The organism is Mesorhizobium sp. ZC-5, from assembly GCF_025753855.1.
Taxonomy (GTDB): domain Bacteria; phylum Pseudomonadota; class Alphaproteobacteria; order Rhizobiales; family Rhizobiaceae; genus Neomesorhizobium.
The window spans coordinates 341,580-453,948 of the sequence record NZ_JAOWPT010000004.1 but is presented as its reverse complement, the minus strand read 5'-3'; the positions used below and the strand labels follow the sequence as shown (position 1 = coordinate 453,948).

The window sequence follows — 112,369 nt, the reverse complement described above, 5'->3', positions numbered from 1 at the left end:
GGCAGGCATGCTGACCGCCGGCGCCGCCAAAGCAGTTCAGCAGATATTCGGTGACGTCATAACCGCGCTGGACAGAGATCTTCTTGATGGCGTTGGCCATGTTTTCGACGGCGATGGTGACAAAACCTTCCGCCACCGCTTCGGGCGAACGGCCATCGCCTATCTCGGCCGCAAGGGCGGAGAACTTTTCTCGCACGACCCTGGCGTCCAGCGGCTGGTCGTGGCGGGGGCCGAAGATCGTCGGGAAGAAATCGGGCTGTAGCTTGCCGAGCATGACATTGGCGTCGGTGACGGCGAGGGGGCCGCCGCGGCGATAGCAGGCCGGCCCTGGGTTGGCGCCTGCCGAATCCGGTCCGGCGCGAAAACGTCCGGCCTCGAAATGCAGGATCGAGCCGCCCCCCGCTGCGACCGTATGGATGCGCATCATCGGCGCGCGCACGCGGACCCCGGCGACCTCGGTGTCGAAGACCCGTTCGTAATCCCCGTCGAAGTGGGTCACGTCGGTGGAGGTACCGCCCATATCGAAGCCGATGACTTTTTCGAAGCCGGCGAGCTTCGCCGTCTCGATCATGCCGACGACGCCGCCGGCCGGGCCGGAGAGCAGCGCATCCTTGCCCTGAAATATGTCGGCGGCGGTGAGGCCGCCGGAGGACATCATGAACATCAGGCGGGGACCTTCCCTCTCCCTTGAGGGGAGGGTGGCGGCGGAGCCGTCGGGTGGGGTAGCTTCGGCAATGCTCGGCGCGTTAGCGGTGCCTTCTGAGGTTACCCCCTCTGCCCGCTGCGCGGGCATCTCCCCCTCAACGGGGGAGAATATCCCGAGCTCTTCACCGACCTGCCTCACATACCGCGACAGGATCGGCGACAGATAGGCGTCGACCACGGTGGTGTCGCCGCGACCGACCAGCTTGACCAGCGGCGAGACCTCGTGGCTGACCGAAACCTGGGCAAAGCCAAGCTTGCGGCAGACTTTCGCGATTGCCTGCTCGTGTTCGGGAAACTTCCAGGCATGCATGAAGACGATGGCGACGGCATCGATGCCATCCGCCTTCGCCTGCTCGATCAACGGGTTGACCGCGGCGATGTCGAGCAGCCGTTCAACCGTTCCGTCCGCGCGAACGCGTTCCTCGACCTCGATGACGCGCTCGTAGAGCTGCTCCGGCAGAATGATCTCTTTGGCAAAAATATCCGGGCGCGCCTGGTAGGCGATCTTCAGGGCATCGCGAAATCCCTTGGTGATGAGCAGCAGCACCCGGTCGCCCTTGCGTTCCAGGAGCGCGTTGGTGGCGACCGTCGTGCCCATCTTGATGTCGCCGATCACGCCGGCCGGGATCGGCGCTCCGGTGTCCAGACCGAGCAGGTCGCGAATCCCCTGGATGGCGGCATCGCGATAGGCTCCGGGATTTTCCGAAAGCAGCTTCTTCGGATGCAGGTTGCCTCGCGGGTCGCGGCCGATGATGTCGGTGAAGGTGCCGCCGCGATCGATCCAGAAATCCCATTTGGCGCTCATCTGGTTCTCCGATTTCCGAATGGACAGGAAATTCCGTCCCATGATAGGTTGTCATGAATTTATCGATGTTTTACCGATAAATCATGATCGAAGGAAGAGCCAGATGAAAAAGGATGGCACGACGGTCGGCCCCGTGGTTTCCGCGGCACATCTCGCCGAAGGCGCCATGCCTGCGCTTTCCGAAATGGAATTCGCGCTGACGGTGATGGGCAATGCATTCCAGCGATGGATCGTGCGCTGCATGGCGGCGGCGGGTTTTCCCGGCCTTGGCCATATCGACGTGCTTATCCTACACGCCACCAATCACCGGTCGCGAGAAAAGACGCTGTCCGACCTCTGCATGATGTTCAACATAGAAGACACGCATGTCGTGACCTATGCGCTGAAGAAACTGGAAAGTATCGGGCTGATCGATACCGGACGCCGCGGCAAGGAAAAGACGGTCAAGGTGACCGCCGCCGGAGCGGATGCGTGCCGCCGCTATCGGGACATTCGCGAGGCGTTGCTGATCTCCAGCATCAAGTCGCTGAAATTCGATGAAGACGAACTGAGCCGCATCGCCGCGTTGATGCGCGCTTTGTCCGGGCAATATGACCAGGCCGCCCGCGGTGCCGCCAGCCTCTGATCGCGACGGCCAAAAGTCCTGCAAGCACAAATTGTTAAGTGCGGTTAGCCGATGTGACGCAACGTCTTGTGGATGGATGGTATTGTAGCGATGACTGGCCGTTTCATACGGCGCTGTCGTCTCGCAGATTACCAAGGAGAAAGACAATGAGGAAACTTGTTCTCGCGGTCGCCGGCATTGGCCTACTCGGTCTCGCCGCCTGCAATGACAACCAGGGAGGCGGCGGTGGTACCGCCACGCCGCCAGCGACAACCGAGCCCGCGCCGGCAACGCCGCCCGCAACGGAGCCGGCACCGGCGACACCGCCGGCAACGCCCCCGGCGCAGTAAACGCACAATCCTCCCAATTGCCGATTGCGAAGAGGCCGGATCGCCGATCCGGCCTTTTCTTTACCAAATCCTGTAAATCCCTGTGCGTTTTGGTGTTTTCTTGCGCAAAGCAGTCGATTTGAGGCCCAACTTCGCCTCAATTCAGGTATGTACGCTTTGCGGTGGGCTTATTTGAGCTACTACATGAGGGATTACACATGAACAGATTGCTTCTTGTTTCGCTGGCCGGAGTTTCGATGCTGGCGCTTGCTGCTTGCGGCGAAAGCGAGCAGAAAACCGAGACACCTCCCGCAACCACCGAACAGCCGGCCGCCCCAGCCGAGCCGGCGCCGGCTCCTGCCGCTCCCGCTGAACCCGCTCCCGCTGAACCCGCTCCCGCCCCGGCCGAACCAGCTCCGGCCGCACCGGCCCCAGCCGCGCCGGCTGCCCCCGCCGATCCGGCGAAGGCTGCCGAGGATGCCATGAATGCGCTGAAGGAGCAGGCGGCGTCGATGACTGCCGAGCAGAAGCAGCAGGCGGTGACAGCCGCCCGTACGAGCGCCGAAGCCGCCGCGAAGGCCGCCGGCCAGACGGAGGACCAGGCCAAGCAGGCCGGAGATGCGGCGGAAGCCGCCGCCAAGCAGGCGCTCGGCGTCCAGTAAGCCGTACTGCGCAAGAGTACTGTTGCGGCCAGCCCTCGGGCTGGCCGTTTCTTTTTCCGGGCAGCGGGTCAATGTTGGTTTCTGCAAAAATTCCAGCGCGGTTTCGGGCCTCCGTGGCATCAAGCCGCCTCGCCATTTTCGTGGTTTGCCTCTAAGAAGCGCGCATGTCGATTTGGGAACGGATAGGTTATTTCGTTTCGCGCGTTTCAGCTTCGGCGCGCGCCGGTGCGGTGGACGTCGCCGAGGCCTTGCGCACGATTTTCGCCGGCGACCCCGAGCTGCGCCGTCGCGTGGCTTTTTCGGTGGCGATGATTGCGCTGTCGGCGAAGATGGCAAAGGCGGACGGCGTGGTATCGCAGGCCGAGATCCGGGCTTTCCAGGAAATCTTCCAGATTCCGCCGAAAGAAACCCGCAACGTGGCGCGGCTCTACGATCTTGCCCAGGCTGATATCGCCGGCTTCGAGGCCTATGCGGCGCGGATGGCCGGGCTCTGCGGCTCGGGCCACGCCAATTGCGGCATGCTGGAAGACATTCTTGACGGGCTCTTCCACATAGCCAAGGCCGATGGCGTGATGCATGAGCGCGAAGGGATGTTCCTCAGGCGTATAGCCGAGATATTCAAGATCGACGAAGCGCACTACCAGCGCATCCTTGCCCGTCATCTCGATCTGGGCGACGCAGACCCCTATGCGATCCTCGGCATAGAGCGCGGCGCGCCCTTCGATGAAGTCCGCAAGCACTACCGCAAGCTTGTCGCCAGCAACCATCCCGACCGGCTGATTGCGCGCGGTCTGCCGCAGGAATTCATCGCCATCGCCACGACAAGGCTTGCCGCCATCAACGGCGCCTACGAACTGATCGAAAAGGGCCTCAGGGCGGTATGAGCGGATTTCCTGCCGATCATGAGGGTGCCGAGGTGCGGGTCTCGCCCAATTTCGGCCCGCGCCGTGAAGGTGCAAGGCCCGAGTTCATCATTCTCCATTACACGGGCATGGAAACCGGAGAAGCGGCCGAGTCCTGGCTCTGCGATCCCGTGAGCGAGGTTTCGTCGCATTATCTCGTGCATGAGGATGGGGCGATCACGCAAATGGTGCGGGAAAGCGACCGGGCCTGGCATGCGGGAAAAGGTTCGTGGCGCGGCGAAACGGACGTGAATTCGTCGTCGATCGGCATAGAGATCGTCAATCCGGGACACGTTCTCGGCTATCATGATTTTACTGATGCGCAGATCGGCGCCGTCATCGTTCTTTGCCGTGGCATCGTCGCCCGACACCGTGTCATGCCGGAGAACGTGCTTGCCCACTCCGATGTGGCACCTGGTCGCAAGGTGGATCCGGGCGAAAAGTTTCCCTGGCAGGTTCTGGCGCGTGCCGGCATCGGACATTACGTCGAAGCTTCGCCGATTGGCGGCGGCCGCTTCCTGTCGGCTGGGGACCGTGGCGAACCGGTCGAGGCGCTGCAATCGATGCTCGCGCTTTACGGCTACGGCGTTGAGATCAGCGGCATTTTCGACCAGCAGACCAAAACCGTCGTCGAGGCGTTTCAGCGTCATTTTCGGACAGAACAGATCGATGGAATAGCTGACCGTTCGACGATAAAAACACTACACCAATTGCTCTCCGCGCTGCCGCAAAGTCTCACTTAAGTATTTTTGCCGAAATCCTTTTGATTGCAGCCTGTTACCCAAAGTGACTTGCTGTGCCCTCATTGACGCAAATTCCCTCGTCACACGGCGTCTTGTGCAGAATGTCGGGTCGCCTTTCGTGTTGCCGGCAAATCAAGAAAACCGCCCGCGAAAGACTTTGCGGCCAATAAAGAGCATCGGAATACATGATAAAACTTAAAGTTGCGGTGGCCCTGGCTGCCGGATTGGTAACTTTTGCCGCCGCCGCCCAGGATCGGGTGGAGAACCCAAAAGTCATGGCGCAGAATTCGGCCAAGAAAGCTGCCGCAGCCAAAGCCCGGAAATCCGCGAAGGAAGCCGAACCCTGCCCGTATCTGTTCGGTTGCGGTTCCGCCAAGAAAGCAGCGGAAAAGGCCGACAAGCCGAATGCGGCCAAGGTGCAGAAGGCTTCGGTTTCGAAGCGCGTCAGCCCGAAGCTGGTCGCCAAGGCACAGAAGGACGTCGAGGGCGCGGAGAAGCCGGCCACGCGCAAGACCTCGGCAAAGAAGGCACGTCGCCCGAACGTGGACAAGATGCAGACCGCCTCGATTTCCTCGGCGCGCGTCAGCCCCAAGCTGATCGCCAAGGCACGCAAGGATGTGCAGGGCGCGGAAAAGCCGTCCGCCGGCAACGGCACGGTTTCCAATGTGCAATACGGTTCGATCGTAGCCCGTTATGCGGCGTCCTATGGCGTTCCGGCGTCGCTTGCCCACGCGGTGATCCGCGTCGAGAGCAATTATCGCGTCAATGCGCTTGGCAGCGCCGGTGAAATCGGCCTCATGCAGATCAAGCCGGCGACGGCGCGCATGATGGGCTATAGCGGCTCGTCGAAAGGCCTTTACAATCCCGAGACCAACATCAAGTTCGGCATCAAGTATCTTTCGATGGCGCACAAGCTCGGCGGCGGCACGACGTGCGGCACGATCCTGAAGTACAATGCCGGCCACGCCGCCAAGCGGATGAATCCGATTTCGGCGCGTTATTGCTCCAAGGTGAAGCAGCACCTCGCAGGCGTGTGAAGCTGCCAACGAGTTCCATATCGGAAAAGCCCGTCTCATGAGGCGGGCTTTTCATTTTTTACAATTTCCCATGTGCGTCGCCGCCTGGATGCATTTGACGAACTCAGCTCGGCTTCACCCTCGCCAATATCTGGATGGCAGCCGAAAGGCATTAATCGACGTGCTCGGGCAACGCCTTCAGCTGGTCCGTAGTCATCTGTGTGATGGCGTGCACAGTGCCATCTTCGTCGCGCATGAAATCCAGTTGACCCGCCAGCAGCGACACACGCTTTGAACCGATGCCCAGAAACCCGCCGAGGTCGAAAACGACCTGAGCCTGATCGCCGGTTCCGTGGATGTGGTCTACCGAACTGATTTCGTCGTCGTCACGGCCGTAGATAGACGCCCCTTCGACGACGTCCGGGCGCAATTCGTCGCTGGTGAGGCGTACGTGATTGGTGTGGTCCATTGCTTCGCTCCCTGATGTTGAACTGGGCTAACCCCGGCGCGGCCATTCCGTTCCGAATGAAGGACGAGATTTGATGGAAGCGTTATTTCCCTGTTTGGCCGCAGCCTGACCAATCTCGTTTCATGGGCTGCCTGACAGGATGCGGCGGCTTTTTCATTTGCATTTTCCCTGCTTAGCACCTTTATACGCGTTGCCAGCTGGCCGGGCGGCCGCACCTGCAACAGCCGAAAGGCAGCAGGTGAGGAAAGTCCGGGCTCCATGGAAACACGGTGCCGGTTAATTGCCGGCGGGGGCGACCCCAGGGAAAGTGCCACAGAAAGCAAACCGCCCGCCGGCGCCCTCGGGCTTCGGCGCGGTAAGGGTGAAACGGTGGGGTAAGAGCCCACCGCGCGACTGGCAACAGGAGCGGCACGGTAAACCCCACCGGGAGCAAGACCGAATAGGGATGGTACGAGGGGAAACCCTCAGGGTCGTTTCCGATCCCTCCATCCGGGTAGGTTGCGTGAGGCGGTTGGCAACACCCGCCCAAGAAGAATGGCCGCCACGTTTCCGCGCCGCAAGGAGCGGAGGCCATACAGAACCCGGCTTACAGGCCAGCTGGCAATTTTCGAAAAGTTTTGATTTCAATGGGTTGGCAGCGTTGGCGGCCACATTGAGTCAATCGGCTGGCGAACCTCAGCTCTTTCGTGGTTTGAATCTGGTTCGAGCCGCAAATTGCGATTTGCACTGAAGCCCGTCAGACCTTCGGCAGTGCCGCTTCAATCGCTTTCCACAATTCCTCGACCGGTTCGCAGCCGATCGATAGCCGCACGAAACCCGGCGCAACGGCGTCACCCCAGCGGGCCCGGCGTTCTGCTGACGTGTGAACGCCACCAAAAGATGTGGCCGGCTGGATCAACTCGCATCCGTCGATGAAGGCTTCGGCCTCGGCTTCCGAGCCGAGCCTCAACCCGATCAGAAAGCCGAAACGCTGCATCTGGGCGCGCGCCAGATTATGGGCGGGATCATTTTCGAGGCCGGGGAAACGGACGGACTGCGCGGCAGGATGTTCGGCGAGGCGGCGCGCGACGATCTCGGCCGAATTGCACATGCGGTCGAACCGCACATCGAGCGTTTCGAGGCCGCGATGCACGAGCCAGGCTTCGAACGGGCCCGGGATGCCGCCCGCGAATTTACGCCATTCGGTGAGCGCAGCAATGATCTTTGCGTCGCGGCTCGCGACGTGGCCGAACAGCACATCGGAATGGCCGTTCGGCGCTTTCGTATCGGCCGCAACCACGACATCGGCGCCGAGATCGAGCGGACGCTGGCCGAGTGGGGTCATCGTGGTGTTGTCCGCCACGACAAGCGCGCCGGTCGCATGCGCGGCTTTGCAGACCATCTCGATATCACAGATATCGAGACCTGGATTGGACGGCGTCTCGACGAAGACAAGCCGATAATCATCGAAACCGCCATCCAGGAAGGATGCGGTCGGACGTGTGTCGGCTGTAATGCCGAGTGGCTTCAGGAAACGGTCGGCGAGTACACGTGTCGTGTAGTAGCCGTCCGAAGGCAGCAGGATACGGTCGCCGGTCTTGAGCAGGGTGAAGAATACGGAGGAAATGGCTGCCATCCCGGACGGAAAGGCGATGGCAGGTGCATCCTCGAGATGCGAAAGTATGGCTTCGACGGCATCCCATGTCGGGTTATTGAAGCGCCCGTATTGCCGGAAGCCTGAAGGATCGCCAGGCAGATGATACATCGCCGCCATGGTGAGCGGCAGCGGCACCGGGTCACCCTTTTCCAATTCATGGCGCCGCAAATGGGCAAGGCGCGCTGCGCGTGAATTGTCATGATCGGGCATATTTGGCTTTCGTTGGCTGAAATTGTAGAAGATCTGACGGAACGCTATTCGCGGCGTGGATACGGAGCAAGCCGGCAGAGCGCTAACGGTTCGTTAGCATGACACTTTGCAAGGTTGCCAACTGATCCATATGAATGGTGTCGTCATGCTGGGCAGATACCGGGGTCGAGATAGTCAGGAGCGAACGATGCAGCGGTTTCCGGTCTGGATGGCAATAATTGCACTGGCAGCGATTGCTGGCTGCCAGACGAGCACGCCTGTAAAGCCTATTGCAAATGGCTGCTCCTACAGACCCGCCGATGCCGGGCTCTGCGAACCGCCGAGCAACTTCAGGCTGTTCGACTATATTGTGGGTGCGAAATAGCGCCATCGCCGCGAAGCCCGGTTGGGCATCGCCGTGAACAGGGTCGGGGCCACTGCCTGCCGACTTCTCCAAGCTCCTGTTTAAGACGATCTCAGGTGGCCAAGTATCTGACGTGGTTCACTCCACGCCGGGCACACTAATAATTCGTTAGGCATAATGACCGATAACTGTCCGGATGCCGATTGCCCGGGTTCAAAGAGGGGTTCGGCAAGCTTTGTGTAACCTGTTCCCGTTGACGCCCATATTGCCCCATGGTATCCCATATCTTCAATCAAGACTTCGTTCCAGTTTCGGGTGAAGCGTTCGCCAAACCGGCAGCCGCGGCGGCTTTCGGGAGCGGAAGCCTTGCCTGCGACAGGAGCGAAAAAAATATCTTGAGGGAATGGCGCTTCGGCGCGGGGATTTTGATGGAAAGGGGCGCGGCGGCGGAAGCGGCTGTATCGAGCGATGGACCGATTTCTGTCAAACGCGGTGAACAGGATCGATGCCAAAGGGCGGGTTTCCGTGCCGGCGCATTTCCGTTCCGTGGTGCAGAAGAGGGGCTATTCGGAACTCTACGCGCTGCGGGCGCTGGACATTCCGGCGCTGGATGTCGGCGGGCTCGACCTTCTCGACCGCTACGAAGAGCGGATCGCCAAGGAGGATCCTTTCCTGCAGGCGGCGGACGACATGTCGTTCTTCATCCATGGCGACGGCTCGTTTCTGAAACTCGACCAGGACGGCCGCATCACTGTCAACGATTTCATCCGCGAACATACGGGCATTTCGACGGATGTCGCGTTTGTCGGGCGCGGCAATTTTTTTCAGATATGGGAGCCGGAGCGACTGAGGGCCTATGGCGCCGAAGCGCGGGCGCGGCTCCTGAAAGTTCGCCAGGCGGCCGCTTCCTCAAGGCTTGCCGGAGAAACGGGATGATGGCGGGCCACGGCGAAGATACCTACGCCGTTGGCGGACCGGTCCGTCACATCCCGGTTCTGCTCGACGAGGTGCTTGCGGCGCTTGCGCCGCTGGATGGTCAATCGATCGTCGATGGCACATTCGGCGCGGGAGGCTACACCAGGGCGCTTCTTGCAGGCGGCGCCACCGTCGTGGCGGTCGACCGCGATCCCGATGCAATCTCGGTGGGACGGGACCTCGAGGCGCAGTCAAAGGGGAGACTGCGCCTCGTTCACGGCCCATTTTCGCGGCTCGACGACTACGTCGACGCGGCCGACGGCGTGGTTCTCGACATTGGCGTGTCGTCAATGCAACTGGACCAGGCCGAGCGCGGTTTTTCCTTCCGAGCCGATGGGCCGCTGGACATGCGGATGGCCAGGGCGGGGATGAGCGCGGCCGATGCCGTCAATCGTTTCAAGGCCGGCGACCTTGCCCGGATTTTCGGCTTCCTGGGCGAGGAAAGGCATGCCGGCCGCATTGGTCGGATGATCGAGAAGCGTGCCGCCGAGCAGCCCTTCCTGCGGACGCGCGACCTTGCCGAGGCGATAGAGGCGCTGGTCGGCCGCAATCCCAAGGACAAGATCCATCCCGCGACCCGCGTGTTCCAGGCGCTGAGGATCTTCGTCAATGACGAACTGGGCGAACTGGCGCGCGCGCTGTTTGCGGCCGAACGCGTATTGAAGCCCGGTGGAAGGCTCGCCGTGGTGACGTTCCATTCCCTGGAGGATCGCATCGTGAAGCGGTTCTTCGCCGATCGCGCGGGAAGCGGCGGCGGCTCCAGGCACATGCCGGAAGTCCTCATCCAGCCGGCGACATTCGAAAAGTCCGGCAAGGCATTGCCTGCCTCGGACGAGGAAGCGGCGCGGAACCCGCGCGCCCGCTCGGCAAAGCTGAGAAGCGGCGTACGCACCACAGCGCCTTCGCGTGCCGCCGATCATTCGATCTTCGGATTTCCGAAACTGCCGGATGTCCAGTCTCCGGGAGAGAGGTAAAAAGTGTTTCGTACCAGCGATATAGTGCTCATCGCCATAATGGTCTCGGCGGCGGCCTTTACCTACAAGACCAAGCACGAGGCGGAGACCCGCCGCGACGAAGTGCGCAAGATCGAGGCACAGATCAAGCTCGAGGAAGACACGATCACGCTTCTGAAGGCGGACTGGAGCCTGCTGACGCAACCATCGCGCCTGCAGAAACTGGCAGAGACGTATCACAACCAGCTCGAACTGCAGCCGGTCGAGGCGCACCAGATCGTCGGGCTTGAGCAGCTGCCGTCGCGCCCGGTCGAAATCCAGGACTTTTCCGCCGAGCGGCTCGGCGGCATGGCCGACAGTGGGCAAGACCCGACAGTGACGGGAGGGGTCGTCCAATGATCGGCAGGTGGCGCAGGAAGAAGGCGGACACGTCGATCGTCGTCGACGGCGCGCGCAAGGCCACCGGCGGGCGGGCAAAGAACCGCGTGCTGATGACGATGGCGGCGTTCTTCGGCATCTATTCCATAATCGGCGGCCGGCTTGTCTATCTCGGCATGCAGGATCCCGATGCCTCCGGGGGACCGGTGAGCCGGGTGACCGCGTCGCGGCCCGACATCGTCGACCGCAACGGCGAAGTGCTGGCGACGGACATCAAGACCGCCTCGCTGTTTGCCGAACCACGGCGCATCGTCGATGCCGATGAGGCGCTGGAGAAGATTTCGACGGTGTTGCCGGATATCGATTACGAGCAGACATACCACAAGCTGAAGAGCGGAGCGGGTTTCGTCTGGCTGAAGCGCCAGCTTTCGCCGAAACAGCAGAACGACATTATGCAGCTCGGCATTCCAGGCATCGGCTTCCGCACGGAGAAGCGCCGCTTCTATCCAGGTGGGGCGACGGCCTCGCACATTCTGGGCCTGGTCAACATCGACAACCAGGGCATCGCCGGGCTGGAGAAGTATATCGACGAGCAGGGGCTCGCCGATCTGCAGGCGTCGGGGCTGGCGGTGGCAGCCGATCTGAAGCCGGTCAGGCTGTCGGTCGATATCCGCGTCCAGCACATCGTGCATGACGAAGTGAGCCAAGCCTTGCAAAAGTACCATGCAATCGCAGCGGGTGCGGTGGTGCTCAACGCCAAGACCGGCGAAGTGGTGGCAATGGCCTCGGTACCAGACTTCGATCCCAACAATCCCTACAACGCGCACGAAAAAGACCGCCTGAACCGCATGTCGGCCGGTACCTTCGAGATGGGATCGACGATCAAGAGCTTCACCACGGCGATGGCGCTGGATTCCGGGAAGGTGACGCTCAACAGCACGTTCGATGCGAGCAGGCCGATCACCATCGGTCGCCGCACCATTCGCGATTTTCACGGCAAGGGACGCGTGCTTACCGTGCCCGAAGTGTTCATCTATTCGTCCAACATCGGTTCGGCGAAAGAGGCCGATGTGGTCGGCGTCGAGGGCCACCGCGAATTCCTGAAGCGCATGGGGCTTCTCGACCGCATGAAGACCGAACTGCCCGAAGTGGCACGACCGACGGAGCCGAAGGTCTGGAAGAAGGTGCATTCGATCACGGCGGCGTTCGGGCATGGTTTTTCGACAACACCGCTGCAGACTGCCCTCGGTGCCGCTGCACTGATGAATGGCGGCTATCTGATGAACCCGACTTTCCTGCCGAGGACGGTCGAGGAGGCGATAGCCGGTGCGACCAAGGTTGTGGAGGACAAGACGTCTGCGGACATGCGGTATCTCTACCTGCTGAACGCGACGGCGCCCGGCGGCTCCGGCAAGCGGGCGGCCGTGCCGGGCTACCGGGTGGGCGGCAAGACCGGGACCGCCGAAAAGGTCGTCAACGGCCGCTACGCCAAGAATGTGCGCTTCAACGCTTTCGTTGCGGCGTTTCCGATGGAAGACCCACAATACATCGTGCTGTCGATCGTCGACGAACCGAAGCCTGAAAAGCCGGGTATGGGGGCGACCGCGGGCCTCAATGCCGCGCCAATCGTCGCCAACATTATTCGCCGCTCGGCCTCCATGCTTGGCGTTAAGCCCGAATTCAGTCAAGAAAATGGAGCAACGCTCGTTTCGTATCAGTGATTCTCGCGGCGTTCCGGGGACAATTAAGGGACGCCGACCGCGCTAAACGACTGGAATTAAATGAAACTCAGTGACTTTTCCGGGATCCTGCCTGTCGACGGGGCGCAACTCGGCGGCATTGCTATTTCCGGAATTTCCTCGGATTCGCGGCAGGCCGAGGCAGGTACGCTGTTTTTCGCGGTTCCCGGCAGCAAGGCCGACGGCGCTCTCTATGCCGCCGATGCGGCAAAGCGTGGGGCATCCGCCATCGTCGCTGCAAAAGGCGCGATCGATGCCGCATTGAGTATCCCGCTGATCGAAGTCGACGACCCCCGCCGCGCACTGGCGCTTTCGGCGGCGGCTTTCTTCGGACGCCAGCCGCAAACCATGGTCGCGGTGACCGGAACCAGCGGCAAGACCTCGGTGGCGTCCTTCACGCGCCAGATATGGGAACAAGCCGGCTTCGCCGCGGCCAGCATCGGCACGACAGGCGTTACCGCGCCGGGGCGCAACGAATACGGTTCGCTGACTACGCCCGATCCGGTCGCGCTGCATCATTTGCTGGCCGACCTGGCCAAATCCGGCGTCACCCATGCAGCCATGGAAGCCTCGAGCCACGGTCTCGACCAGCGCCGGCTCGATGGCGTCAAGCTTGCGGCGGGCGCCTTCACCAATCTTGGCCGCGACCACATGGATTATCACCCGACGGTCGAACATTATCACAACACAAAGCTCCGGCTGTTCGACACGCTGCTGGCCGAGAATGCTCCGGCCGTCATTTTTTCCGACGATCCATGGTCGGAGCCGACCATCAAGGCCGCCGAAGCCGCCAGGCTGAACGTGCTCACCGTCGGCCGGCATGGCACGTTCCTGCAGCTCAAGCGGGTTGAGCACGAACGCTTCCGGCAGCGCGCCGAAATCATCGCCGACGGCGTCATTCATGAAGTCGACCTGCCGCTGGCCGGCGATTTCCAGATCTACAATGCGCTGGTCGCGGCCGGGTTGGCGATCGCCACCGGAACGCCGGCTGCAACAGCGCTGAGGGCGCTGGAAAAACTGAAAGGCGCTTCCGGACGCCTAGAACTGGTCGGCACGACAGCCAATGGCGCCCCGGTCTATGTCGACTATGCGCACAAGCCCGATGCGCTCGAGAACGTTCTGACGTCGGTGCGTCCGTTCACAACCGGCCGTGTCGTCGTGGTGTTTGGCTGCGGTGGCGACCGCGATCGTGGCAAGCGGCCGATCATGGGCGAGATCGCGACGCGGCTGGCGGATATCTCGATCGTGACAGACGACAATCCCCGCTCGGAGGTGCCGGCGGAAATAAGGGCGTCGATCATGGCGGCGGCGCCCGGTGCGATCGAGATCGGCGACCGCCGCGTGGCAATCCATCACGCCGTATCGATACTGCAGCCGGGCGATACACTGATCGTCGCCGGCAAGGGGCATGAGGAAGGACAAACGATCGGCTCGGAGACATTTCCGTTTTCCGACCATGAAGAAGTGCGCAACGCACTCAAGGAACGCGCCGCATGAGCCTTTTATGGACATCGGGAGACCTTGTCGCCGCCACGGGCGGCCGGCCCTTCGGGCAGATGGTGGCCGGCGTCACGGGCATTTCCATCGACAGCCGCACGCTGCAGCCCGGCGAGGCGTTCTTTGCCATCAAGGGCGACCAGTTCGACGGCCATGATTTCGCGACCGCCGCCCTTAAGGCCGGGGCCGCGATGCTTGTGGTCGCTGAAGGCAAGCTGCCGGCGCTTGGCCGGCTGACGGTGCCGATGATCGTGGTGCCGGACGTGCTGACCGCGCTCGAAAAAGCCGGGGTTGCGGCGCGGACGCGCACGCGCGCCAAGATCATCGCGGTGACGGGCTCTGTCGGCAAGACCAGCACCAAGGAGGCGCTGCGCCATGTTCTTTCGGCAGTCGGCAAGGTGCACGCCGCCGACAAGTCGTTCAACAACCACTGGGGAGTGCCGCTGACGCTGGCGCGTATGCCCGAGGATTGCGACTACGCGATCTTCGAGATCGGCATGAACCATCCGGGCGAAATCCGCCCGCTGGCCAAGCAGGTGCGGCCGCATATCGCCATCATCACGCTGATCGCCGAAGCGCATCTCGGCCACTTCAAGAACATGGACGAGATCGCCCGCGCCAAGGCTGAGATTTTCGAAGGCATCGAGCCTGGTGGCTATGCGATCCTCAATCGCGACGATCCGCGCTCCAAGCTGCTCGGCAAGCTGGCTCGTGATGCCGGCGTCGCGCATGTCGTCGGCTTCGGCGAGAACCCGCGCGCCCATTTCAAGCTGATCGCCTGCAGCCTGCAAGGCGACAGTTCCACCATCTCCGCCAAGATCGGCGGCAAGGACGTCAGCGCCAAGATCGGTGCGCCGGGGCGCCATGTCGTGCAGAACACGCTTGCCGTGCTCGGTGCTGCCTATCTTGCCGGCGCCGACCTCGACAGGGTCGCTCCCGCACTTGCCACTCTCTCGGCGGAGCGGGGCCGTGGCAAGCGTTACCTGCTGCCTCATCCCGAAGGCGTCGTTGCCCTGATCGACGAAAGTTACAATGCCAACCCGACATCGATGCGGGCCGCGCTCGAATTGCTCGGCGCGACGCCGGTCAACGGCTCCGGCCGGCGGATCGCAGTGCTGGGCGACATGCTGGAACTCGGCGAGCAAACGGCGAAGTTCCATGCCGATCTCGCCGAGGTTGTCGTCCGTACCGGGACCGACATGGTGTTTCTGGCGGGGACCGAAATGTCGGCTCTGGCGGATGCGCTGCCTGCGGGCTTTCCTGTCGAACATCGAGCGACGACAGAAGAACTGGCCGGGTTGCTGACCAAAGCGGTGCGGCCAGGCGACGCCATCATGATCAAATCTTCGCTGCGCATGGGTTTTTCGCGGCTCGTCGATGCACTTATCAGTCATTTTCCGGCACAGGCCGGTAAAACGAAGCGCGCCTGAAAGCGCAGCAGGGGACGAAATCGCATGCTTATGCTGCTCGTTGAATTTGCCGACCAATTCTCGGTGTTCAACGTTTTCCGCTACATCACCTTCCGCACCGGCGGCGCGCTGATCACGTCCGCGCTGATCGTCTTCATGTTCGGACCGATGATCATCGATTCGCTGCGAATCAGGCAGGGGCGCGGCCAGCCGATCAGGGCCGACGGGCCGCAGACCCATTTCAAGAAGGCAGGAACGCCGACGATGGGAGGCCTGATGATGCTATGCGGCATCGTCGGCGGCACGGTGCTGTGGGCCAATCTTTCCAGCGTCTATGTCTGGGTGGTGCTTCTGGTGACGCTGAGTTTCGGCGCCATCGGGTTTTACGACGACTATCTGAAGGTGACCAAGCAGTCGCATCTCGGCGTATCCGGCAAGGCGCGGCTTGCGGTCGAATTCCTTATCGCGGGCATCGCGTCCTGGGTGATCATGAGCAACGGCCAGGCGCCGTTCTCTTCGTCGCTGACGTTTCCCTTCATCAAGGACCTGATCGTCAATCTGGGCTGGTTCTTCGTTCCTTTCGCCGCATTCGTCATCGTCGGCGCTGGCAATGCGGTCAATCTGACCGACGGCCTCGACGGGCTCGCCATCGTGCCGATCATGGTGGCTGCCGCCTCATTCGGAGTGATCGCCTACCTGTCGGGCAACGCCGTGTTCGCCGAATATCTGCAGATCCATTTCGTGCCGGGCACCGGAGAATTGTCAGTAGTTCTGGGTGCCGTCATCGGCGCGGGCCTAGGCTTCCTCTGGTTCAACGCGCCGCCGGCCGCCATCTTCATGGGCGACACCGGCTCGCTGGCACTTGGCGGGCTGACCGGGACCGTTGCGGTGGCGACCAAGCACGAGATCGTCATGGCGATCATCGGCGGCCTGTTCGTCGTGGAAGCGCTTTCGGTGATCATCCAGGTGACGGTGTTCAAGATGACGGGCCGGCGCGTGTTCCTGATGGCACCGATCCATCATCATTTCGAGAAGTTGGGGTGGACCGAAAGCCAGGTTGTCATCCGGTTCTGGATCATCGCGGTCATCCTGGCGCTGATCGGCCTTTCCAGCCTGAAGCTGCGCTGAGGAAGGGTGATGATCCCTGCGCAGGCATTCGCCAACAAGAAAGTGGCACTGTTCGGCCTCGGCGGCTCCGGGCGGGCGACAGCGCATGCGTTGAAGGAAGGCGGCGCCGACGTCCTTGCCTGGGACGACAATCCGGAAAGCGTGGTGAAGGCGGCGGAGACCGGCATTCCAACCGGCGATCTCAGAGGCGCTGACTGGTCCGGTTTCGCATCCTTCGTGCTGTCGCCTGGCGTGCCGCTGACCCACCCGAAACCGCACTGGACGGTGGAACTGGCGCGCGGGGCCGGAGTTGAAATCATCGGCGACATCGAACTGTTCGCGCGGGAGCGTACGGCCCGAGCGCCCGAGGCGCCGTTCATCGCCATCACCGGCACCAACGGCAAGTCGACGACAACGGCGCTGACGGCGCATATCCTCTCCGATGCCGGCCGCGACACCCAGATGGGCGGCAATATTGGCCGTGCCGTGATGACGCTCGATCCGCCGCAACCAGGCCGGCATTATGTCGTGGAGTGTTCGTCATACCAGATAGAACTGGCACCGTCGGTCAACCCGACTGCCGGCATGCTGCTCAACCTGACGCCGGACCACCTCGACCGCCACGGCACCATGCAACACTACGCCTCGATCAAGGAGCGGCTGGTGGCCGGCAGCGAGACCGCGATCGTCGGCGTCGACGACGTGTTCTGCGCGCAGATCGCCGACCGGCTGGAGCGCGCCGGCAAGGATGTTATCCGCATCTCGAAGCGGCTGCCGTTGACCGATGGGCTTTTCGCCGACGGCACCAACATGATGCAGGCAGACCATGGGCGCTTCAGCCGCATCGCGACGCTCGAGGATATCGGTTCGCTGCGCGGCCAGCACAACGCGCAGAACGCGCTGGCTGCGGTCGCAGCCTGCATGAAGGTTGGCTTGAGCCCGCGCGACATTCAATCGGGCCTCGACAGCTTTCCGGGACTGGCACACCGGATGGAGCAGGTTGCCCGCAAGGACAGCGTTCTGTTCGTCAACGATTCCAAGGCGACCAACGCGGATGCCGCGGCTCCCGCGCTGTCGAGTTTCGCGCGCATCTACTGGATCGCCGGCGGCCTGCCCAAGGAAGGCGGCATCGAGCCGCTGCGCAGTTTTTTCCCGCGCATTGCCAAGGCCTATCTGATCGGCGAGGCGGCGCCGGGCTTTTCGGCCACGCTCGGTGAAACGGTTCCTTACGAAATATCGGGCACGCTTGATTCGGCGGTGGAACACGCGGCCGCGGATGCGGCGCGCGACGAAAGCGGCGAGGTTGTGGTGCTGCTTTCGCCGGCTTGCGCGAGTTTCGACCAGTTCAAGAATTTCGAAGTGCGGGGCGATGCATTTCGTGCCGCAGTGAATGCGATCAGTGGCATGCAGCCGATCGGAGGGATACGCTGATGGTGAGCCGAGTTGACACAAGTCCCGTGGCCAATTGGTGGTGGACGATCGATCGCTGGTTCCTGGCGGCATTCCTGTCGCTGATGGGGCTGGGCATCGTGCTGTCCTTCGCCGCAAGCCCGGCCGTGGCCGAGCGCATCGGCCTCGACAGTTTCCATTTCGCGACGAGGCAGATCGTCTTCACCATCCCAGCGCTGATCGCCATGCTGTCGGTGTCGTTCCTCGACCAGAGGCAGATCAGGCGGATGGCGCTGGTCATCCTTTGCGTCTCGCTGCTGCTGATGGTCGCCGCGCTGTATGTCGGCGTTGAGGTCAAAGGCGCGCGGCGCTGGGTGTCGATGCTCGGCGTATCCATCCAGCCGTCCGAGTTCCTGAAGCCGGCCTTCGTCATCGTCTGCGCCTGGCTGTTTGCCGAACACGCGCGCCAACCCGACATTCCGGGCAATCTGTTCGCCATGATCCTGCTTGGCCTGGTGGTGGCATTGCTGGTGGCGCAGCCGGACCTCGGCCAGACCATGTTGGTGCTGGGTACCTGGGGGGTGATGTTCTTCATGGCGGGCATGCCGTGGCTGTGGATCGTGGCGCTGGGCGCCCTGGGTGCCGGCGGGGCGGTCGCCGCCTATACGATCTTCCCGCACGTCGCCGGCCGCATCGACCGCTTCCTGACCGGCGAGGGCGATACGTTCCAGGTCGACATGGGCCGTGAGGCGGTGGTGCACGGCGGCTGGCTCGGTGTCGGGCCGGGCGAGGGCACCATCAAGCGGGTTATCCCGGACAGCCACGCCGACTTCGTCTTTGCCGTCGCCGGCGAGGAGTTCGGCATCGTGCTCTGTTTCGGCATCATGCTGATCTTCGCTTTCATCGTGTTGCGCGGCCTGAACATAGCCTTGAAGGAGCAGGACGATTTCACCCGCTACAGCGTCGCCGGCCTGGTCATCGTGTTCGGCTTCCAGTCGATCATCAACATGGGCGTGAATCTGCAACTTATGCCGGCGAAAGGCATGACGCTGCCGTTCATCTCCTATGGCGGCTCGTCGCTGATCGCCATCGCCATCTCGATGGGCATGGTGCTGGCACTGACACGCAAGCGGCCGGAGCGGCGCAAGCAGCCGGGCGTCTTGAGCTTCGCCCAACGGGCGGTCGCCGCTGAATAGCATGGTGGAGCGGACGATCCTGCTTGCCGCCGGAGGGACCGGCGGCCATCTGTTTCCAGCCGAGGCGCTGGCGCATGAACTCATTGCTCGCGGCTGGAGCGTGCAACTGGCCACCGACAATCGTGCCGAGCGCTTCGCCGTCAACTTTCCCGGCGCGGTGATCCATCCGATTTCGGCGGCGACGATCGGTTCGCGCAATCCGTTCGCCCTGCTGCGTTCGTTCTGGACGATCTGGAAAGGTGTGCGCCAGGCTTCGGCGGTGATCGCCAAGGAAAAGCCGGCCGCCATCGTCGGCTTCGGCGGCTACCCGACGCTGCCGCCGCTCTATGCCGCGACGCGGCGCGGTGTGCCGTCGCTGATCCATGAACAGAACGCGGTGATGGGCCGTGCCAACAAGGCGCTCGCCAGCCGGGTGAATGCAATCGCGGGAGGCTTCCTCAGTGAAAGCGCCGGCCAATATGCAGGCAAGATCGTAGCGACCGGGAATCCGGTGCGTCCGGCGGTGATCGAGGCTTCGAAAAAGGCGTTTGCGGTCCCGGCGGCCGGCCAGCCCTTCCGCCTGCTGGTGTTCGGCGGCAGCCAGGGCGCGCAATTCTTCTCCGATGCCATCCCGTCGGCGATCGCGACATTTCCGGAAGTCGAGCGGCGCAGGCTGAAGGTTACGCAGCAGGCACGCGCGGAAGATGAAATGAAAGTGCGTGAAGCTTACGAGGCGCTGGGGGTCGAAGCCGAGGTGTCGCCGTTCTTCGGCGACATGGCGGAAAGAATAGCAGCGGCGCATCTCATCATATCGCGATCCGGCGCGTCGACGGTCTCGGAGATCGCGGTGATCGGGCGACCGGCACTGCTGGTGCCTTATCCGCATGCGCTCGACCACGACCAGGCGGCGAACGCGGCCAGGCTGGCGGAGGCCGGCGGCGCCGAACTGCACCCCCAATCCACCCTGTCGGCCGAACGGCTGGCCGAACTAATCGGCGGCCTGATGAACGATCCGCAGCGGCTCGGCACGATGGCCTCAGCGGCCAAGTCGGCCGGGAAACCCGATGCCACTCGGTTGCTCGCGGACCTGACAGAGGCTATTGCGTCGGGCAAATCGGTAGTGGAATTCAAGAAGGGGCAGCGCGCATGAAGATGCCGCAAACGATAGGCCTGGTCCATTTCATCGGGATCGGCGGCATCGGCATGAGCGGCATCGCCGAGGTGCTGCACAATCTCGGCTACAAGGTCCAGGGTTCCGACCAGGCCGACAGCGCCAATGTTCAAAGGCTGCGCGACAAGGGCATTGAATGCTTCGTCGGCCATCGTGCCGAAAATCTCGGCGAAGCCGAAGTCGTTGTCGTGTCGACGGCGATCAAGAAATCCAATCCGGAACTGATGGCGGCGCGCGAAAAGCTGCTGCCGATCGTGCGTCGGGCCGAAATGCTGGCCGAACTGATGCGCTTCCGCCAGGCGGTCGCCATCGGCGGCACGCACGGCAAGACGACGACGACATCGATGGTGGTGACGCTGCTCGATGCCGGCGGGCTCGACCCGACGGTCGTGAATGGCGGCATCATCAACGCCTACGGCACCAATGCGCGCATGGGCGAAGGCGAATGGATGGTCGTCGAAGCTGACGAGAGCGACGGCACCTTCCTGAAGCTGCCCGCCGATATAGCCGTGGTGACCAACATCGACCCGGAACATCTCGACCATTACGGCACCTTCGACAAGGTGCGCGAGGCATTCCGGCAATTCGTCGAGAACGTGCCGTTCTACGGCTTCGGCGTGATGTGCACCGACCATCCGGAAGTGCAGGCGCTGGTGTCGCATATCGAGGACCGCCGTGTCATCACCTATGGCGAGAACGCGCAGGCCGATGTGCGTTTCGCCAGGCTTCGGGTCGATGGGGCGGCCTCGTTGTTCGACGTGCTGATCCGCGACCGCAAGACCGGCAAGGAAACGACGATCAGCGATCTGCGGCTGCCGATGCCAGGCCGTCACAACGTCTCCAACGCGACCGCGGCGATCGCCGTCGCGCATGAACTTGGCCTGTCGGCGGCGGACATCAAGAAAGGCCTGTCGTCGTTCGGCGGCGTCAAACGGCGCTTCACGCTGACGGGAAGCTGGAACGGCGTCCATATCTTCGACGACTACGGACATCATCCGGTCGAGATCAAGGCGGTGCTGAAGGCTGCACGGGATTCGACCGGCGGCCGTGTCATCGCAATCGCGCAGCCCCACCGCTACACCCGGCTTCGCGACCTGTTCGATGAATTTTCCGCGTGCTTCAACGATGCCGACACCGTGATGGTGGCGCCGGTCTACGCGGCGGGCGAGGACGCGATCGATGGAGTCAATTCTGAAGCGCTGGCTGCGCGCATCCGTGCCGGCGGTCATCGCGACGCGCGCTATATCGACGGTCCTCAGGCGATAGCGCCGGCGGTGAGGGACCTGGCCAAGGCCGGAGATTTCATCGTGTTCCTCGGCGCCGGCAATATCACGCAATGGGCCTACGCCTTGCCAAAGGAACTTGGTGGGGAGGCGGCATGATCCGAGGGGAGGCGCTGCTCGAAAAGCTCGGCGGCAGGCTTGCCGGATTGCGCGGCCGTATCACGCCGGGCGCCGAGATGGAAAAGATCACCTGGTTTCGCGCGGGTGGCGCTGCCGAAGCGCTGTTCCAGCCTGCCGACGAAGAGGATCTCGCGGCATTCCTGAAGGCGGTGCCGGAAGAAATCCCCCTGACCATCGTCGGCATCGGTTCGAATCTTCTGGTGCGTGAAGGCGGCATTCCCGGCTTCGTCGTCCGCCTCTCCGCAAAGGGTTTCGGAGAAGCCGAAGCGATCTCGCCGACGCAGGTCCGTGCAGGCGCCGCAACACCCGACAAGCGTGTGGCGGCAGTGGCGCTGGAGGCCGGTATCGGCGGTTTCCATTTCTACCACGGCATTCCGGGCGGCATCGGCGGCGCGCTCAGAATGAACGCCGGCGCCAACGGCGTCGAGACCCGCGAGCGCGTCGTCGAAGTGCGGGCGCTCGACCGTCAGGGCAATGTCCGCGTGCTTTCCAATGCCGACATGGGATACGCCTACCGTCACTCGTCGGCATCCGCCGGGCTGATCTTCACGTCGGCGGTGTTTGAGGGCTATCCGGAAGACAAAACGGCAATCAAGGCTGCGATGGATGCCGTGCAGCACCATCGCGAGACCGTGCAGCCGATCCGCGAGAAGACCGGCGGCTCGACGTTCAAGAACCCTGAAGGAACGTCGGCCTGGAAAGAGATAGACAAGGCGGGCTGCCGCGGCCTGATGATCGGCGGTGCGCAGATGTCGCCGATGCACTGCAATTTCATGATCAACACCGGCACGGCGACCGGCTACGACCTCGAATTCCTGGGTGAGACGGTGCGGGCACGCGTGCTCGAGAATTCCGGTATCCGTCTGCATTGGGAAATCAAACGGATCGGCAATTTCAAATCCGGCCACGAGGTGCAGGAATTCCTCGGGCAGTTGCTCTGAGCAGCCGATATTTCTCGGCTGAAATACAACTTTAAATCAAAAAGTGAATCAACCTGAATCGTCAGGACTTGTCAGGGAATCAACTCTCTGATTCTTTGGGGCAACAGCGTTTCCTGATTTGAGTCGTGCGGCGTGTGCGGCCGCTTTCGGTCTGGGGGGCAAACCCGCCGGAGGACTCGGACTCAACTCATGGAATCAGGTATTTGGGCCCTGCTCAGGAGGGATGACAGGGAAAATGCAGAAGAAGCACGTGGCCGTCTTGTTGGGAGGGTTTTCGTCCGAGCGGCCGGTGTCACTTTCCTCGGGGAATTCGTGTGCTGATGCGCTTGAACAGGAAGGTTACCAGGTCACCCGTGTCGATGTCGGTCGCGACGTCGGTCAGGTCCTGGGAGAACTCAAGCCGGATGTCGTTTTCAATGCGCTGCATGGACCCTTCGGCGAAGACGGAACGGTTCAGGGTATCCTCGAGTATCTCGGTATTCCCTACACGCATTCGGGCGTGCTCGCCTCGGCGCTGGCCATGAACAAGGGGCAGGCGAAGCGCGTTGCTAGGGCCGTTGGCATCCCTGTCGCCGAGTCGAAGGTGCTGAACCGCTTCTCTGTCCAGAACAAACACCCGATGAAGCCGCCCTATGTGGTCAAGCCGGTGAGCGAGGGTTCGAGCTTCGGCGTCGTCATCGTGCAGGAAGGGCAGGCTCACCCGCCGCAGATGATCGGCTCGTCCGAGTGGCGCTATGGCGACATCGTGATGGTGGAGCGCTTCGTTCACGGGCGCGAATTGACCTGCGCGGTGATGGGCGATGTGGCGCTTGGGGTCTGTGAGATCGTTCCGGTTGGCCATTCGTTCTACGATTACGATTCAAAATACGTAGCCGGCGGATCAAAACACGAATGCCCGGCAAAAATTTCACCGAATATTTACCAAAAAATACAGACACTGGCGCTCAAGGCACACCAAGCAATCGGCTGTCGGGGGGTCTCCCGGTCCGACTTCCGCTACGACGACCGTCATTCCGCGAATGGCGAGGTTGTCTGGCTCGAAGTCAATACGCAGCCAGGCATGACGCCGACGTCGCTGGTGCCGGAAATCGCTGCTGAGGCGGGACACTCATTCGGCGAACTCTTGAGTTGGATGGTGGAGGACGCTTCGTGTCTGCGTTGAGGTCGGGTCAGAGAAGAAGAGCCGGCGCCCCTGGCGGTGCATGGTTCGGCCTGCCCTTGTTGGTGGACGGGTTTGTGCTGCCGCGCCTGCTTCGTCGTCCGGTGCGGCTCTTGGCGCGTGCCGGTGGCGGCGAGCTTGCGCCGCCACGCTTCGCCATGACCATTGCGACAGGAGCCTTGCTCGGCGCGTTCAGCCTGTATGGCGCCTATGTCGGCGGCCATTTCCCCGCGATGGTGCAAAGCATCACGGCGCGGACGGGCTTCGCGGTGGATCAGGTTCGCGTCTCCGGTCACAAGGAAACCTCCGAGATCGATATTCTCGGGCAACTGGAACTCGATGGCTGGACATCGCTTATCGGCTTTGATGCCGAAAAGGCCCGCGAGCGGATCGCGCAATTGCCTTGGGTTCAGTCGGCCGCCGTCCGCAAGGTCTATCCGGACGAGATCGAAGTCCGCATCGAGGAGCGCAAGCCTTTCGCGATCTGGCAGCACGGCCGTGAACTCGCCATCGTCGAGGAGAACGGCAACGTGATTGCACCGTTCTCCAGCGAGCGCCATGCGATGCTGCCGCTGGTGATCGGCCTCGGCGCCTCGGAAAAAGCCGCCGAATTCATCGGCAAGGTGGAAGGCTATCCGGAACTCGCGTCACGGGTAAAAGGCTATATCCGCATCGGCGAGCGCCGCTGGGATCTCCGCCTCGAAAACGGCGTAACGATCAAGCTGCCGGAACACGGCGAAGTCCAGGCGATCGAAGACATCCTGGCGATGGACAAGGAAAGCGGTGTGCTGTCGCGCGACATCGCTGCCGTCGACATGCGGCTCAACGACCGGCTGGTGATCCAGTTGACGCCGGAAGCAGCGCTCCGCCGCAATGCGGCCCTCAACGAAAAGCCCAAATCGGGCAAGAAGCCGGAGCGCAGGATATGAGCTGGCTCGGCGCCAAGGGAGATACGACCGCGCGTCGCACCGGCGTCGTCACGGTGCTTGATGTCGGCTCAAGCAAGGTATGCTGCATCGTGGCGCGGCTGAAGCCGGCCGAGCCCAGCCAGCTCTTGCGAGGACGTACTCACAAGACCCAGGTGATCGGCATCGGGCACCAGAAATCGCATGGGGTGAAGTCAGGCGTCGTCGTAGAACTCGATCGGGCCGAGCAGGCGATCCGACTGGCGGTCGACGCTGCGGAGCGCATGGCCGGCCTGACGGTGGATTCGCTAATCGTCAATGTCAGCGCCGGGCGGCTGAAGAGCGAGACCTTTTCGGCGACCATCAATCTCGGCGGCCACGAAGCCGACGAATCCGATATTAAGCGGGTGCTGGGCGCCGGTGCCAAGCAGGCGCTGAAAGCCGAGCGCGAAGTCGTGCACTCGCTGCCGACAGGCTATTCACTCGACGCCGAGCGCGGCGTGCGCGATCCGCGCGGCATGGTGGGTGACATGCTTGGCGTCGACATGCATGTGCTGACCGGGGACGCGGCGCCGCTGCGCAATCTCGAGCTTTGCATCAACCGCTCGCATCTGTCGGTCGAGCGCATGGTGGCGACGCCCTATGCCAGCGGGCTTGCCGCGCTGGTCGACGACGAACTCGAAATGGGGGCGGCCTGCATCGACATGGGCGGCGGCACCACGACGATCTCGGTATTTGCCGACGGCAAATTCGTTCATGCGGACGCAATCGCGATCGGCGGCAGCCACGTGACGCTGGACATGGCCAAAGGACTGTCGACCCGCCTGGAGGATGCCGAACGGCTGAAGGTGATGCATGGTTCGGCGCTGCCTGGCAGTGCCGACGACCGCGACGTGGTGTCGATCCAGCCGATCGGCAACGACGACGGCGAGGTGCCCTTGCAGGTGCCGCGTTCGGTAATGACGCGCATCATCCGCGCTCGCATCGAGGAAACGCTGGAAATACTGCGCGACCGGCTCAACCAGTCGGGTTACGGCAATGCGGTCGGCAAGCGGGTCGTGCTGACCGGCGGCGCCAGCCAACTCGCCGGGCTGCCGGAAGCGGCGCGGCGCATCCTTGGCCGCAATGTCCGGATCGGACGCCCGCTGGGCGTCGCCGGCCTGCCTGAGGCGGCGAAAGGCCCGGCCTTCGCGACATCGGTCGGGCTCCTGATCTATCCGCAGGTCGCCGGTCTGGAGAACATCCAGACGCGCGGTGGTTTGCGCTTGAAGATGACTGGCACCGGCGGGACGTTCCACCGGATGGGCCAGTGGTTGAGGGACAGTTTTTAGTATTCGAGTTTGACGGGGACAGCCCCAAAGGCGGCCGCGCGGCGAGGCGGCATGAAAGGCGAAAAGGACGAGGACTATGACGATCAATCTGCAAAAGCCGGACATCACCGAGCTCAAGCCCCGCATCACAGTGTTTGGTGTCGGCGGCGGCGGCGGCAACGCTGTCAACAACATGATCACGGCGGGTTTGCGCGGCGTCGAGTTCGTCGTTGCCAATACCGACGCACAGGCGCTGACGATGTCGAAGGCCGAAAGGCTGATCCAGCTCGGCGCGCATGTGACCGAGGGCCTGGGGGCGGGCTCGCAACCTGAAGTCGGCCGCGCCGCCGCCGAGGAGTGCATCGACGAGATCATCGATCACCTGTCGAACACCCACATGTGCTTCGTCACCGCCGGAATGGGCGGCGGCACCGGCACGGGTGCGGCGCCTGTCGTTGCCAGGGCGGCTCGCGAAAAGGGCATCCTCACCGTCGGCGTCGTCACCAAGCCGTTCCATTTCGAAGGCCAGCGCCGCATGAAGACGGCCGATCTCGGCATCGAGGAACTGCAGAAATGCGTCGATACGCTGATCGTCATCCCGAACCAGAACCTGTTCCGGATCGCCAATGACAAGACCACCTTCGCCGACGCCTTCGCCATGGCCGACCAGGTACTCTATTCGGGCGTCGCCTGCATCACCGATCTGATGGTCAAGGAAGGCCTGATCAACCTCGACTTCGCCGACGTGCGTTCGGTGATGCGCGAGATGGGCAAGGCGATGATGGGCACCGGCGAGGCTTCGGGCGAGGGCCGCGCGATGGCAGCCGCCGAGGCTGCGATCGCCAACCCGCTGCTCGACGAGACCTCGATGAAGGGCGCGCGTGGCCTGCTGATCTCGATCACCGGTGGCCGCGACCTGACCCTGTTCGAGGTCGACGAAGCGGCAACCCGCATCCGCGAGGAAGTCGACCAGGAGGCCAACATCATCCTCGGCGCGACCTTCGACGAAGATCTGGAAGGCGTCATCCGGGTGTCGGTGGTCGCCACGGGTATCGACAAAGCGGCTGCGGATATTTCGGCGCCGCCGATCGCCATCCGTCAGCCGATGAAGCAGCCGCAGCCGGCAACCCGCCCCGCGGCGGAAATCCGTCCGGCACCGGAGCCGGTGCGTGAAATCCGCGCCGCCGACCCCGTCGCCGATGCCATCCGCGCGGCGGAGATGAACGCGGCCGAGATGGCACACATAAGGCAGGCCGCAGCGCCGGCTGAAACGTTCCGGCCGAGCAGCAATCTGTTCCAGCCGGCGCCCGGTACCCAGCCGGTGCAGCAGGCACCGCAATTCCAGCAGCCGGCGCCGCAGCCAGCGGCTCCGATGCAGCGTGAAGCGCAGCCCATTGCCGCGCAACCGCGCATGCCTCGCGTCGAGGATTTTCCGCCCGTCGTGAAGGCGGAAGTGGAAGCCGCGCGTCGGGCTCCTGAACAGCAGGAGGATGGCGGTCCGATGCGCCTGCTCAAGCGCCTGACCAGCGGCCTCTCGTCGCGTCGCGAAGAGGAGCCTGCCCGCCTGCAGCCGGCGCAGCCGCGTGAGCCGAAACTGCGCCAGCCCGCGCCGGAAGCCCGCCGGCTGCCCAGCCAGGATGCGCAGGTCTACGCACCGCGGCGCGGCCAGCTCGATGAACATGGCCGCCTGACCGCGCAGCCGCGCGCGACGCAGGAAGACGATCAGTTGGAGATTCCGGCGTTCCTTCGCCGGCAAGCCAACTGATCCGTTAACGCTTCGTAACAATCGTTAACAGGCAGGAGCTGCGGCTCCTGCCTGTTTCTTTTTGAAAGGCAGCATTATCAATCCGTTATAGGGGTATCCTCATGTCCCTTGGAGATTACATGGGGAGAAAAACCGTGATTTGGAGACTCACAAGCGCATGCTTATCTTCGCGCTGATAAAGAATCTGTCCCGGGAAACTGGGAAGTGAGCCCGGACGAAGGTCAAAACGAGAGCTGCAAGCCAGGGAAGGCAAAGCAGTCAAGACGGGCTCCAAGGGGATCGATTTGCACGACCATCAGACCACGATCAAATCGCGCGTGACCTTGTCAGGCATCGGTGTCCACAGCGGCAAGCCGGTCAGCGTGCAGTTCAGTCCGGCCGATGCGGATACCGGTATCGTCTTTCACTGCCTCGGTGCGGAAACCGCCGACAATGAGATCAGGGCGCTGGTTTCCGAAGTCGGAGGCACCGACCTCAGTACGATTCTCGGCGACCCGGCGAAGCATCACATCGCGACTGTCGAGCATTTGATGGCGACGGTTTTCGCGCTTGGCATCGACAATCTTTCGATCGATATCGACGGCACCGAGGTGCCGATCCTCGACGGCAGTTCGGCGATGTTCGTCGAGGCATTCGACCAAGCGGGCATAACGACGCTTCAGGCGAAGCGCCGCTACATTCGCATCCTCAAGCCGGTGCGGATCGAAAGCGGCGCCTCCTGGGCAGAGTTCCGTCCTTACGACGGCACCCGTTTCGAGGTGGAGATCGATTTTGAAAGCCCGGCAATAGGCCGTCAGTTCTTTGCCGCGGATTTGAGCGCCGAGATGTTTCGAAATGAAATCTCGCGGGCTCGTACCTTCGGTTTCATGAAGGATGTCGAGCGTCTGTGGGCTGCCGGCTATGCGCTCGGCTCTTCGCTCGAGAACTCGCTGGTGATCGGCGACGACCATCGCATCATCAACATGGAAGGCTTGCGCTACCCGGACGAATTCGTGCGCCACAAGGTGCTGGATGCGATGGGTGACCTGGCGTTAGCCGGCGGGCGCTTCATCGGCTGTTTCCGGTCCTATCGCGGCGGCCACCGGCTGAACGCGGCCGCACTGCGCAGCCTGCTGTCCGATCCATCGGCCTTCGAAATCGTCGACGTAAGCCGCCGCGAACGCAGCCGCTCCGCCGAGATGGCAGCAGTCAACTCGCCAGCCTGAGCAGGTGCCGGGATGATTCCCGGAGATATCAATATCTTGGTGGCGATTGTCGTGGCCCATGCGATCCGGGCGAATGGGCGCTGAAGGATCGTTCCGACCGCACGGCTTCGCCACAAAAATGCGCCATTGAGGGGCGATAGCGTTGCTGATGAGGGGCAGTTGTGATTAATGGCTCGCCCATGCCTTCCTTTTCGACGACGCCAGAGGGGCGGAAACTGATCATGTTTTTTGAACGAGCAGCGCAGCCTTTGCGGCGCGTCCGGACTGTCGCAACGGTGTTGCCGGTCCTGCTGGCGCCACTTTTCGTTTCGGCTTGCGCGTCCGACCAGGATATCGATCTTGCCACCTATGTGGAGCAGACGGATCCTGCGGATGTTCTTTACAACCAAGGCCTTGCCAACATGAACGCCGGCCGCCTCGGCGAGGCGAGCAAGAAGTTCAACGCGATCGACCGCCAGCATCCCTATTCGGAATATGGCCGCAAGGCTCTGGTGATGGGCGCTTTCTCCGATTACCGGCAGGGCAAGTACGAAGAGGCCATCAACTCGGGCAAGCGCTACGTCCAGCTCTATCCGACCGATCCTGACGCGGCCTACGCGCAGTACATCGTCGGCCTGAGCTATTTCCGCCAGATTCGCGACGTCACGCAGGATCAGAAGGAATCGCGCCGGGCCATCGAGGCGATGGAAGAGGTCGTGCAGCGCTGGCCCGATTCGCAGTATGTGGAAGACGCCAAGGCCAAGATCCGCTTTGCGCGCGACCAGCTCGCCGGCAAGGAAATGCAGGTCGGCCGCTATTATCTCGAACGCCGCGAATACATCGCCGGCATCAAGCGATTCCGCTACGTGGTGGAAAACTATTCGAACACCCGCCATGTCGAGGAAGCGCTGGCGCGCCTGACCGAGAGCTACTACGCGATGGGGCTTACTTCGGAAGCGCAGACCGCGGCAGCGGTGCTGGGCCACAATTATCCCGACAGCCAGTGGTACAAGGATTCCTACGCCTTGCTGCAGAAGGGCGGGCTTGAGCCGCGCGAGACCGGAACCTCCTGGATATCCAAGGCCGGGAAGCTCATTACCGGCGCCTGACCGCAGCGGGCCTCGATGCTCTCCCAACTGTCGATCCGCGATATTGTCCTGATCGAACGGCTGGACATCGATTTTTCATCCGGACTGTCGGTGCTGACTGGCGAAACCGGCGCCGGCAAATCCATACTGCTTGATGCACTTTCGCTGGCGCTCGGCGCTCGCGGCGACACGTCGCTTGTCCGCCACGGCGCCGCGCAGGGGCAGGTGACCGCGGTCTTCGACGTACCAGGCAACCACGCCGCCCGCGCGCTGCTCGCCGAAAATGCCATAGACGACGACGGCGACATTATCCTGCGCCGCGTCCAGACGGCTGACGGCCGCACCCGCGTCTTCGTCAACGATCAGCCATCGAGCGTCGCGCTGATGCGCGACATCGGCCGCGCGCTGGTGGAAATCCACGGCCAGCATGACGAACGCGCACTGGTCGATGCGGGCGCCCACCGCGAACTGCTCGACGCGTTCGGCGGCCACGGCGGCGATGTTCGCGCCGTCGCCGAGGCGTGGCGGCTATGGCGCAATGCGGAACAGGAACTGGCGCGGCACCGCGCCAAGGTCGAAGCTGCGGCACGCGAGGCCGATTATCTGCGGGCTTCGGTTTCCGAACTGTCGAAGCTCGACCCGCAGCCGGGCGAGGAGACCGAGCTTTCGGAATTGCGCGCGACGATGATGCGGGCGGAGAAGATCGCCGGCGACATTCACGATGCGCAGGAAATCCTGTCTGGCTCCAACGCACCTTCGCCCCAACTCGCCAGCCTTCTGCGCCGTCTCCAGCGGAAGGCGACCGAAGTGCCCGGCCTGCTCGACGATGTGGTGAAGTCCCTCGATGAAGCGCTGCTTTCGCTCGATGCGGCGCAGTCCGGTGTGGAAACAGCATTGCGGGCGACCGAATACGATCCGCAGAAGCTCGAACGGACCGAAGAGCGGCTGTTTGCACTGCGCGCCGCCGGACGCAAGCACTCGGTGGCGGTTGACGACCTGGCCGAGCTGCGTGACCGCATGGCTGCCGACCTCGCCGATCTCGATGCCGGCGAGGAGCGCCTGCATGGCTTGGAAAAGCAGGCGTCCGCGACGCGCGATCTTTACGACGTCGCCGCCGCGCGGCTCTCCGAAAGCCGCAGTACCGCGGCGCTCCATCTCGTGCGCGCGGTCATGGCGGAGTTGCCTGCACTCAAGCTCGACCGGGCGGAATTCCTCGTCGAGATGGCGAGCGAACCGGAAAACCGCATGCAGGATGGCATCGACCAGATCGAATTCTGGGTCAGGACGAACCCCGGCACGCGGCCGGGACCGATGATGAAGGTCGCCTCGGGCGGCGAGCTATCGCGCTTCCTGCTGGCGCTGAAGGTGGCCTTGGCCGATCGCGGCTCGGCACCGACGCTGGTCTTCGACGAGATCGACACCGGCGTCGGCGGTGCGGTCGCCGATGCGATAGGGCAGCGGCTGTCGCGGCTTTCGGAGCGCGTGCAGGTGCTGTCGGTAACCCATGCCCCGCAGGTCGCGGCGCGCGCTCACACGCATTACCTCATCTCCAAGTCGGGTGGCGCCGATCGCGTCTCGACCGGCATAGCCGAGATGGATCGCAAGGCCAGGCAGGAGGAGATCGCCCGAATGCTGGCCGGCGCGACGATCACCGAAGAGGCGCGAGCCGCGGCCGACCGGCTGCTCAGCGAAAACACGGCTGCCGCGTCGTGAGATGGCGGGAGCAATAGCTCGGCGCGCACGGAAGCGGTTTACTTTTTGAGGGAATTTGCCGATGAATTCGGCGTTCCCGCACTCGTCCGAAAAGCCTCCTCATGTCCGAAACATCGAAGCCTGTCGAAAAACTGACCGTCGAGGACGCAGCGCAGGAACTTGCACGGCTGGCGGCGGAAATCGCCGAGCACGACCGGCGTTACCATGGCGAGGACGCGCCGACGATCTCGGATGCCGAGTATGACGCGCTGCGTATCCGCAACGCGGAGATCGAGGCGCAGTTTCCGGACCTCGTGCGGCAGGACAGTCCGACCGGGTCGGTCGGCGCGCCGCCCGCCGAGGGTTTTGCCAAGGTGCGGCACGCGGTGCCGATGCTCAGTCTCGCCAAGGCCTACACCGACCAGGATGTCGTCGATTTCCTCGAGCGTGCGAAGCGTTTCTTCGAGCGCGACAAGGACTTCGACATCGCTTTCACCGCCGAGCCCAAGATCGACGGCCTGTCGGCTTCGCTGCGCTACGAGAACGGCGTCTTCGTCCAGGGCGCCACGCGCGGCGACGGCACGGTGGGCGAGGACATCACCGCCAACCTGAAGACCATCGCCGACATCCCCCACAGGCTGAAGGGTTCGGGCTGGCCGGAGGCGATCGAAATCCGTGGCGAGGTCTACATGACCTATGCCGAGTTCCAGGCGCTGAAGGAACGTTCGGCCGCTATGGGCGGGCAGGACTACGTCAATCCGCGCAACACGGCGGCCGGCTCGCTGCGCCAGAAGGACCCGGCGGTCACCGCCAGCCGCAACCTGAAATTCTTTGCCTACGCCTGGGGCTACACGACCGAGGACCCGGCGCCAACGCAATATGATTCGGTGCAGAAGTTCGCCGAATGGGGTTTCAAGATTAGCCCCCTGATGGTGCGCGCCAAGTCGGTCGACGAGCTGATAGCGCAATACAAGTTGATCGAGGCCCAGCGTTCGTCGCTCGGCTACGACATCGACGGCGTGGTCTACAAGGTCGATCAGCTCGAGCTGCAGCGCCGTTGGGGGTTCGTCACCGGCGAGCCCCGCTGGGCGATCGCCCACAAATTCCCGGCCGAGCAGGCGACCACGAGGGTGCGCAAGATCGATATCCAGGTCGGCCGCACGGGAACACTGGCGCCTGTCGCCCGGCTCGATCCGGTGACCGTCGGAGGTGTTACCGTCGTCAACGTGACGCTGCACAATGAGGACTACATCAAGGGCCTCGACAGCAACGGACAGCCCATCCGCGAGGGCAACGATATCCGCATTGGCGATACTGTCGTGATTCAGCGGGCAGGGGATGTCATCCCTCAGATCGTCAGCGTGGTGATCGACAAGCGCCCGCCCGAGGCCGAGCCGTATCAATTCCCCCACACCTGTCCGATCTGCGGCTCGCCGGCGACGCGCGAGGTAAACGAGAAGACCGGCAAGGAGGATTCGCGCCGCCGCTGCACGGGAGAGCTGATATGTCCGGCGCAGGCTGTGGAGGCGCTGCGCCATTTCGTGTCGCGCGGCGCCATGGACATCGAAGGTCTCGGCGCCGAGAACATCGACCTGTTCTTCAATGCCGGGCTGCTCAAGACCGCCGCCGACGTCTTCAGGCTGAAGGACCGGCGCGCCGAGGTGCAGCAGGCGTTGTTCGAACGCCGCGAGGCGCAGGCCCGCGAGCGTGAGGCGGCGAAGGGTACGGCGCGCAAGAAGGTGCTTTCCGCCGAAGAGCGCACCTATGAAGGCCTCGACAAGCTATTTGCAGCGATCGATGCGCGCCGCGAACCGGAACTCGACCGCTTCATCTTCGCGCTCGGCATACGCCACATCGGCGATACGACGGCCGCCCTTCTGGCGCGAACCTTTTCGACCGTCGAGGAGTTCATCCGGGTCGGCAAGGAGACGGCCGCCGCGGAAGACCCGCATACCGTCTTCCCGTCGATCAACGGCATCGGCGACACGGTGATCGGCGCGCTCATCGATTTCTTCGGCAATGAGCGCAACGATGCGGTGCTGGATGAACTGCTCGAACAGGTGCATCCCAAACCTTACGTGGTCAACATTTCTGCGGGGAGCACAGTCGCCGGGAAGACCGTCGTTTTCACCGGATCGCTCGAGAAGATGTCGCGCGGTGAGGCCAAAGCGATGGCCGAACGATTGGGTGCCAAGGTCGCCGGCTCGGTCTCGGCCAAGACCGACCTCGTGGTGGCCGGGCCGGGTGCCGGCTCCAAGCTGAAGCAGGCTGCGGAACTCGGCATCGAAGTGATCGACGAGGACCAATGGTTCGAACGTATCGGGCAAGGCAACTGACCGCGTGAGCCGTCATCAACCCGGCTGATCGGATGGCTCAACCGAATTCATGTGACACATCAGGCTCGGCTCCCTACATATCCACCCGTTTCCGGGAGAGAGCATGTCCGTCAACGCCGATGTGAAAACCGCCGATGGTGGCGCCGCGAGCGAGTTCTGGAGCGGCGCGCGGGCCTGCGTCCCGGTATTGGTCGCGGTCTTTCCCTTCGGGCTGCTGTTCGGAGCCCTGGCCGTAGACAACGGCTTCAGCGTTGGCGAAGCGGTGCTGATGAGCGCCATCGTCTATGGCGGCGCCAGCCAGATGGTCGGCATCGAGTTGTTCGGCCAGCAGATCGCGCCGTGGCTGATCGTCTTTTCGATCCTGGCGGTGAATTTCCGCCATGTCCTCTATTCCGGCGCCTTTGGCCGCCGCATCCGCCATTGGTCGGGCGTGCAGCAGGCGCTAGGCTTTTTCCTGCTCAGCGACCCGCAATTCGCCGAAACCGAGCGGAAGGCCGAAGATGGCCATCCTGTCAGCTTTGCCTGGTACATGGGCTTCGGAGCGCCTGTCTGGGCAGCGTGGGTGATCGAGACCGCGCTTGGCGGGTATTTTGGCGGCCTGGTTTCGGACCCGCATGCCATCGGCCTCGACTTCCTGCTGCCGATCTATTTTCTCGGCCTGGTGATGGGCTTCCGCAAGCGTCCGCTGTGGCTGCCGGTGGTTCTGGCCAGCTCAGTGGCGTCGATCCTTGCCTATAAGTTCGTCGGTTCGCCCTGGCACGTCTCCATAGGCGCTGCCGCCGGCATCCTGCTCGCCGCGGTCGTGTCACCCACGGATGTCCGCAAGGAGACCGACGCATGAGCACCACCGTCTGGATCATCCTCGCAGGCGCGGTGGTTACTTATCTGACGCGCATCGGCGGACATCTCGTGCTGTCGCGTTTCGAGCGTATCCATCCGCGTGTCGAGGCCGGGCTCAACGCGGTGCCGGCCGCGGTGCTGACAACGTTGGTGGCGCCGTCGGTGCTTTCGGCCGGGCCGGCCGAGTTGATCGCGCTAGCGGTTGCCGGACTGGTGGCGTTGCGCGGCGGCATGATGGCGATGTTCCTGTCGGGCGCCGCCGTGCTGATCGTGCTGCGTTATTTCATTGGCTGATTTCTAACTGATCGGCGCTGTCGCGGCCTCCAGCCATTTCAGTTCCTCGCCGCCCACCATCGGACCGATCTCGTTCAGAACCCGGGCGTGGTAGGCGTTCAGCCAGGATAGCTCGTCAGCGCTCAGCTGTTCGGGCCGGATCAGGCGCCGATCGATCGGCACCAGCGTCAGCGTTTCAAAACCGTGCATGGCGATCTCGCCGCCCATGATCTGTTCGGGTGGCGTTGTGAGAATGAGGTTCTCGATACGGATTCCGTAATGGCCTTCCTTGTAGTAGCCGGGTTCGTTGGAGAGCATCATGCCTGCGAGCAATTTCTCGGTGCCGGTCTTGGAGATGCGCTGCGGACCTTCATGCACGGAAAGATAGGAGCCGACGCCGTGGCCGGTGCCATGGGCAAAATCGAGGCCGGCTTTCCAGTGGGCGATGCGGGCGAAGGCATCGATGTCCTGACCGCGCGTACCCGGCGGAAAGCGCAGCATCGAAATGGCGATCATTCCCTTGAGCACGATGGTGAAGCGTTCGCGCATTTCCTCGGTGGGCTTGCCGATGGCCATGGTGCGGGTGATGTCGGTGGTGCCGTCCTGATATTGCGCGCCTGAATCGAGCAGGAAGAGTTCGCCATCGTTGATCTTGCGATTGGACTGGCGGGAAACCCGGTAGTGCATGATGGCGCCGTTGGGGCCGGCGCCGGAAATGGTGTCAAAAGAGACGTCGCGGAGCGGCATCTGGGTTTCCCGGCCGACGGTGGCCCGGCTTTCCTCGAGCTGCGTCACCACCGTTATCTCGTCGAGAGAAGCCGGCGGCTGCCGGTCGAGCCAGCACAACAGTTTGATGACGGCTGCGGCATCGCGGCGGTGGGCGGCGCGGGCGCCGGCGATCTCGGCCTGGTTCTTGGTGGCGCGGGGCAGGCGGGCCGGATCCGTCGCCGCGATGACGCTGCCGCCATTGTCTTCGATCAGCATGCGCAGCCGGTCGGCGGCCAGCACCGGATCGAGTGCGACCTTCGCGCCCGATTTCGCCAGCCGCGCCAGTTCGGTCTCAAGGGCACCTGGCTGGTAGAGGTCCGTCAACTGGGTGAGGTAGGCCTCCGGTTCGCGCGGCAGCTTGCGCTTGTCCATGAACAGCATATGCGGGCCTTCGGCCGCGAGGATGGCGAAGCCGAGTGCGAGCGGTGTGTGTGGGACGTCGTTGCCGCGGATGTTGAAGGTCCAGGCGATGGACGAGGGATCGGTCAGCACAGCATGGGTCGCGCCTTCCTTGGCCAGTCCGGCGGCGAGCCGGGCAAGCTTGTCCTTGGCGAGTTCGCCGGCCAGGGCGTTCGGGTGGATCTCGACCGGCGCAAGCGGCGGCTTTGGCTGGTCGGTCCACAGGATGTCGATCGGGTTGCGCTGAAGCGGCACGAGCGTTGCGCCGACCTTCTCGGCTGACGCCTTCAACGCCTTCACGTCACCAATGGTATGCAGCCACGGATCGAAGCCGATGCGCGCGCCCTTGCCGAGATTGTCGCGCATCCACGAGGGAGGCGGGTTTTCGATCAGGCTTTCAACCGTGAAGATCGACATGTCGACTTCGCCGCGCACCTGAAGCTGATAGCGGCCGTCGACGAAGATGTGGGCGCGGTCGCGCATGATGAGGGCGACGCCGGCTGAACCCGTGAAGCCGGTGAGCCAGCGCAGCCGTTCGGAGCGCTCCGCGACATACTCACCCTGATGCTCATCGGAGCGCGGCACCAGGAAACCGTCGAGATCGTTGCCGGCCAACCATTCGCGCAGCGCCGCGATACGCGGCGGGCTCAGCGTCGGGTCGCTTTTGGCATCAAAGGTCTGGAACATGGTCTGTCCTTGCGCTTCGTCTGGTCGGGCGACGCTAAACGGAGCACGCGCCGCTTGCAATGTCGCGCCGTTGGACTAGCCCGCGAGTAGCAAAAACGGATGGGTGCCATGCAGCATCGCGGCTGTTCAAATAGGTCAGTGATGCTTACCTTTGTGTCGTGGAGGACATGGCTTCATTCCGATTGGAGAATGGCAATGGCTACCAGAATCAAAGGTCTCTTTGCAGGTGCATTCGATGCTTTCGTCGCCTCGCGCGAACAGCAGGCTCAGCGCTACGTCAACGGCGCGTTGCTGATGCTGGACGACGCGACGCTGAAAGCTCACGGTTACAGCCGTGACGAACTCAAAAAGCGTTCGAGCAGCTACATCATCTGACTTTAAGAAGGCGGCTCCAGCGAGCCGCCTTTTTCATTTCCGCGCCGGTCAGCGCTTGAGATGAAGGGTTACCCAGCCTTCGCGCGACAATGTGCGGACGTGACGGAATTTTTGCCCGGTATAGGCCGCGACAACCGCGTTGCGCTGGCGGTCGAGGATGCCGGAAAGGATCAGCGACCCACCCGGTGAGACGTGCTTCGCCATTTCCGGGGCGAGCCGCATCAGCGGCCGGGCGAGGATGTTGGCGACGATCAGGTCGAACGGCGCCCATTGGGCAAACACCGGATGGTGGAACCCGGTCGCGGTTTTTGTCGCGACAAATGCCCCGACGTGATTCAGCCGGACATTCTGGGCCGCCACAGCGGTCGCAACAGGATCGATGTCGGTGGCAAGCACGGGGATGCGTGCCATTTTCGCCAGGCCGATGGCCAGGACGGCGCTGCCGGTACCGAGGTCGAGCGCATTTGCCGGCCGCTCCCTCCGCGCGACCTGCCAGATCATGTCGAGGCAGCCGGACGTCGTGCCGTGATGGCCGGTGCCGAAGGCAAGCCCTGCTTCGATCTCGATCGGGAGATCGCCGATGCGGCGTTTGGCGCGGTCATGCGCGCCATGCACGAAGAAACGGCCAGCGCGGACCGGCTTCAGACCTTCGAGCGACAGGGCCACCCAGTCGGTGTCGGGCAGGATTTCACGCTCGAATGTTACTCCAACACCGATATCGCCGAGTAAAGCTTCCATGCGCTTTTCGACAGCATCGATGTCGCCATCGGCATAGAGCGAGACTTCGTGGATGTCCTTTGCCTCGTCGACCTCGAGAATGGCCAGCGGATAGCCGTCCTCCTCGAACGCGACCTCGAGCGCTTCATAGATACGGCTTGCGACGGCGCGCGACGCCGTCACATGGAGTCGGGTCTGTGTCGGCTGTTCTTTAGACATGGGGTTACCGGTTGCTGCCTGGCCGTGCCAAGAAGCGGCATCAACACGTTTCCAGGCTGGAACGCAACTGCCCGAACCTCGACGTCAGCCTTCGGTGGCGAGGCGTTTCAACTTTGCGAGAGCGGTATCGGGGTTTTCGCCGTAGGCGATGGTGCCGGCGAAATCGCCGCCGTTCGACAGCAGCAGCACCGATGCGGTGTGGTCCATCGTGTAATCGCTGCCTTCGAGCGGGACTTTCTTGGAATAAATGCCGAAGGATTTGGTCATGGCGGCAATCTTTTCCGCATCGCCTGTGATGCCGACGATGCGGTCGGAGACGTTGGAGACATAAGCATCCAGCACTTCCGGTGTGTCGCGCTCGGGATCGACCGAGACGAAGTAGACCTTGATGTCCTTGCCTTCGTCGCCAAGCTTCTTCAGCCAGCCGTCGAGTTCGAAAAGCGTGGTCGGGCAGATTTCGGGACAATGGGTGAAGCCGAAGAAAACCGCCGTCGGCTGGCTGCGGAACGCCGCCTCGGTGATCTCCGCGCCCTTCTGGTCGACCAGAGCAAACGCGGCGCCGTAAGGTTCGCCGCCGTTCATGGTGCGATACCACTGGAAGGTGATGAAACCGACCCCGGCTGCCATGAGGACCAGTATGCCGATGAGGATGGAACGCATCATGGGAGGGTGTCCGGGCTGGAATTGTGAACGGGAGAAGTCAGAAGCACCAGGAAAGGCCGGTTTCGGCCATCGTCATCAGAATGCCGGCGCCGTTTTCGACCCAGGCGGCAAAGGCGACGCCGGTCGCCGCGGCAAGCGCAATGACGGTCAAGCCAATCTTGACGGCGGGCGATAGCGATGTTCCGGGCAAAACCTTCATCGCGCGATAATAGCGCGCTTCGCCGATCGGCGGAAAGGCGGTTTGTTGCCGCGGACGACGCTTCCGATTGTGCCAGCCGCCAGAGTCTGTTTCTTGCAACTGGCGAGATGCGCACCAATTTGTGCGGGAACGCGTTTCTTTGAATCAGGAGATCCCGATGGCCCGCATCCTTGCCGGAATAGCCCTAGCCCTTGCCACCAGCGTCCTGCCCGCCGCGGCGCAGCAGGTCGGCGAAGTGGGCGTCGACTGGCTCGGCAACGACATCATCATCGAGGCGGTGAAGGACCCGAGTGTCGAAGGTGTCACCTGTCACGTCTCTTACTTCGACCGTGGCGTCGTCGACCGGCTGCAGAAAGGCAACTGGTTCGAGGACCCTTCGGATTCCGCGATCTCGTGCCAGCAGACAGGTCCCATCAAGATCGGCGACATCAACCTCGGCCAGGACGGTGAGGAGGTCTTCAAGCAGGGCATCAGCCTGATCTGGAAGAAGCAGGTGGTGAACCGCATCTACGACAAGGCGAACGACACGCTGATCTATCTCTCGCATTCGCGGCAGGTTCAGGACGGCTCGGCCAAGATGGCGATCTCGACCGTGCCGCTCTACGGCCAGCAGGTGACCTGGGAGAAAGGCAAGCCGCAGTAAGACGCGAAGACTTGCCGCTGCCGCAGGCGCGGCGTAAAGCGCGCGGATGGACGAGAATGCCGATCTTCGCTTCACCGACCCGGAACCGCGCATCCACCCGACGGCGGAGCTGAAGTCCTGCCGTCTCGGGCGGTATGCGGCGATCGGCGAGCGGGTGATCCTGCGCGAGGTGACGGTCGGCGACTTTTCCTATTTCGAGCGTCACGCCGAAGCGATCTACACGAGCATCGGCAAATTCTGCTCGATCGCGGCGAACGCGCGCATCAACGCGCTCGAGCATCCGATCGAACGAGTGACGGCGCACAAGCTCACCTACCGGCCGAACGAATATTTCCGCTATCTCGGCGTCGACAAGGAGTTTCGCGCGCGCCGGCAGGCCAAACGCGTGACGATCGGCCATGATGTGTGGATCGGCCACGGCGCGGTGATCATGCCAGGGATCTCGATCGGCAACGGCGCGGTGGTGGGTGCCAATGCCGTGGTGACCAGGGACGTCGCGGCTTATCAGGTCGTCGCGGGCGTGCCGGCGAGCGGGCTGCGGATGCGGTTTGCGCCAGACATCGTCGAGCGCCTGCAGGCGATGGCTTGGTGGGACTGGCCGGTCGAGCGGCTGTTCGAGGCTATCCCGGACATGCAAACTCTTGCGATCGAAAAATTCCTCGATCGCTGGGAAGGCAAGCCGCCTAGCGCTTGAGGAATGCGTCGAAGGCCTCCTTGTGGTCGGGATGCCAGCGCGACAGGGCAGGGCGGTTCTCGATGATGTCGCCGATCGCCCAGGCCATGCGGCGCTGGTCCATCTCGCGGGTCGCCTCGTTGTCGGGGCACAGGATGTAGAAATCGCCGCGAGCGAGGCTTTCCAGCATGAATTCGGCGACCTGGTCGCCGCTCCAGGCGCCGGCCGGCTTTTCGGTTGCGCCGGTGGTCAGCCCGGTGAAGGTGAAGCCGGGGATCAGCAGATGGGCACTGATGTTGGCGCCGGGCGCGTTGCGCAGTTCATGCGCCAGGCCTTCGGTGTAGGTCTTCAGCGCCGCCTTTGAGACATTGTAGGCGAGATTGCCGGGCGGCGTGGTGATGCCCTGCTTGGAGCCGGTGTTGACGACGATGCCGGCCGAGCCCTGCGCCAGCATGCGCGGCACGAAGGCCTCGACGCCGTGGACGGCGCCCCAGAAATTCACGTCGATCAGCTTGCGCCAGGCTTCGCGGTCTTCCCATGGCTTGCCGGGATTGTTGCCGACGCCGGCGTTGTTCATCAGGAAGGAAACCTCGCCGAAGCGCCCGAAGGCGGTGTCGGCGAGGCGGACGAGATCCTCCGGCTTCGACACGTCGCAGATCACGGCAAGAGCGTCGCCGTCCTCGCCGGCGCCACCGAGCGCAATCGCCGCGACCTCGCCGGCCGCCTCGTCGAGCTGGGCCTTGTCGCGGTCGGCCAGCACCACCTTCATGTGCATGGCGGCGAGTTGTCTGGCTACGGCCAGGCCGATGCCGCTGGCGGCACCGGTGATGACGGCAACGCGGCCGGGGGCAAGTGCTGGCAGAGTGGAGTTGTCGGCGGTCATCTGGCTGGCTCCGGGTCTGGAAGATTTCCCGGACAATCTAGCGGCATGATGGGGATTTGGCACGCGGCGATGGCGGTTCGGGAACCCAAACGACCGCTCGGCGATTATCGGGGATGCTCGAAAGATCATTGCCGCGCCATGCTGTTTGAAAAACCGTTCACCAAAGCCGCCAACAAGGTCGCCTACGTAACCGGTACGCCGCTGGCTTTCGTGGTCTGCTGCTCCGTGGTGGTGGTGTGGGCGGTGACCGGGCCGCTGTTCGGCTTTTCCGATACTTGGCAGCTGATCATCAACACCGGCACGACGATCGTCACCTTCCTGATGGTGTTCCTGATCCAGAACACGCAGAACCGCGACGGCGCGGCGATCCAGGCGAAGCTCGACGAACTGATCCGGGTGAGCAAGGGCCACAATCATTTCATCGGTATCGAACACCTGACCGAGACCGAGGTCGAGGAATTCCGCGACAAATGCGAGAGGGCGGCGAAAGCGCATGATCGCAAGGAGCAGAAGATCGGCCGCGAGCAGGAGAAGAAAAAAGAGAAAAAGCAGCGGGCAAATGCTGCGGCGGGGTAGAGAATGACGGTTGTCCTGCCATAGACTGCCAGAAGCTCTGAGCAACCCGCGATGAATGCACTGCACCACCCCATCAGGATCAAACGCGTCTACGAGGCGCCGCAGGCCGCCGACGGTTTTCGCGTGCTGATCGACCGGGTGTGGCCGCGTGGCGTGAGCAAGGACAGAGCGGCGGTCGACCTGTGGATGAAGGAGATCGGGCCGTCGACCGAACTCAGGAAATGGTTCGGCCACAAGCCGGAACGCTGGACGGAATTCCAGAAGCGCTACGAAAAGGAGCTGGACGACAAACAGGCGCTGCTCGACGAGCTTCGCCTGCATGCAGAAAAAGGCGCGCTGACGCTGGTCTATTCGGCGAAGGACGAGGAGCGCAACCAGGCCGTGGTGATCAAGGCCGTGCTGGACGGGTAAGGCGACCGGCTGCTGGTCGCCGGGGTCACAGCACAGGTCGGTCCTTTTATGGAAGCCGGTTGGCGCGGCCCTAGGATCGCGGAAATCGCCTGAGGTTCGATCGAGCCTCCGGCGGCGTCCGTCCAACCATTCCGGAACTCGCCTGCATGCGCACGCCCCTGACCATTCCACCCGGCAAGGTGGCCCTGCTGCTGATCGACCTGCAGGAAGAACACCGGCAGGACCAGCGGTTCCTCGCGGATGCCTTCGACGGGGTGATCGCCAACGCGGGGCGGCTGCTCGAGGCGGCGCGTACTGCCATGATGCCGGTCTATCATTGCGCCTATATCGTCGACCCGGCAGCGGCGCGGCCGTTCCATCCCGTCACGCCGGAGGGGCGCTCGATGTTTTCCGATGCCAGCGACCCGCTGACGGCGATCTGTGCCGAGGTGGCGCCGGCGGACGGGGAAACGCTGCTGGTCAAGACGGAGGCCAGCGCCTTCGGCGACGGCAGGCTGGCGCCGCAACTCACGGCGCGCGGCATCGAATGGCTGATCGTCGCCGGGGTGTGGACGGAGGCCTGCGTCGACGCCAGCGTCAAGGACGCGCTGAAGGCCGGCTTCCGCGTCGTGGTGGTGAAGGACGCCTGCGGCAGCGGCACGCCGGCGATGCACCGCATCGGTATCCTCAATCTCGCCAACCGGCTTTACGGCGGCGCGGTGGCCGACACCGACAACGCCTGCCGGCTGATCGCGGGTTCGCTCGGCGAGGCGTGGGTGACGCCGGGCGCGGTGCCGATCCGCTATCGCTGGGAGGACGCCGCGGCGATCTACGACGGGCTCTGACCGTTCGACAAGCTCACGGCTCAGGGTGAGGGTGCAGGGGTGAGGGAGGCGCTTGCCGGCGGGTTGCGACCTAATGCTCCCTCCCGGTCAGCGATTCGAGGGCGACGAGATCGTTGAGCAGGAGCTTGTTGCCGCGCTTCTCGATCAATCCCCGCTTGGCCAGATCACTCATCTCGCGCGACACCGCCTCCCGGTGCGTACTGATGCCGGCCGCCAGCTCGAAATGCGTCGGCGCTGGGTCTATGGAAAATTTGCCCTCGACCGGCCCGACTTCCTCCGCCCGGCGGATCAGCTCGAGGATCAGGCGCTTGCGCACGACGAGCGTGCTGAACTCGAAGACCCTGTCGGTCATGCGTCTCAGCAGTCCCGACAGGTGCTCAAGCAGCGTCCAGGCGAGCCTCGGATGGCTTTCCACCACCTCGCGGAAGGCGGCAGCCGGCAGCCGCGCCGCGCGCGTCGTCTCCAGCGCCAGGATCGAGGCCGACCGTTCCCCGCCGTCGATGCAGGCGAGCTCGCCGAAAATGTCGCCGGCCACGAGATCGCGATAGGCGATCTCCTTGCCGTCTTCCGAAAACAGGGTGACGCGGGCGCGCCCTTCCAGCAGGAAGAACACGTCGCGCCCGGTGTCGCCATGCGCGATGATCAGTTCGCTGTGGCGATAGCTGTGCGCGATCCAGTGCCTGGCCAAAGCGTCGCGATCGGCGTCGCACAGTCTCGACAGAAAGGCCGGGGGAGCTGTCACTGCGGGTTTTCTCCTTCTCGCCCAATCTATCCCGGCTGGCCTCGCGGTCAAACGTTGGCGGGCGCGTATGGCGGGAACGGGGCAAACAGACACAACCGGACCGGTTGCCGCAAGATTTTTCGCGTGATGTGCGAAACCCCACATCGGGCTTGGCCGGGCTCTCCTATTCTGGCGCCATGAAATTCGATCCCGCCGGCCAAGTGAGGCGTGCCGGCGGCGGGCAACGGAGGATGGTGTGATGGAATTCTGGTCTCATTTCGCGCAGCTCTCGTCGGCGGTCCGTGAGTTCGTCGCGCCGCGCTATCGGCCCGAGCTTCATTACATGCGCGGGCCCGGCCCTGCCTACCGGCGCCGCGTGGCGATGCTCGAAGGCCGGCGCCAGGCACCGCGCTTCGGCGGCGACGTAACGCTCGCCGGCTGAAGGCACCCACTGGGGCCGCGTTTCAAAGTCCTCCCTAGCGATTTCGACACTTCCCGCGCCCTTAACAGGCCCTGGGACGCGGTCCTACCAAGGTGTTGAAATCGCTTTTTTCGCTCTCTTCGCTGGCCTTTCGTCGTTCGCGGTTCTGCCACGGCGCTTCAAATCCCCTCTCTTGCGTTTTCCAAGCACTTGCTCGGGGACAAGCCCGCTCGCAAGCACAGGAAAACGCTTTCTCCCCCACAAGGGGGGAGATCAGGAGCGCCTTGTTCGCCGCGCGTGCCCGTCAGGAGGTGTCGCGGCGCTCCTCCAGGACGTCGAAGGCGAGGCCGTGCAGGTCTTTCAGGATTTCGTGAATCTCGTGCGCGGATTTTTTCCGGCCCCGCCTGGGATGCTGGCCGGGCGGGCGGCCGGGACGCAGCGGCCAGATGCGGTGCAGGCGACTGCGTCGGCGCGGTTCTCCGGTTTGCGCGGCGGCATCGCCGTTTCTTTCCTGCGCGATGATCGCATCGCGACGCGCGCGCCAGCGGGCGAAGCGGTTTGCCTGGCGCGGCAGGTCGTCGAGGGCCGAGGCCAGGGCTGCGAACCGCTGGCCGAGACGGGTGGCGTCGACCGGGTCGTCGGGCGACGGCAGACGGCGGGGCACGATGGGAGACGGCGTGGTGTAGCCGGGCACCGAGATGCGCGGCACGCTGGTGGGGACGGGACGCCGGGGACGGGTATTCCAGCGCGGAAGTCTGTCGAAAAGCGGCAGCGTGAGCGTGGGGGTAGATGCGCTCTTACCCCCACCCCTTACCCCTCCCCTCAGGGGGGAGGGGGATTTTGGCGCGTTTGCGCTTGACGCGTTCGCTGCTGGACCTTGTGCGGCGAGGACGCCTCCCTCCCCCTTGAGGGGAGGGGTAAGGGGTGGGGGTGCGGGCGGCATCAGGATGCCGGTTCCGATGCCGTTGCGCAGGATCGTCGGCGCAGACTTCGCCTTGCGCCGGCGCGACGGCGATGGCGGCGCCACCACGATCCCACGGGCCGCCACGATGATGAGCCGCCGTACGGCGGACTCGGCAGGGCGGAGCAGGCGGAGCACGGTGGTGTGGAGATGGCGCGGCAGGGTACCCCCACCCCTAACCCCTCCCCTCAAGGGGGAGGGGAATCCGGGATGAGCGGCGGCCAGCCCGGCCATGGCGACGAGCACCGCCAGGATGCGCTTCAGCGCCTCCGTGTTCCGCTCGATTGCCAGGGTCCAGTCCATTGCCGTTCCTTCCAGATTGCGAGAAGGATTATGCGGGGGGGCTGGAAGGCGGTGGATAAATCTTGGGAAAACATTCCTGACAGATGCTGACAAGGGCGCAGCAGCGCGCAGGTTGAGAGCATACGCCCCCTCTCCGTCTCGCTACGCTCGACACCTCTCCCCCACATTCGTGGGGGCGAGGAACCCAGGCTGGAGAGGCGCTGTACCCAGGCTGGAGAAGCGCCGACATCGCGGCAGCAGTTCCTCGCCCCGGCTTGCGGGAAGAGGTGGCGAGGCGAAGCCGAGACGGAGAGGGGCGTCCTTCGTCCCTCGACAAGCCCGCCCTTTGACAAACTCAGCCCTTCGACAAGCTCAGGATGAGGGGAGATAGAGGCTACAGCCCGTCGCGCAGGTGGCCGGTCCACCAAGCCTGGTCGCTGGTGAAGCGGATCAGGAGCAGGCCGACGCCGGAAATCACCGCCGCGACGAACAGGATGCCAGCGATGGGGCGTCGCGTATCCATCTCCGGCAGTTTCGCGAACAGTTGCGAGCGCGCGCCGAAGACGCCGAGGAGCAGCCCGAGGTCGACGGCCATCGACAGATAATGCGCCGGCGACAGCGGCCACTCGCCGCCCGGAATGAACAGGCCCGAGAGAAAACGCAGGATCAGATAGGCGCAAAAGAAGAGGAAGAAATACCAGATGCTGCCGGGTTGCTGGGTTGCCTGAGGTGCGTTGGACACGGTAGAATTCTCTAGTTCTTTTCAAGATTATAGCAGGAAAATAATAAGTCGTCACGTTTCCTTAAACATGAATTATCGGAATATAATAGTATAATCAAAAATCCAATTTGAAGCAGTCGAGGTGTTTATAAGCTCGCTCAATAAGACCGCGAAGCGTCGTGAGGCTTGCAATTGTACTGAAATGGATTGAAACATTCATAGCGCTAATCACAAACATGATTTTTCCGCGTGCGTCATTGAAGACAATTATTCTCAAACCATCGACGTCGTATTCGATTTCTGAGTAGGCGAAGCGGTCAGTCTTGATTACAGCCTTTTCGAGCCTTTCAAGAGATGTCAAAAGTTTAGGAACATTGTCATATTGAATTAGCGCTGCTGCTGTTTGAGGGAACTCGTCAGCGGTTTGGAGTCCAATTTTTACAAAATAAGCCGCGTGCCTTCGGTCTGGAATAACAGCTTCTCTGGCTTCAATCTCCACTTTTCCATAGCCTTGGACAGTTCCGATCGAAGTGTAACTTCTAATCACAACGTCGTTAGTCTCAATTTCACCGAACTCGTTCTCGACAGGATGTGCTTTTGCCAAGTTCATAGTCGCCCCCAGAAATCCTTTACACAGGATTGTCATGCTTAGTTACAAAAGCAAGAGGGGGCTTAAGAAAGGCTCATACCCCTCCCATTAATCCATCGCTCGGCGGAGACGGGTTTGGCCACCAGTTTACCGCCGAGTACAGGAGCGGCAGGACGCGCTCCAGCGCTTGCATCCGTACCGGCATCGTCCGATGCTGATCGCGTGAGAGGTGTGCGATGCGGCGCCTGCTTGTCGGTCTTGTCGCCGTCCTGGGCCTGCTGGCGGGCGGGGCGTTGTTTGCACGTCCGCCCTCGGTGCCCGAGGAGGCGATCCGCACCGCCGTCACGCGGACGCCGGCGCTGATGGAGCAGGCCTTCGCGCTGCCCGTCGCCGCATCCTTCGGCCGAGACCTGACGTGGCAATCGAACGCGTCGCGCTGCGGTCCGGCAAGTGTGGCCAATGTCTACCGCTCGATGGGCGAGGAGGAGACGACCGAGGCCGCTGTGCTCGACGGCACCGGGCTCTGCTGGACGGGCTGGTGCATCATCGGCCTGACGCTGGACGAACTGGCCGGCGTGGCGCAGGCGCACACCGAGCGGAAAGTGACGGTGCTGCGGGACCTCACCGAGGACGCGTTTCTCGACCATCTGCGGCGCGCAAACGACCCGTCGCGCCGCTACATCATCAATTTCAGGCGCAAGGAAATTTTTGGGGCCGGCGCCGGGCATCATTCGCCCATCGGCGGCTATCTCGAAAAGGAAGACCTGGTGCTGGTGCTTGACGTCAACGAGGCGTTCAAACCCTGGCTGGTCGAGCGCAAGCGGCTCTATGACGCCATGAACACGCTGGACGGGGAGAAGAAGCGGGGGATGCTGGTGGTGGAGTGAGGGGGTGCGGTGTTGGCGAGGAGACGAGATCAACCGCCGTGCCCCGTTGCTTGGGATACTGTGGCTGTTTTTTGAGGGATGTCAAAGAGACACGCAGGGGACAGTTTACTTTTTTCCGCTTGCTCGAAACCTCAACTGTCGATGCCTTTCCGCGGAAAGAAAGTAAACTGTCCCCCGGAGAAATTCTCAAACCCCCGTCACAAACCCGTCCAGCACCTTCTTCTGGCCGGCCTTGTCGAAGTCGATGGTGAGTTTGTTGCCGTCGATGGCGGCGATGTTGCCGTTGCCGAATTTCTGGTGGAAGACGCGGTCGCCGATGTTGAAGGGGGAGGGCTCGGTGGAGACGGATTTGGCGACCAGTTCGCCGTCGATGGTGCGGCCCTTGACCGAGCCGCGGCCGGCGCCGTAGCCGGAGTCCGTCTCGCCATAGCCGATGCGCTCCACCGCGTGGCCGGAGCGGGTGCCCCAGTTGCGGTCGGTCGCCTCGGTGCGGTTCGCTTGAGCGCGTTGCCAGCCAGGCGTCGCATAGGTGTTTGAGAACGAGCGGCCCCCCTTACCCGGTTCGCTGCGCGAACCACCCTCTCCCCGACGGGGAGAGGAGGCCTGGTCGCCGCGCGCGGAATAGCCGCCCGACGGGGTGTCGAGATTGTCGAAGCGCGAGGCGCCGTAGGGGTTTTGTCGGCCTGCGCCGAAGCCGCCGCGGCCGCCGCCATAAGAATTGCCGTAGCCGCCGTAGGAATTGCCGCCTTCCTGCACCTCGACATGGGCTTCCGGCAGCTCGTCGAGGAAGCGCGAGGGGATGGTCGACTGCCAGAGGCCGTGGATGCGGCGGTTGGAGACGAACCAGATGTGCAGATTCTTCTTGGCGCGGGTGACGCCGACATAGGCGAGGCGGCGCTCTTCCTCGAGGCCGGAGCGGCCGCCTTCGTCGAGCGCGCGCTGGTGCGGGAACAGGCCTTCCTCCCAGCCGGGCAGGAAGACGGTCTCGAATTCGAGGCCCTTGGCCGAGTGGAGCGTCATGATGTTGACGGCGTCGAGCTCGGCATTCTGCTCGGCGTCCATGACCAGCGCCACATGCTCGAGGAAGGAGCGCAGACTCTCGTATTCCTCCATGGAGCGGATCAGCTCCTTCAGGTTCTCCAGCCGGCCCGGCGCCTCGGCCGAGCGGTCGTTCTTCCACATCTCGGTGTAGCCGCTCTCCTCCAGGATGATCTCGGCGAGCTCGGTGTGCGGGGTGGTTTCCAGCGCCTTCTGCCAGCGCTCGAAATTGGCGGCGACCTGGCGCAGCGCTGCGCGCGGCTTGGGCTTCAGTTCGTCCGACTCGGCGAGGTTGGCGGCGGCTTCCAGCATCGGGATGCGCAGCGCGCGCGCCGTGTCGTGGATCTGGCGGATGGTGGCTTCGCCCAGCCCGCGCTTCGGCACGTTGACGATGCGCTCGAAGGCGAGGTCGTCGGCCCCTTGCGCGACCACGCGGAAGAAGGCCAGCGCGTCGCGGATCTCGAGGCGCTCGTAGAAACGCGGGCCGCCGATGACGCGGTAGTTGAGGCCAAGCGTGACGAAGCGGTCCTCGAACTCGCGCATCTGGAAGGAAGCGCGGACCAGGATCGCCATGTCGTTGAGCTTGTGGCCGTTGCGCTGGTAGCGCTCGATCTCCTCGCCGACGGCGCGGGCTTCCTCTTCCGAGTCCCAGGCGGCGTGGACATTGACCTTGCCGTCGTCCTCGGCGTCCTGCTCGGTGAACAGCGTCTTGCCGAAACGGCCCTCATTGTGGGCGATGAGATGCGAGGCGGTGCCGAGGATATGCGCGGTGGAGCGGTAGTTGCGCTCCAGCCGGATGATGGTGGCGCCCGGAAAATCCTTGTCGAAGCGCAGGATGTTGTCGACCTCGGCGCCGCGCCAGCCGTAGATCGACTGGTCGTCGTCGCCGACGCAGCAAATATTTATTTGCTGCGATTTGTTTTCGCTCGCGGCCGCTCGCTCGCTACGCTCGCTGGCCTCCGCGGGGGCGCCCGACGCCCGGTCGGGCTTGCGGCCTTCGGCCGAAGAGCGCCAGTCACCCTCCCCCTTGAGGGGAGGGTCGTCGCGCAGCGACGGGGTGGGGGTATCGGCGTCAGCCGCAAGATTACCCCCACCCGCGCCTTCGGCGCGACCTCCCCTCAAGGGGGAGGTAAAGGCAGTAGCTTTCGGCCTTTGCGCCAGCAAGCGCAGCCACATGTACTGCGCGGTGTTGGTGTCCTGGTACTCGTCGACCAGGATGTATTTGAACTTGCGGTGGTATTCGGCGAGCACGTCGTGGTGCTGGCGGAAGATGCGGATGGGGTGGCAGAGCAGGTCGCCGAAGTCGCAGGCGTTCAGCGTCAGCAGGCGGTCCTGGTAGGCCTGGTAGAGCTGGCGGCCCTTGCCGTTGGCGAAGGAGCGGGCGTCGCCCTCGGGGATTTCGGCGGGGCCAAGGCCCTTGTTCTTCCAGCCGTCGATCATCATGGCGAAGGTGCGCGGCGCCCAGCGCTTGTCGTCCAGCCCCTCGGCCTGGATGAGCTGCTTGATGAGGCGGATGACGTCGTCGGTGTCGAGGATGGTGAAGCCGGATTTCAGCCCGGCGAGTTCGGCGTGGCGGCGCAACAGCTTGACGCCGATCGAGTGGAATGTGCCGAGCCACGGCATGCCCTCGACCGCCTCGCCGACGAGGAAGCCGACCCTCTGCTTCATTTCCCGCGCCGCCTTGTTGGTGAAGGTGACGGCGAGGATCTGCGACGGGAAGGCCTTTCCGGTGGCCAGGATATGGGCAATGCGGGTGGTGAGCACGCGCGTCTTGCCGGTGCCGGCGCCGGCCAGGACCAGCACCGGGCCCTCGGTGGTCTCGACGGCGAGCCGCTGTTCCGGGTTAAGGCCCTTCAGATAGTCCGGCGCGCCGCCCTGGCGGGCGGCCATGGCGCGCGCGGCGATGCCGCCGCCCGACGGAGCGGGCGCGGGCTGGCGCGACGGGGGCGGAACGTCCTCGTCGAAAAACGGCATGTCGTCCGGAAAACCTGACATCAGACCTCGAATGTAGTGATTCGGGGCGGAAAGGCCAGCAAACGTTGCCGTTTTGTGCCGGAAAGAACCGGGCGACGTTTCGGAGATGCAAGCGGGCCCGCCGCCGCAATTCCGGCCGGCCGGAAGAAACGTCCCGGTTCCCGAACTTCATCACAGTGTAGTATGATGGCTGTAATTATTCACTCATGTGCCTCTGAGGGATATCAGCGCTGGGTTCCCGCCCCAACCAAGGAAGAAAATGATGCCGACCTTAAGCAACGGTAGTGAGCTCACGGTATGGGAAGACACGGAGAACCAGAGCCCTGACGCGGTCCTGTTCAGCATCACCGAAACCGACGGCGACGTGATCGGGCCAACGGGAGCCCGGACGGATTTTCCCTTTGGTTCGGTCGACCTGGCTTCGGTTGACGTGTTCGACGGCTTCTTCACCGTCACCACGTTCACCAATGACGGCAGAACCGAGATATTCACGACGGTGGAAACCATGGTTTTCGACAACCAGGGCAATTATATCCGGACGTTGGCGGATCAGGCCGCCTATCTCTCGACCGAAATCATCTCGGTTACGGCCGAAAGCCCCGACGACATCACGGTGAGATGGCTAGGCGCCAACGAATATTTCGGCGGCGAAAACACCCAGTACGGCCAGCATGAAATCATCCTGGAGGACGGGGAGCTTCAACCCGACAGCTTCGTCAACCACGTGCCCACAGTCGTCAACCTGAACTTCACGCTGGCGCCGGGGCAATCGCTCGACGACATCAAGTTCAGCGCGGCGGATCTCGACTACGATCTGCTGAGCTTCATCGTCGTGGACGCGCCGGACCATGGCGCGCTGGCACAGGAGACGAAATTTGAAGAGGGCCACTACCCGTTCCATCAGGGCCGTTATTTCGACAGTCTGCACTATCACGGGGCATATCTGAACGGAAACCTGTTTGACTATGCCCCCGAGGCCGGCTTTACAGGCACCGACACCTTTACGGTTTACGCGACCGACGGCCAGGGCAACAGCAATCTGGCGACCATCACCATCACCGTGGTTCCGCCACCCCAATCGATCACGCTGACCGACGCCAAGGACACCGTCAGCTATCAATCCTACGATCACGCGGTGCTGGTGGCGGCGATGGGCGGCAACGACCGTATCACCGGCAGCCAGTTTGGCGATTCCCTCGACGGCGGCGCCGGCAAGGACCTGCTGCGCGGTGGCGCGGGCGATGACCAGATTTCCGGTGGCCTTGGCCGCGACACGCTGTTTGGCGGCGAGGGCGATGACACATTCGTCTTCGACGTGGCGCCGGGCCGCGCCAACTATGACGATATCGTCGATTTCCATCAGGCCGAAGATGTCATCAAACTGGATAGTTCCGTATTTTCGGGACTGGTGGCAGGCGTGCTCGCGGCCGAGGATTTCGTCATCGGCAAGACCGCTCGCGACGAAAGCGACCGTATCATCTACAACAAGGGCGATCTGCTGTACGACGCGGACGGTGCCGGCGGCGTGGACGCGGTGAAATTCGCGACGGTGGGCAACTGCACATGGCTTACCGCGGACGATTTCGTGATTTTTTAGGCAAGCCATCGTTTCTTGACGCTTTCCGCGGCCTTGACTAGCGTTGCCGATGACAGAGCCGCCAGATGGTTGGAAGCTGGCGGTCGGCGGGCGGGTTGTGGAACGGGCGGGCCTCCGAACGTTCGATTCGGATCATCATCGCTTCCGGGCGGTGCTACCCAGGAGAAGACCCTTGGCCATCGCTCTCACCACGCTCATCTTTCTGGCATTCGGACTGTTCCTCGCCGGCGGCGGCGCCTGGCTGATCGCGCTCGGCGGCAGCTGGTATTATCTCGCCGGCGGCATCGGCTTCCTGCTGGCGGCGCTTCTCCTTCATCGCCGCCAGGCCGAGGCGCTGTGGGTCTATGCGCTGCTGCTTATCGGCACCCTGGCCTGGGCGGTCTGGGAGGTCGGCTTCGACTGGTGGCAACTCGGCACGCGCGGCGGCGTTGTCGTGCTCGGCGCGCTGTGGCTGCTGACGCCGTGGGTACGCCGCAAGCTGCGTGGCGCCGGCGTGGCGGCGGCCGGACTGGCGCTGTCGGTCGCGGCGGCGCTTGTCGTCGCCGGCTATGCCATCTCGGTCGATCCGCTTGGCCTCGCCGGGCAACTGCCGACGGAAAGGGTAGCGGCGGAGCCAAACCTCGGGACGACCGACATGCCGGACGGGGAATGGCAGTATTACGGCCGCACGCAGTTCGGCCAGCGCTATTCGCCACTCGACCAGATCACCACGGAAAATGTCGGGCAACTGGAACTCGCCTGGACCTACCGCACCGGCGACGTGCGCCGGCCGGACGACGTCACCGAGACGACCTATCAGGTGACGCCGCTGAAGATCGGCGACACGCTCTACATCTGCACGCCGCACAATCTCGCTATCGCCATCGACGCGGCGACGGGCGCGGAGAAATGGCGCTACGATCCGCAGGCGGGAATGGAGAGCGACCGGCAGCACCAGACATGCCGCGGCGTTTCCTATTACCGCAGCACGGCAACGCCAACCGGGCAGCCATGCGCCGAACGCGTCTACCTGCCGACCTCGGACGCAAGGCTGATCGCCCTCGATGCGGCAACCGGCCAGGTCTGCCCGAGCTTCGCCGAGGCCGGCACATTGAACCTGCTCACCAACATGCCCTATCCGAAGGCAGGATATTATTATTCGACCTCGGCGCCATTGATCGCCGGCGGCAAGATCATCGTCGGCGGCGCCGTCAACGACAACTATTCGATCGATGAACCGTCCGGCGTCATCCGCGCATTTGACGCCGAGACCGGGACGCTGGTGTGGAACTGGGATTCGGGCAATCCGGAGGAGACGGCGCCGCTGCCGGCGGGTCAAGAATACACGCAGAACTCGCCCAACATGTGGTCGACGGCGAGCGCCGACGAGGCACTCGGGTTGGTCTACCTGCCGCTCGGCAACCAGACCCCAGACCAGCTCGGCATGGGGCGCAGCGAGGCGGTCGAACGCTTCTCTTCCTCGATCACCGCGCTCGACCTCAACACCGGGCAGGTGCGCTGGGCGCGCCAGACCGTGCATCACGATTTGTGGGACATGGACGTGCCCGCGCAGCCGAGCCTGATCGACATCACCACGCCTAACGGGGTCGTGCCGGCGCTGGTCGGGCCGACCAAGCAGGGCGACATCTACGTGCTCGACCGCCGCACCGGCGAGCCGATCATCCCGGTGAGCGAGGTACCGGCCCCGACCGGCGCCATCGCCGAGGATTTCACCGCGCCGACGCAGCCTGTCTCGGACCTTACCTTCATGCCGGAGCCGCTGACCGGCGCCGACATGTGGGGCATCACGCTGTTCGACCAACTCGCCTGCCGCATCGAATTCCATTCGCTGCGCTACGAGGGCCGCTACACGCCGCCGTCGGTGCAAGGCACGCTGGTCTATCCCGGCAATTTCGGGACGTTCAACTGGGGGGGCGTCGCCGTCGACCCGGTCAGGCAGGTGATGTTCGGCATGCCGACCTATCTTGCCTTCAAATCGCAGCTGGTGCCGCGTGCCGAGGTGCCGCCGCAGGGCGAGCGCAGGGGCAGCGAACAGGGGCTCAACCTCAACGAGGGCGCGCCCTATGCGGTGATCATGGGACCGTTCCTGTCGCCGCTCGGCATTCCCTGCCAGGCGCCGCCATGGGGCTACGTGGCCGGCGCCGACCTCAGGACCGGCAAGATCGCCTACAAGCATCGCAACGGCACGGTGCGCGACATGACCCCGCTGCCGCTGCCGTTCAAGGTCGGCGTGCCGGGGATCGGCGGACCGATGATCACCGCCGGCGGCGTCGCTTTCCTCGGTGCCGCCGTCGACGATTTCCTGCGCGCCTACGATCTCACCACCGGCGAACAGCTCTGGCAGGCGCGGCTGCCGGCCGGCGGCCAGTCGACGCCGATGACTTATACCGTCGCCGACGGACGGCAGTTCGTCGTCATGGTGGCGGGCGGCCATGGCTCGGTCGGCACCAGGCCGGGAGACTATGTGCTGGCCTATACGCTGCCGAAATAGGTGGCGTTGATATTCGGGTGATGCCGGTTGCCGGGCGCTGTTTGGACGTTCGGCGATCGCTCGATGCCGGTTTCTTGACGCCGAAAGCGGAGCCCGCTAGCGTTCGATGAACGGCATCGACGCAGCCGGCAGTCCGCGCCCGCAAGGGCATGGCGAATGCGGCGGATTTTCCTTCCACCTGGTCTCTTTTGGCCGGCGAAGGCATCAGCAATGCGGGCACTGATCGACATTCTTCGCCGCACCAGAAGGATCGGAATCAATATGCGTACATTCAAGGATGCCAATGGCGAAAGCCATGCGCGAGGCGCTGGCCGCGAAGGATGTGGATATCCCGCACAGCGAGGCGCTGGAAATCGTGGCGAAGCAGTTCGGTGTTGCCACCTGGAATATACTTTCCGCCAGGATCGGCGAGGGTGGCGATGCGGGTGCCGGGGCGAATGAGGACGGCATCGTCTTCGAGCAGGCGGTGCCGATGGTGCGCATCTTCGACGTCGCCAAGGCGCACGAATTCTATCTGGGCTTCCTCGGCTTCAAGGTCGACTGGGAGCACCGCTACGGCGACAATTTCCCGCTCTACACGCAGGTATCGCGCGGCGGACTCCGGCTGCACCTGACCGAACATGCCGGCGACGCCAGCCCCGGCGGCAACATGGTCGTCTACATGACCGGCATCAGGGCATTCCAGAAGGAACTGATCGGGAAAAACTACCGCTACATGAAGCCCGGCATCGAGGATGAGGACGGCCGGCTGGAAACAGCCATCATCGATCCTTTCGGCAACCGCATCCGCTTCATGGAGGTCATCGGGCCGCGCTGATAAAGTTCGACGCGAGAGCCGCCCCGGCTTACACATCACTGTCATTTGGAGCGGCTAACAATCGGCCGAGGCGCGGAGGACCCTTCGCGCTCGGTTCCGTTTCGTATGGGGATGATCTCATGAAAAGATTGACGACGATATTCTTGAGCGGCGCCGCGGTCGCGCTGGTCACGCAGGCGGCATTTGCGCAGCAGGCGCCGCTGCCGCAGGCGACCGACAGCTATTTCCTGTCGGCACAGCAGGAGCTTTTCTCGAAGCTGGCGGAGCAGCCAAATACCGGCCGCGCCAAGAATGTGATCCTGTTCGTCGTCGACGGCCTCAGCATCCCGACCATCACCGCCGCCCGCATTTATGAAGGCCAGCAACGCGGCGTCGACGGCGAATCCAATTCGCTCTCGTTCGAGAAGCTTTTGCCTTACGTGGCGCTTTCCAAGACCTACACGCATGACGCCCAGGTCGCCGATTCCGCGCCGACCGCGACCGCGATGATGACGGGAGTGAAGTCGGTCAACGGAACGATCGGCGTGTCGCAGAAGGTGACGCTGGAGAATTGCGCCAGCCAGAAGGGCGCCGAAGTCACCACGATCTTCGAACAGGCGGAAAGTGCCGGGCTTTCGACCGGCATCATCTCGACGGCGCGCATCACCCACGCCACGCCGGCTGCCACCTACGCCAAGGTCGCAGGCCGCGACTGGGAGAATGACACCAGCCTTTCCGACGAAGCCAAGCAGAACGGCTGCAAGGACATCGCCGCGCAGCTGATCGACTGGAGCGCCGGCAACGGCTTTGAAGTGGTGCTCGGCGGCGGCCGCTCGAACTTCCTGCCGGAGACCGTGGCCGACCCCGAAGCGACCGACAAGATGGGCGCCCGCAAGGATGGCCGCAACCTCGTCGACGAGTGGAAAGCCAAGTACAATGACGGCGCCTATGTCTGGAACAAGACCGAGTTCGATGCCGTCGACCCGGCCACGACCGGCCATCTCTTCGGCCTGTTTGAGCGCTCGCACATGCAGTACGAAGCCGACCGCGCCAAGGACAAGGGCAGCGAGCCTTCGATCGCCGAGATGACCTCCAAGGCCATCGACATCCTGTCGAAGAACGACGAAGGCTTCGTGCTGATGGTGGAAGGCGGCCGCGTCGACCACGCCCATCATGCCGGCAACGCTGCTCGCGCGCTGGTCGATACGGTTGCCGTGGCGCAGGCGGTGCAGGCCGCCTACGACAAGGTCAACCCGGAAGAAACGCTGATCATCCTCACCGCCGACCACAGCCACACGCTGACCATCAACGGCTATCCGAAGCGCAACAATCCGATCCTCGGCATCGCCGGCGAAGGCGAAGACAAGAAGGCCTACACCACGCTGACCTATGCCAACGGTCCGGGCGCCAAGCTGGACGAGCCGCGCGCCGACCTGAAGGACGTCGACACCACCGACATCGACTATCTGCAGCAGGCGCTGGTGCCGCTCGGCGAGAGCGAAACCCATGCCGGCGACGACGTGGCGATCTTCGCGGCCGGCCCGTGGGCGCATCTCTTCCGCGGCGTGGTCGAGCAGAACCTGATCTACCACGTCATGTCCTATGCATCGCAGATCCCGGCGCGGGCCAAGCCCGAGGCCACGGGTTCCGTGAAGTAACACCCGCAAACTGCCGGCCGGCCGCCGGATTTTTCCTGGCGGCCGGCTTCTTCACGCATGAGAGTAGTGATGCCCTTTTTGAAAAAGACGCTGCTGGCCTTGGCCTCGTCGACGATGCTGGTGGCGCCGCTTGGCGCCGAAGAGCATAAGCACGTCGCGACCGCCGGCGACATCCGCATCGTGCACGCCTGGGCGCGTGCCGCGGCGGCCGGCGGCGATACGCTGGTTTTCATGGAAATCGAAAACAAGGGCGCAGCGGACCGTCTGCTTTCGGCCGAAACCGACAAGGCGGCCGGCGCGGAACCGGTCGGCATCACGATGAAGGACGGGGTGAGCGCCACGACACCGCTCGGGCCGGTCGACATCGGCACGGGTGAGACCGTGCTCGACCCCGGCGGCATGGCGATCGCGCTGCGCGGGCTGGCCGGGAACCTCGCCAAAGGCGAAGATTTCGAATTGATGATCCGGTTCGAGAAAGCGGGTACGGTTGAGCTCGAGGTTGAAATCGAAGCGGCCGATGCGACGCAGCATTCGCACGCCGGACACGCTCACTAGGAGGCCGGCATGCAGCGGCGCGACTTCCTGAAATCCATTCCCGCGGGTGCCGCCGGGCTTCTGCTGCCGGGAACCATCGGCGCCGCCAGTGCTGCGATTGCCGATCTGAAATTCCGCGATCTCTATGCGCGTGGTGACCAGCTCTCGGAACAGACGCTGGCGCTGAAGAACCAGACCGTGCGCATGACCGGCTACATGGCGCCGCCGCTGAAGCCGGAAGTGCGTTTCTTCGTGCTGACCAAGCTGCCGATGTCGGTATGCCCGTTCTGCGAAAGCGAAGCGCAATGGCCGGACGACCTGGTGGTCGCCTATTGCGACGACGCGATCGACGTGGTGCGCTACACCGACCTGATCGATGTCGAGGGAAGGCTGGAACTCGGGTTCTGGAAAGATCCGGAGACGCAGTTCGTCAGCCTGATCCGCATCACCGGCGCGACCTACGAGAAACGTTGAGCGCGGTGACGTCTACTGGCCAAAGCCTTGCCGCCTCAGGGCTTGTCTTCACCTATCCCGAGGCGGGCAAGGGGCGGATGACGGCGGTGAACATCGCCGCGCTCGAGGCGCGGCCGGGCTCGGTGACCGCGCTTGCCGGTCCGTCCGGCTCGGGCAAGTCGACGCTTCTCTACCTTCTCTCCGGCCTGATGCGGCCGGACGCCGGATCGATCCGCTGGAACGGTGACGACCTGGCGCTGCTCGGCGAGGCGCGGCGCGACGGCTGGCGGCGGCGGAATGCCGGCTTCGTGTTCCAGAACTTTCACCTGATCGAAGAAATGAGCCCCGAGGACAATGTGCTTGTCGGCGGCTGGTTCTCGTCATGGTCGGTGCGCGGACTGAGACGACGCGCCGCCGAATTGCTCGACCGGCTGGAAGTGCCACGCGAGCGGACAAGGGTGGCGCTGCTGTCGCGCGGCGAGCAGCAGCGTGTAGCGATCGCGCGGGCGCTGCTGTTCGACCCGCCGGTGATTTTTGCCGACGAGCCGACGGCCAGCCTCGATGCGGCGGCCGGGCATAATGTGGTGGCGACGCTGCGCCGGCTAGCCGCGGAGGACGGCAAGACGGTGATCTGCGCGTCGCACGACGCCGATCTCCTCGACTCCTGCGACCGTGTGGTGCGGATCGATCACGGCAGGATCGCGGCGACAAAAGTTGAGATCGCGGAGCCGGTGTCATGAACCCGCTGCCGCTGGTTCTTGCAATGCTTGCCCGCAACCGCATGACCAGCCTGCTGTTCGTGGCGCTGATCACGCTCGCGGTGGCGCTGGGAATCGCGATCAGCGCGCAGGAGAGGGCGCTGCGGCAAGGCAGCGCGCGCGCCGCCGACCGCTTCGACCTCGTGGTGGCGGCGCCGGGCAGCCCGACCGACGTGCTGTTCAGCGTGGTCTATCTGAGGCCGAGCGCGGTCGAACTGCTGTCGCCGGCGGTGTTCTCGCGGCTTCTCGCCGAGCCGAAAGCCGAGATCGTGGCGCCTATCGGCTTCGGCGACAATCTCGACGGCGCCCCGGTGGTCGGCACCACCGCGCCGTTCGCGCTGCATCTGTCGGGCGGGGGCCTCGCGGAGGGCCGTGTCTTCGAGCGGCTCGACGAGGCTGTCGTCGGCGCGCTGTCGCCGCACCCGATCGGCGTGGAACTGCAGGTGAGCCATGGACACGGCGCGGCCTCGCCGGAAGATGAAGCCGGCGGATTGCATGGGCAGAAACTGCGCGTCGTCGGCCGCTTGCAGCCGACCGGAACACCGTGGGACGGCGCCGTCGTGACGCCGATCGAGTTCAACTGGTATGTGCACGGGCTGGGCACCGGCCATGCCGACGGCGACACCCATATCGGGCCGCCGTTCGAGGCGGGCAAATTGCCGGGCATGCCCGCCGTCATCGTCAAGCCGCAGACGGTGCCGGCCGCCTACGGCCTGCGCAACGCCTACCGGACGGCGGACTCCACCGCATTTTTCCCGGCGGAAGTGTTGGTCGAACTTTATGCGCTGATGGGCGACGTGCGCCGCATCATGGGCGCGCTGACGCTGGCGACGCAGGTGCTGGTGATCGCGGCGATCCTTGCCGGCATACTGGCGCTACTCGACCTGCAGCGGCAGCGCTTCGCGGTGCTGAGAGCGCTCGGCGCCTCGCGGCTGTTCATCTTCCTGACGGTGTGGAGCTACGTGACCCTGCTGATTGCTGCCGGCGCACTTGGCGGATTGCTGCTCGGCTGGGGAGTTGCCGGCATCATCTCGCACTTCCTGGCAGAGGCGAGCGGCGTCGCCATGCAGGCGACGATCGGTGGGACGGAATTCAGGCTGGTCGGAGCACTGCTGATCGTCGGCGCGTGCCTGGCCGCAGTGCCGGCGATGCTGATCTACCGCCGGCCGGTGATCGACGCGCTGCGGCAGTAGCGGCCTATCTCAGAACGCTAGCGCGACGGTCACGGATCGTCGCGCTGGGTGCGCAGATTGGCGACGACGCGGCGGTTCTGCACCTTGCACGACCGCTCGGAGCAGGCGCGCACCTCGCGGTCCTTGCCGTAGCCCTTGGCCCACATGCGGCTGGGGTCGACGCCCCTGGAGGCGAGATAGGCCATCACCGCATCGGCACGCTTCTGCGACAATGTCACCATGCTGGAGGCAGAGCCGGAATCGTCGGCGAAACCCTGGAGCTTGAGCAGCCAGCGCGTATTCTGGTTCAGCCACGAGGCCTGATTGTCGAGCGTGGTCATCGCCACCGAGTCCAGCGCCGCCGAATCCTGGGTGAAATAGATGCGGCGGCCGACATTGAGGATGAAGTCTTCCTCGCTGCCTTGCTTCATATTCTCGAAACCCGGGGCGGGGTCGTTGGTCTGGCCGGTCATCGGCGGCGGGTTGGGCTCCTCGCGCGAGGCGAGGTCGGCCGTGGTGCAGGCACCGAGCGCCAACAGCATGCCGGCGAACAGGAAGCGCCGGGCGAATTCCATCCTTACGATCATCAGGCACCCATCATTCGACGGCGGTGGTTTCGGGAAGCTGGCCGGCCTGCTGGGCCTGATCGGCGATGTGGGGCAGGACCTGCACCGCGGTGCCGACCGGGCAACGCTGGTAGAGGTCGATCGCATCTTCGTTGAACATGCGGATACAGCCGCTCGAGGCATCCTTGCCGATGCTCCAGGGCTCCAGCGTGCCATGGAAACGGTAGCCGGTGTCGGCACCGTCGCGGTGCAGATACATGGCGCGGGGCCCGAGCGGATTTTTCGGGGAGCCGCCGGCGACGAACTCGGGAAGCTCGGGATGGCGCTTGCGCATTTCCGGCGGTGGCGTCCAGCGCGGCCACAGCGACTTGCGGTCGACGGTGGCGCGGCCAAACCATTTGAAGCCTTCGCGGCCGACGCCGACGCCGTAACGGATGGCCGTCTTGTTCTCCATGATCAGGTAGAGGAAGTGATGGCGGGTATCGACGACGACGGTGCCGATCGGCTCACTCGAGAAATACTTGACGACCTGGCGGTGCCACTTCCTGTCGATCTTGGCGAAGTTGGTCTTGCGGAAGGTAACGTTGTTGTCGACCGTGGTGCCCGCAAAATAGGACGAGGCCTGGGCGAACGCAGGCGTCCGCGCGGCCCCGGCGCCAAGCAGCGCCAGCCCACCCAAGATGATTTCCCTGCGAGTCAGTACCATCGGCAATCCCCCACGCCAAACAGCAGGCGGACCATAGATCAGATTTTAATTTTGCCACAACAGAAAAGATCGCGCGTGCACAGCGCGGCAAAGATACTTGGCAAATCAAAAAACGTTGAGTGGACCGTGACGCCGCGCCGCCTATCTTGGCGAGGAGGAAATCATGGGAGCGAGACAATGACGACACCTGCAATTACACAGGCGATGATCGACGCCTATGACGAATACACCCATCTGACGCTAGACCGGCGCGGCTTCATGGAGAAGCTGTCGAAACTGGCGGGATCGGGGGCGGCGGCGGCCGCGATCGCGCCGCTACTCGCAGCCAATTCGGCGCGCGCCGCGATCGTGCCCGAGGACGACGCGCGGCTGAAGGCCGAGGATATCACCTGGGCTGGCGATGGCGGCGACATGAAGGGCTATCTGGTGGTGCCGGCCGACCAGAGCGGCAAGCTCGGCACGGTGATCGTGATCCACGAGAACCGCGGCCTCAATGCGCATATCAAGGACGTGGCGCGGCGCATGGCGCTGGAAGGTTTCGTGGCACTGGCGCCGGATTACCTGTCGCCGCTCGGCGGCACCCCGACCGACGAGGAGAAGGCGCGTGCAATGTTCAGCGAACTCGATCCGGCGAAGACCGTCGCCAACGGTGTCGCCACCGTGGCCTTCCTGAAAGGGCACGAGGCGGGCAACGGCAAGGTGGGCGCGGTGGGCTTCTGCTGGGGCGGCGGTGCTGTGAACAACCTTGCCGTCAATGCGCCCGATCTCGCCGCCGGTGTCGCCTACTATGGCGCCCAGCCCAAGGATGCCGACCTGTCCAAGATGAAAGCAGCCCTTCTGCTTCAATATGCGGGCCAGGACGAGCGCATCAATGCCGGCATCGACGCCTACAAGGCGGCGCTGGAGGCGGCCGGCAAGGAGTTCACCGTCCATGTCTACGACGGCGCCCAGCACGCCTTCAACAACGATACGTCGGAGGCGCGCTACAACAAGGAAGCGGCCGACCTCGCCTGGGGCCGGACGGTGGCGTTCTTCAAGGAGAAGCTGGCTTAGCAAGGTATCCTGAGGGCAGTGCATACCGGGTGTAGGTAGATGCTACCCCTCATCTGCCTGCCGGCATCTTCTCCCCGTGAACGGGGAGAAGAACGGCAGTCTCCGGCGCCGGCTTGTGGATGGCGACGCCGATCACCACCAGCGCGACGCCTAAAATGTCCGTGGCGCTGGGGAACTGTGCCAGGACGACGATGCCGATCAGTGTCGCGCTGACCGGCAGAAGCGAGAGCAGCAGTGCAAAGCTGGCACGCGGCAGCCGCGACATCGCCATCTGGTCGCAGATATAGGGAATGACCGACGAGCAGATGCCGACGCCGATCGCCGCCGCGATGAGCAGCGGTGATGAAAAGGCAGCGATCGCATCGCCGAAGCCGAACGGCAGCACGAAGATGAAGGCGATCGCCATGGCGGCGCCGAGATTGGCGACGCCGTCGGAGGCGCCGGCGCGGGCCAGGCGGTGGCCGAGCACGATATAGGCGACGAACAGCGCGCCGTTGAGGAAGGCCCAGGCGAGGCCGACGGGATCGCTCGACCATTTGACGTCGATGAGCAGGAAGGTGCCGGCGACGGCGACCACCAGGGCGATGATGTTGCGGCGGCTGCGCAGCCCGAACAGCGCGATGCCGATGGTACCGACGAATTCGATCGCGGCGACCAGCGAGATCGGTAGCCGGTCGAGCGCCAGGTAGAAGAAGCAGTTCATCGCCGCCAGGCAGATGCCGAAGGCGAGCAGCAACTGCCGGGTGTGCCGGTCGGAACGGGCAATCGTGCGCCAGGGCCGGGTGGCCGGCGCGAAGATGACGGCGGCCGAGGCGATGCGCAGCCAGGCGACGCCCAGCACGCCGACATGCGGAAACAAAAGCACCGCGAAAGCCGGGCCGAGATAGTGGAAAACGGCGCTGACGCCGAACCAGGCATGCGGTGGGACCGCGTCCGCAACGGTTGAGAAGGTCATTGTCTTCGACTGCATCGCGGTTCTCCTTGTAACTATATGATTGCAAGGACTTGGCGTGTTTCATATGATTGCTCATTGGATAGGGAAGTGAAATTTCCTTCGGAACAAAGAGAAAAAAGATGAAACGCCTTCGATATGAAAATGGCGACCTGGACGCGGTGGACCTGAAGATATTGCGCATCCTGGTCGACGATGCGCGTGCCAGCGTCGCCGAAATCGCGCGGGCGGTGGGGATGTCGGGCCCAAGCATTTCGGAACGCATCAAGCGATTGCAGGAGGGCGGGACGATCGAAGGCTACACGATCCGCATCAATCCGGCCGCGTTCGGGCTGCCGCTGGCGGCGTGGCTGAGGATCAGGCCGGTTCCGGGGCAACTCGCGACGGTGACCGAGATCCTGAAGGATATTCCCGAGATCGCGACCTGTGACCGGGTGACGGGCGAGGACTGCTTCATCGCCCGCGTGCATGTCGGTTCGGTGACCGACCTGGAACGGGTGATCGACCGCATCATCCCTTACGCGATGACCAACACCTCGATCATCCAGTCGTCGCCGGTGGCGGAGCGGCTGCCGATGCCGATGGAGGTGAGATGACATGACCCGGAAAGCCGATGACGCGATCCTGCATGTTTTCGGTTCGGACGACGGCATTCCCAACAGCCGCCTGCCGCTGGTCTTCTGGAAGGGCCGGTTGCCTGACAATGCCCGAAACGGCGAAGCGGCGACGGCGCTGTTCCGGCGCAACGGTTGGCAAGGGACGTGGGTCTATACGGTGTTTCCGTACTGGCATTTCCACACCCGCGGCCACGAGGCGCTGGCCTGCGTGTCGGGTTCGGCGCGGATCGGCTTCGGCGGCGACAATGGCATCGAAGTCGATGTGGCGGTCGGCGATGTCTGTGTCATCCCGGCCGGCGTCGGGCACAAGCGCCTGCAGGCCTCCGTCGATTTCCAGATGGCAGGCGGTTATCCGCCGGGGCAGCAGGGCAATATCGTGCGGCCCGGCAACCTCGGCGCGGCAGAAGCAGCGCGGGAGATCGCCGAGGTCGCACTGCCTGATACAGACCCGGTCACCGGCGGCATCGACGGCCTGGTGACGATCTGGCGCGACGACAACAGGAACTGAAGACGCGGGGCGGCGCCCGGCGAAGATCGATTTCGCACCGCCGCGATGATCGGTGGTCGGGCTACCTGAAAATTACTCCGGGAGCCGAACAAAGTTAACGGATCTTCCTTTTCGAACTCGCCTTGGCGAGCACCGCGCGCCAGCGGATCAGCTCCATCGGAATAGGATCGTTGTTGTTTGCAATATCGAAAATTTCGTTGTTCAGGTTCTTCAGTGTTCTCCAGAAATCATAGTCGCTGATGCTTGGGTCGCGTGCCAGTTTTTCTGACATCTCGGTTATATCTATTTTCATTTTCCTCGGTCCGGCTTCATGCCCCGCCACCCGCGATTCGGTCTCCTTCAGTGTGAGCTTTTTTGGCTGGCCAACACGGCTCAATCAAAGCGGCACCGTTAATGGTCCACTAACGATTGCGGTTAAGGTTAACAAAACGTCAACATGCATCCGGGCGGTGCCGACAGGGCTTGGGCTCAAGCTGTCCGGCGCTTGATGCCGATCGAACGGCCTGCCCGTTCGGGCATTGGCATGGCGGCGTGCGCGGCGGCAAGCGCCTCGACCTTTTCCATGATGTCGGCGGGGAAGGGCACGACCTTGGGACCGGCCATGTCGACATGCAAAGTCAGCGATTCGGATGTGGCGGCGAGCCAGCCGTCGGCGTGGCGGATCTCCTGGTAGGCATGCAGCCGCTTCTCGTCGTGGTCGAGCAACTGGAAGGTGCCCGTCACCCGATGGCCGAGATGCAGTTCCCGCACGTAGCAGACATGAACTTCGGCGGTGAAGGTGGTGAGCTTGCGGTCGCGGATATAATCCGGGCCAAGTCCCATGAGATCAAAGGCGCCGTCGACGCAGCGGTCGAACAGCACGTTGTAATAGGCCATGTTGAGGTGGCCGTTGTAGTCGATCCATTCTTTTTCGATGTCCATGACGGGGGAGACGAAAGGGGCGGGGAGAGCCATCGCGGATTCCTTGATGCGTGTTTGCCGGCTGATTTGAACTTCGGGCCGCCGGGCTGGACAAAGCGGTGGACCGGCAGATTACGCGAGCCTAGAAGGTTCACAAGCAGAACACTGGTCCATCCGCGGAGGAAAACATGGCCCTGAGCGACCTGAAGCGGGTGGAGCGCAACGAGAGCGGCATTGCCGCGGCGCTCGGCATTTTGAAACAGCGTTTCGGCGAGCGCTTCCAGACCGGGCAGGCGATTCGCGAGCAGCACGGCCACACCACGACCTATATCCCGACGCAGGCGCCGGACGGCGTGGCATTCCCACATTCGGCCGGCGAGGTGCAGGAGATCGTCAAGGTCTGCGCCGAGCATCGCGTGCCGGTGGTCGCGTTCGGCACCGGCACCTCGCTGGAAGGCCATGTGAACGCGCCGGGCGGAGGCATCGCGGTCGACATGATGCAGATGAACCGCATCGTCTCGGTGAACCCGGAGGATCTGGACTGCACGATCGAGCCGGGTGTGACGCGCGAGGACCTCAACACGCATCTCAGGGACACCGGGCTGTTCTTCCCGATCGACCCCGGCGCAAACGCCAGCCTGGGTGGCATGGCGGCGACGCGTGCGTCGGGCACCAACGCGGTGCGGTACGGAACGATGCGCGAGAACGTGCTGTCGCTGTCGGCGGTGATGGCGGACGGACGGCTGATCACGACGGCGCGGCGTGCCAAAAAATCGTCGGCGGGCTACGATCTGACGCGGCTTCTGATCGGCTCGGAAGGTACGCTCGGCATCATCACGTCGCTGACCCTGAAGCTCTACGGCATCCCGCAGGCGATATCGGGGGGCGTCTGTCCGTTTCCCAGCGTCGAGGCGGCCTGCAACGCGGTCATCGCGACGATCCAGATGGGCATTCCGGTGGCGCGCATCGAACTGGTCAACGCGCTGCAGATGCGGGCGATGAAGATCTACTCGAAGCTCGATTATCCGGAGAGCCCGTGCCTGTTCGTCGAATTCCACGGCAGCGACGCCGGCGTGAAGGAGCAGGCTGAAAATTTCGGCGAGATCGCCGAGGAATTCGGTGGCGGGCCGTTCCTGTGGACGAGCGTCGCGGAAGAACGGACGAAACTCTGGAAGGCCAGGCACGACGCTTACTGGGCCTCGCTGACGCTCAGGCCCGGCGCCAAGGGGCTGTCGACCGATGTCTGCGTGCCGATCTCCAGGCTTGCCGAGTGCATCGCAGAAACCGAGGCCGATATCGCCGAAATGGGCCTGATCGCGCCGATCGTCGGCCATGTCGGAGACGGCAATTTCCACACGCTGGTGCTGATGGATGTCGACGATCCGGCCGAGATCGCGCGCGCCGAGGAATTCGTGGCGCGGCTCAATCTGAGAGCAATCGCGATGGATGGCACCTGCACCGGCGAGCACGGCATCGGGCAAGGCAAGATCGCCTTCCTCGACCGCGAACTGGGCGACAGCGTCGATTTCATGCGCACGATCAAGCAGGCGCTCGATCCGCTCGATATTTTTAATCCGGGGAAGATATTTTCTGCCGGTGGGAGGCCGGCATAACAGCAGATATCCGGGTTCTTGACCGCGATCTCGTTCCGTCGGAAAGTTCTCTCGGATCCTCGAAGTGTATATTCAGTGGAGCGAACCAACATGGCACTTTCGCGCAAGGAAGCAGAACGGGCACTCGACAAGGACGAGCGGAGCCTGGTGGACAGTTCCCAGCATCCGGCGGTGCAGGAATTGCCTGATGCGGAGCTCGGCAATCTGGTTCGGCTGGTGCGCGAGCGGCGTGACAAGGCGCAATCGCTGGCCAGCCAGAAGCGGCGGGAAATGCGCGGCAAGGGCGCCGCACGCGGCGCCACGGCAGCCAAGCGCGACGAAGGCTCGCAGGTAAAGCTCGAAGTGCTGGCGATGGCCATGCGGCGGCTGAACGGCGAGGTCGAACGCCGGCGGCGGCTGGCGGCGCAAGTGGCGCTGGTGGAAAACGCCCGCAAGGCGCTGTCGCTGAAGGAAAAGGCGACGACAAAGGCGGAAGCGCCGGATTTCAACGCCAGGCATGCGCGCCAGGGCATGAGGTCGATCGAGAACACCAAAGCGGGCAGCCTGGTGCGGCCGATGGAACGCGGCCGGCTTCGCAAGGCAGCCCAGGTTTCCCAAGCGAAACGCGACTCCCGCTGAAGGATTGGTCCGTTGGCCTCAATTGCCAGATGCTGATCGACAGGCGCGCGCTTCGGTTCGATGCTGGCGCCATCAGACGGCGTAAGCCAACGAGACAAGCACTGCGGCGCCCCACACGATCAGCACAACACTGGCGGCCTTGCCGATCCAATGGCCGGCCGGGGCAAGCTTTTCGACCATCACAAAGAGAGCGATGCCGGTGATCCAGGCGAAGTTCATGACGCCGCCGACGAACAGCAGCAGCATCAGCACCCAGCAGCAGCCGAGACAGACCGCACCGTGGCGAAGCCCCATCGCGAAGGCGCCGCGGTTTCCCCCGCGCCACCACGTCATGATGAAATCGAGCGGCGAGCGGCATTGGCGCAGACAGGACTGCTTCAGCGGCGTCCATTGATAGACGCCGGCGAAGACGAGTATCACCCCCGCGAGGGCGACGCTGGTGGTTTCCATCATCGGCGACAGCAGGCTGGCCTTGTCGAAGGCATATTGCAGGAGGACCGCGCCGATGCTGAACCCAAGCCAGACGACGAGATAGCCGAGCCCGAACAGGCTGGTGGAGCCGACGGCAGTCGTCTGCGCTCCACGCTTTCGCGCGATGGAATCGTAGAAGAGGAGCATCGGCATGGCGCTTGGCAGCATCATCGCCGTCATCATCGCCATCCACATGAGAAGCGTCAGGGCGAAATAGCCGGCCGTCCACACCGGCGCGTCCATCGGCATTGCCATGCCCGGCATTTCGGGCATCGGCATATCCACCCCGACCAGCAGATATGCCCATGAAGCCAGGATGACGGCGAGCAGAATGGCAACGACGATCGCCCGGTCATGCCGATGCAATCGCGCCAGAAACTCCATCTTCGCCACTAAAGCGCGTCGCGCCGAACAGGCTTCGGCGGGCGCGCTTTAGATTCCTTGATTTGATGCATGTCGTTATCCCGAAACCGAGGACACTTTCGGGCGACATGCATCAGGCCGCGACGCCCTGCGGCGTCTGCACGACGTGGGCGAGCGAACTGTGTGCCCCGGTGGTCTGGAACTTGATCGCACCCATGCTGCGGATGTTGGATGAAGCGATCTCCGCCATTATGTGCTCGAAACCTTCCGGCATGACGACCTGGGCGCGGTGCGGCGCTCCGGTCACCGGGTTCTTGATCGGTTCGACTTCGGTTTCGAGGATGCCTGGAACGACCATCCGCGCCGTGCGGCCGGCCATGTCGAAGTCGAATTCGAACGGCGCAAAGATCGGCTCGTGCATTCTGGCAACGACAATGCTGACGATGTGGAACAGCGTCCCTTCCGCCGAGTGCTCGCCCGACAGGATGGAGGCCAGTGCGTTGCGCTGTTCGGGGCTCGCCCGCTCGTCCAAAATCGGCTGGGCGTCGCCATCGCCCTCGTGAAGCGGGCCGGGGAAATGGACAGTGACGGCGAAGCACAGCCCGTCCAGGCTGACGTTGTTGAAATGACCCTTGGTGATGCGCATGGCCACAAGGCCCTCGCAGTAGCCCTGGGTCGGTCTCGCGTTAAAATCGCAAGGACAGCCAAATGCGCAACTGCAGTTCTTAAGCCACTCGCCTTCCAGCCTCCAATCAGCCAAAGCCATCTTTTCCTCCCTGGATTTTCGCCGCAGCGCGGGCAATCGCGCCGGCGAAACAGCCGCCCGGATATATTAGCATGAAAGCATATCGCTGGACATGGGCGCGCCATGGCCGGCGGCGAAATTGCCACTTTATCGACACGTCGATCAGTCTACATTAGGCATCCATAAGACTCAGGTGGTTGGAGCGAGGCGCTGGCGCGGCTTTTCGTCATTGTCGGTGGACTGATTGTACTGGTGCTCACCGTGGCACTGGTCGGGCCTTACTTCGTCAACTGGACCTCCTACCGCGCCGATTTCGAACGCGAAGCGACCGCAATCCTGGGGCACCGGGTGAAGGTGGAGGGTGGCGTGACCGCCAGGATCCTGCCGTTCCCGTCGGTGACGTTTTCGGATGTGGTGGTGGCGGGCAGCACGCCGGACGAGCCGTCGGTGACCGCCGAAACCTTCTCGATGGATGCGGAACTGGCGCCGTTCATGCGCGGCGAAGTGCTCATCTTCGACATGCGGCTGGTGAGGCCCAAGGTTGCGATCAGCGTAGCCGAGGACGGCACCGTCGACTGGGCGGTGCGGCCCTCGTCGCCGTTTGCGGCGTCGCAGATTTCGCTCGAGAAACTGACAGTGACGGAAGGGCAGGTCAGCATCCGCCACGCCGCGAGCGGCCGGACACATCGCCTCAGCGAAATCAACGCCGACGTTTCGGCGCGGTCGTTCACCGGGCCGTGGCGGGCGGATGGGAGCCTGCGCATCGACGGCATGCGCACGGCGCTTTCGGTTTCCACCGGCAAGGCGGACGAGACCGGCGCCATGCGGCTGCGGATCAAAGCCGACCCGGTGAATTATCCGGTGGCGGTCGAGGCGGACGGCGATGCCCGGCTGGAAAAGGGTGCGCTGCGCTATGCCGGCAATTTCAGGCTCGGCGCCGGCAATACCGATCAGGCAGAACTGCGCGGCAGCGACGGCGAGACCTTCAAGGTGGCGGACGGCACGCAGGCGAAGGAAGGCCCGCGACCCAATCGCATCAACGGCAGATTCAGCTTCGATCATCGCCGGTTGGGCATCGACGAATTCCGCTTTGAAACGGGTCCGCTGGACAATCCCTACACGGCCGACGGCACGGCTTTTGTCGAGCTGGGCGCCGAGCCGCGCTTTTCGATCGAGGCCAACGGCGCGCAGATGCGTTTCGACGAAGCCGTGGGAAACGGCGAACAGGCCGCCGGCGCGACGCTCAGGGAGCGCATCGCGGCGGTCGAGAAGGTGCTGGTCGAACTGCCGAAGCCGACCATACCCGGAAACGTCGAGGTCAACCTGCCGGCGGTCGTGGCCGGGGACACCACGATCCGCCAGGTGCGGCTGTCGGCCGAACCCGCGCCGGAAGGCTGGAACCTGAAATCGCTGGCCGCGACGCTTCCCGGCCGCACCAGCCTCGAAGGTTCGGGACTGCTGCTGGTCGGCGACGAAATAGGCTTCAACGGTTCGCTGCTGCTGGCGGTCGCGCAGCCTTCGGGTTTCGCCGCCTGGATATCGAAGGATGTCGACGATGCGATCCGCCGGATGCCGGCGGCGGGTTTTCGCGCCGATGTCGAGATGACCACCAAACGGCAGCATTTCAGCGACCTCGAACTCGTCCTCGGCACGGCGAAATTCCGCGGCGAGATCGACAACCGGCAGCCCGACGAGGCCAAACCCTCGATGCGCGTGAAGCTGGCCGGCGAGGCACTCGATGTCGACGGGATGGCCGCCTTCGCCTCGCTGTTCGTCAGCGACAAGGGCGCCAACCGGCTGGCCGACCACGATCTCGACCTCGACATCAAGGCGGGGCCGGTGAGTGCGGCCGGGCTGACCGCGGAGACCGTGGACACGGCGCTGCGGCTGCGCGAAGGGACGCTGGAAATCGACCGGCTGTCGATCGGCGGGCTGGAAGGAGCGACGATCAGCGCGACGGGCACCGTGAAGGATTTTCCGGCAAGGCCTTCCGGCGATCTCGATGCCTCGGTGATCGCCGTCGACCTCGCGCCGCTGATTGCGGTGCTGGCCGAGCGTTATCCGGGCAATCCGCTGGCGCGGGAGCTGCGAAACCGCGCCGAAGCCTATCCGGGCCTGTTCGAGGGTACGCTGGTCGATGTCGTGGCGAGTGCCGTCTCGAATGGCGCCGACCCCAGCGATATCGAGATGAACGCTACCGGCAAAACGGGCGGCAGCGACTTTTCGCTGTCGGCTACCGCCAAGGGCAGCGCCGATGCGCTTGAGGATGCGGATCTATCGCTGTCGTTTTCAGCGAAGAACAACAATGCCGAGCCGTTGCTTGCGTTGTACGGGATGCCGGCGCTGCCGCTCGGCGTGACCGGCATCGGTGAGACGAAACTGGAGGCGAAAGGCACGCCGGCGGGCGGCCTCGAAACGACACTCGATTTCACCGGCGCCGACATGCAGGCGCGCTTTGCCGGCACCGTCACAGTGTGGAACGACGCGCTGACGGCAAAGGGAACAGCCCGCCTGGAGGCCGCCGACATCGAACCCTGGCTGATGACGGCAGGGGTCGGCCTGCCCGGAATGGGCTTCGGCCTGCCGATCGCGCTGACCGCCGACACTGACTACGGCAAGGGCGTGCTGTCGCTTTCCGGCCTGAACGGTACGGTTGAGGAGGGCGCGGTCAGCGGCGACCTCAAGGCCGAACTGAAAGAGGACATTCCGCACATCACCGGCACGCTGTCGGTCGACCAACTCGAACTCGGGCTGCCCGCGATGATGGTGCTCGGCACCGGTTCGTTCGACAACGAAGGCAGCGGCTGGCCGCAGACGCCGTTCCAGGAAAAGGTGTCGTCGCCGTTCACGGCGGATCTCGAAATTTCCGCCGGCTCCGTGCTCGCCGGTTCGGCCGGAAGCGCCAGCGACGTGCGCATGGCGGCGCGGCTGGACCGCGAGGGCCTGCGGCTCAGCGACATCTCCGGCAAGGCGCATGACGGCCAGTTGAGCGGGCTGTTCGAACTGAAGAACACCGACGGGACTGGGCTGTTTTCCGCGCAACTGAAAATTCTCGACGCCGATCTCGGCCTGGCGCTGGCCAGGACGGGTCTCGGCGGCAAAGGGGATATCACGGCGACCGTTTCGGCCACCGGCAAATCCGTCGAGGCGATGGTCGCCGCCCTGTCCGGCGCGGGAACGGTGTCGCTGCGCGGGCTGACGATCCCCGGCGTCAATCCGGACGCGTTCGCGACGCTGATCGCCCAGGCCGATGTCGTCGGGCGCGATGTCGATGCGGCCAGGACCGCCGCCTTCGCGCCGTCGATCGCCGGATCGGGCACGTTTGCGGCGAAGGATGCGGAACTGGCCTTCGCCGTGGCCGGCGGAGTGCTGCGGGTGCCGCCGCTGACGCTCGAAGCGCCGGCTGCCGCGCTGACGACGGAAATCCGTGCCGACTTCAACGCCGGCACCATCGCCGCCGACGGCTCGATCGCCTACCAGGCGGGCGACGAACGGCTGGTCGGTTCGGAACCCGTGGTGCGGTTTGCCGTCGAGGGACCGTTCGGCGCGCTCACGAAACGCTTCGACACCGACCCGCTGGCGCAATTCCTGACGCAGCGGGCGCTGGAGCGCGAGCAGGCGCGGGTGGAGGCGATGCAGGCGGTGCTGCTGGAAAAGCAGCGGCTGCGCAGGGAAGTGCGCTACTATGCATCGCTGCAGGAAGAACGCGACCGCGTCGCCGAGGAGCTTCGACGGGCCGACGAGGCGTTGCGCCTGAAGGCCGAGGAGGAGATGAAGCGCAAGGCCGACGAAGCGGCGAAGGCGCTGGCGGCGGCAGAAGAGGCCGAACGCCAGAAGGCAGCCGAAGAGGCGATCGCGCAGCGGGCAGCCGAGGCGATCAGGCTGGCAGAACAGGAGCGGGCCCGCCAGGAGGCCGAACGCGACGCGCCGAAGCCCGCACCGAGGGTCGAGCGCGCGCCGCCGGTGCCGACCGAACAGCGCGACGTACCGCAGCCCGGCGCACAGACACCGTCCAAGCCGTTTTCGTTCGACAACATCCTGAAATCGCTCAGCCAGTAGGCTGGCCCGAGTGGCCCCCAGCTCTTGGCGGGGAGAACTAGGGGCGATCGCACGCCATAAGAAGGAAAGGCGGACGCTCCCGCTCGGCCGCCCATTCCGGATGCGCGGCGACCTGCTCCGGGCTGGGTCCCCATTCGCAGATGTGGGTGACGGCAAAACCGGCGCCGACGAGCAGGCCGACATAGGTGCCGATGGTGCGATGCTGCTTGACGACGCCCTTGGCCAGCCAGTCGGTGGAGCGCGGGCCTTCGTCGAGGTAACCGTTGACCGGCCAGCTCGGGCGTCCCGCCGCATCCGTATGCCAGCCCTGGTTGGCGGGTGCCGTCATGATCGGATGTTCGGTGGAGAAAACGAGCTTGCCGCCGGGAACCAGCGCGGCGTGAACATTGGCCAAAAGCCCGGCCAGGTTTTCGATGTAGTGGACGGCGAGTGAACTATAGGCGAGGTCGAAGGAGCCCGGCGACGCCTCGAAACGTTCGAGATCGGCCTGGAGGTAGGAAATTTCAGCTTCGCCGGTTTCGGCCCGCGCCCGCGCGAGCATCCGCTCGGACACGTCGACGCCAAGCACGCGGGCCGCGCCCTGGCGGGCGGCCCAACGGCAGAACCAGCCGAAGCCGCAGCCGAGGTCGAGCACGTTGCGGCCGGCGACGGGCGGCAGCAGCGCGCGCAACGAAGGCCATTCCGGTGCGCCGTCGAGGCCGTCGACCGAACGCGGCAACTGGCTGTAGTTCTGGAAGAATTCCGGATTGTCGTAGATGTTCTGTGTCATTGGTCTTGCCGGTCTATTCGCCGCCCGCGCCAGTCCACTATCAAAAGAAGGCGTGTGTAACCAGCTTGTGCTGGAGGTGTCAGGGTCGGTGGCTGGCCGCTCGCTTGGCCCAGGCGAGCACATGAATGCGTAGCGCCGAGGACAGGTTTGCCTCGCGCGGCCGCGCCGCGTCGATTTCAGCAACGAGAGCCGCGAGCGTCATGCGGCGTTCGGCGGCAATAGTGAGAAGGTCGTCGTGGAAAGGTTGTTCGAGCGAAAAGCTGGTGCGGTGGCCGCGAATGGAAACGGAATGCTTGCGGACCAGGCTCAAGGCCGGTCCTTGTCGCGGCGATGGCCGTCGAGGAAGGTTTTTGCGCTTTCCGCAACCTGGCGGTCACGCTGCTTTTCGGCCTTGGAGCGGCCATGCAGCGCACGGTTCTGGTCGGCCGCCTGTTCCTTCGCCGCACGCGCCTTCTGCTTGCGCGCCTGACGGAGGTTGACGACCTCGGCCACTTCTACTTCTTGCGGAAGGCGTCGAGCGAGACGACATCTGCGCTCTTGCCGGCGGTATCCGCCTCGGCGGCCTCCTGCGTCCTGGCATCCGCCTTCTTGCGCGATTCGGCTTTCCTGGGCGTCTTGGCGGCGAGCCGTTCGGGCTTTTCGGCAGGCGTCTCGGGCGGAAGCTCGACGGCTTCGTCCTGCTTCACCTCGAACTCCAGCTCGAAATTCACCGACGGGTCGTAGAAACCACGCACCGCGGAGAAGGGTATCTCCAGTTTCTCCGGCACGTCCGAGAATGAAAGCCCGACTTCGAAGCCGACATCGGTGACCTTCAGATCCCAATACTGGAACTGCAGGACGATGGTCATCTGCTCCGGATAGCGTTCGCGCAGCCGGCTCGAGATGCGCACACCGGGCGCGCCGGTGAGAAACGTGATGAAGAAATGGTGGTTGCCGGGAAGACCGGTGCGCGCGACTTCGGCCAGAACCTTGCGCATGACGCCGCGCAACGCCTCCTGGGCCAGAATGTCGTAGCGGATATGGTCTTCAGCCATGTAGGCAGCAGCCTCGTGAATCGATGCCCTACCTGTAATCAAGCTTGGGGCCGTCGTAAACCGGATATAGCGCGGCCGGCGCTCGTGCCAACGCCAGTGTCGACGGTTACGGGATGAATCAGGCGGGTATCGCCGGCGCGTCGGACGAAGACGCCGCGACGCGGCGGCCGAATGCGCGCAGGAAGGTGCGCACGGCGCTGGTCGCCGAAGCCTTGAGCTGGTCTTCACCGAGCGGCTCGCCGAGCAGCATCGGCAACTGGAGGTCTGCGTTGATCAGCGCCAGGAACTGGCGCGCCGCCGCATCCGGATCGTCGATCTCCAGGTGGCCGGAAAAGGCGAGGCGGGCAAAGCGCGCGGCGAGTGCCGACCAGATCTTGCCCGGTCCCTCGTTGCGCCAGCTGGCGAAGAGCTGCGGGTTGCGCTCGCCCTCGGTCTGGATCAGCTTGCGCAGGAATTTGCCGTCGCGGTCGCACAGGCAGTTCTTGTTGAGCCGGACGGCGAAGGCGACAAGGTCGGCCTCGAGATCGCCCGGATGGTCCGGAAACGTGCCCAGCACGGCAAAGGAGCGGGCATTGCAGCGCTCGGTGATTTCGCTGACCACCGCCGACAGCAGATTTTCCTTGTCGCCGTGGTGATTGTAAACCGTCTGCCGCGAAACGCCGGCCTCGGCTGCGATAAGATCGATGTTGGCGCCGCCGAAACCCTCGCGGCAGAACACGTTGGCTGCCGCGTCTATGATCGACACGCGCTTGGCGTTATGGCTGCGCAAGGACTGGTCGAACTGGGGTCTCGGAATCTCTCTCATCTAAAAAAGAAGATAAGGCTGCTTGACGAATTAGACAAGTGTGTCTAATTTTTTGGACGTACCGCTACGAGAGTCTCGACAAGGGAAGTGTCGGAACCCTCGCGGGATAAACGTCCTTGGATCGATGCCGTATCGAGACCGATCCAGTTCCGAAAGAAAAATCATGACTGCCAATTTCCTCCGCCTCGCGGTTGTGCTCGGACTGTTGTCCGCCATCGGCCCGTTCGCCATCGACATGTATCTTCCCGCCCTGCCGACGATCGGCGCGGACCTGCAGGCGAGTACCGTCGCGGTGCAGATGAGCCTGCTGGTCTTCTTCCTCTCCATGGGTTTCGGCCAGATCGTCATCGGCCCGCTATCGGACATGTATGGCCGCAAGGCGCTGCTTTATGCCGGTCTTGTCCTGTTCGTCGCCGGCAGCATCGGATCGGCGTTGGCGCCGACCATCGAGTGGCTGATCGCCTTCCGGGTGCTGCAGGGGTTCGGCGCCAGCCCCGGCATGGTGGTGCCGCGCGCCGTGGTGCGCGACCTGCACACCGGCAACGAGGCCGCACGGCTGATGTCGATGCTGATGCTGGTGTTCTCGATCTCGCCGATCCTGGCGCCGCTGACCGGCAGCTTCATCATCGAGGCTTTCGGCTGGAGGGCGGTGTTCTGGGCCGTCACGATCGCAGCAGTGCTGGCCGTCGTGCTGCTCGCCACCTCGCTCAAGGAAACGCGCCCGGCGGAACATCGCGAAGGCAGCTCGTTCGCCAGCGCCATGGCCGGCTACCGACACCTGATGAAGGACCGAAATTTCCTCGGCCTTACCCTGATCGGCGGCTTCGGCATTTCGAGCTTCTTCGTCTACCTGTCGAACTCGTCCTTCGTGCTGATCGACCATTACGGGGTGTCGCCGTCGATCTACAGCGTGTTCTTCTCGATCAACGCGGTCGCCTTCTTCGCCATGTCGCAGTTGACCGGCACGCTGGCCGAACGTTTCGGGTTGCGCCGCGTGGTGCGCGTGGCGGTGGTGAGCTACGCGACGGTGATGGTTGCGCTGCTGGCGGTGATGGCGTCGGGCATGCAGTCGCTGGCGGTGCTCGCGTCGCTGCTGTTCGTCGGTTACGGTTTCCTCGGACTGGTCATTCCGACCACGTCGGTGCTGGCCATGGAAGACCATGGCGAGATCGCCGGCACGGCCTCGGCGCTGATGGGGACGCTGCATTTCGCCACCGGTGCGGCGGCGATGGCTGTCTCTGGTCTGTTCTTCGACGGCAAGCCGCTGCCGATGGTGATTTCCATCGCCGCCTGCGCGGTGCTCGCCTTCGCGCTGACCCAGATCACGCTCGGACGCGGCGTGGAAGCGTCCGAAGCGCCGGCCGAATAATTGATCTACGCGGAAAAAGCCGGCTGCGATACCGTCGCGGCCGGCTTTTGTCGTCAAGGTAATAGATGATCGGCGGGCGAGGGCGCCTGGCTTCCAAGCCCGGCCGTGGTCAGTACAAATTCGGCGCGCTCCTCGACCGGCGCGAGGGGTACCTCGACAAGGTCGTATCCCAGTTCGCGATAAGCGCCGGTGACCGCCTCGAATGTGCGGACCGCCTCGGCGAAATCCTGCTTGCGCTCGGCATCCTGGCCGAAAATCTCCCGCCACGGCGGCAGTGCGAAAACGCGACGGTTGTAGCGAAAGGTTTCGGCGGCCTTGCGCATGTGAGCCGGCACCGGAAGGCCCATGAGCTTCAGATAGCCCGTCAGTTCCGGAATGCCGCGATCGAAGAACACGGCGTCTGTTTCGTCGCGGGCCATGTCGTAGGAGCGCATCTCCCACGACAGCATCAATTCGGCGAAGAGGGCGGGATCGTTCCAGTGGAGCGCCGGACCGGAAATCGCGACCTGGTGCTGGATGACGCCTCGACCGGCCTCGACCGAACCGGCGAAGCCCCTCCGCCGCAAGGCCTCGATCAGGCTGGTCTTGCCGGCGCCCGGGCCGCCGGTGAGGATAAAAAAACGATCGGAATCAACGGACATTTCTGTCTGGTCCTTCAAAACTTGAAAATGGCTGGGATTGGATTGGGCGATGCAGGAGAGCACGCAGAAAGCGAGCGGGGTGCTCGGACGGATTCTGCTGCATCAAGGGAGGGTATCGTGGGAGAAAGTGGAGGTTTCTGTTGCCAGGTACCTCCGAACCCCGCCTAGAAGTGCGAACCCCTAGGACTTGAATTGAAGCTATCGCACCGCATTAAGCGGCGAGACGTGCTTCCGCATAGTTGTCGTTTGCAACTACTAGGTTAGCCCGATAACGGTGGTACAATGCCGGGCAAAAGTCCGATCTTTACACCCTCGTCGATCCTATTTCGCCCCCATCAAAAGCCGCCGCTCGCACAATGAAGCAGCGGTTTTTGGTGGAGGCGCCGGGTACCGCCCCCGGGTCCGAATGGCTTATTACATCGGCAGTTTATCGCCATAGTCAGACAAGCTGACAGCACGGAATATAGGGAGTGCGGCGGCAAATTGAAAGGCCGATTGTTCGCCGGCATGCAATCGACAGAGCCATGCGGGGTTGACTTGGCACACTTCTCCAAAGAAGGTTTCAACCCGGTGAGGAGAGCCCGAACGTCAAGGTTGTACCGGTACGGCGATTTCACCAATCGTAGTCAATTGTCGTTTCGACGAGGGGAATTGCCATGGCCGATTATCTTGCAGACGTGAAGAAGTACGATGCGAGCGCCAATGCCGATGTGGTCAACAAGATCGTGAAACATCTGGGCATCGCGCTGCGCAATCGCGATTCCTCGCTGGTTTCGTGCACCGATGCCAAGGAACTCGGCCGCGTCCGCGACAATTGGGCGGGCAAGAAGCTCGGTGTCAGCGATGGCGCCAAGGCGGATTCGGCGATCGAAAAGGTCTGCCAGACGATGTCGGCCGACAACACCAAGAGCCGCGTGACCTTCTACTATCTGGTCGCCAAGCATCTCGACAAACTCGGCGCCCTCTGATCGCGCGCCAGTTCGGAACGCTCGCCACCTCGATGGCGAGAATTTGATGTGCGTGAGCGGGCGGCCGGCGTGGCCCCCGCGTCCTGCCTCCGTTATGATGGCTGAAGCACCCGAATCGGCCGGAGCGCATGCGCCAGTACCTCGACCTCCTCAGCCATGTCCTTGAAAACGGTTTCGATCGCAGCGACCGGACCGGCACCGGCACGCGCTCGGTATTCGGCTACCAGATGCGGTTCGACCTCAGCCGCGGTTTTCCGGTCACCACGACTAAGAAGCTGCACCTGAAATCGATCATCCATGAGCTGCTGTGGTTTCTGGCCGGCGATACCAACATCAAATATCTGAACGACAACGGCGTCAGCATCTGGGATGAATGGGCCGATGAGAACGGCGATCTCGGCCCGGTCTACGGCAAGCAGTGGCGGTCGTGGCCGGCGGAAGACGGCGGTGAGATCGACCAGATCCGGAATCTTCTCAATCAGATACGCAAGAACCCTCATTCGAGACGTTTGATCGTCTCGGCCTGGAATCCGGCCGAGGTCGACCAGATGGCGCTGCCGCCGTGCCATTGCCTTTTCCAGTTCTACGTTTCGGACGGAAAGCTGTCCTGCCAGCTCTACCAGCGCTCCGCCGACATCTTCCTCGGCGTGCCGTTCAACATCGCATCCTACGCGCTGCTGACCATGATGGTGGCGCAAGTGACCGGGCTGAAAGTCGGAGATTTCGTCCACACGCTGGGCGACGCGCATCTCTACTCCAACCATTTCGAGCAGGCGCGCGAACAGCTTCGACGCACGCCGAAGCCGCTGCCGACGATGTGGATCAATCCCGACGTCGACAATCTCTTCGCATTCCGTTTCGAGGACTTCCGGCTGGAAAATTACACGGCCGACGCGACGATCCGCGCGCCGATCGCGGTATGAGCCGGACAATCGAGGCACGGCGGTTTCGAGCGCGTGTCGCAAATCTATGCCACGACCTGCGGCATAGACGACGGCTGCGAGCGCAAATGGTTCCGTTATCTGGACAAATGATCTTTCAGAGCTTGTGATGCGACGCCGTCGCGGATAGCGTCCGCGCGCAAGTTCATACGTTTGGTGACAGATGTTTTGCTCGTTCCTTTCCATTTTCTGCCGCATCGATGCGGCGCGCGACCGCGAGCGGGACTGCACAGCTTCGGGGGCTGCCGGATAATGCAGATCGCGATCTATGTCGCGATCGCCGAAAACGGGGTGATCGGACGCGACAACGGCCTGCCGTGGAGGCTTTCGACCGACCTCAAGCGCTTCAAGGCGACGACGATGGGCAAGCCGATCATCATGGGCCGCAAGACCTGGGAGAGTATCGGGCGTCCGCTGCCCGGACGGGCGAGCATCGTTATCACCCGCGATGCGAATTTCCGTGCGGAGGGCGCCGATGTGGTGGCCTCGCTCGAGGACGGCATCACGCTTGCGACGGTGCGGGGCCGCTGCATGCCGGGCGCCGACGAGGCCTGCGTTATCGGTGGGGGCGAGATCTACCGGCAGGCCCTGGCGCTCGCCGACCGGCTCTATGTCACCCATGTGCTGGCCGACATCGACGGCGATACGCGTTTCCCGTCGATCGATCCGGCGGTTTGGGAGGCGGTGAATACCGAAACGTATCCGGCAAGCGACAAGGATACGCATGCGACACGCTATACCGTTTACGAGCGGCGTGAAGCTGTGCATTGAAAAACGGGCTCAGTTCCGGCTGTAAACCGGGGAACGGGACGGCTTCGCGTTGAAAGCGGGGGCTGGCATCCCTATAGATGGCAACAGGAGAATGTTCGGGCGCCTCGCGGCTGCCCGGATGTCCAGACCGAAAGGAATTTCATGCCCTGGAATAATCAGAGCGGCGGAGGGGGCGGCGGCCCTTGGGGAGGCGGCGGTGGCGGCAATGGCGGCGGCCCATGGGGCCAAGGCCCGCGCGGACCGAGCGGGCCGCAGGGATCGCCTCCGGACCTCGAGGATATCATCCGCAGAGGCCAGGACCGCCTGAAAAAGGCGCTTCCGGGTGGCGGCGGCGCCAGCCCGGCGCTTCTCGGCCTCATTGCGGTCGGCGTTCTCCTGGTCTGGGTTTTCCAGGCAATCTACACCGTGCAGCCGGACGAGCTTGCCGTCGAACTACGCTTCGGCAAACCGAAGCAGGAACTCTCCGAACCCGGCCTGCATTTCCACTGGTGGCCGATCGAGACCGTGGAGAAGGCCAACACCGCTGAAAAGCTGGTCAACATCGGCGAAACCCGTTCGGGCACGTCGTCGGGGCTGATGCTGTCCGGTGACCAGAACATCGTCGACGTGAAGTTTTCGGTGGCCTATCAGGTCTCTGACCCCGCAGCCTACCTATTCAACGTTTCCGGGCCTGACGAAATGGTCAGGCAGGTTGCCGAAAGCGCCATGCGCGAGGCAGTCGGACGCCGGCCGGCACAGGATATTTTCCGCGACGACCGCCAGGGTATCGCGGACACCGTGCGGGGCATCATTCAATCGACGCTCGATTCCTATCAGGCAGGGCTTGCCGTCAACGCCATCTCGATCGAGGACGCCGCGCCGCCGCGCGAAGTGGCCGACGCGTTCGACGAAGTGCAGCGCGCCGAACAGGACGAAGACCGCTTCGTCGAAGAATCCAACCAGTATTCCAACCAGAAGCTCGGCCAGGCACGCGGTGAAGCCGCACAGGTTCGTGAAGAAGCGGCCGCCTACAAGAACCGGGTGGTGCAGGAAGCACAAGGTGAGGCGCAGCGCTTCATCTCCGTCTATGACGAATATGCCAAGGCGCCGGATGTGACGCGCAAGCGGCTCTTCATCGAAACCATGGAGAAGGTCCTGAAGGATTCCAACAAGGTGATCCTCGAGCAGGGCAACGGACAGGGGGTGATCCCATATCTGCCGCTGCCTGAACTGCAGAAGCGAGCGCCGGCGGAAGGAAGCAACTGATGGGCAACCGTCTCCCCGTAATCGGCGTCATCGCCGCAGTCATCCTCTTCCTGATCTATTCGTCGATCTTCGTGGTCAACGAGCGCGAGCAGGCGATCGTGCTGCGCTTCGGCGAGATCGTCGACGTGAAAACCGAACCCGGCATCTATTTCAAGGCGCCGTTCGCCTTCTTCGAGGCCGACAATGTGCAGATCATCGAAGACCGCGTGTTGCGTTTCGATCTCGACGACATCCGCGTCCAGGTCTCGGGCGGCAAGTTCTATGAGGTCGATGCGTTCGTCGCGTATCGGATCAACGATGCCCGGCGTTTCCGCGCGGCGGTCTCCGGCCAGGTCGAGCTTGCCGAACAGCGGCTGCGCACCCGTCTCGACGCAGCCTTGCGCCGCGTCTACGGTCTGCGCGGCTTCGAAGCCGCTCTTTCCGAAGAGCGCGCCTCGATGATGCGCGAAGTGCGTGACCAGCTGCGTCCGGACGCGACTTCACTCGGTCTCGAGATCGAGGACGTGCGTATCCGCCGTACCGACCTGACTGCCGAAGTTTCGCAGCAGACCTACGACCGCATGAAGGCGGAACGTCTGGCCGAAGCCGAGCGGCTGCGGGCACGCGGACGCGAGGCGGCACAGCGCATTCGGGCCCGTGCCGACCGTGAAGTCGTCGAAATCGTCGCCGAAGCGCGCAAGGAATCGGAAATCCTGCGCGGTGAGGGCGAGGCGGAACGCAATGCCACCTTCGCCGACGCCTTCCAGCGCGATCCGGAATTCTTCGAGTTCTATCGGTCCATGTCGGCGTATGGCCAGGCGTTGGAAGGCACCGGCACGACAATGGTGCTGTCGCCCGATTCGGAGTTCCTGCGCTTCTTCCGCGACTCGACCGGTGCGCCGCCGGCAACCGGAGCGACACCGCCTGCGGTCGGGGCGGCTCCAGCGCCTGCCGGTGGGACGGCGAACGGCACCGGCCAATAAGCGCCGGTGGCGGATTTTCTGGTCGCGATAGGTCTGGTCCTCGTTATCGAGGGGCTGATCTATTGCGGCTTTCCCGGCCTGGCGAAGAAGCTGGCGGCGGAAGTGCTGGCGACGCCTGAAAATGTGCTCAGGATCGGCGGTCTTGCGGCAATTGCAATCGGCGTCGGCGTGGTCTGGCTGGCGCGCGGGTAACGGAGGTTTTATCCTTCGAAGATAATAAGGCCGCAAACACGCCGTATTTCTTGCCAACATGACACAGCGTCAGACACGCGGCGCATGCGCTGATTTTCTCACCAACGCCCGGAGGCACTCTGCATGAAACCGACCCACATCCTGCCGGGAGTGCGAAAGACCTTGCTTGCCGCGACGACGGTGCTGATGGCGACCGCCATGGTTGCACCCGCATTCGCGCAGGCAACCGCCCCGGCGCCAACACAGGAGCCGCTGCCGGTTCCGCCGCAGGGAGCGCTTCCGGCACCACCACGCGGCCCCGGCGAAGGTCCCGCCTCCGTCGCGGACCTCGCTGAAGGGCTGCTGGATTCCGTCGTCAACATTTCAACGTCGCAAACGGTGAAGGGAACGGAAGGGCCGGGCGCCGTGCCGATGCCGCAACTGCCGGAAGGCTCGCCGTTCCAGGATTTCTTCGACGACTTCTTCAAGGATCGCGGCGGGCAGGGCCCGGGCGGCGGTTCGCAGAAGGTGCAGTCGCTGGGTTCGGGTTTTGTCGTCGACGCCGAGGAAGGCATCGTGGTCACCAACAACCATGTGATCGCCGACGCCGACGAAATCGAAGTCAATTTCCCCGACGGCTCGAAGCTGAAGGCCGAACTGGTCGGCAAGGATACCAAGACCGATATCGCAGTGCTCAAGGTCGATCCGAAGCTGAAGAAGCTCAAGGCCGTCAAGTTCGGTGATTCCAATGCGATGCGCATCGGCGACTGGGTGATGGCGATCGGCAATCCGTTCGGGCTCGGCGGCACCGTGACCGTCGGCATCGTGTCGGCCCGCAACCGCGACATCAATGCCGGTCCCTATGACGATTTCATCCAGACCGACGCCGCGATCAACCGCGGCAATTCCGGCGGTCCGCTCTTCAACATGCATGGCGAGGTCGTCGGCATCAACACGGCCATCATCTCGCCTTCCGGCGGCTCCATCGGCATCGGCTTCTCGATCCCGGCACAGCTTGCGGCCGGTGTGGTGGAACAATTGCGCGAGTTTGGCGAGACGCGCCGCGGCTGGCTCGGCGTGCGTATCCAGCCGGTGACGGACGAGATCGCCGAAAGCCTGGGCATGACGACAGCCAAGGGCGCCCTGGTTGCGGGCGTCATCAAGGGCGGTCCCGTCGACAACGGCACGGTGCTTCCGGGTGACGTCATCATCAAGTTCGACGGCAAGGACGTGGATGACATGCGCGACCTGCCGCGCGTCGTCGCTGAAAGCCCTGTCGGCAAGGCGGTCGACGTGGTGATCGTGCGCAAGGGCGTCGAGCAGACCGTGAAGGTGACGCTCGGTCGGCTGGAGGACGGTGAAAAGCTGGCCGAAAATGGGGAAAGCAAGCCCGAAGACAGTGCCGCACCGGAAAACGACGAGGCCGTTTCGACAGCCACCGTGCTCGGCATGACGATCGGGGAACTCAACGACGAGGCGCGGACGAAATTCGAGATCTCCGCCGACGTCTCCGGTGTTGTCGTCACCGAGGTCGGAGCGAATTCAGCGGCGGCCGAGCGCGGCATCCAGGCCGGCGAGGTGATCACGGAAATCGCGCAGGAATCGGTCTCTTCGCCGAAGGACGTCATGGACCGCATCGCGGCGTTGAAGGAGCAGGGCCGCAAGAACGCCCTGCTGATGCTGGCGTCGAAAACAGGCGAACTGCGCTTCGTGACCATCCGGATGGATTGATTCCGGATACGATCGGAACCTATTGAAATTCAATCGAGAACAGGCGGTCAGGTGGCCGCCTGTTCCTGTTTCCGCCAGGTTTCGCGAGACAAGCGGTAGAGTACGTGGCGCTTGAGCTGCGGATGCGTGTCCGGAATGTTCGGATGGTCGAAATCGCCCGGAGGATCGGCTCGCATTCCGATGCGCTCCATCACCGCGGTGGAACGGCGGTTGTCGAAGACCGCAAAGGAAACGATCTCGGCAAGGCCTATTTCCTCGAAACCGAAGGCGAGCCACGCACGGGCGGCTTCCGCCACGTAGCCATGCCCCCAGAATTCCGGCGCCAGCCGCCAGCCGACCTCGACGGTGCCGGCGAGGAGGAAGGGTTCGAGGCTGGTGTCGGCAATGCCGACGAAGCCGATGCATTCGCCGGTGGCGATAATCTCGACCGCGGCAAAACCGTAGCCGCGTTCGGCGATGCCGGCCCGGAGCCGGTCGAAGAGTGCGTCGCTGGCGGCGCGGTCGCGACGAAACGGGAAAAACTCCATCACCCGGTCGTCGGAGTTGATGCGGAAGAAGAGATCGCGGTCGCGTTCTTCCCAGTTGCGCAGGATCAGCCGTTTTGTGCGGATCGGCTTCACAGGGCAAACTCCCGGCGACGATAGCCCTGTATGTAGAGCAGCGCCGTCAGGTCGCCGTGGTCGATGCGCATGCCGGCCTGCGCGGCGACAGCGGGCTTGGCGTGCAGGGCAACGCCGGTTCCGGCCAGGCGGATCATGTCGAGGTCGTTGGCCCCGTCGCCGACCGCGATGGCATCCGAGGGCTGGAGGCCCAGGCGAGCCGAGATTTCGAGCAAGGCTTCGGCCTTGGCGGCGCGGCCGAGGATCGGCTCTGCCACCGTGCCGGCGAGCTTGCCGCCGCTTTCGATCAGACGGTTGGCGCGGTTTTCGTCGAAGCCGAGCTTTGCGGCAATGCGACTGGTGAAAACGTCGAAGCCGCCGGAGACGAGCGCGGTCCAGGCGCCGTTCTTCCTCATCGTGGCGACCAACTCATGGCCGCCGGAGGCCAGGGTAATGCGCTTGGCGATGATCGTATCGACGACGCTGGCCTCAAGGCCCTTCAGCAGGGCAACGCGCTCGCGCAATGCCGGTTCGAAGGCGATCTCGCCGTTCATCGAGCGGGCGGTGATCGCCGCGACATGCTCCTTGATGCCGACTTCATCGGCGAGTTCGTCGATGCATTCCTGATCGATCATGGTGGAATCCATGTCGGCGATCAGGATTTTCTTGCGGCGCGTGTTGCTCTCGTGAGCCACGACATCGACCGGCGCCAGCGCGAGACAGTCCTGCAGCGCCGCCATTGCCGAACCGATGTCAGCGCCGGCGGGCAGGGCAAGGTCGCACGCGACATTTTCGGCCAGCCAGTCGATGCCGCTTGCGCCGACGGCCTGCGACGCCTTATGCGCGACCTCGGGCGTGAGGATTTGAGCCGCCGGATCGGATATAAGCGTGGCGATGAAGGACATGGCAGATTCCGCTGGCCGCGAAGCCGAAGGGCTGGTGAAGAACGCGATCCTGATAGCGGGGCCGACCGCCAGCGGCAAGTCGGCTCTTGCTCTCGAACTGGCGCGCCAAACCGGCGGATGCATCGTCAACACCGATTCAATGCAGGTCTATTCGGTGCTGAACGTGCTGACGGCGCGACCGGGTGCCGCCGAACTGGCCAGCGCGCCGCATTACCTCTACGGCCGTGTCGACCCTGCGAAGCACTATTCGGCCGGGGTTTGGCTTGCCGACGTGAAGCGGCTTAGGGATGAAGGCGCTTTCGATGAGCGTCGGCCGATCTTCACCGGCGGTACCGGGCTCTATTTCCGCGCCCTGTCGGAAGGCCTTTCGGAAATGCCCGAGATCCCGCAATCGGTGCGCGACCGCTGGCGCTACCGGCTTCTGGAAGAAGGTTCGAGCAGGCTGCATGCGGTGCTGATGCGCGAAGATCCGAGGGCAGCGGCGGTCCTGCGCGCGTCCGACGGCCAGAGGATCGTGCGAGCGCTGGAGGTGCTGCAGGCGTCGGGGCGCTCGATCCTCGACTGGCAGGCGGAACGCGGCCATCCACTGATCGACAGGCGCAGCGCAAGGTATCTCGTCATCGAAGCGGATCGCGCGGTGTTGACGCGGCGGATCGATGCGCGTTTCGACCGGATGCTCGACGATGGCGCGCTCGGCGAAGTGGAAGCGCTGCTGGCGCTCGGGCTCGACCCGGAACTGCCGGCAATGAAAGCGATTGGCGTTCGTGAGCTGCAATCTGCAATTGCAGGGGCCATGCCCTTCGACGCGGCGATCGAACGGGCAAAGATAGCCACCCGGCAATATGCCAAGCGCCAGGCTACGTGGTTTCGACATCAATTGGGGCCGGAATGGAGCCGGATCTCGTTAAACGACCACGCGCAGGCAGTGAAAATTGCGGCCGATATCGCCCGGTAAGAAGGTGTTGACCTTCGCGTCAAGTTTCGTGCGGAGGTTGCCTCGATTAACCTCCCGTAAGGCCGGCTTGTGCGATAAGAACATCGACATCTTTTCAGTGGGCGGTGCATGCGTTTCCACAAGTCGGAATCGGCGTTCTTTGTGTTTATCTCCGTGATCTTCGCGGCGGGCGCCTTGATTTTGCATGCTTACAGCATTCTGTATTCCAAGCCGCAGACGCTTTTCCTGCCCGAGCAGATCGATAACGCCAGCTACCTCGCACGGCTGTTGTTTGCCAGTGGAGCGCTTGTCGGAACAGCGCTGTTCTTCGGCGTGTTCTTCATCTACCCGCTGATCCGCACCCAGGTGAAGGAGGAGGGCAAGCTGCGCGCGATGACGGAATCGCTCAGCGCACGCTCCGAAACACTCGAGCAGGCAGCACTTACCGATGCGCTGACCGGGATGCAGAACCGGCGCTACTTCGACGATGCGCTGAAGGAGTACATCGAGGAGTTCCGGCGGATAGACAAGCCGATCGGTCTGATGATCCTCGACCTCGACCATTTCAAGGAAGTGAACGACACCTATGGGCATGACGTCGGCGACGAGGTGTTGCGGGCGGTGGCCAGCTGTCTCCGCGACATGACCCGCTACCATGACATCGTTGCCAGGCTCGGCGGCGAAGAGTTTGCCGTCGTCGCGCCCAACATGAACGAGGACATGCTGGTCAAGCTCGCCGAGCGCATCCGCAAGGCGATCGCGGGCATGGCCGTCATTTCAGGCAATGTGCGGCTGAAGATTACCACCAGCGTTGGGCTGGCAGTGTGGGACAAGCGCGAATCCGCCGAGGAATTCTACCGTCGCGCCGACCGGCTACTCTACCAGGCCAAGCGCATGGGTCGGAACCGCGTCTGCGCATAATTTCAATAACTTAGCGAAGAAATAGGCCAGTTCAGGCGACGGCCGTCAGCACTGTCCTAGTACAGTCCGTCGCCGAGGCGGCGGCCGCGCGGCGCGCTGCCGCCGAACTCGTTCTTCTTGTAGTCGGGCTCGCCGGCCTGGGCGACCGGGCTGACCAGTTCACCGATGCCGCTTTGCTGCGCCTGCGGCTTGGGCACGTTGCGCAAGCGCTCGACGATGGCGACAAGGTCGATGTCGCCGGTCGTGTCGCCGGGCGTTTTTTCGTCGCCATGCTTGTTGACGCCCGGGATGAGCGCGGCCGGCAGGCGTTCGAATTTCAGCCGCATCGTGGTGGCGACGCCTTCACCGAAGGCGATTGCTTCGCGCTGACCCATGGACGACAGGAACGACAGCGTCGAGGCCGATGAATCGGCGATTGCCGAACGGATGATCGCTTGGTCCTGATGGTTGGCCAGGCGCATGGAGAAGATGGTCGAGCACTGCGACAGGATGGTCGGGTCGAGTTCGCCGGGTCGCTGCGTCACGACGCCGAGATAACAACCATATTTGCGGCCTTCCTTGGCAATGCGCGACAGCGCGTGCCGGGTCGGGGCAAAACCGAGGCGCGGATCGGAAGGCATGTAGCGATGCGCTTCCTCGCACATGACGAGAAGGCGCAGTTTGCCGTTGCTCCACAGCGCCAGATCGAAGGCGAGACGCGCCAGCACGGAGCAAACCGCATTGACCACTTCCGACGGCAGCCCGGCCATCTCGAAACAGGTGACGGGACGCCCATGGTGCGGCACGCGGAAGATCTTGCCGACAGTTTCGTGGATCGTGTCCTCGATCAGGCGCGAATTGAACATGAAGCGATAGCGCGGGTCGTTGAGAGCCGCTTCTATCCGCATCTTCAGCGCCCGGTAGACAGGCCGGTCGTTCTTGGAATCCAGCAGTCCCATGCGCTCGTCGATCTGCTTGATCAGATCCGCCATGCGGTAGGGCACCGGCGTATCGGCGGTGATCGCGTCGCCGCCGCGCCGCAGATAGGCGCCGGAGTTCGGGTTGCGGTAGAGGTTCTTGGCGGCCGGGATCAGATCGCGCAGAAGGTCGATTTCCTCGGGCACCGACTCGCGGCCGCGAAACAGCACTTCGGCGAATTCCTCAAGCTGGAACATCCAGAACGGCAGATCGAGCGAATTGGTGTCGATGCGCAGGCTCTGGTCGGGAAACGCCGAAGCGAATTCATTGTGCGGGTCGAGAATGAGGACGCGCAGATCGGGCCGCGACTCGATTGCCTTGCGCAACAGCAGCGATACGGCACTCGATTTGCCGACGCCGGTGGTGCCGACAACAGCGAAATGCCGCGTCAGCGTGTCGTCGATGGCGATGTTGGCGTTGATGGTTTCGTCCTGCGACAGGAGCCCCACCGTGACGGAATGGCGTCCGGCAAGGTCGTAGACCGCAGCCAGGTCGCGCGCGCGGATCTTATGCGAGACGGCGCCGACATAGGGGTAAATCGTGATGCCGCGGTCGAACACCGGTTTGCCCGTCTCGCGGTCGTCGCGGATTTCGCCGACCAGCTCCACGCTGACTTCGATGGCGTTGCGGCCATCTTCGCTCCACAGGTGATCGGCCTTGTTGATCTCGTAGACGAGGCCGACCGTGCGGGCCTCGGTCAGGTTTATCGAGATCATCTTGCCGACCGTCCAGATGCCGGTCACGGTGCCGTCCTGGGTGTCGGCGAAGGCTGCGATCCTGGCACGCGCCCCGTCGCACTGGATGACATGTCCGAGAATGCGCTTGTCGTTCTGCGCGGCGTCCCGGCGCTCCTGCAACGTCTGTTCTCCGCGGCCAGCTTCGCGCTCGACAAACATGGTCGGCATCATCCCCGTTTCCCAGCAGAAGATATTAGTCGGGTTGGGTTAAGGCCGTGTGTGGCAGGATGGTTTCGGGCTCGTTAAGGCGCGGGAGCGGAATTGAGCTAACGAGGTCGGCTCGCAACGTTTCGGTCCGTGGCCGTCTCGCTCCCGTTAAAGCGCGATCCCGGCGTCGCGGAGGCCACCCGCCAGCCGATCGACGAGATCGGGATCCCGATAGGGCAGGATTCGTTTCAGGCGCTCTACGGAAAAACCGGGATTGACCTCCAGTGTCTCCTGCCAGGAGCGGCGGGCTTCTTCGTAGCGCCCGGTAAGGCCGTAGAGGCAGGCGAGATAAAAGCGGCTCATGTCCGAGCGCGGTGTCATCGTCAATCGCCGCCGGAAGGCGGTCTCGGCCTCGTCGAAACGGCCGAGGGCCAGCAGGGCACGCCCGAGGAAGTGCAGGGACATGTCGAATTGGGGGTCGAGGCGATAAGCTCGTGTATAAAGTGCCGCCGCCTCTTCGTGCCGGCCCTGATAATCTCTTATGTTGCCGAGCCCGGTATAGGCATCGGCAAAATTGGGGGCGAGTGCGACCGCACGCTCCGCCGCCTGTTCCGCCTCGTCCAGCCGCCGCATCCAGGAAAGCACAATGGAAAGCGAGATATGGCCTTGCGGCTCTGTTTCGTCCGTTTCGATCGCCTTCTGCGCCAGTTCCAGCGCCTGCGCCAGGTTGTCGGGCGTCGCGCCGTTCCACTCGTTTACATATTCAGCGAAGCTGATGATGGAGAGCCGCGCATAGGGAAGCGCCAGGCCCGGATCGATCTCGATCACGCGCTCCAGCATCCGGCGCGCCTCTATCGCCGCCTCCGGCCGCAACTGCAAAACGGTATGGCGGGCGCGGACGAGCAGATCATAAGCCTCCGGATCGACCTTGCCGGGGTTTTCGCGCTGCGCTTCTTCGCTTGCGGTGAGCGTCACCTGCAGCGCGTTGACGATGGTGCGTGTGACCTCGTCCTGGACTGCGAAGACATCCTCGATATCACGGTCGTAACGCTCGGCCCAGAGATGGCCGCCGGTCGTGCCGTCGATCATCTGGGCATTGATGCGGATTCGGCTGGCGAACCTGCGCACGCTTCCCTCCAGCACATAGCGGACACCAAGCTCCCGGCTCACCTTGCGGATATCCGGCGCCTGGCCCTTGTAGGCGAAGGAGGAATTTCGCGCGATGACGAACAGGCCGGAAACCTTCGATAGATCGGTGATGATGTCCTCGGTAATCCCGTCGGCGAAATAGCCCTGCTCGGGATCACCCGACATGTTGTCGAACGGCAGGACGGCGATTGACGGTTTGCCACGGGGCGGCGGCTGTATCCCGCCGATCGCAGCGGCAGTTTCGGCGGGTGCGCCGGGCGACCAGGTCCAGATGTGCAGGGGGCGTTCGAGGTTCTTGACCTCATGGCTGCCGCTGTCGGCGAAGTCGATGCCGATACGGCCGCGCAAGTGTTCATGAACGGCATCCGAAATCGCCACCCCGCCCGGATCGGCCAGACCCTCGATGCGGGACGCCACGTTGACGCCGTCGCCATAGAGATCGCTGCCGTCGACCATGACGTCGCCGAGATGGACGCCGATGCGGAGCACGAAGCGCCGATCTGTCGGGGTGTCCTCGTCCGCCGCCGCCATCGCTTTTTGCAGCTCAATCGCGCATTCGACGGCCGCTACGGCGCTGCCGAACTCGACAAGCATGCCGTCGCCGATTCTCTTGAAGATGCGGCCCTGATGGCGGGCGACGATGGGTTCCACCACTTCGCTCCATCGCATCTTCAGTTCGGTCAGTGTGGCAGCCTCGTCGCGCTCCATGAGCCGGCTGTAGCCGACGACGTCAGCGGCCAGAATGGCGACGAGCCGGCGTTGAATGCGTTCAGTGGTCATATGCGTGAGTACTTCTCAGGAGTGCACTGCGTCTCGAGAGTGCACAAGGCGAATGTAGTGACGCCACGCCTACAAGTCCATTCAGCGCCAAGGCCGTACCCATGGAAAGCGGGTATTGATCGACTACTTCTCAAAAGCAGGTTCAACCATGGCTTCTGGAGGACGACGATGACAGGAATGATGGAAGACTTCACCACCGCCGAGATCGACGTTGGTGAAACGACCATTTTCACGCGATCGCAAGGTTCGGGACCGCCGCTGCTCCTCCTGCACGGATTTCCGGAAACCCATCTGATGTGGCGAGGCGTTGCACCGCTGCTGGCGTCAGCGCCGATCTTCGCGGCTACGGGCAAAGCGGGTGTCCGGCGTCGTCAGAGGATCACGCGCCTTATGCGAAGCGGGCGATGGCGCGGGATATGGTGGCGCTCATGAATCGGCTTTCCGCGCTTTTCGGTTGCCGGTCACGATCGCGGCGGCCGCGTCGCCTATCGTATGGCGCTGGATCATCTGGACCGCATCCAGCGGCTCGCCGTGCTCGACATCCTGCCGGTGGAGACGGTGTGGGAGCGGGCCGACGTCAGGCTGGCGCTCGGCTACTGGCCGTGGTCGCTGCTGGCTCAGCCTGAGCCGCTTCCGGAACGCATACTTGTCGCCGCCGCCGATGCGATCGTCGACAACGCACTTGGCGGGTGGGGCTCACCAGCTGATCTTTTTCCGGCGGAGATACGCTCAGCCTATATCGAGGCGCTGCGCGATCCCGATCACGCCCATGCCATCTGCGAGGAGTATCGCGCTGCCGCGAGCATCGACCGGGAGCATGACAAGTCGGACGGAGCCGATGGAAAAAAGATCACCTGCCCGCTTCTCGCCCTGTGGGGCGCGGGCGGGGCGGTCGACACCTGGTATGCGGATGAGGGCGGGCCTCTGGCGCTGTGGCGAGACTGGGCCGACGATGTCTATGGACACGCGGTCGAAGGCGGTCATTTCTTTCCCGAGGAAGCGCCCGAGCAAACCGCGGAAATGCTGGGGCGGTTCTTCGCCGATTGCTGACGCTTTCGACGTGCTACCGGATTGTCCATGGCGACAGAGCAGTTTGCCATTGACATCGCGGCTTTTCCGCAATTACTCTCCGCGCCCATGAAGACGACACTCATTCTCGTAGTAGGAAGGCGCGTGGGCAAGGCGGTGTAACCGCCGGGCGAAATCCTCCCATGCGCAAGACACAGGCTCCCTCCGGGGGCCTTTTTTATTGCCCGAAACAGGACTAAACGACCAGCATTCGCCAGTGGCGACCAGAAAACGGAACAGACCGATGAGCAACCGACAGGAAGAGACCGGACGGCGCGAAATGACAGGCGCCGAAATGGTGGTGCAGGCGCTGAAGGACAATGGCGTCAAGCACCTGTTCGGCTATCCAGGCGGCGCGGTCCTTCCGATCTACGACGAGCTTTTCCAGCAGGAAGATGTCCAGCACATCCTCGTTCGCCACGAGCAGGGGGCAGGGCACGCGGCGGAAGGCTATGCGCGCTCAACCGGCAAGCCGGGCGTCATGCTGGTGACTTCCGGACCGGGCGCCACCAACGCGGTGACGCCGCTGCAGGACGCGCTGATGGATTCCATTCCGCTGGTCTGCCTGACCGGGCAGGTGCCGACCTCGCTGATCGGATCGGACGCGTTCCAGGAATGCGATACGGTCGGCATCACGCGGCCCTGCACCAAGCACAACTGGCTGGTGAAGGACGTCAACGAACTGGCGGCCATCATCCACGAGGCTTTCCATGTCGCGACGACCGGCCGGCCAGGTCCTGTGGTTGTCGACATTCCCAAGGACGTGCAGTTCGCAAAGGGCATCTACACGCCGCCGCAGACGGCGCCACGCACCAGCTACCAGCCCAAGGTCCAGGGCGATCTCGACAAGGTCAAGGCAGCGGTGGCGTTGATGGCCGAGGCGAAGCGGCCGATCATCTACACGGGCGGTGGGGTCATCAATTCCGGCACTGAAGCTTGTCATCTGCTGCGTGAACTGGTCGACCTGACCGGTTTTCCGATAACCTCGACCCTGATGGGGCTTGGCGCTTATCCGGCAAGCGGCAAGAACTGGGTCGGCATGCTCGGCATGCACGGCACCTACGAGGCCAACATGGCCATGCACGATTGCGACGTGATGATCTGCATCGGCGCGCGCTTCGATGATCGCATCACCGGACGGCTGAATGCATTTTCGCCGAACTCGAAGAAGATCCACATCGACATCGACCCTTCGTCGATCAACAAGAACGTCCACACCGATGTTCCGATCATCGGTGACGTCGGCCGCGTGCTCGAGGACATGGTGCGGCTGTGGCGGGCGACCGGCAAGGCGGACAAGAAGGCGCTCTATCCCTGGTGGGAGCAGATCGCCAAATGGCGCGCGCGCGACTCGCTCGCCTACAAGAACAATGCCGACGTGATCATGCCGCAGTTCGCGATCCAGCGTCTTTACGAGGCTACGAAGGACCGCGACACCTACATCACCACAGAGGTCGGCCAGCATCAGATGTGGGCGGCGCAGCACTATCATTTCGAGAAGCCGAACCGCTGGATGACCTCCGGCGGGCTGGGCACCATGGGTTACGGCCTGCCGGCTGCACTCGGGGTGCAGATCGCGCATCCCGACGCATTGGTCATCGACATCGCCGGCGATGCCTCGGTGCAGATGACGATGCAGGAGATGTCGACGGCGGTCCAGTACGGTGCGCCGATCAAGATCTTCATCTTGAACAACCAGTACATGGGCATGGTGCGGCAGTGGCAGCAACTGCTGCACGGCAACCGGCTCTCGCACTCCTATACCGAGGCGATGCCGGATTTCGTCAAGCTCGCCGAGGCCTATGGCGGCCACGGCATCCGCTGCGAGAAGCCGGGCGACCTCGACGATGCGATCGCCGAGATGATCGCGGTGAAGAAGCCGGTGCTGTTCGATTGCCGCGTCGCCAACCTCGCCAACTGCTTCCCGATGATCCCGTCGGGCAAGGCGCACAACGAGATGCTGTTGCCGGACGAGGCGACCGACGAAGCGGTGGCCAACGCAATCGACGCCAAGGGCAGGGAACTGGTGTAAAGGAAGCCGGTCGAGGGGGAAGCCTCGTTGTATCAGCTAGATAAAACCGTGTCTTGAAATAGAGAATCAAACAATGAACGCCCACCTTCAACCGACCGGCTCCGCCTACTTCATCGCCAAGGAAACGGCGCTGCCGGAAAACCACACGCTGTCGGTGCTGGTCGACAACGAGCCCGGCGTGCTGGCGCGGGTCATCGGCCTGTTTTCCGGCCGCGGCTACAACATCGAAAGCCTGACGGTTTCCGAGACGGAACATGAAAAACACCAGTCGCGCATCACCATCGTGACGCGCGGCACACCGCATGTGCTGGAGCAGATCAAGCATCAGCTCGAGCGCATCGTGCCGGTGCACGGCGTTGTCGATCTCACGGTGCGCGCCGGAGAGCTCGGCCAGGAGCGTCCGCTCGAGCGCGAACTGGCCCTGGTCAAGGTGGCGGGAACCGGCGAGGCCCGCGTCGAGGCGCTGCGGCTCGCCGACGCTTTCCGCGCCAGCGTCATCGACGCCAACACCGAGCACTTCATCTTCGAAATCACCGGCAAGGTATCCAAGGTCGACCAGTTCATCGCCATCATGAAGCCGCTCGGCCTGGTCGAGATCTGCCGCACCGGCGTCGCCGCGATGAATCGCGGTCCGCAGGGGATGTAGGCGCGCATCGGGAGCAATGGCCGCGCTCCATCCGGATTGTCACGGCAACAACAATCCGCGTGACTTCAGAAAGATTTAGGTCAATATTGCTGACATAAAAGAAACGCTAGGGCCGGAAACCTACCGCGATGTCCTCCGAAGTTTTCCTTGCTCTCCTCGTCTATGCCTTCGTGACTTCGATCACGCCGGGACCGAACAACTTCATGCTTCTGGCATCCGGCGTGAATTTCGGCTTCGCGCGCACGATCCCGCATATGCTCGGCATCGGCAGCGGCTTCCTGACTTTGCTCATGGGTGTCGGCTTCGGACTTGGCGCGGTGCTGACAGCGTTTCCGGCGCTGCATACCGGGTTGAAGATCGCCGGAGGCGCTTACCTTCTCTACCTCGCCTGGAAGATCGGCACGTCTCGTTCGCTGGGCAAGGATGGAGAGGCAAAGGCGAGACCGATGACCTTTCTCGAAGCAGCGGCGTTCCAGTGGGTCAATCCGAAGGCCTGGGTGATGGCGATCACCGCGATGGCCGTCTACACCAATCCGGAGCGGCCATTCCTGTCGGTGCTGCTGATCTCCGTCGCCTTTGCCGTGGTCAACGTGCCCAGCGTCTCGTCCTGGGCCGGATTCGGCATGGCGTTACGCGGTTTCCTGGCCGATCCGGCGCGGCTCAAATGGTTCAACATAGCGATGGGCGTCCTGCTGGCGGCTACATTGTGGCCGATGCTGAAATAGGCAGGCGGTCAGGCTGGACCAGTTGGACAAGCTTGCGGGCGGTGGCGCGGCCTTCTAACCTCACGCCATGGCACACAGTCACGACGATCATCACCACGACAACGAACTCGACCCGATGGCGGCGCGCGTGCGTGCGCTGGAGACGATCCTTACCCAGAAGGGGCTGATCGACCCGGCGGCGATCGATGTGATTGTCGAGACCTACGAGACGAAAGTCGGACCGCGCAACGGCGCCAGGGTCGTTGCCAAGGCATGGTGCGACCAGGCGTTCGCCGACTGGCTCATAAAAGACGCCACCGCCGCGATCGCATCGCTCGGCCACACCGGCCGGCAAGGCGAGCACATGCAGGCGGTGTTCAACGGCGGCGACACTCACAATCTCGTCGTCTGCACGCTGTGCTCCTGCTATCCCTGGTCGGTGCTCGGCCTGCCGCCGGTCTGGTACAAGTCGCCGCCCTATCGCTCGAAAGCGGTGATCGATCCACGTGGCGTGCTGGAGGAATTCGGCGTAACACTGCCGCCGGACACGAAAATCCGCGTTTGGGATTCGACCGCGGAATTGCGCTATCTGGTGGTGCCGCTGCGGCCCGCCGGCACCGATGGCTGGAGCGAGGAAAGACTTGCCGAGCTGGTGACGCGCGATTCAATGATCGGCACCGGGCTGGCGCTAGCGCCGGAGGCGGCATGAACGGACCGCAGGATCTCGGCGGCCAGATGGGTTTCGGACCTGTCGCGCCGGAAAAGAACGAACCGATCTTCCACGCCGAGTGGGAAAAGCGGGCGCTCGGCGTGACGCTGGCCGCCGGCGGCATGGGCGCCTGGAACATCGACGAAAGCCGCCATGCGCGCGAAAGCCTGCGCCCGGCCGACTATTATTCGTCCAGTTATTACGAAATCTGGATCAAGGCGCTGGAGGTGCTGCTGCAGCGCCATGGCTTTGTTACGACCAACGATCTGGCGGGGGGCGTTGCGGTCGATGCCGCCGCGACGCCGAAGCGTATGCTGAAGGCCGAGAACGTGCCGGCCGCTCTCGCCAAGGGTGGCCCGTGCGACCGTGCGGTCGAGGCGGCCCCGCGCTTCAAGGCGGGCGACAGGGTGCGCACGAAGAACTTCAATCCCGAAGGCCATACGCGGCTGCCGCGTTATGCGCGCGGCAAAATCGGAATCGTGGAGGTACAGCGCGGCGGTTTCGTCTTCCCCGACAGCAACGCACATGGTGCCGGCGAGGCGCCGCAACACATCTATACGGTGGTGTTCGATGGCCGCGAGATCTGGGGCGAGGGCGCCGACCCGACGCTCAGCGTGTCGATCGATGCCTGGGAGAGTTATCTTGAGCCGGCATGACGGTGCGCCTCGCACCGCTCTACCGCCGGGTCTCGACGAGCCGGTGTTTTCGGAACCGTGGCAGGCCGAGGCTTTCGCGCTCGTCGTGGCTCTGCATGAGCGCGGGCTGTTTTCGTGGGACGAATGGGCGACAGCGCTTTCGACCGAGGTCAAGAAACCCGGCGTCGCGCTCGATGGCAGCGATTATTACGACTGCTGGCTGAGGGCACTCGAGACATTGCTGGCGGAGAAGGGGGCGGCTGCTCCGACTGACGTGGACAGGCTGGCGGCAGCCTGGCAACGCGCCGCGCATGCAACGCCGCATGGCAAGCCGATCCTGCTCGAGAACGACCCGCGGAACCTCAAGCCGTAGCCGACCCGTTTGGCCTTGAGCAAGACGGCCCGGTATCCTGCAAGCCCGCAAACAATTCTCGGGAACCTTTCCGCTGCTTCTCCATCCAATGGTTCGACGCCGCCGCAATGTGCGGAGGCATCCAGCCAAGGAGATGTTCCCATGAAACTCTTTCCCCTCGCTCTGGCCGCCCTGCTTGGCGGATCCTTGCCGGTCCTGGCGCATGACGTTCCCGCCGAAGTGGCGAAATCTCCGCCTGCCGGGGCGTTCAAGGCGGTCAGCGGCCTGGTCAAGCTGCCCGACTTCCTGCCGGGGATGGGGCAGCTTTTCGTCGATCCCGCGAGCCTGCCCGCAGGGCCGTTCCTGGCTTACGACCATGACGGCGCGCTGGTCAGCACCATCTACATGCTGCCGATCAAGGATCTCAATCCCGACAAGAGTTTCGACGATCTGGCGGCGCCCGGCGGCAATGTCGACCACGTCGACGTCTACTACAACGCGGGCCATCCGGGCGTGGAGGAACCGCATGCCCATGTGGTGCTGTGGCATGTCTCGAAGGCCGACGAGGCGCGTGTCGCCCAATGATCATGACGCGCCGGCGCGTGATTGAGGCCGGCGGGGGTATCCTCGCCGCCTTGCTGCCATGGCCGGCGGCGGGGGCGGCCGCCGATGCGGTCGAGATCACCATGCTGGGAAAGGCAAACGGCTCGCATGTCTGGTTCGACCCTTTCGGCATTCACGTCGAGCCCGGCCAGACGATCCGCTGGACCAACCGCGATCCGGGAAATTCGCACACGGTGACGGCCTATCATCCGGCGATTTTCGAGCGTCCGCTGCGCATCCCGGTAGGGGCAAAACCGTGGGATTCGGATTATCTGCTGCCGGGAGAATCGTTCTCGGTGATGCTCACCACGGCCGGCGTATACGACTATTATTGCGTGCCACACGAGCATGCCGGCATGGTCGGGCGGATCGTGGTAGGTTCGCCCCCAGCCGTCGAGGCGGTCTCCGGAACGGCCGAACCGGGCCTGACGCCATTGCCTGACGTCGCGCTGAGCGGATTTCCGTCGATCGAGGAGATCGTTGCCAACGGCGCCGTGCATCGCCGGTGATTGTCCGGGAAAGGAACGCGAACATGCATGTGGCAACCACTCGGGATGAAGCCAAGGTTGGCGGACATGGCGATGAAGAACTGGTCGAACTTGCCCGGCGGGGTGAAGAGGGTGCCATTCGCGCGCTCATCAAGCGCAACAACCAGCGGCTGTTCCGGGTGGCACGATCGGTGGTGCGCGACGATGCCGAGGCAGAGGATATCGTGCAGGAGACCTATGTCCGTGCCTTCACCCGGCTCAATTCCTTTCGCGGCGATTCCCTGTTCTCGACATGGCTCATCCGCATTGCTCTCAACGAGGCGCTGGGGCGGACGCGGCGCAAGCGCCCGACGACCGAATTTGAAAAATTGGATGCTCTCAACACGGATCCGAGTGGAGGCGGGGTGATCATGTTTCCGACGTTCACGGCTCCTGTTGCGAGCGATGCCGAACTCGCGCGCAAGCAAATTCGCGAGTTCCTCGAAAAGGCCGTCGACGACCTCCCCGAGGATTTCCGCATCGTCTTCATGCTGCGCGACATCGAGGACATGAGCACCGAAGAAACCGCCAGCCAGCTTTCATTGAAGCCGGAAACGGTCAAAACGAGGTTGCACCGGGCGCGCCGCTTGATGCGCGCCGCGATCGAGAAGCGGTTGTCGCCGACTTTTTCGGGATTGTTTCCGTTCGACGGCGCGCGCTGCGACCGAATGGCCGACCGGGTTGTCGCCAGGCTCCGCGATACCGGAGCGCGGTGACGCCTATCTGGCCGCGAGGCTTGCGGCGATCAGAAGGTCGGCGTTCTTCGCCACCGATGCCGCGGGGCCGCCGGCGCCAAACAGTTGGCCGCTAATGTAGACGCCTTCGATCAGGAGCAGCAGGCCGTCGCCCAGCGTGTCGGGGTCGGCCGCACCCATATCGGCCGCCATCCGGCGCAGGCGGCGGCGCAACTCGATCTTGTTGTTCTCGCTGACCAGCCGGGCAGGGTGGTCGCCTTCCGGATATTCGACGGCGGCATTGGTCATGCCGCAGCCGCGGTAGCCTTCGACATCGGCGCGCTCGCCGACGCCACCGAGGAATGCAACGATCTGCCGGCGAGGATCGCCGGGATGCGCGGCGACAGCTTCGTCGAAGCGCGCCCAGAATTCCGCCTCATAAACCTTGAGGTAGGATGCCGCGAGTTCGTCCTTGGAGGAAAAGCTGCGGTAGAGGCTCGGTTTGGTGACTCCCGCCCGGCGGACGATCTCATCGACACCGATGGCGCGGATGCCCTCGCGATAGAACAGGTCACGGGCAACATCGAGGATGCGGTCGGCAGCGCGCGGGGTGGCGGCTTCGGTTTCGACGGATGCGGATTTTCTGTCGTTCATCTCGAATGTCTCTTGACAATGTTACTGACCGGTACGTACAAGCGGTCAACTGAAGATACGTACCGGTTGGTAACATGACAATAGCCAAAATTCGACCGTTCGGCCAGCGCTACGCTTTTGTCGTCGTCGGCGTGATATTTTTCTGCCTGCTGATCGCTGCCGGCCTCCGCTCCTCGATGTCGGTGATGATGGTGCCGCTCGAGGACGCGTTCGGCTGGCGCCGCGATGTCATTTCGCTGGCGGCGGCGGTCGGCATCTTCATCTATGGACTGGCCGGGCCGTTTTCGGCGGCGCTCATGGACCGGATCGGGCTCCGGCGGACGTTGCTGGCGGCGCTTGCAATCATGTCGGTATCGACGGCGCTCAGCCTGCTGATGACGGAGCCATGGCAGCTGATCGCCACCTGGGGCGTGATGTCGGGCATTGGTTCCGGCGCCGTGGCGACGGTGCTTGGCGCCACAATCGTCAACCGCTGGTTCAAGACCAACCGCGGCCTGATGATGGGCCTGATGTCTGCGAGTGCGGCGACCGGCCTGCTCGTTTTCCTGCCGCTGCTTGCCATGCTGTCGCAATGGGGTGGCTGGAAGCCGGTGGTGATCGCCGTCTCCATCGCCACCGCGGCACTCTTGCCCCTGGTGTGGCTGCTGGTGCCGGAGCGGCCGTCCTCGATAGGGCTGACGCGCTACGGCGCCGACGGGCCGGAGCCGGAGGCAGTCGCTGTGCCCGGCAATTTCCTGACGCTGACGCTGGTCACCTTGCGCGACGCGGCCAGGACCCGCGTCTTCTGGTACCTGTTCGCGACCTTCTTCATTTGCGGCTTCACCACCAACGGGCTTGTCGGCACGCATCTCATCGCCTTCTGCGGCGACATGGGCATCGCCGAAGTTCAGGCGGCCGGGCTGCTCGCCGTGATGGGCATCTTCGACCTCATCGGCACCACGCTGTCGGGCTGGCTCACCGACCGCTTCGATCCACGCAAGCTGCTTGGCGTTTATTATGCAATACGCGGCCTGTCGCTGATCTACCTGCCGTATTCAGGCTTCTCGGTAGCGGCGCTGACCATCTTCGCCGTGCTCTACGGGCTCGACTGGATCGCCACGGTGCCGCCGACGCTGCGCCTTTCCAACGAGGCCTTCGGCGACCGCAGCGGCCCTCTGGTTTTCGGCTGGATCGTCGCCGGCCACCAGGTGGGTGCGGCAACGGCGGCCTTCTTCGGCGGCTTCATGCGCGAATATCAGGGCAACTACGAACTGGCGTTCCAGATCGCCGGCATGACGGCGATCGCGGCCGCGGCGCTGTCGATGCTGATCGAGCCGTCAAAGCCGCGCGACGAGGCTAGCGAGCCGCAACCGGCTTGACGGCGGAGCCGGCTATGCCTCGGGTCGGCGGCCGATCTTGGCCAGAGAGCCAATCAAGCCAACAAGTCCCGCTGCCAACAGTATGTATTGAAGGGTGGCGAGCGCCGGACTTGGAGATTCGCTTGCGGAAAAAATGAGGTATGCCATCAATACCACACCAACCGCACTCACGATCGCGGACTTGCCTGGACTCATGTTCAGATTATCCTCTGCCTAGCCAGAAAAAATTAGGACGGTTGATAGTGTAGACTATCAGCCGACCCTGGCGATACTGGGAAGGCGTGCAAATTTTGTTTCACCTCTGCTTGGCTGGTGAGCGCGGCAACCGGGTTACGATGGAGCCCCCGGTTCCAGTGACATCTTGCCCTTGCGCCGCGAATCCTGTCTCACACATACATGGAACTCTCTCCGCAGCAGGACGACGCGCTGAAGGCCGTGGCGCGCTGGCTGAAGGACGGCCGGCCGCAGATATTCCGCCTGTTCGGTTATGCCGGTACCGGCAAGACGACGCTCGCCCGTTATTTCGCCGAACACGTCGACGGACAGGTGCAGTTTGCCGCCTTCACCGGCAAGGCCGCGCAAGTGCTGCGCTCCAAGGGCGCGGTGAACGCCCGCACCATCCACTCGCTGATCTACCGGCCACGCGGCGAAGAGGCGGTGGCCGACGAGGCGACCGGCAAGACGTCGATGTCGCCGACGTTCTCGCTCAACCGGCAAAGCCCGATCGCGCGGGCCAAGCTGGTCATCATCGACGAATGCTCGATGGTGGACGAACAGCTTGGCCGCGATCTCCTGACCTTCGGCACGCCGATCCTGGTGCTTGGCGACCCGGCGCAGCTGCCGCCGATCTCGGGCGGCGGCTTCTTCACCGAGCACGAGCCGGATTTCCTGCTCACCGAAATCCATCGCCAGGCGCGCGACAATCCGATCATCCGGCTGGCACTCGACGTGCGCGAGGGCCGCGAATTCATGCGCGGCGATTTCGGCACCGCGCAGGTGATCGGCAAGGAAGACGTCACCCAGGACCTGGTGCTAAAGGCCGATCAGGTATTGGTCGGCACCAACCGGACACGGCGGCGCTACAATCAGCGCCTGCGCGAACTGAAAGGCTTCACAGCGGATTACCCGCAAGCCGGCGACAAGCTGGTTTGCCTGCGCAACGATCCGTCGAAGGGATTGCTCAACGGCTCGCTGTGGAAGGTGATGACCTCGTCGCGCGAGACGGTGAAGCCCGGCATCAACCTGCTCGTTTCGCCCGAAGAGGACGATCCCGACCGCGGTGTCGCCAAGATCAAGTTGCTGAAGGCGGCTTTCGAGGATCCGGATGCCGATATTCCCTGGAACCAGAAGAAGCGTTTCGACGATTTCGACTACGGCTACGCGCTGACCGTGCACAAGGCGCAGGGCTCGCAGTGGAACGACATCGTGCTGTTCGACGAAAGCTGGGCGTTCAAGGAAACCCGCCAGCGCTGGCTTTATACGGCGATTACACGGGCGGCTGAGCGGCTGACGGTCGTGCGCTAGCAGACTACGCCAGACTACGCCACGATCTCGAACAGCACCGCGGTGGCGTCGTCGCTGACTTTGAAGCGGGGATAGAGCTTTCCGTCCGGATCTTCGTCGCGTTCGACCTGCCGCAATTCCTTGAGCAGCGCCTTGAGGCCGTCGGCCTTGGCCCTCGCGACGAGGCCGGCCGGATCGTAGCGGCCGTACTGGTCGCAAAGCGCAGCGAAGCCGTCGCTGCACAAGAGGCCGGTCGCTGGCAGCCGGACGGAGAGCGGCTCGCTGGCAAGGTGTTTTGCCGCCGCCGGTTCGGTGCCGAGTGTCCACACCGAACCCTCGGGACGGTTGTAGGTGGCGCGGTGGCGGCGCAGTTCCTCGCGTACAGCCGGATCGTCGCTGAGCGCCTTGATGGCGGCGAGACCGCCAGCATGGGCAATCGCCCGCCGGGCGCCTTCGCGTTCAGCGGCGTAGCTGCCCTTGATGGCGCTTGTGTCGACAATAGCGCCGTCGGCGCCGGCCAGGAAAAGGCGGCAGTCGCCCAGGCCGTAGGTCATCAACGCGTCATCCTCGACCCGGACCATCTGGAAGCCCGCTACCGGCAAGTTCCAGGCGGCGATCGGCAACCCCGCCGAGGAATCCTGGACGACCGTGCCGACCTGCTTGTTGAGGGTACGCACGATATCTTCCATCGAGCGGCCGGCTACCACCTTCTGCTCGAAGAAAGTCTTGGCGAGGCGGGCAAGCCAGGCGGCGTCGGAGCCTTCGAGGCCGACGATGCTTTTGGTGCCAAGCCCGGTGGCGCCGTCGATGACGAAGGCGCAAAGACGGTTGCCACCCGCCGCATCTTCGTTGACGCGGGAGGGGTCACCGGGATTGGAAAGAATGTCGGTGATGCGCAGACTGGGACGTGCGGTCATGAATCCGTTCGAAATGGCATGCGCGGCATTTCTGGCCAAGTCCTGTGTCGAGGGTGTGACCGGGAGGAAAGCGCCGCCGACCGATCAGGTTTTTAGCGGCTTTTCCTTGCCGCCGATCCACTCCCATGCCTTGGATTCCTCGGCAATGTCAAAATGCCTGGTCCTGATCGAGGTCAGCGGACCGAAAACCGCCAGTACTGCACGCATCCATCCGGGACCGCCGACGACGGCATAATTGCGGATGTGGCGGAGCGCCTGCGCCTTTCCGCGAATGGTCGATTCGTCGAACACGGCACCCCAGTCGAAGCCGTCATAATCCTTGATGCGGACCAGAAGGTCGACCTTGTCGTGCATCGCATAGGCTCCTTCGAGCAGCCCATAGGCGTTTTCGAGGTCGTTCGACGTAAAATGCCCGGCTACTTCCAGCGCACACAGATCGTCGCGGTCGGTATCGATGCGGCGAATTGCGGGCAGAGGATCGATTGCGGTCATGCCTTGTCTCTATGGTTCGTTGCACGGGTACAGAGACTGGAACAAACAAATCCCGCTATCCGTTCCCGACAAAGGCATTATACCTGCGTCAGTTCCATTCGTCGTCAGGTCTTAGCCATGCCCGCCAAGCTTTCCGTGAACCTCAATGCCATCGCCATGCTGCGCAACCGGCGCGACCTGCCGTGGCCGAGCGTCACCGGCATTGGCCGGCTGGCGCTGGCGGCCGGTGCGCACGGGCTGACGGTGCACCCGCGCCCCGACGAGCGGCATACGCGGCATTCCGACCTGCCGGAAATCCGGGCGCTCATTGATGACGAATTTCCGGACGCCGAGTTCAACATCGAGGGTTACCCTACGGAAGACTTTCTGCGCCTTGTGGAGAAGAACCAGCCCGAACAGGTGACGCTGGTGCCCGACGACCCTGCGCAGGCGACCTCCGACCACGGCTGGGATTTCTCCGGCCAATCAAATTTTCTGACACCGGTCGTCAAGAGATTGAAGAAGGGCGGGTTCCGCGTCTCGCTGTTTGCCGACCCCGATCCGGCATCCGTCACAGCCGCCGCGGATACCGGCGCGGACCGGGTGGAACTCTACACAGGCCCGTACGGCTCCTTCCACGACGATTCAACAGGCGCCGACAAGGAACTGGAAAGGCTCGGGAAAACGGCGGATGCCGCATTGGCCGCCGGGCTTTCGGTCAATGCCGGCCACGACCTCACCGTCGCCAACTTGCCTGCATTGACAAAGCGGATCCCAAGGCTCGCTGAAGTATCGATCGGCCATGGCTTGACAGCGGACGCCCTGGAATATGGGATGCCTCAAACCGTACGCCGGTTCCTGAAAGCCTGCGGCTGGTAAGCCAAATGCCAGCTTGCGGCACGGCGATTGCGGCAACGAAACGATTGCTTTTGCGTTGCAACAGGACTATCGCAGCCCGCCAGTTCTGGATGGAGTAGTTTTAAATGGCTAATGCCGATGCGGGCGGCCGCGCTGAACCCAGCGCGCAACCGGCAGTCCAGGATTCGCCTCGCCATCAAAGCAGCCTATCGATTCTGATGCTCGGCGCGCTCGGCGTCGTTTTTGGCGATATCGGCACCAGCCCGATCTATGCGTTCCGTGAAGCCTTGCACACAACGGCAGAGGGAGGCGTCGCCTCGCGCGCCGATGTGCTGGGCGTCCTGTCGCTGATCGTCTGGGCGCTGACGGTGATCGTCACCATCAAATACGTCGTCTTCGTGCTGCGCGCCGACAATCGTGGCGAAGGCGGCACCCTGTCGCTGATGGCATTGGCGCGCAGCGCCTATCCGCGTGCTTCGGGCGCTATCCTTGCCATCGGCATCTGCGGCGCCGCGCTGTTTTTCGGCGATGCGATCATCACGCCGGCGATTTCCGTGCTTTCGGCGGTCGAGGGACTGAAAGTCGTGACGCCGGCCTTCGATCCCTATGTGGTGCCGATCACGCTGGTCATCCTGGCGGTATTGTTCTCGGTGCAGCGTTTCGGCACCGGTAAGGTGGCCAATGTCTTCGGCCCGGTCACCGCGCTGTGGTTCTTGGTCATCGGGCTGGCCGGCCTTTCCCATATCGCCGACGACCCGACGGTGCTTTTTGCCGTCAATCCCTACTATGCAATCGTCTATCTCATCACCCAGACCGATGTTGCCTTCGTTACTATCGGCGCGGTTTTTTTGGCGGTGACGGGCGCCGAGGCGCTTTATGTCGATCTCGGCCATTTCGGCCGCCGGCCGATCGTACTTGCCTGGCTGGCCATCGTGTTTCCCTGCCTCCTGCTCAATTACTTTGGCCAGGGCGCCTTCGTCATGGCGCATGGCGGCACGCCGCACAATCCGTTCTTCGAGATGCTGCCGGAATGGGCGCTGCTGCCGATGGTGGTGCTGGCGACCGCCGCCACCGTGATCGCCAGCCAGGCGGTGATTTCCGGCGCCTATTCGCTGACCCGGCAAGCGGTGCAGCTGTCGATCCTGCCGCGCTTCGAGATCCAGCACACCTCGGAAATGCAGTCCGGGCAGATCTACATGCCGCGCGTCAACCTCTTGCTGGCCCTGGGCGTCATGCTTTTGGTCGTCGGCTTCGGCGAATCCAGTTCGCTCGCTTCCGCCTACGGCATCTCGGTCACCGGCGAGATGCTGGTCACCACCATCCTGCTCTTCGTCGTCATGCTGTGGCGCTGGAAATGGAGCCTCGCGGCTGCTCTTTCGCTGGCGCTGCTGTTCGGCGTCATCGATACCGGCTTCTTCCTCGCCAATGCGGTGAAGATAGTCGACGGCGGCTGGGTGTCGATCATGGTTGCCGCGATCATGGGTCTCGTCATGATGACCTGGGTGCGGGGCAGCCGCATGCTTTTCGAAAAAACCCGCAAGAACGAGATTCCGCTCGACTTCCTCACCGAGCAGCTGAAGAAGAAGCCGCCGCAGCTGGTGCCCGGTACCGCCGTGTTCCTGACCAGCGACCCGGCGAGCGCGCCGACTGCGCTCATGCACAGCCTGAAGCACTACAAGGTGCTGCACGAGCAGAACGTCATCCTGTCTGTGGTCACCGCGCCGGAGCCGACGGTTTCGGAGAACGACCGGGTCAAGATGGAGCCGATCAACGACCTGTTCCTGCGGGTCACGATGACCTTCGGCTACATGGAACAGCCGAACATCCCGAAGGCGATGGCGATATGCCGAAAGCAGGGGTGGAAGTTCGACATCATGACGACCTCTTTCTTCCTGTCGCGGCGTTCGCTGAAGGCGTCGCCGAATTCCGGAATGCCGCTGTGGCAGGACCGGCTGTTCATCGGGCTGGCGCGAACGGCGGCCGACGCCACCGAATATTTCCAGATTCCGACCGGGCGCGTGGTCGAGGTCGGCACCCAGGTCACCGTCTGACCGAGGCTTAGCGAACTGCGACGAAATGGCGGGCTCGGCAGCTTGCTTTGGCCAGATCGCCGGCCGATGGTCTGGCCAGGATCAGTGCGGCGGGGCCGATGGGCAAAACTCTCGACATCGCTATCGCCGGAGCCGGTCCAGCCGGGCTGGCGGCAGCGCTCTATCTCAAGCGAGCCGGCCACAAGGTCCGGGTGTTCGAACGCTTCGAACAGCCCGCACCGGTTGGCTCCGGCCTCATCCTGCAGCCTACCGGGCTGACCATTCTCGATGATCTCGGCCTGCTTTCCGCAATCCTGCCGTTGGGAAGCCGCATCGAACGGCTCTACGGCGCTGACGCCGCAACCGGGCGAACCGTCCTCGACGTACGCTATTCCGCACTGCGCGGCGGCCGCTTCGGGCTGGCCGTGCATCGCGCGGCACTTTTCGGCGTACTCTACCGCGCCGCGCTGGGCGAGGGGATCGCCGTCGAGACCGGCGCCGAGTTGGAAACAATCGACAATTCGAGCGAGAAAGCACGCTTGGTTGCGGTTGGCGGCAAGGCCTTCGGTGGCTTCGATCTGGTGGTTGACGCGACCGGTTCGCGTTCGAAGCTGAAACAATACGCCCAAAATTCGCGCGAGCCTCGGCCGCTGCCCTATGGAGCATTCTGGGCTTCGCTCGGCTGGCGCGGCGAGGGGTTCGACGAGCACGCGCTGCTGCAACGCTATCGGAGGGCGAGCGTGATGATCGGCGTGCTGCCGATCGGCCGCGCGCAAGCCGGCGGAGCGCCGATGGCGGCGTTCTTCTGGAGCCTTAAGCCGGATGATGCGAACAGGATGCGCACTGCCGGACTTGGCGCATGGAAGGAGCGCGTGACCGGGCTGTGGCCGGAATGCGCGCCTTATGTCGAGCAGATAAAGGATTTCGACCAGCTGACGCTTGCCCGCTACGGTCACCACACGCTGGCAACGCCCGCGGGCAGGCGGCTGGCGGTGATCGGCGATGCGTCGCACTCGACCAGTCCGCAGCTCGGCCAAGGCGCCAACATGGCGCTGCTCGATGCGCGGGCCTTGGCGCATGCCGTCGAAACGACCGGGGACGTGGAGACGGCGTTATCGGCTTATGTGCGCATGCGGCGCCTGCATATCCGCTTCTTCCAGGCGCTGTCGTTCGCATTCACGCCGTTCTACCAGTCGGATTCGCGAACTCTGCCGTTCATCCGCGACCGCCTCGTGGCGACCGTGGCAAAAATCCCGCCGGCGCCGCAGTTCCTGGCCGCGATGGTTTCGGGAACGCTTGTCGATCCGTTCGGGCCGATTGGGCTGAGGGAAGTGGATTGGAATGAAAGGGCGACGGCGGAAACCTGAAGCAGGTCTGAATCGACCGGCTATTGCATATTTTCAGCCAGGTAAAACTTGGCTTGTGTAAGTCCGTTTCGGGCCTTCAATGTCAGCGCAGTCGGCTCGATGGCAAGCGCTTCGTTCTTTTTCGCGGCAGCGAGTTCAGTCTCGCTCATGCTCTTTGTCAGCATCGCAAACGCATCGGCGATCTGTGGGGCGGAGCCGATCTCGGGCAGATGCCTCATCGCATCGAGGTAAAGGTAGCTTTTGACGAGGTCGTTTGGGACTATCTGGCCCTGAGCGTATAAACCGCTCAAACGGTACATGGAGCCTGGGTCGCCTTGTTTCGCTGCTTCTGTCAGCCAACGAATGGCTTCCGGGTAATTCTTCGAAGCGTAGTGATGTCTCGCGACATCCGACTGGGCTAGATCATAACCTTCTTCGGCTGCAACCAGTTTGTATTTCAGCGCCATGTCCTGGTCGATGTCCACGACACCGGCAAATTGGCCAGCGTAATAGCAGCCGAGCTTATAGGCACCGAGCGGATCGCCTGCCGCGGCAGACTTCTTGAACCATTGGAACGCCTCGCCGGGATCGGCCGCCGTGCCGATGCCGTTGTTGAAAAACATGCCGAGATGGTATTCGGCTTCAGGTTCTCCCTTGGAAGCCAGCTTCAGCATTTCCTCAAACAGAAATTTGTCGGTAGCCGACGTCTGAGCAAACGCGGCGTTGCCAAACAGAAGTAAGACTGTTGCAATAGTGCCAATGATCTTGAAGCAGCGCGTCATGCGCTTGATCCTGTTGCTTTGAATTTAGTCTATCAAATTTCTCGCTCTTTGAAAGTGAGAGAAGTTATGATGTGCCTGGTTCCTGTCGTGACGAAATAAACTCTGCTCTTCCGTCACCAATACTTCATGCCGTTCCACCAGTCGGGTTTTCGCGAACGCTGCCGTTCATCCGCGACCGTCTGGTGGCCACGATCGCGAAAAAATTCCGCATGCCTGCAATTCCAGGCAGCCTTGGTTTTCGCCAACGTTGGTAGACGTTCAAGCCGATCGGTTGGAAGCCAGCCGCGTGGGCAGGCATCAATTGATCGCTTGCCAAACCATCGGGAGTACGCCATAAGCCGAACCGTAACGTACGGTACGGTTCAAGTGCAAACTGCAGCGGAAACCAGCAGCGGGGATTTGACAGCGCGTCAGCAGGATGTGCTCGATGCCGCGTTGCGTCTGCTGGTCGAGGAGGGCGATGCGCTGACCATGACCGCCGTCGCCCGCCGTGCCAGTTGTTCCAAGGAAACGCTCTACAAATGGTTCGGCGACCGCGACGGCCTGTTGACGGCGACCGTGCGGTGGCAGGCGTCGAAGGTGCGCGTCGAGCCTGTCGACCGGGCGCGGCTGAATCTGGCCTCGCTGACGGCCAGCCTCGAGCAATTCGCTTCCAACTGGCTGACGGTGATTTCCAGCGAGACGTCGATCGCGCTCAACCGGGTTGCGGTGAGCCATGCGGGCTCCGGCAAGGATGATCTCGGCGCCATCGTCCTGGAAAACGGCCGTTTCGAAATGGGACGCCGGCTGAAGCCGGTGCTCGAAGCCGGACGCGACGCCGGGCTTCTTGTCTTCGACGATACCGAAGAGACGTTTCGCATCTTTTTCGGGCTGGTTGCCCGCGACGTGCAGATCCGGCTGCTGCTCGGCGACCGGCTCAAACTCACCGCTGCGGCGATTGCGCGGGATTCCGCCCAGGCGACACAGCAGTTTCTTGCCCTTCACGGGGCGCAAAACCGGCCGGCAAACAACGGCCACTGACGGCAAAAGGAAGGAAACACGACATGCGCGTCTATTACGATCGGGATGCCGATCTCAATCTTATCAAAGGCAAGAAGGTTGCCATCATCGGCTACGGCAGCCAGGGCAGGGCGCATGCGCTCAACCTGAAGGAGTCGGGCGTCAAGGATATCGCCATCGGGCTGAAGGCCGGTTCGGCGACCGCCAAGAAGGTCGAGGCCGACGGGCTCAAGGTCATGTCGGTGGCGGACGCGGCCAAATGGGCCGACCTGATGATGATGGCAACGCCGGACGAACTGCAGGCCGACATATACAAGGGCGAGATCGCGCCGAATATCCGCGACGGCGCGGCGATCGCCTTTGCGCACGGCCTGAACGTGCATTTCGGCCTGATCGAGCCGAAGGCTTCCGTCGACGTGCTGATGGTGGCGCCGAAGGGGCCTGGTCACACCGTGCGCGGCGAATACCAGAAGGGCGGCGGCGTGCCATGCCTGGTCGCCGTCCACCAGGACGCGTCGGGCAACGCGCTCGACCTCGGCCTGAGCTACGCCTGCGGCGTCGGCGGCGGCCGCTCGGGCATCATCGAGACCAACTTCAAGGAAGAGTGCGAGACCGACCTGTTCGGTGAGCAGGTCGTGCTCTGCGGCGGTCTGGTCGAGCTGATCCGTGCCGGCTTCGAGACGCTGGTGGAAGCCGGCTACGCGCCCGAAATGGCCTATTTCGAGTGCCTGCACGAGGTCAAGCTGATCGTCGACCTGATCTATGAAGGCGGCATCGCCAACATGAACTACTCGATCTCGAACACCGCCGAGTGGGGCGAGTACGTGTCGGGTCCGCGCATCATCACCGCTGAGACCAAGGCAGAGATGAAGCGCGTGCTGAAGGACATCCAGACCGGCAAGTTCACGTCGGAATGGATGCAGGAATACCGTGCCGGCATGTCGCGCTTCAAGGGCATCCGCCGCAACAACGACAGCCACCAGATCGAGGAAGTCGGCGCCAAGCTGCGCGCAATGATGCCGTGGATCGCCAAGAACCAGTTGGTCGACAAGGCGAAGAACTGACGCTTCGATATTCCAGTCAATGTACGAAGGCCGGCGGGGAAACTCGCCGGCCTTTTCCTTGATGGGAGAAGCTTGAGGGCCTCTGTTGCTCATTCCGCAAATTTTTTTGCTCTGATCTATCCACGTGTCCTTGACCGCCTCACTGCGCGGAATCACAGCGCGAATGAGCGGTTTTGAGCCGGTATTTATGGGTGCGGGCTCCCCGATGGGCCTTCGTCCAGCCGTTCAATCCACACCCTCTGATTTTGAGCTAGAGTGACGATTCTCTGGCGGGGCACGTTGGAGGAATGACATGAGACGAGATTCCGCGCTTGAGCTTCAGGCCCGTATTTTTCAGACTATCTTTGAGTTCATCGAATTGCCCGGACTGGCGGGGACCGGGGAGGTGTTGCCTGGTTTGTTTGTCGATCCGGCGCTGCTGGAGACGAAATCGGCACGGCCGAAAAAACTGAAGAAACGCGCCGTGGAGGATATCGCGCTCGGCCTCACCGACGATAGCGACGGCGATACGGCGAAGCTTGCGGTCC

The 112,369-nt window shown here is 63.4% G+C and carries 110 protein-coding genes, 2 other RNA genes and 1 pseudogene (2 of these 113 only partly in view); 79 read left to right on the top strand and 34 right to left on the bottom strand.

All coding sequences use genetic code 11. The features are described 5' to 3' along the window. Positions 1–1,510 carry the 5' portion of a hydantoinase B/oxoprolinase family protein gene (locus OHD58_RS14350; protein WP_263804054.1) on the bottom strand. It extends 2,246 nt beyond the left edge of the window, so only the first 1,510 of its 3,756 coding nucleotides appear in the window; the start codon lies at positions 1,508–1,510; its stop codon lies off the left edge, out of view. Between the two features lie 103 nt (positions 1,511–1,613). Here OHD58_RS14350 and OHD58_RS14345 point away from each other — a divergent pair, with 103 nt between their 5' ends. The 6 genes from OHD58_RS14345 (at position 1,614) to OHD58_RS14320 (ending at position 5,787) form a co-directional block, all read left to right on the top strand. Continuing rightward, the gene (locus OHD58_RS14345) at positions 1,614–2,135 is read left to right on the top strand and encodes a winged helix DNA-binding protein (protein ID WP_263804052.1); all 522 of its coding nucleotides are present in this window, start codon (positions 1,614–1,616) and stop codon (positions 2,133–2,135) included. A gap of 146 nt (positions 2,136–2,281) precedes the next feature. Beyond that, positions 2,282–2,464, top strand: a complete 183-nt coding sequence (locus OHD58_RS14340) for a hypothetical protein (protein WP_263804051.1) — start codon at positions 2,282–2,284, stop codon at positions 2,462–2,464. Positions 2,465–2,661: 197 nt separating this feature from the next. Beyond that, positions 2,662–3,105, top strand: a complete 444-nt coding sequence (locus OHD58_RS14335; protein ID WP_263804050.1) for a hypothetical protein — start codon at positions 2,662–2,664, stop codon at positions 3,103–3,105. A gap of 164 nt (positions 3,106–3,269) precedes the next feature. Then, positions 3,270–3,989, top strand: a complete 720-nt coding sequence (locus tag OHD58_RS14330) for a J domain-containing protein (RefSeq protein WP_263804049.1) — start codon at positions 3,270–3,272, stop codon at positions 3,987–3,989. Next, positions 3,986–4,750: an N-acetylmuramoyl-L-alanine amidase gene (locus OHD58_RS14325; RefSeq protein WP_263804048.1), complete on the top strand. Its 765-nt coding sequence runs from the start codon at positions 3,986–3,988 to the stop codon at positions 4,748–4,750. Before OHD58_RS14330 ends, OHD58_RS14325 begins: the two co-directional genes overlap by 4 nt. A 185-nt stretch (positions 4,751–4,935) precedes the next feature. Beyond that, positions 4,936–5,787 (top strand): lytic transglycosylase domain-containing protein, encoded by an 852-nt coding sequence (locus tag OHD58_RS14320; RefSeq protein ID WP_318528257.1) that lies wholly within the window; start codon positions 4,936–4,938, stop codon positions 5,785–5,787. Positions 5,788–5,938: 151 nt separating this feature from the next. Here the strand turns inward: OHD58_RS14320 and OHD58_RS14315 are convergent, their stop codons facing one another. Continuing rightward, positions 5,939–6,235, bottom strand: a complete 297-nt coding sequence (locus OHD58_RS14315) for a PRC-barrel domain containing protein (protein ID WP_263804047.1) — start codon at positions 6,233–6,235, stop codon at positions 5,939–5,941. Positions 6,236–6,428: 193 nt separating this feature from the next. On the opposite strand from OHD58_RS14315, the gene rnpB reads away from it, so the two are divergent. Next, an RNA gene (rnpB, locus tag OHD58_RS14310) (RNase P RNA component class A) lies at positions 6,429–6,840 on the top strand. Positions 6,841–6,971: 131 nt separating this feature from the next. Here rnpB and OHD58_RS14305 read toward each other — a convergent pair. After that, positions 6,972–8,081 carry a cystathionine gamma-lyase gene (locus tag OHD58_RS14305; RefSeq protein WP_263804045.1) on the bottom strand — a complete coding sequence of 370 codons (1,110 nt, stop codon included), beginning with the start codon at positions 8,079–8,081 and terminating at the stop codon, positions 6,972–6,974. Between the two features lie 811 nt (positions 8,082–8,892). Here OHD58_RS14305 and mraZ point away from each other — a divergent pair. The 22 genes from mraZ to OHD58_RS14195 all read left to right on the top strand — a co-directional run bounded on the left by mraZ (position 8,893) and on the right by OHD58_RS14195 (position 35,134). Continuing rightward, positions 8,893–9,360: a division/cell wall cluster transcriptional repressor MraZ gene (gene mraZ / locus OHD58_RS14300; protein ID WP_263804043.1), complete on the top strand. Its 468-nt coding sequence runs from the start codon at positions 8,893–8,895 to the stop codon at positions 9,358–9,360. Beyond that, positions 9,357–10,373, top strand: a complete 1,017-nt coding sequence (rsmH, locus tag OHD58_RS14295) for a 16S rRNA (cytosine(1402)-N(4))-methyltransferase RsmH (RefSeq protein WP_263804042.1) — start codon at positions 9,357–9,359, stop codon at positions 10,371–10,373. Before mraZ ends, rsmH begins: the two co-directional genes overlap by 4 nt. A gap of 3 nt (positions 10,374–10,376) precedes the next feature. After that, on the top strand, positions 10,377–10,751 hold the full coding sequence (locus tag OHD58_RS14290; RefSeq protein ID WP_263804041.1) for a hypothetical protein: 375 nt from the start codon (positions 10,377–10,379) through the stop codon (positions 10,749–10,751). Next, a complete protein-coding gene (locus OHD58_RS14285) occupies positions 10,748–12,451 on the top strand; it encodes a peptidoglycan D,D-transpeptidase FtsI family protein (RefSeq protein WP_263804040.1) in 1,704 nt (567 codons plus the stop codon). The genes OHD58_RS14290 and OHD58_RS14285 overlap by 4 nt, the downstream gene beginning before the upstream one ends. 60 nt (positions 12,452–12,511) lie before the next feature. Continuing rightward, the gene (locus OHD58_RS14280) at positions 12,512–13,966 is read left to right on the top strand and encodes a UDP-N-acetylmuramoyl-L-alanyl-D-glutamate--2,6-diaminopimelate ligase (protein ID WP_263804039.1); all 1,455 of its coding nucleotides are present in this window, start codon (positions 12,512–12,514) and stop codon (positions 13,964–13,966) included. Next, positions 13,963–15,396, top strand: coding sequence for a UDP-N-acetylmuramoylalanyl-D-glutamyl-2,6-diaminopimelate--D-alanyl-D-alanine ligase (locus tag OHD58_RS14275; protein WP_263804038.1), 1,434 nt, complete (start codon positions 13,963–13,965; stop codon positions 15,394–15,396). The genes OHD58_RS14280 and OHD58_RS14275 overlap by 4 nt, the downstream gene beginning before the upstream one ends. A 24-nt stretch (positions 15,397–15,420) precedes the next feature. Continuing rightward, complete coding sequence (mraY, locus tag OHD58_RS14270) at positions 15,421–16,503, top strand: phospho-N-acetylmuramoyl-pentapeptide-transferase (protein WP_263804037.1); 1,083 nt, start codon at positions 15,421–15,423, stop codon at positions 16,501–16,503. 9 nt (positions 16,504–16,512) lie between these two features. After that, positions 16,513–17,913, top strand: a complete 1,401-nt coding sequence (murD, locus tag OHD58_RS14265) for a UDP-N-acetylmuramoyl-L-alanine--D-glutamate ligase (protein WP_263804036.1) — start codon at positions 16,513–16,515, stop codon at positions 17,911–17,913. Beyond that, the gene (ftsW, locus tag OHD58_RS14260) at positions 17,913–19,067 is read left to right on the top strand and encodes a putative lipid II flippase FtsW (RefSeq protein WP_263804034.1); all 1,155 of its coding nucleotides are present in this window, start codon (positions 17,913–17,915) and stop codon (positions 19,065–19,067) included. Before murD ends, ftsW begins: the two co-directional genes overlap by 1 nt. Position 19,068: 1 nt before the next feature. Next, a complete protein-coding gene (gene murG, locus OHD58_RS14255) occupies positions 19,069–20,196 on the top strand; it encodes an undecaprenyldiphospho-muramoylpentapeptide beta-N-acetylglucosaminyltransferase (RefSeq protein WP_263804032.1) in 1,128 nt (375 codons plus the stop codon). Beyond that, on the top strand, positions 20,193–21,599 hold the full coding sequence (gene murC / locus OHD58_RS14250; RefSeq protein ID WP_263804031.1) for a UDP-N-acetylmuramate--L-alanine ligase: 1,407 nt from the start codon (positions 20,193–20,195) through the stop codon (positions 21,597–21,599). The genes murG and murC overlap by 4 nt, the downstream gene beginning before the upstream one ends. Next, positions 21,596–22,561: a UDP-N-acetylmuramate dehydrogenase gene (gene murB / locus OHD58_RS14245; RefSeq protein WP_263804030.1), complete on the top strand. Its 966-nt coding sequence runs from the start codon at positions 21,596–21,598 to the stop codon at positions 22,559–22,561. Before murC ends, murB begins: the two co-directional genes overlap by 4 nt. A 235-nt stretch (positions 22,562–22,796) precedes the next feature. Then, positions 22,797–23,723, top strand: coding sequence for a D-alanine--D-alanine ligase (locus tag OHD58_RS14240; RefSeq protein WP_263804029.1), 927 nt, complete (start codon positions 22,797–22,799; stop codon positions 23,721–23,723). Beyond that, positions 23,711–24,649, top strand: a complete 939-nt coding sequence (locus OHD58_RS14235; protein WP_263804027.1) for a cell division protein FtsQ/DivIB — start codon at positions 23,711–23,713, stop codon at positions 24,647–24,649. The genes OHD58_RS14240 and OHD58_RS14235 overlap by 13 nt, the downstream gene beginning before the upstream one ends. Then, positions 24,646–25,956 (top strand): cell division protein FtsA, encoded by a 1,311-nt coding sequence (gene ftsA / locus OHD58_RS14230; protein ID WP_263804025.1) that lies wholly within the window; start codon positions 24,646–24,648, stop codon positions 25,954–25,956. Before OHD58_RS14235 ends, ftsA begins: the two co-directional genes overlap by 4 nt. Positions 25,957–26,032: 76 nt before the next feature. Then, positions 26,033–27,700, top strand: coding sequence for a cell division protein FtsZ (ftsZ, locus tag OHD58_RS14225; RefSeq protein ID WP_263804024.1), 1,668 nt, complete (start codon positions 26,033–26,035; stop codon positions 27,698–27,700). Positions 27,701–27,984: 284 nt separating this feature from the next. Then, positions 27,985–28,905: a UDP-3-O-acyl-N-acetylglucosamine deacetylase gene (gene lpxC / locus OHD58_RS14220; protein ID WP_263804023.1), complete on the top strand. Its 921-nt coding sequence runs from the start codon at positions 27,985–27,987 to the stop codon at positions 28,903–28,905. A gap of 221 nt (positions 28,906–29,126) precedes the next feature. Then, a complete protein-coding gene (locus OHD58_RS14215) occupies positions 29,127–29,993 on the top strand; it encodes an outer membrane protein assembly factor BamD (RefSeq protein WP_263804022.1) in 867 nt (288 codons plus the stop codon). A gap of 15 nt (positions 29,994–30,008) precedes the next feature. Next, entirely contained in the window at positions 30,009–31,685 is a 1,677-nt protein-coding gene (gene recN, locus OHD58_RS14210; RefSeq protein ID WP_263804021.1) for a DNA repair protein RecN, read from the top strand. A gap of 101 nt (positions 31,686–31,786) precedes the next feature. Next, positions 31,787–34,000: an NAD-dependent DNA ligase LigA gene (gene ligA / locus OHD58_RS14205; RefSeq protein ID WP_263804020.1), complete on the top strand. Its 2,214-nt coding sequence runs from the start codon at positions 31,787–31,789 to the stop codon at positions 33,998–34,000. 103 nt (positions 34,001–34,103) lie between these two features. After that, positions 34,104–34,841, top strand: coding sequence for an AzlC family ABC transporter permease (locus OHD58_RS14200; protein WP_263804019.1), 738 nt, complete (start codon positions 34,104–34,106; stop codon positions 34,839–34,841). Beyond that, on the top strand, positions 34,838–35,134 hold the full coding sequence (locus OHD58_RS14195; RefSeq protein WP_263804018.1) for an AzlD family protein: 297 nt from the start codon (positions 34,838–34,840) through the stop codon (positions 35,132–35,134). The genes OHD58_RS14200 and OHD58_RS14195 overlap by 4 nt, the downstream gene beginning before the upstream one ends. Positions 35,135–35,137: 3 nt before the next feature. On the opposite strand, the gene OHD58_RS14190 is transcribed toward OHD58_RS14195, so the two are convergent. After that, complete coding sequence (locus OHD58_RS14190; RefSeq protein WP_263804017.1) at positions 35,138–36,967, bottom strand: aminopeptidase P family protein; 1,830 nt, start codon at positions 36,965–36,967, stop codon at positions 35,138–35,140. 195 nt (positions 36,968–37,162) lie between these two features. On the opposite strand from OHD58_RS14190, the gene OHD58_RS14185 reads away from it, so the two are divergent. Further along, on the top strand, positions 37,163–37,342 hold the full coding sequence (locus OHD58_RS14185) for a hypothetical protein (RefSeq protein WP_263804015.1): 180 nt from the start codon (positions 37,163–37,165) through the stop codon (positions 37,340–37,342). Positions 37,343–37,390: 48 nt separating this feature from the next. Here OHD58_RS14185 and OHD58_RS14180 read toward each other — a convergent pair whose 3' ends face one another. After that, the gene (locus tag OHD58_RS14180; protein ID WP_263804014.1) at positions 37,391–38,278 is read right to left on the bottom strand and encodes a 50S ribosomal protein L11 methyltransferase; all 888 of its coding nucleotides are present in this window, start codon (positions 38,276–38,278) and stop codon (positions 37,391–37,393) included. 84 nt (positions 38,279–38,362) lie between these two features. Next, the gene (locus OHD58_RS14175; protein WP_318528256.1) at positions 38,363–38,941 is read right to left on the bottom strand and encodes an SCO family protein; all 579 of its coding nucleotides are present in this window, start codon (positions 38,939–38,941) and stop codon (positions 38,363–38,365) included. 356 nt (positions 38,942–39,297) lie between these two features. Here OHD58_RS14175 and OHD58_RS14170 point away from each other — a divergent pair, with 356 nt between their 5' ends. Together OHD58_RS14170 and OHD58_RS14165 are read left to right on the top strand one after the other, a co-directional pair. Beyond that, positions 39,298–39,783: a CreA family protein gene (locus tag OHD58_RS14170; RefSeq protein ID WP_263804013.1), complete on the top strand. Its 486-nt coding sequence runs from the start codon at positions 39,298–39,300 to the stop codon at positions 39,781–39,783. 46 nt (positions 39,784–39,829) lie between these two features. Then, on the top strand, positions 39,830–40,477 hold the full coding sequence (locus tag OHD58_RS14165) for a DapH/DapD/GlmU-related protein (RefSeq protein ID WP_263804012.1): 648 nt from the start codon (positions 39,830–39,832) through the stop codon (positions 40,475–40,477). Here OHD58_RS14165 and OHD58_RS14160 read toward each other — a convergent pair. Continuing rightward, positions 40,467–41,339 carry an SDR family NAD(P)-dependent oxidoreductase gene (locus OHD58_RS14160; protein WP_263804011.1) on the bottom strand — a complete coding sequence of 291 codons (873 nt, stop codon included), beginning with the start codon at positions 41,337–41,339 and terminating at the stop codon, positions 40,467–40,469. The two genes, OHD58_RS14165 and OHD58_RS14160, sit on opposite strands and share 11 nt — an antisense overlap. A 138-nt stretch (positions 41,340–41,477) precedes the next feature. Between OHD58_RS14160 and OHD58_RS14155 the strand changes: the two genes are divergently transcribed. From OHD58_RS14155 to OHD58_RS14145, 3 genes are all read left to right on the top strand, one after another. Further along, positions 41,478–41,915 (top strand): low affinity iron permease family protein, encoded by a 438-nt coding sequence (locus tag OHD58_RS14155; RefSeq protein WP_263804232.1) that lies wholly within the window; start codon positions 41,478–41,480, stop codon positions 41,913–41,915. A gap of 51 nt (positions 41,916–41,966) precedes the next feature. Beyond that, entirely contained in the window at positions 41,967–42,326 is a 360-nt protein-coding gene (locus tag OHD58_RS14150; protein ID WP_263804010.1) for a DUF488 domain-containing protein, read from the top strand. Positions 42,327–42,472: 146 nt separating this feature from the next. Beyond that, positions 42,473–43,150 (top strand): isochorismatase family protein, encoded by a 678-nt coding sequence (locus OHD58_RS14145; protein ID WP_263804009.1) that lies wholly within the window; start codon positions 42,473–42,475, stop codon positions 43,148–43,150. A gap of 70 nt (positions 43,151–43,220) precedes the next feature. Here the strand turns inward: OHD58_RS14145 and OHD58_RS14140 are convergent, their stop codons facing one another. Then, complete coding sequence (locus OHD58_RS14140) at positions 43,221–43,892, bottom strand: Crp/Fnr family transcriptional regulator (RefSeq protein ID WP_263804008.1); 672 nt, start codon at positions 43,890–43,892, stop codon at positions 43,221–43,223. A 238-nt stretch (positions 43,893–44,130) separates the two neighbouring features. On the opposite strand from OHD58_RS14140, the gene OHD58_RS14135 reads away from it, so the two are divergent. Then, positions 44,131–44,313 carry a hypothetical protein gene (locus OHD58_RS14135; RefSeq protein ID WP_263804007.1) on the top strand — a complete coding sequence of 61 codons (183 nt, stop codon included), beginning with the start codon at positions 44,131–44,133 and terminating at the stop codon, positions 44,311–44,313. A gap of 283 nt (positions 44,314–44,596) precedes the next feature. Here OHD58_RS14135 and OHD58_RS14130 read toward each other — a convergent pair whose 3' ends face one another. From OHD58_RS14130 to OHD58_RS14120, 3 genes are all read right to left on the bottom strand, one after another. Continuing rightward, positions 44,597–45,556 (bottom strand): hypothetical protein, encoded by a 960-nt coding sequence (locus tag OHD58_RS14130; protein WP_263804006.1) that lies wholly within the window; start codon positions 45,554–45,556, stop codon positions 44,597–44,599. A gap of 373 nt (positions 45,557–45,929) precedes the next feature. Then, on the bottom strand, positions 45,930–46,277 hold the full coding sequence (locus OHD58_RS14125) for a hypothetical protein (RefSeq protein WP_263804005.1): 348 nt from the start codon (positions 46,275–46,277) through the stop codon (positions 45,930–45,932). A gap of 94 nt (positions 46,278–46,371) precedes the next feature. Continuing rightward, positions 46,372–46,866: a hypothetical protein gene (locus OHD58_RS14120; RefSeq protein WP_263804004.1), complete on the bottom strand. Its 495-nt coding sequence runs from the start codon at positions 46,864–46,866 to the stop codon at positions 46,372–46,374. 215 nt (positions 46,867–47,081) lie between these two features. Here OHD58_RS14120 and OHD58_RS14115 point away from each other — a divergent pair, with 215 nt between their 5' ends. Then, positions 47,082–47,732 (top strand): phytochelatin synthase family protein, encoded by a 651-nt coding sequence (locus OHD58_RS14115; RefSeq protein ID WP_263804003.1) that lies wholly within the window; start codon positions 47,082–47,084, stop codon positions 47,730–47,732. A 186-nt stretch (positions 47,733–47,918) separates the two neighbouring features. Here OHD58_RS14115 and OHD58_RS14110 read toward each other — a convergent pair whose 3' ends face one another. Further along, a complete protein-coding gene (locus tag OHD58_RS14110) occupies positions 47,919–50,765 on the bottom strand; it encodes an ATP-dependent helicase (protein WP_263804002.1) in 2,847 nt (948 codons plus the stop codon). 241 nt (positions 50,766–51,006) lie between these two features. Between OHD58_RS14110 and OHD58_RS14105 the strand changes: the two genes are divergently transcribed. The 8 genes from OHD58_RS14105 to OHD58_RS14070 all read left to right on the top strand — a co-directional run bounded on the left by OHD58_RS14105 (position 51,007) and on the right by OHD58_RS14070 (position 60,224). Further along, entirely contained in the window at positions 51,007–52,341 is a 1,335-nt protein-coding gene (locus OHD58_RS14105) for an Ig-like domain-containing protein (RefSeq protein WP_263804001.1), read from the top strand. Between the two features lie 172 nt (positions 52,342–52,513). Further along, the gene (locus OHD58_RS14100) at positions 52,514–54,832 is read left to right on the top strand and encodes a glucose/quinate/shikimate family membrane-bound PQQ-dependent dehydrogenase (RefSeq protein ID WP_263803998.1); all 2,319 of its coding nucleotides are present in this window, start codon (positions 52,514–52,516) and stop codon (positions 54,830–54,832) included. Positions 54,833–55,115: 283 nt separating this feature from the next. Next, positions 55,116–55,649, top strand: coding sequence for a glyoxalase superfamily protein (locus OHD58_RS14095; protein ID WP_412177215.1), 534 nt, complete (start codon positions 55,116–55,118; stop codon positions 55,647–55,649). Positions 55,650–55,768: 119 nt separating this feature from the next. Continuing rightward, complete coding sequence (locus OHD58_RS14090) at positions 55,769–57,286, top strand: alkaline phosphatase (RefSeq protein WP_263803997.1); 1,518 nt, start codon at positions 55,769–55,771, stop codon at positions 57,284–57,286. A gap of 69 nt (positions 57,287–57,355) precedes the next feature. Next, positions 57,356–57,841, top strand: coding sequence for a copper chaperone PCu(A)C (locus tag OHD58_RS14085; RefSeq protein ID WP_263803996.1), 486 nt, complete (start codon positions 57,356–57,358; stop codon positions 57,839–57,841). Between the two features lie 9 nt (positions 57,842–57,850). After that, the gene (locus OHD58_RS14080) at positions 57,851–58,294 is read left to right on the top strand and encodes a hypothetical protein (protein ID WP_263803995.1); all 444 of its coding nucleotides are present in this window, start codon (positions 57,851–57,853) and stop codon (positions 58,292–58,294) included. A 5-nt stretch (positions 58,295–58,299) separates the two neighbouring features. Further along, on the top strand, positions 58,300–59,013 hold the full coding sequence (locus tag OHD58_RS14075) for an ABC transporter ATP-binding protein (protein ID WP_263804231.1): 714 nt from the start codon (positions 58,300–58,302) through the stop codon (positions 59,011–59,013). Further along, positions 59,010–60,224, top strand: coding sequence for an FtsX-like permease family protein (locus OHD58_RS14070; RefSeq protein WP_263803994.1), 1,215 nt, complete (start codon positions 59,010–59,012; stop codon positions 60,222–60,224). Before OHD58_RS14075 ends, OHD58_RS14070 begins: the two co-directional genes overlap by 4 nt. Before the next feature lie 29 nt (positions 60,225–60,253). On the opposite strand, the gene OHD58_RS14065 is transcribed toward OHD58_RS14070, so the two are convergent. Together OHD58_RS14065 and OHD58_RS14060 are read right to left on the bottom strand one after the other, a co-directional pair. Beyond that, positions 60,254–60,790, bottom strand: a complete 537-nt coding sequence (locus tag OHD58_RS14065) for an OmpA family protein (protein ID WP_263803993.1) — start codon at positions 60,788–60,790, stop codon at positions 60,254–60,256. Between the two features lie 10 nt (positions 60,791–60,800). After that, a complete protein-coding gene (locus OHD58_RS14060) occupies positions 60,801–61,475 on the bottom strand; it encodes a L,D-transpeptidase (RefSeq protein ID WP_263803992.1) in 675 nt (224 codons plus the stop codon). Between the two features lie 177 nt (positions 61,476–61,652). Here OHD58_RS14060 and OHD58_RS14055 point away from each other — a divergent pair, with 177 nt between their 5' ends. Further along, positions 61,653–62,528, top strand: coding sequence for a dienelactone hydrolase family protein (locus tag OHD58_RS14055; RefSeq protein ID WP_263803990.1), 876 nt, complete (start codon positions 61,653–61,655; stop codon positions 62,526–62,528). A 49-nt stretch (positions 62,529–62,577) separates the two neighbouring features. On the opposite strand, the gene OHD58_RS14050 is transcribed toward OHD58_RS14055, so the two are convergent. Further along, entirely contained in the window at positions 62,578–63,498 is a 921-nt protein-coding gene (locus OHD58_RS14050) for an EamA family transporter (RefSeq protein WP_263803989.1), read from the bottom strand. A gap of 104 nt (positions 63,499–63,602) precedes the next feature. Between OHD58_RS14050 and OHD58_RS14045 the strand changes: the two genes are divergently transcribed. Both OHD58_RS14045 and OHD58_RS14040 read left to right on the top strand, forming a co-directional pair. Next, positions 63,603–64,076: an Lrp/AsnC family transcriptional regulator gene (locus OHD58_RS14045; RefSeq protein WP_263803988.1), complete on the top strand. Its 474-nt coding sequence runs from the start codon at positions 63,603–63,605 to the stop codon at positions 64,074–64,076. A gap of 1 nt (position 64,077) precedes the next feature. Further along, positions 64,078–64,605: a hypothetical protein gene (locus OHD58_RS14040; RefSeq protein WP_263803987.1), complete on the top strand. Its 528-nt coding sequence runs from the start codon at positions 64,078–64,080 to the stop codon at positions 64,603–64,605. Between the two features lie 94 nt (positions 64,606–64,699). On the opposite strand, the gene OHD58_RS14035 is transcribed toward OHD58_RS14040, so the two are convergent. Further along, positions 64,700–64,981, bottom strand: coding sequence for a hypothetical protein (locus OHD58_RS14035; RefSeq protein ID WP_263803986.1), 282 nt, complete (start codon positions 64,979–64,981; stop codon positions 64,700–64,702). A 92-nt stretch (positions 64,982–65,073) separates the two neighbouring features. Continuing rightward, complete coding sequence (locus OHD58_RS14030) at positions 65,074–65,559, bottom strand: thioesterase family protein (RefSeq protein WP_263803985.1); 486 nt, start codon at positions 65,557–65,559, stop codon at positions 65,074–65,076. A 134-nt stretch (positions 65,560–65,693) separates the two neighbouring features. Here OHD58_RS14030 and OHD58_RS14025 point away from each other — a divergent pair, with 134 nt between their 5' ends. Continuing rightward, positions 65,694–67,118, top strand: a complete 1,425-nt coding sequence (locus OHD58_RS14025) for an FAD-binding oxidoreductase (RefSeq protein ID WP_263803984.1) — start codon at positions 65,694–65,696, stop codon at positions 67,116–67,118. Positions 67,119–67,208: 90 nt separating this feature from the next. Then, positions 67,209–67,736 carry a hypothetical protein gene (locus OHD58_RS14020; RefSeq protein WP_263803982.1) on the top strand — a complete coding sequence of 176 codons (528 nt, stop codon included), beginning with the start codon at positions 67,209–67,211 and terminating at the stop codon, positions 67,734–67,736. A gap of 72 nt (positions 67,737–67,808) precedes the next feature. Here the strand turns inward: OHD58_RS14020 and OHD58_RS14015 are convergent, their stop codons facing one another. Both OHD58_RS14015 and OHD58_RS14010 read right to left on the bottom strand, forming a co-directional pair. Continuing rightward, entirely contained in the window at positions 67,809–68,573 is a 765-nt protein-coding gene (locus OHD58_RS14015) for a DUF2182 domain-containing protein (protein ID WP_263803981.1), read from the bottom strand. A gap of 130 nt (positions 68,574–68,703) precedes the next feature. Then, complete coding sequence (locus OHD58_RS14010; RefSeq protein ID WP_263803980.1) at positions 68,704–69,336, bottom strand: DUF1326 domain-containing protein; 633 nt, start codon at positions 69,334–69,336, stop codon at positions 68,704–68,706. A 189-nt stretch (positions 69,337–69,525) separates the two neighbouring features. On the opposite strand from OHD58_RS14010, the gene OHD58_RS14005 reads away from it, so the two are divergent. After that, a complete protein-coding gene (locus tag OHD58_RS14005; RefSeq protein WP_412177220.1) occupies positions 69,526–73,374 on the top strand; it encodes an AsmA-like C-terminal region-containing protein in 3,849 nt (1,282 codons plus the stop codon). 37 nt (positions 73,375–73,411) lie between these two features. On the opposite strand, the gene OHD58_RS14000 is transcribed toward OHD58_RS14005, so the two are convergent. The 5 genes from OHD58_RS14000 to OHD58_RS13980 all read right to left on the bottom strand — a co-directional run bounded on the left by OHD58_RS14000 (position 73,412) and on the right by OHD58_RS13980 (position 75,946). Next, the gene (locus OHD58_RS14000; RefSeq protein WP_263803977.1) at positions 73,412–74,143 is read right to left on the bottom strand and encodes a class I SAM-dependent methyltransferase; all 732 of its coding nucleotides are present in this window, start codon (positions 74,141–74,143) and stop codon (positions 73,412–73,414) included. Positions 74,144–74,222: 79 nt separating this feature from the next. Continuing rightward, positions 74,223–74,453, bottom strand: coding sequence for a ribbon-helix-helix domain-containing protein (locus OHD58_RS13995; RefSeq protein ID WP_263803976.1), 231 nt, complete (start codon positions 74,451–74,453; stop codon positions 74,223–74,225). Beyond that, a complete protein-coding gene (locus OHD58_RS13990; protein WP_263803975.1) occupies positions 74,450–74,635 on the bottom strand; it encodes a DUF4169 family protein in 186 nt (61 codons plus the stop codon). The genes OHD58_RS13995 and OHD58_RS13990 overlap by 4 nt, the downstream gene beginning before the upstream one ends. A 2-nt stretch (positions 74,636–74,637) precedes the next feature. Then, positions 74,638–75,177 (bottom strand): SspB family protein, encoded by a 540-nt coding sequence (locus OHD58_RS13985; RefSeq protein ID WP_263803974.1) that lies wholly within the window; start codon positions 75,175–75,177, stop codon positions 74,638–74,640. A gap of 118 nt (positions 75,178–75,295) precedes the next feature. Next, on the bottom strand, positions 75,296–75,946 hold the full coding sequence (locus tag OHD58_RS13980) for a TetR/AcrR family transcriptional regulator (RefSeq protein ID WP_263803973.1): 651 nt from the start codon (positions 75,944–75,946) through the stop codon (positions 75,296–75,298). 199 nt (positions 75,947–76,145) lie between these two features. On the opposite strand from OHD58_RS13980, the gene OHD58_RS13975 reads away from it, so the two are divergent. Next, the gene (locus OHD58_RS13975; protein ID WP_263803972.1) at positions 76,146–77,351 is read left to right on the top strand and encodes a multidrug effflux MFS transporter; all 1,206 of its coding nucleotides are present in this window, start codon (positions 76,146–76,148) and stop codon (positions 77,349–77,351) included. A gap of 53 nt (positions 77,352–77,404) precedes the next feature. Here the strand turns inward: OHD58_RS13975 and OHD58_RS13970 are convergent, their stop codons facing one another. After that, on the bottom strand, positions 77,405–77,992 hold the full coding sequence (locus OHD58_RS13970; RefSeq protein ID WP_263803971.1) for an AAA family ATPase: 588 nt from the start codon (positions 77,990–77,992) through the stop codon (positions 77,405–77,407). A gap of 126 nt (positions 77,993–78,118) precedes the next feature. Further along, positions 78,119–78,485, bottom strand: a transfer-messenger RNA (tmRNA) gene (ssrA, locus tag OHD58_RS13965). Positions 78,486–78,648: 163 nt separating this feature from the next. Here ssrA and OHD58_RS13960 point away from each other — a divergent pair. From OHD58_RS13960 to OHD58_RS13930, 7 genes are all read left to right on the top strand, one after another. Then, positions 78,649–78,960 (top strand): DUF2853 family protein, encoded by a 312-nt coding sequence (locus OHD58_RS13960; RefSeq protein WP_263803970.1) that lies wholly within the window; start codon positions 78,649–78,651, stop codon positions 78,958–78,960. A 128-nt stretch (positions 78,961–79,088) separates the two neighbouring features. Further along, positions 79,089–79,883, top strand: coding sequence for a thymidylate synthase (locus tag OHD58_RS13955; RefSeq protein WP_263803969.1), 795 nt, complete (start codon positions 79,089–79,091; stop codon positions 79,881–79,883). 270 nt (positions 79,884–80,153) lie between these two features. Further along, a complete protein-coding gene (locus OHD58_RS13950) occupies positions 80,154–80,672 on the top strand; it encodes a dihydrofolate reductase (protein ID WP_263803968.1) in 519 nt (172 codons plus the stop codon). A 141-nt stretch (positions 80,673–80,813) separates the two neighbouring features. Continuing rightward, complete coding sequence (gene hflK / locus OHD58_RS13945) at positions 80,814–81,917, top strand: FtsH protease activity modulator HflK (RefSeq protein ID WP_263803967.1); 1,104 nt, start codon at positions 80,814–80,816, stop codon at positions 81,915–81,917. After that, positions 81,917–82,879, top strand: a complete 963-nt coding sequence (hflC, locus tag OHD58_RS13940; RefSeq protein ID WP_263803966.1) for a protease modulator HflC — start codon at positions 81,917–81,919, stop codon at positions 82,877–82,879. The genes hflK and hflC overlap by 1 nt, the downstream gene beginning before the upstream one ends. Before the next feature lie 6 nt (positions 82,880–82,885). Further along, entirely contained in the window at positions 82,886–83,071 is a 186-nt protein-coding gene (locus tag OHD58_RS13935; protein WP_263803965.1) for a DUF2065 domain-containing protein, read from the top strand. Positions 83,072–83,194: 123 nt separating this feature from the next. Further along, on the top strand, positions 83,195–84,781 hold the full coding sequence (locus OHD58_RS13930) for a DegQ family serine endoprotease (RefSeq protein WP_263803964.1): 1,587 nt from the start codon (positions 83,195–83,197) through the stop codon (positions 84,779–84,781). Between the two features lie 47 nt (positions 84,782–84,828). On the opposite strand, the gene OHD58_RS13925 is transcribed toward OHD58_RS13930, so the two are convergent. Then, entirely contained in the window at positions 84,829–85,401 is a 573-nt protein-coding gene (locus OHD58_RS13925) for a GNAT family N-acetyltransferase (RefSeq protein WP_263803963.1), read from the bottom strand. Next, the gene (gene serB, locus OHD58_RS13920) at positions 85,398–86,285 is read right to left on the bottom strand and encodes a phosphoserine phosphatase SerB (protein ID WP_263803962.1); all 888 of its coding nucleotides are present in this window, start codon (positions 86,283–86,285) and stop codon (positions 85,398–85,400) included. The genes OHD58_RS13925 and serB overlap by 4 nt, the downstream gene beginning before the upstream one ends. On the opposite strand from serB, the gene miaA reads away from it, so the two are divergent. Together miaA and OHD58_RS13910 are read left to right on the top strand one after the other, a co-directional pair. After that, positions 86,275–87,240, top strand: coding sequence for a tRNA (adenosine(37)-N6)-dimethylallyltransferase MiaA (miaA, locus tag OHD58_RS13915; protein WP_412177214.1), 966 nt, complete (start codon positions 86,275–86,277; stop codon positions 87,238–87,240). The genes serB and miaA overlap by 11 nt on opposite strands. A gap of 108 nt (positions 87,241–87,348) precedes the next feature. Next, positions 87,349–88,140, top strand: coding sequence for a GGDEF domain-containing protein (locus tag OHD58_RS13910; protein WP_263803960.1), 792 nt, complete (start codon positions 87,349–87,351; stop codon positions 88,138–88,140). Positions 88,141–88,196: 56 nt separating this feature from the next. On the opposite strand, the gene OHD58_RS13905 is transcribed toward OHD58_RS13910, so the two are convergent. Continuing rightward, on the bottom strand, positions 88,197–89,993 hold the full coding sequence (locus OHD58_RS13905) for an ATP-binding protein (RefSeq protein ID WP_263804230.1): 1,797 nt from the start codon (positions 89,991–89,993) through the stop codon (positions 88,197–88,199). Between the two features lie 156 nt (positions 89,994–90,149). Beyond that, the gene (locus OHD58_RS13900; RefSeq protein ID WP_263803959.1) at positions 90,150–91,910 is read right to left on the bottom strand and encodes an adenylate/guanylate cyclase domain-containing protein; all 1,761 of its coding nucleotides are present in this window, start codon (positions 91,908–91,910) and stop codon (positions 90,150–90,152) included. Between the two features lie 177 nt (positions 91,911–92,087). On the opposite strand from OHD58_RS13900, the pseudogene OHD58_RS13895 reads away from it, so the two are divergent. The 10 genes and pseudogenes from OHD58_RS13895 (at position 92,088) to OHD58_RS13850 (ending at position 99,902) form a co-directional block, all read left to right on the top strand. Beyond that, positions 92,088–92,960 (top strand): annotated as a pseudogene (locus OHD58_RS13895) (alpha/beta fold hydrolase). Between the two features lie 262 nt (positions 92,961–93,222). Then, positions 93,223–95,010, top strand: a complete 1,788-nt coding sequence (locus tag OHD58_RS13890; protein ID WP_263803958.1) for an acetolactate synthase 3 large subunit — start codon at positions 93,223–93,225, stop codon at positions 95,008–95,010. A 73-nt stretch (positions 95,011–95,083) separates the two neighbouring features. Then, a complete protein-coding gene (ilvN, locus tag OHD58_RS13885; RefSeq protein WP_263803957.1) occupies positions 95,084–95,656 on the top strand; it encodes an acetolactate synthase small subunit in 573 nt (190 codons plus the stop codon). Between the two features lie 128 nt (positions 95,657–95,784). Further along, positions 95,785–96,381 carry a LysE family translocator gene (locus OHD58_RS13880; protein WP_263803956.1) on the top strand — a complete coding sequence of 199 codons (597 nt, stop codon included), beginning with the start codon at positions 95,785–95,787 and terminating at the stop codon, positions 96,379–96,381. A 67-nt stretch (positions 96,382–96,448) separates the two neighbouring features. Further along, positions 96,449–97,069 carry a nitrile hydratase subunit alpha gene (nthA, locus tag OHD58_RS13875; RefSeq protein ID WP_263803954.1) on the top strand — a complete coding sequence of 207 codons (621 nt, stop codon included), beginning with the start codon at positions 96,449–96,451 and terminating at the stop codon, positions 97,067–97,069. Continuing rightward, positions 97,066–97,725: a nitrile hydratase subunit beta gene (gene nthB / locus OHD58_RS13870; protein WP_263803953.1), complete on the top strand. Its 660-nt coding sequence runs from the start codon at positions 97,066–97,068 to the stop codon at positions 97,723–97,725. The genes nthA and nthB overlap by 4 nt, the downstream gene beginning before the upstream one ends. Then, positions 97,712–98,077: a nitrile hydratase accessory protein gene (locus tag OHD58_RS13865; RefSeq protein WP_412177213.1), complete on the top strand. Its 366-nt coding sequence runs from the start codon at positions 97,712–97,714 to the stop codon at positions 98,075–98,077. Before nthB ends, OHD58_RS13865 begins: the two co-directional genes overlap by 14 nt. A 141-nt stretch (positions 98,078–98,218) precedes the next feature. After that, positions 98,219–98,641: a DUF5602 domain-containing protein gene (locus OHD58_RS13860; protein ID WP_263803950.1), complete on the top strand. Its 423-nt coding sequence runs from the start codon at positions 98,219–98,221 to the stop codon at positions 98,639–98,641. Next, positions 98,638–99,168 (top strand): plastocyanin/azurin family copper-binding protein, encoded by a 531-nt coding sequence (locus tag OHD58_RS13855; protein ID WP_263803949.1) that lies wholly within the window; start codon positions 98,638–98,640, stop codon positions 99,166–99,168. The genes OHD58_RS13860 and OHD58_RS13855 overlap by 4 nt, the downstream gene beginning before the upstream one ends. 23 nt (positions 99,169–99,191) lie before the next feature. Next, the gene (locus OHD58_RS13850; protein WP_263803948.1) at positions 99,192–99,902 is read left to right on the top strand and encodes an RNA polymerase sigma factor; all 711 of its coding nucleotides are present in this window, start codon (positions 99,192–99,194) and stop codon (positions 99,900–99,902) included. Positions 99,903–99,905: 3 nt separating this feature from the next. Here OHD58_RS13850 and OHD58_RS13845 read toward each other — a convergent pair whose 3' ends face one another. Then, positions 99,906–100,514 (bottom strand): TetR/AcrR family transcriptional regulator, encoded by a 609-nt coding sequence (locus OHD58_RS13845; RefSeq protein ID WP_263803947.1) that lies wholly within the window; start codon positions 100,512–100,514, stop codon positions 99,906–99,908. A 74-nt stretch (positions 100,515–100,588) separates the two neighbouring features. On the opposite strand from OHD58_RS13845, the gene OHD58_RS13840 reads away from it, so the two are divergent. Together OHD58_RS13840 and OHD58_RS13835 are read left to right on the top strand one after the other, a co-directional pair. Continuing rightward, the gene (locus OHD58_RS13840; protein WP_263803946.1) at positions 100,589–101,872 is read left to right on the top strand and encodes an MFS transporter; all 1,284 of its coding nucleotides are present in this window, start codon (positions 100,589–100,591) and stop codon (positions 101,870–101,872) included. 396 nt (positions 101,873–102,268) lie between these two features. Continuing rightward, entirely contained in the window at positions 102,269–103,396 is a 1,128-nt protein-coding gene (locus OHD58_RS13835) for an ATP-dependent DNA helicase (RefSeq protein WP_263803944.1), read from the top strand. A 14-nt stretch (positions 103,397–103,410) separates the two neighbouring features. Here OHD58_RS13835 and OHD58_RS13830 read toward each other — a convergent pair whose 3' ends face one another. Both OHD58_RS13830 and OHD58_RS13825 read right to left on the bottom strand, forming a co-directional pair. Next, positions 103,411–104,292 (bottom strand): hypothetical protein, encoded by an 882-nt coding sequence (locus OHD58_RS13830; protein ID WP_263803943.1) that lies wholly within the window; start codon positions 104,290–104,292, stop codon positions 103,411–103,413. A gap of 84 nt (positions 104,293–104,376) precedes the next feature. After that, on the bottom strand, positions 104,377–104,784 hold the full coding sequence (locus OHD58_RS13825) for an STAS/SEC14 domain-containing protein (protein WP_263803942.1): 408 nt from the start codon (positions 104,782–104,784) through the stop codon (positions 104,377–104,379). A gap of 117 nt (positions 104,785–104,901) precedes the next feature. Here OHD58_RS13825 and OHD58_RS13820 point away from each other — a divergent pair, with 117 nt between their 5' ends. The 3 genes from OHD58_RS13820 to OHD58_RS13810 all read left to right on the top strand — a co-directional run bounded on the left by OHD58_RS13820 (position 104,902) and on the right by OHD58_RS13810 (position 109,018). Beyond that, complete coding sequence (locus tag OHD58_RS13820; protein ID WP_263803941.1) at positions 104,902–105,642, top strand: pyridoxine 5'-phosphate synthase; 741 nt, start codon at positions 104,902–104,904, stop codon at positions 105,640–105,642. Positions 105,643–105,746: 104 nt separating this feature from the next. Then, positions 105,747–107,672 carry a potassium transporter Kup gene (locus OHD58_RS13815; protein ID WP_318528255.1) on the top strand — a complete coding sequence of 642 codons (1,926 nt, stop codon included), beginning with the start codon at positions 105,747–105,749 and terminating at the stop codon, positions 107,670–107,672. A gap of 98 nt (positions 107,673–107,770) precedes the next feature. Beyond that, on the top strand, positions 107,771–109,018 hold the full coding sequence (locus tag OHD58_RS13810; RefSeq protein ID WP_263803940.1) for an FAD-dependent oxidoreductase: 1,248 nt from the start codon (positions 107,771–107,773) through the stop codon (positions 109,016–109,018). Between the two features lie 20 nt (positions 109,019–109,038). Here OHD58_RS13810 and OHD58_RS13805 read toward each other — a convergent pair whose 3' ends face one another. After that, positions 109,039–109,779, bottom strand: coding sequence for a tetratricopeptide repeat protein (locus OHD58_RS13805; RefSeq protein WP_263803939.1), 741 nt, complete (start codon positions 109,777–109,779; stop codon positions 109,039–109,041). A gap of 366 nt (positions 109,780–110,145) precedes the next feature. Between OHD58_RS13805 and OHD58_RS13800 the strand changes: the two genes are divergently transcribed. The 3 genes from OHD58_RS13800 to OHD58_RS13790 all read left to right on the top strand — a co-directional run. Beyond that, positions 110,146–110,799: a TetR/AcrR family transcriptional regulator gene (locus OHD58_RS13800; protein WP_263803938.1), complete on the top strand. Its 654-nt coding sequence runs from the start codon at positions 110,146–110,148 to the stop codon at positions 110,797–110,799. A 23-nt stretch (positions 110,800–110,822) separates the two neighbouring features. Further along, entirely contained in the window at positions 110,823–111,842 is a 1,020-nt protein-coding gene (gene ilvC / locus OHD58_RS13795) for a ketol-acid reductoisomerase (protein ID WP_263803937.1), read from the top strand. Positions 111,843–112,134: 292 nt separating this feature from the next. Next, positions 112,135–112,369, top strand: the 5' portion of a protein-coding gene (locus tag OHD58_RS13790; protein ID WP_263803936.1) for a S1 family peptidase. It continues 827 nt past the right edge of the window; the window shows 235 of its 1,062 coding nt (coding positions 1–235); its start codon is at positions 112,135–112,137; its stop codon lies beyond the right edge, outside the window.

Bases quoted from the DNA above. Each gene is read 5' to 3' on its own strand.
- OHD58_RS14345 (WP_263804052.1), top strand. From the start codon at position 1,614: ATGAAAAAGGATGGCACGACGGTCGGCCCCGTGGTTTCCGCGGCACAT.
- OHD58_RS14340 (WP_263804051.1), top strand. From the start codon at position 2,282: ATGAGGAAACTTGTTCTCGCGGTCGCCGGCATTGGCCTACTCGGTCTC.
- OHD58_RS14335 (WP_263804050.1), top strand. From the start codon at position 2,662: ATGAACAGATTGCTTCTTGTTTCGCTGGCCGGAGTTTCGATGCTGGCG.
- OHD58_RS14330 (WP_263804049.1), top strand. From the start codon at position 3,270: ATGTCGATTTGGGAACGGATAGGTTATTTCGTTTCGCGCGTTTCAGCT.
- OHD58_RS14325 (WP_263804048.1), top strand. From the start codon at position 3,986: ATGAGCGGATTTCCTGCCGATCATGAGGGTGCCGAGGTGCGGGTCTCG.
- OHD58_RS14320 (WP_318528257.1), top strand. From the start codon at position 4,936: ATGATAAAACTTAAAGTTGCGGTGGCCCTGGCTGCCGGATTGGTAACT.
- OHD58_RS14315 (WP_263804047.1), bottom strand. From the start codon at position 6,235: ATGGACCACACCAATCACGTACGCCTCACCAGCGACGAATTGCGCCCG.
- OHD58_RS14305 (WP_263804045.1), bottom strand. From the start codon at position 8,081: ATGCCCGATCATGACAATTCACGCGCAGCGCGCCTTGCCCATTTGCGG.
- mraZ (WP_263804043.1), top strand. From the start codon at position 8,893: ATGGACCGATTTCTGTCAAACGCGGTGAACAGGATCGATGCCAAAGGG.
- rsmH (WP_263804042.1), top strand. From the start codon at position 9,357: ATGATGGCGGGCCACGGCGAAGATACCTACGCCGTTGGCGGACCGGTC.
- OHD58_RS14285 (WP_263804040.1), top strand. From the start codon at position 10,748: ATGATCGGCAGGTGGCGCAGGAAGAAGGCGGACACGTCGATCGTCGTC.
- OHD58_RS14280 (WP_263804039.1), top strand. From the start codon at position 12,512: ATGAAACTCAGTGACTTTTCCGGGATCCTGCCTGTCGACGGGGCGCAA.
- OHD58_RS14275 (WP_263804038.1), top strand. From the start codon at position 13,963: ATGAGCCTTTTATGGACATCGGGAGACCTTGTCGCCGCCACGGGCGGC.
- mraY (WP_263804037.1), top strand. From the start codon at position 15,421: ATGCTTATGCTGCTCGTTGAATTTGCCGACCAATTCTCGGTGTTCAAC.
- murD (WP_263804036.1), top strand. From the start codon at position 16,513: ATGATCCCTGCGCAGGCATTCGCCAACAAGAAAGTGGCACTGTTCGGC.
- ftsW (WP_263804034.1), top strand. From the start codon at position 17,913: ATGGTGAGCCGAGTTGACACAAGTCCCGTGGCCAATTGGTGGTGGACG.
- murG (WP_263804032.1), top strand. From the start codon at position 19,069: ATGGTGGAGCGGACGATCCTGCTTGCCGCCGGAGGGACCGGCGGCCAT.
- murC (WP_263804031.1), top strand. From the start codon at position 20,193: ATGAAGATGCCGCAAACGATAGGCCTGGTCCATTTCATCGGGATCGGC.
- murB (WP_263804030.1), top strand. From the start codon at position 21,596: ATGATCCGAGGGGAGGCGCTGCTCGAAAAGCTCGGCGGCAGGCTTGCC.
- OHD58_RS14240 (WP_263804029.1), top strand. From the start codon at position 22,797: ATGCAGAAGAAGCACGTGGCCGTCTTGTTGGGAGGGTTTTCGTCCGAG.
- ftsA (WP_263804025.1), top strand. From the start codon at position 24,646: ATGAGCTGGCTCGGCGCCAAGGGAGATACGACCGCGCGTCGCACCGGC.
- ftsZ (WP_263804024.1), top strand. From the start codon at position 26,033: ATGACGATCAATCTGCAAAAGCCGGACATCACCGAGCTCAAGCCCCGC.
- OHD58_RS14215 (WP_263804022.1), top strand. From the start codon at position 29,127: ATGTTTTTTGAACGAGCAGCGCAGCCTTTGCGGCGCGTCCGGACTGTC.
- recN (WP_263804021.1), top strand. From the start codon at position 30,009: ATGCTCTCCCAACTGTCGATCCGCGATATTGTCCTGATCGAACGGCTG.
- ligA (WP_263804020.1), top strand. From the start codon at position 31,787: ATGTCCGAAACATCGAAGCCTGTCGAAAAACTGACCGTCGAGGACGCA.
- OHD58_RS14200 (WP_263804019.1), top strand. From the start codon at position 34,104: ATGTCCGTCAACGCCGATGTGAAAACCGCCGATGGTGGCGCCGCGAGC.
- OHD58_RS14195 (WP_263804018.1), top strand. From the start codon at position 34,838: ATGAGCACCACCGTCTGGATCATCCTCGCAGGCGCGGTGGTTACTTAT.
- OHD58_RS14190 (WP_263804017.1), bottom strand. From the start codon at position 36,967: ATGTTCCAGACCTTTGATGCCAAAAGCGACCCGACGCTGAGCCCGCCG.
- OHD58_RS14185 (WP_263804015.1), top strand. From the start codon at position 37,163: ATGGCTACCAGAATCAAAGGTCTCTTTGCAGGTGCATTCGATGCTTTC.
- OHD58_RS14180 (WP_263804014.1), bottom strand. From the start codon at position 38,278: ATGTCTAAAGAACAGCCGACACAGACCCGACTCCATGTGACGGCGTCG.
- OHD58_RS14175 (WP_318528256.1), bottom strand. From the start codon at position 38,941: ATGATGCGTTCCATCCTCATCGGCATACTGGTCCTCATGGCAGCCGGG.
- OHD58_RS14170 (WP_263804013.1), top strand. From the start codon at position 39,298: ATGGCCCGCATCCTTGCCGGAATAGCCCTAGCCCTTGCCACCAGCGTC.
- OHD58_RS14165 (WP_263804012.1), top strand. From the start codon at position 39,830: ATGGACGAGAATGCCGATCTTCGCTTCACCGACCCGGAACCGCGCATC.
- OHD58_RS14160 (WP_263804011.1), bottom strand. From the start codon at position 41,339: ATGACCGCCGACAACTCCACTCTGCCAGCACTTGCCCCCGGCCGCGTT.
- OHD58_RS14155 (WP_263804232.1), top strand. From the start codon at position 41,478: ATGCTGTTTGAAAAACCGTTCACCAAAGCCGCCAACAAGGTCGCCTAC.
- OHD58_RS14150 (WP_263804010.1), top strand. From the start codon at position 41,967: ATGAATGCACTGCACCACCCCATCAGGATCAAACGCGTCTACGAGGCG.
- OHD58_RS14145 (WP_263804009.1), top strand. From the start codon at position 42,473: ATGCGCACGCCCCTGACCATTCCACCCGGCAAGGTGGCCCTGCTGCTG.
- OHD58_RS14135 (WP_263804007.1), top strand. From the start codon at position 44,131: ATGGAATTCTGGTCTCATTTCGCGCAGCTCTCGTCGGCGGTCCGTGAG.
- OHD58_RS14130 (WP_263804006.1), bottom strand. From the start codon at position 45,556: ATGGACTGGACCCTGGCAATCGAGCGGAACACGGAGGCGCTGAAGCGC.
- OHD58_RS14120 (WP_263804004.1), bottom strand. From the start codon at position 46,866: ATGAACTTGGCAAAAGCACATCCTGTCGAGAACGAGTTCGGTGAAATT.
- OHD58_RS14115 (WP_263804003.1), top strand. From the start codon at position 47,082: ATGCGGCGCCTGCTTGTCGGTCTTGTCGCCGTCCTGGGCCTGCTGGCG.
- OHD58_RS14110 (WP_263804002.1), bottom strand. From the start codon at position 50,765: ATGTCAGGTTTTCCGGACGACATGCCGTTTTTCGACGAGGACGTTCCG.
- OHD58_RS14105 (WP_263804001.1), top strand. From the start codon at position 51,007: ATGCCGACCTTAAGCAACGGTAGTGAGCTCACGGTATGGGAAGACACG.
- OHD58_RS14095 (WP_412177215.1), top strand. From the start codon at position 55,116: ATGGCGAAAGCCATGCGCGAGGCGCTGGCCGCGAAGGATGTGGATATC.
- OHD58_RS14090 (WP_263803997.1), top strand. From the start codon at position 55,769: ATGAAAAGATTGACGACGATATTCTTGAGCGGCGCCGCGGTCGCGCTG.
- OHD58_RS14085 (WP_263803996.1), top strand. From the start codon at position 57,356: ATGCCCTTTTTGAAAAAGACGCTGCTGGCCTTGGCCTCGTCGACGATG.
- OHD58_RS14080 (WP_263803995.1), top strand. From the start codon at position 57,851: ATGCAGCGGCGCGACTTCCTGAAATCCATTCCCGCGGGTGCCGCCGGG.
- OHD58_RS14070 (WP_263803994.1), top strand. From the start codon at position 59,010: ATGAACCCGCTGCCGCTGGTTCTTGCAATGCTTGCCCGCAACCGCATG.
- OHD58_RS14065 (WP_263803993.1), bottom strand. From the start codon at position 60,790: ATGATCGTAAGGATGGAATTCGCCCGGCGCTTCCTGTTCGCCGGCATG.
- OHD58_RS14060 (WP_263803992.1), bottom strand. From the start codon at position 61,475: ATGGTACTGACTCGCAGGGAAATCATCTTGGGTGGGCTGGCGCTGCTT.
- OHD58_RS14055 (WP_263803990.1), top strand. From the start codon at position 61,653: ATGACGACACCTGCAATTACACAGGCGATGATCGACGCCTATGACGAA.
- OHD58_RS14050 (WP_263803989.1), bottom strand. From the start codon at position 63,498: ATGCAGTCGAAGACAATGACCTTCTCAACCGTTGCGGACGCGGTCCCA.
- OHD58_RS14045 (WP_263803988.1), top strand. From the start codon at position 63,603: ATGAAACGCCTTCGATATGAAAATGGCGACCTGGACGCGGTGGACCTG.
- OHD58_RS14040 (WP_263803987.1), top strand. From the start codon at position 64,078: ATGACCCGGAAAGCCGATGACGCGATCCTGCATGTTTTCGGTTCGGAC.
- OHD58_RS14030 (WP_263803985.1), bottom strand. From the start codon at position 65,559: ATGGCTCTCCCCGCCCCTTTCGTCTCCCCCGTCATGGACATCGAAAAA.
- OHD58_RS14025 (WP_263803984.1), top strand. From the start codon at position 65,694: ATGGCCCTGAGCGACCTGAAGCGGGTGGAGCGCAACGAGAGCGGCATT.
- OHD58_RS14020 (WP_263803982.1), top strand. From the start codon at position 67,209: ATGGCACTTTCGCGCAAGGAAGCAGAACGGGCACTCGACAAGGACGAG.
- OHD58_RS14010 (WP_263803980.1), bottom strand. From the start codon at position 69,336: ATGGCTTTGGCTGATTGGAGGCTGGAAGGCGAGTGGCTTAAGAACTGC.
- OHD58_RS14000 (WP_263803977.1), bottom strand. From the start codon at position 74,143: ATGACACAGAACATCTACGACAATCCGGAATTCTTCCAGAACTACAGC.
- OHD58_RS13985 (WP_263803974.1), bottom strand. From the start codon at position 75,177: ATGGCTGAAGACCATATCCGCTACGACATTCTGGCCCAGGAGGCGTTG.
- OHD58_RS13975 (WP_263803972.1), top strand. From the start codon at position 76,146: ATGACTGCCAATTTCCTCCGCCTCGCGGTTGTGCTCGGACTGTTGTCC.
- OHD58_RS13970 (WP_263803971.1), bottom strand. From the start codon at position 77,992: ATGTCCGTTGATTCCGATCGTTTTTTTATCCTCACCGGCGGCCCGGGC.
- OHD58_RS13960 (WP_263803970.1), top strand. From the start codon at position 78,649: ATGGCCGATTATCTTGCAGACGTGAAGAAGTACGATGCGAGCGCCAAT.
- OHD58_RS13955 (WP_263803969.1), top strand. From the start codon at position 79,089: ATGCGCCAGTACCTCGACCTCCTCAGCCATGTCCTTGAAAACGGTTTC.
- OHD58_RS13950 (WP_263803968.1), top strand. From the start codon at position 80,154: ATGCAGATCGCGATCTATGTCGCGATCGCCGAAAACGGGGTGATCGGA.
- hflK (WP_263803967.1), top strand. From the start codon at position 80,814: ATGCCCTGGAATAATCAGAGCGGCGGAGGGGGCGGCGGCCCTTGGGGA.
- hflC (WP_263803966.1), top strand. From the start codon at position 81,917: ATGGGCAACCGTCTCCCCGTAATCGGCGTCATCGCCGCAGTCATCCTC.
- OHD58_RS13930 (WP_263803964.1), top strand. From the start codon at position 83,195: ATGAAACCGACCCACATCCTGCCGGGAGTGCGAAAGACCTTGCTTGCC.
- miaA (WP_412177214.1), top strand. From the start codon at position 86,275: ATGAAGGACATGGCAGATTCCGCTGGCCGCGAAGCCGAAGGGCTGGTG.
- serB (WP_263803962.1), bottom strand. From the start codon at position 86,285: ATGTCCTTCATCGCCACGCTTATATCCGATCCGGCGGCTCAAATCCTC.
- OHD58_RS13910 (WP_263803960.1), top strand. From the start codon at position 87,349: ATGCGTTTCCACAAGTCGGAATCGGCGTTCTTTGTGTTTATCTCCGTG.
- OHD58_RS13905 (WP_263804230.1), bottom strand. From the start codon at position 89,993: ATGTTTGTCGAGCGCGAAGCTGGCCGCGGAGAACAGACGTTGCAGGAG.
- OHD58_RS13900 (WP_263803959.1), bottom strand. From the start codon at position 91,910: ATGACCACTGAACGCATTCAACGCCGGCTCGTCGCCATTCTGGCCGCT.
- OHD58_RS13890 (WP_263803958.1), top strand. From the start codon at position 93,223: ATGAGCAACCGACAGGAAGAGACCGGACGGCGCGAAATGACAGGCGCC.
- ilvN (WP_263803957.1), top strand. From the start codon at position 95,084: ATGAACGCCCACCTTCAACCGACCGGCTCCGCCTACTTCATCGCCAAG.
- OHD58_RS13880 (WP_263803956.1), top strand. From the start codon at position 95,785: ATGTCCTCCGAAGTTTTCCTTGCTCTCCTCGTCTATGCCTTCGTGACT.
- nthA (WP_263803954.1), top strand. From the start codon at position 96,449: ATGGCACACAGTCACGACGATCATCACCACGACAACGAACTCGACCCG.
- nthB (WP_263803953.1), top strand. From the start codon at position 97,066: ATGAACGGACCGCAGGATCTCGGCGGCCAGATGGGTTTCGGACCTGTC.
- OHD58_RS13860 (WP_263803950.1), top strand. From the start codon at position 98,219: ATGAAACTCTTTCCCCTCGCTCTGGCCGCCCTGCTTGGCGGATCCTTG.
- OHD58_RS13855 (WP_263803949.1), top strand. From the start codon at position 98,638: ATGATCATGACGCGCCGGCGCGTGATTGAGGCCGGCGGGGGTATCCTC.
- OHD58_RS13850 (WP_263803948.1), top strand. From the start codon at position 99,192: ATGCATGTGGCAACCACTCGGGATGAAGCCAAGGTTGGCGGACATGGC.
- OHD58_RS13845 (WP_263803947.1), bottom strand. From the start codon at position 100,514: ATGAACGACAGAAAATCCGCATCCGTCGAAACCGAAGCCGCCACCCCG.
- OHD58_RS13840 (WP_263803946.1), top strand. From the start codon at position 100,589: ATGACAATAGCCAAAATTCGACCGTTCGGCCAGCGCTACGCTTTTGTC.
- OHD58_RS13835 (WP_263803944.1), top strand. From the start codon at position 102,269: ATGGAACTCTCTCCGCAGCAGGACGACGCGCTGAAGGCCGTGGCGCGC.
- OHD58_RS13830 (WP_263803943.1), bottom strand. From the start codon at position 104,292: ATGACCGCACGTCCCAGTCTGCGCATCACCGACATTCTTTCCAATCCC.
- OHD58_RS13825 (WP_263803942.1), bottom strand. From the start codon at position 104,784: ATGACCGCAATCGATCCTCTGCCCGCAATTCGCCGCATCGATACCGAC.
- OHD58_RS13820 (WP_263803941.1), top strand. From the start codon at position 104,902: ATGCCCGCCAAGCTTTCCGTGAACCTCAATGCCATCGCCATGCTGCGC.
- OHD58_RS13815 (WP_318528255.1), top strand. From the start codon at position 105,747: ATGGCTAATGCCGATGCGGGCGGCCGCGCTGAACCCAGCGCGCAACCG.
- OHD58_RS13810 (WP_263803940.1), top strand. From the start codon at position 107,771: ATGGGCAAAACTCTCGACATCGCTATCGCCGGAGCCGGTCCAGCCGGG.
- OHD58_RS13805 (WP_263803939.1), bottom strand. From the start codon at position 109,779: ATGACGCGCTGCTTCAAGATCATTGGCACTATTGCAACAGTCTTACTT.
- ilvC (WP_263803937.1), top strand. From the start codon at position 110,823: ATGCGCGTCTATTACGATCGGGATGCCGATCTCAATCTTATCAAAGGC.